Raw genomic sequence first — 111,676 nt, 5'->3', positions numbered from 1 at the left:
CCTTGTCGGTCTCGGCCTGGCCCAGGCGCAGGGGGAGGGAGTGGCGGGTTTCCGGCTGGCGGTAGACCATCGCCCACTCGTGGAGGCCGAAACAACCCGAGAACGCGGGACGGGACGCCGTTGCGGTCAGCAGGCCGTGGATGTAGCGCACGCTTTCGCCGCGGGCGTGCATGTAGGCCTCGATGTCGAGGGCGACCACGCCGTCGGGGTGGGTCTTGTACCACTTCCAGGCGGAGTGCTCGGCCAGGCCGCCCGGTGCCGCGGCGAGGCCGGTGCCGACGCCCGGGTGCCAGCGGCGGAGCTGGGCGGGGCGGGTGCCGTAGTAGTCGTAGAGGAAATCCTCTATGGCGTGCTTCTCGCCCTTGGCCTTGCGGGCACGGTGGCCGGCCGTCATCTCGTCGGCGCGGTCGGCGTGGGCGCGGGCCAGCGGGATCCAGCTGACCGAGGGCAGCACGGTGTTCAGCGCGTGGGTTTCGCTGATCCGCATCGCACCAGCGTATCCAGCAAGTCCACTCCTATCGACCCGTGGCGTCGTCTGTGGTGAGGAACGCCCGAACGAGGGTTTTGCGGTCGGCGGGCGGGTGCAGCATGAACCACGCGAATGCGGTGGAGACGGGCATGGGCAGGACACCGACGGGTGCGAAGCCGAGTCCGGCCAGGAAGGCGGCGGTCCGAGGCTCCGGGGTTTCAGTAGTTGGCATGCAAACGAATGTAGTACATCTACTACATCCTTGATAGTGTGCTCGTCATGGAGACATTGACGGGGGCACTCCAGGCCGGCGCTGAGGATGTGGCGGCGGAGGAGCGGGTGCTCGAGGTCCGCGACCTGCGGATGCGTTACGGCACCACCGACGTGCTCGACGGGGTGACCTTCTCGGCCCGGCGCGGCGAGGTGCTGGCCCTGCTCGGCCCCAACGGCGCCGGCAAGACCACGACCATCGAGATCCTCGAGGGGTTCCGGATGCGGTCGGCCGGTGACGTCCGGGTGCTCGGGGCCGACCCGGCGACCGGCGGCGAGCGCTGGCGGGCCCGCCTCGGTGTGGTGCTGCAGTCCTGGCGCGACCACGGCAAGTGGCGTGTGCGGGAGCTGCTGCACCACCTCGGCACCTATTACGCCGACTATTCGACACCGGGGATCCAGCGGCCGTGGCCGGTCGACGAGCTGATCGAGGTCGTGGGGCTGACCGGGCAGGCGGGCAAGCGCATCTCGCGGCTCTCCGGTGGCCAGCGGCGCCGGCTCGACGTCGCCATCGGCATCGTCGGGCGGCCCGAGCTGCTCTTCCTGGACGAGCCGACGGTCGGTTTCGACCCCGGCGCCCGGCGGGAGTTCCACGATCTGGTGCACCGGCTGACCGACGTGGACGACACCACGATCCTGCTCACCACCCACGACCTCGACGAGGCCGAGAAGCTGGCCGACCGCATCGTCATCCTGGCCGGCGGGCGGATCATCGCGGACGGTTCGGCCGACGAGCTGTCCCGGCGCGTCGCCGGCGAGGCCGAGATCCGCTGGACCCGCGACGGCTCCCGGTACGTGCACTCCGCCGCCGATGCCACGCGTTTCGTCCGCGAGTTGTTCCTGCAGTACGGCGACACCGTCGCCGATCTCGAAGTGCGCCGGGCCGGCCTGGAGGACACCTACATGACCATGGTTCGCGACGTCGAGGCCGGTCGCGGCAGTGCCGCGGCGGCAGCTTTCCGGGTGGTCCGATGAGCGCTTTCCGTACGGCCGTGCGCGCCGGCGCCGCCCGTGGCGTGATCGAGTTGCGGCAGACGTGCACCAACATCGCTGATCTGTGGACGTACCTGTTCCCGGCGGTGCTGCTGGTCGGGACCGTCTTTTTCATGCGTGACGCGACGGTGCCCGGCACGGACATCTCGCTCGGCGCCCGCACCCTGCCGAGCACGTTCGGAATGGGTCTGGCCTTCGCCGGTCTGGTCAGCACGGCCACGTTGCTGGTGACGGATCGCGAGGACGGCACACTGCTGCGGGCGAAGGCGACGCCGAACGGCATGTCCGCGTACCTGGTGGGAAAGATCGTGCTGGTCGGCGGGATGACGTTGATCGGGTTTGTGCTGCAGCTGGTGCCGAGCCTGTTCGTCGTCGAGGGTCTGCACGTCGACGCGACCGGCTGGCTGATCCTGATGGTGCTGGTGCCGCTCGGGTTCGTCGCCACCATGCCGCTGGGTGCGGTGATCGGCTCGTTGTTCGAGAGCCCCCGCAACATGGGCCTGGTCATGCTGCCGGTGATCGGCCTGGTCGCGATCTCCGGCATCTTCTATCCGATCAGCGCCATGCCGGGCTGGCTGCAGGGCGTTGCGCAGGTCTTCCCGGTCTACTGGCTAGGGTTGGGCATGCGTTCCGTGTTCCTGCCCGACGCGCTGACCGTCGCCGAGCTGGGTCATTCCTGGCGGACCCTGGAGACCTTCGGCGTTCTCGGGCTGTGGGCGGTGGCCGGCCTGGTGGTCGCGCCGATCGTCCTGCGCCGGATGTCGCGCCGCGAGTCGGGGTCGGCGGTCGCCGCCCGCCGCGAGAAGGCCATGCTGCGGACCGTATGAGGACAGCATGAGCAGTGAGATCACGTACAACCGCATCGCGATGCTGCGTGCCGAGCGCGGCATCTCGCGGCGTCAGCTGGCCGACGCCCTGGGTGTGCACTACCAGACCGTGGGTTATCTCGAACGCGGTGAGTTCAGCCCGTCACTGCATCTCGCCCTGCGCATCTGCGACTACTTCGAGGTGCCCGTCGAGGTGGTCTTCTCGCTGAGCCCGTTCCCGCGGCTGGGCGCCGAGCCGGCACCGCGCAGCGCGTAGCCTCGTTCCTGCGTGTTCGTCGCTCAATGGATGGGGTTTGCCGTGCGTTTCGCTCGTTTTGTTCATGCCGGTGGTGTGTCCTTCGGTGTTGTCGAGGGTGAGTCGGGTGCCGGCACCCAGGGCCTGACGATCGCCGAGATCGGCAGTCTCCCCTTCGAGCAGGTGCGCTTCACCGGTCAGCGCTGGGCCCTGGCCGACGTCCGGCTGCTCGCGCCGATCTTCTCCAGCAAGGTGATCGGCATCGGGCGCAACTACGCCGACCACGCCGCCGAGCTCGGCAACGAGGTGCCGAAGGAGCCGCTGCTCTTCATCAAGCCGTCCACCTCGGTGATCGGCCCCAACGACGCGATCCGGATCCCGCCGCAGTCCAAGCAGGTCGAGCACGAGGCCGAGCTGGCCGTGGTGATCGGTGCGACCGGCGCCCGGCGGGTGGACCGGGCCGGCGCCGAGAAGGCCATCTTCGGGTACACCGTCGGCAACGACGTGACCGCGCGTGACCTGCAGCGCAGCGACCCGCAGTGGACCCGGGCCAAGGGCTTCGACTCGTTCTGCCCGATCGGCCCGTGGATCGAGACCACCCTCGACGTCAGCGACCTCGAGGTGCGCTGCGAGGTCGGCAAGAACCCCGACGCGATGGAGGTGCGCCAGCTCGGCCGGACCAAGGACATGGTCTTCGACGTCCCGACGCTGGTCTCCTACGTGTCGCACGTCATGACCCTGCTGCCCGGCGACATCATCCTGACCGGCACACCGGCCGGGGTGAGCCAGATCTTCGCGGGCGAGACCGTGTCCGTGAGCGTTCAGGGCATCGGCGAGCTGCGCAACCCGGTCGTGTCGCTCGACTGAGCCTCGATGCCGTCGAGCAGCAGGCGCAGGCCGTAGGCGAACGCGTCCACGGCCTGCTGGTCCGGCCCGCGGTCGAAACCGCCGGCGTTCCACAGCTCGGTCATCGCCGGGTGCTGCTCGACGTCGAACCAGTCCTCCCAGAGCTGACCGCGTTCGCTCCACCAGGCGTCGTTGGACTGGCCGTCGGTCCGGCGCAGCTGGGCGTTCTCGCCCTCCTGCCGGGCCGCGGCCGTCACGAACATCGTGATGGTCACGGCGGCCGTGTTGCGCCGCTCCACGGGTACGCCGCCCAGCGTGGACAGCACGTACTCACTCTCACGCAGCATGCCGGGGCCGAGCGGCGGCCGTACGCGGGAGACCTCGGTCAGCCACGGGTGCTCGCGGTACATCGTGATCGTGCGGTCCGCGTACAGCTGGATCTGCTCGCGCCACCCGGAGGGACGCGCGTCGCCGGGGCCGGGGAGCCGCCGCCCCGCGAGCACCTCGTCGACCATCAGCTCGACGAGGTAGGCGCGTGACGGCACGTACGTGTAGAGCGTCATCGTCGCGACCTCGAGCCGTGCGGCCACGCGGGCCATCGAGGCGGCTTCGAGCCCCTCGGCGTCGGCGATGGCCAGGCCCGCCACCACCACCGCGTCCACGGTGAGCCGCGGTGGCCGGCCGGTCCGGCCCTTCGCCGGGCTCCGGTGCCGCCACAGCAGGGGCAGGATCCGGTCCGGATCGGTACCGCTGAACTCCGTCATCTCGTATACCCTACGAGAAGAGTTTCCGTAGACCCTACGAGAACTGGGAGTTCGCCATGAAGATCCTCGTGACCGGCGCGACCGGTGGAGTGGGCCGGCTGGTCGTGGACGAGTTGCTGGCCGCCGGCGCCACCGACATCCGCGCGCTGACCGTCAATCCCGCCAAGGCCGGGCTCCCGGACGGCGTCGAGGTCGTCCGGGGCTTCCTGGGCCGCCCCGAGACCCTGCCCGCCGCCCTCGCCGGCGTCGATCGGATGTATCTCGCCCCGTTGATCGAGACCAACGCGCGGACGTGCCGGCTGGCGGCCGAGGCCGGTGTGCGGCGGATCGTCGACATGGCCGGGGCCAAGGGTGACCACTGGCAGGCGATCGAGGACGGTGTCGAGGAGTGCGGGGTGCCGTTCGTGCACCTCGAGCCGGGTGAGTTCATGACCAACTCGGGGATCTGGTCGGCCCAGATCGCGGCCGGCGACGTCGTCCGCGACGGTTACGGCTCGGCCGCCAACGCACCGATCGCCGTGGAGGACATCGCCACGGTCGCGGCCCGCTGCCTGCTCGAGGACGGTCACGAGGGCCACTCGTACGAGCTGACGGGCCCGGAGTCACTGACCCGGCGCGAGCGGGTGGACCGGATCGGCGCCGCCCTGGGCCGGGAGCTGACCTACGTCGACCTGCCCCACGAGGAGCTCGTCGAGCAGCTCTCCGAGGCGATGGGGGAGTACGCCCGCTGGTACGCGGACGGTCTGGCCCAGCTCGCCGAACATCCCCAGGTCGCGCTGCCCACGGTGGCCGAGCTGACCGGCCACCCGGCGACGACCTTCGCTGCGTGGGCCCGGGCCAACACCGCCATGTTCGAGTAATTGGTAACCCGGTTTGTTCGCCACCAGGGGCTCGGGTAGAGTTTCCACTCGGTACGGCACGCCGCACCAAATGGGGTATGGGGTAATTGGCAGCCCGACTGGTTCTGGTCCAGTTAGTCTAGGTTCGAGTCCTGGTACCCCAGCGCTACCGGCCCGCGAGGGACGGTGGTGCTGGAGCTTCTGATAGAGTTCCGCACCGTTGCTCCCGCCAAGGAGCAGGCAGCAACAGGTAAGGCAGCACAGAAGTTCAGCGTGTTCTGGCCCCGTCGTCTAGCGGCCTAGGACGCCGCCCTCTCAAGGCGGTAGCGAGGGTTCGAATCCCTTCGGGGCTACAAGCAGCAAGCGGTTCGTGTCGAGAGACACGGGCCGCTTTTGCTTTTGCGGCAGACTGATCCGAGTGACGGACATCAACGTGCGACGGATCAACTTCGGCTACTTCATCCGCCCGGCCTCCGAGACCGGCACCGGTGTGCCCCGGGTCGAGCCGTGCCTGGGCTATCTGGTCGAGCATCCGGACGGTCTGCTGCTGGTCGACACCGGCATGGGCGGCGATCCCGACGTCGACGCGCATTACCGCCCGCACCGCATCGCTCTGCCGGACGCTCTGGCGGTGGCGGGCGCACAGCCCGATGACATCCGGCACGTCGTCAACTGCCATCTGCACTTCGACCACAGCGGCGGAAACCCTTCGCTGCCCGGCCGGCCGATCTACACGCAGCGGCTCGAGCTGGACATCGCCCGCACCGTCGAGGACCACACGTTGCCGTGGCTCATCGACTCACCGGGCGCGGTCTACGTCGAGTTGGACGGTGAGGCCGAGATCCTGCCCGGCGTGACGATCGTGCCGACGCCCGGGCACACCGTGGGGCATCAGTCCCTCGTGGTCCGGCGCGGCGACGGCACCGTGATCGTGGCGGGGCAGAGCCACGACCACGCGGTCGGCTTCACCGGCGACGTGCTGGCCCGGCGCGCCGAGCAGGACGGCGCGCAGGAGCCTCTGCCGTTTGCTCCGGCCTGGATGGAACGACTGCTGAGCTTCGACCCGGCGCGCGTCGTCTTCGCCCACGACAACGCCGTGTGGACTCCCTAGAGGCCGCTGAGGCGTTGGCCCGCGCGGACCACGGCCATCGCGTGCCGCTCGCCGGGGCGGCGTCCGAGGCGTTCGATCGGACCGCTTATCGAGATGGAGGCGATCACTCGTCCCGTGCGGTCGCGGATCGGCGCCGAGACGCTGGCCACACCGGGCTCGCGTTCGGCGACGCTCTGGGCCCAGCCCCGCCGGCGCACCTCGGCCAGGGTGCGGCCGGTGAACTTGCAGCGCGGCAGCAACGGCATCACGGCCTCCGGCGGCTCCCACGCGAGCAGGATCTGCGCCGCGGATCCGGCAACCATCGGCAGCACCGAACCGACCGGAACGGTGTCACGCAGACCGCTGGCCCGTTCCGCCGCGGCCACGCAGATCCGTTCATCCGCGCGACGCAGGTAAAGTTGGGCGCTCTCGCCGGTGGCGTCCCGCAGTGCGGACAGCAGCGGCTCGGCGGCGGTCAGCAACACGTCCGGCGCCGCGTTCGCCAGCTCGCCCAGACGGGGTCCGGGACGCCAGCGGCCCTGGGTGTCGCGGACCAGCATCCGGTGGATCTCCAAGGCCTGGGCCAGCCGATGTGCTGTCGCCCGCGGCAGCTTCGTCCGGTCGACCAATTCGGCCAGGCTCGCGCCGTCGACACAGGCCGCGAGGATGACCACCGCCTTGTCGAGAACGCCGACTCCGCTCATACTGTGTCCCACAAGCCGAAACATACCTCCCAGAATTTAGGATGTCCAGATGGTGGGAGCCACTCCGAAGCCGAGGACCTTGGCCGAAAAGGTCTGGGACGACCACGTGGTGCGTGCTGCCGAGGGTGAGCCTGATCTGCTCTACATCGACCTGCACCTGCTGCACGAGGTGACCAGCCCGCAGGCCTTCGACGGCCTGCGCCTGGCGGGCCGCAAGGTCCGGCGCACCGATCTCACGCTCGCGACCGAGGACCACAACACCCCGACCGGGTACGCCGACCCCGCGTTCAACACGCGCCGCGGCGACCTGATGACGATCCTCGACACCGTGTCGCGTACGCAGATCGAGACCCTGCGCAAGAACTGTGCCGAGTTCGGCGTGCAGATCCGCTCGCTCGGCAACGTGGACCAGGGCATCGTGCACGTGATCGGCCCCCAGCTCGGTCTCACCCAGCCCGGCACGACGATCGTCTGCGGCGACTCGCACACGGCGACCCACGGCGCGTTCGGCGCGCTGGCGTTCGGCATCGGCACCAGCGAGGTCGAGCACGTGCTCGCGACCCAGACGCTGCCGCAGGCCAAGCCGAAGACGATGGCGGTCGTGGTCTCCGGGGAGCTGCAGCCCGGCGTCTCCGCCAAGGACCTGATCCTGGCGCTGATCACCCAGACCGGCACCGGTGGCGGCAACGGCCACATCGTGGAGTACCGCGGCGAGGCCATCCGCAAGCTCTCCATGGAGGGCCGGATGACCATCTGCAACATGTCGATCGAGTGGGGCGCCAAGGCCGGCATGATCGCGCCGGACGAGACCACCTTCGCGTACCTCGAGGGCCGCGAGCACGCGCCCAAGGGTGCCGACTGGGACGCGGCCGTCGCCTACTGGAAGACACTTCCGTCCGACGAGGGCGCCGAGTACGACACCGAGATCCACATCGACGCCTCGACGGTCAGCCCGTTCGTCACCTGGGGCACCAACCCGGGTCAGGGCGCACCGCTGGACAGCGCGGTGCCGGATCCCGAGGAGTTCGTCGAGGAGTCCGACCGCAACGCCGCCCGCCGCGCCCTGGAATACATGGGCCTCGAGGCCGGTACGCCCCTCAAGGACGTCGCGGTCGACGTGGTGTTCGTGGGCTCCTGCACCAACGGGCGCCTGGAGGACCTCCGTGCCGCGGCCGACGTGCTGCGGGGCCACCAGGTGCACGCCGACGTCCGCATGATGATCGTCCCCGGGTCCTACCAGGTCCGCGAGGCCGCCGAGGCCGAAGGTCTGGACAAGGTCTTCACCGAGGCGGGCGCCGAGTGGCGGTTCGCCGGCTGCTCCATGTGCCTGGGCATGAACCCGGACACGCTGGACCCCGGACAGCGCGCCGCCTCCACCTCCAACCGCAATTTCGAGGGCCGGCAGGGCCGTGGTGGGCGTACCCACCTGGTCTCGCCGCAGGTCGCCGCCGCCACCGCCGTGGCCGGCAAGCTGGCCGCCCCGGCAGACCTCTGAGCAGGAGCAGGAGCCATGGACAAGTTCACCACCCACGCCGGCAAGGTCATGCCGCTGCGCCGCTCCGATGTGGACACGGACCAGATCATCCCGGCGGTCTACCTCAAGCGCGTGACCCGCACCGGATTCGAGGACGGGCTCTTCAGCGCCTGGCGCGACGACGCCTCGTTCGTGCTCAACAACCCCGCGCACACCGGCGCGACGATCCTGGTCGCCGGCCCCAACTTCGGTACGGGTTCCTCGCGTCAGCACGCCGTCTGGGCCCTGCGCGACTGGGGTTTCAAGGTTGTCATCGCGGCCCGCTTCGGTGACATCTTCCGCGGCAATGCCCTCAAGGAGGGACTGCTGCCGGTCCAGCTCGACCAGAAAGCCGTCGAGGCGCTCTGGGACATGGCCGACAGCGAGCCCGACAAGCAGATCACGGTCGACCTGGGCGAGCGTCAGGTGCGCGTGGACGACGCCGTCTGGACCTTCCCCATCGACGATTTCAGTCGCTGGCGCCTCATGGAGGGTCTCGACGACATCGGACTGACCCTGCGCCACGAGGAGATGATTACCACGTACGAGAAGGGTCGCCCGGCTTTCAAACCGGTGGTCGTCTGACGCGAATTCCCTTGTCCTCGCTGGCTTTTACGCCCTCACCGGGTCCCCGGTGAGGGCGTAATCGTTGCGACACAAGGGTTTTTTTTTATGCAGATGTTTGTGTCTGCTGGTCAGAGGGCATACGGTGCGCGCAGAATGGCTCGCATTGGGCCAGTTCTCACGTTCGGGAGGAAACAGTGAACAAGGCAGAGCTCGTCGAGGCGCTCGCCGCCCGACTGGGGGACCGGAAGACGGCGACAGCAGCGCTCGATGCGGTCATCAGCGAGGTGCAGAACGCCGTAACCAAGGGCGATCGCGTTGCCATTACCGGTTTCGGAGTCTTCGAGAAGCGGGCGCGCAATGCGCGTACCGCGCGCAATCCGCGCACCGGTGAACCGGTGAAGGTGAAGAAGACGTCCGTCCCCGCATTCAAACCCGGAACCGGTTTCCGGGAGATGGTCGCGAGCGGCAAGGTGGCCAAGGCCACGACTGCAAAGAAGACCACGGCAGCAGTGAAGTCCACTGCCACCAAGGCCACCGCCACGAAGGCCACCGCCACCAAGACGGCGGCGGCCAAGACCACTGCGGCAAAGGCTGCTCCGGCCAAGTCGACCGCCACCAAGACGGCGGCTAAGGCCACGGCGACCAAGGCTGCTCCGGCCAAGACTGCCGCCACCAAGACGGCGGCGGCCAAGACCACGGCTTCCAAGGCGACCACGGCGAAGGCCACGCCCGCGAAGAAGACCGCCACCAAGTCGACGGCTGCCAAGTCGACTGCCACCAAGGCTGCTCCGGCCAAGTCGACCGCCACGAAGACGGCGGCGGCCAAGACCCTGGCGACCAAGACGGCTCCGGCCAAGACCGCCACCAAGACGGCGGCGGCGAAGACCCTGGCCAGCAAGACCACGACGGCCAAGGCCACGCCGGCCAAGAAGGCCGCCACCAAGTCGACGGCTGCCAAGTCGACTGCCACCAAGGCCGCGCCGGCCAAGAAGACGACCGCCAGCAAGACCACGGCGGCCGCCAAGTCGACTCCGGCGAGCAAGGCCACGACCGCGCGTACGACTGCGGCCCGCAAGACCCGCTGATCACATCGGGCCGTCAGGCCCGCTCAGCGCGACGCTGAGAAACGAAGGGCGTCCACCCGTACGGTGGACGCCCTTCGCGTGTTCCGGCGCCACCGCGGCCGCTGAGCCTACGGTCCGCATCATGGACCGCAGAACCGCCGCACCCCGCGGCCTCGTCGGCCGGTCGGTGATCGCGGCGGCCGTCTTCGCCGGTGCCGTCGTGCCCGGCTGGACCCTCGGCGACCTGGCCGAGCACTGGACCGGCCAGGGACTGCTGGACTGGGCCGTCACCTGTGGCTGGTCCGGACTGGCGGTCTTCGTGCTGGCACCGTACGGCTCGTACCGCCGCCGCGACGCCGTGCTGGGCCTCGTCCCGCTCTACGGCTGGTACCTCGCCTGTGTGCTGTCCTGGCGGGTCGCGGCCCTGCCCCTGCGCGACTGGGAGCCCCGCGAGGACGAGATGTGGCGGGCGCGCTGGCTCACCGGCGACCTGATCGGCCTGTGGCGTGCGGATCCGCCGGACCGCCGCGAGGCAGCCACCACCGCACGGTGAAACCTAGATGCGGCTCAGGCCGAGGAGGCGCTCGCCGGACCAGGTGAGGATCCAGCCGGTGCCCTTCGGCGTCTTGTAGGGCTCCGGATCGGGTGCGTCCTCGAGCAGGGCGAGCATGCCGGGAATGACCTTGCCCTGGCTGCTGGCCACGGCACGGTCACCGTCGCGCAGCTCCAGCAGACGGGCCGCTCCCACCTTGACCTTGGCCGGCACCTCGTCGGTGTCGACGGGCTCCGCAAAGGCGGAATCGGTGACGATGGGCAGGCCCACCCGGGCCGACAGTGGCTCGAGGGTCTGCTTGCACCGCAACGGGGTCGCGGCGAAGAGCCGTCGCGGGTTGATCAGGGAGACCACCAGCCCGAGCGTCTCGGCCTCACCGCGGCCCTTCTCGTCGATCGGGCGCAGGTTGTCGTTGCCGTCGAACTCGCTGCGTTTGCCCGCGTGCGCGTGCCGGACCAGCGCCGTCACCGCGGTCACCGGCGGCAGGGCGGCGACGTGCTCGACCAGGCGGCGATCGTCGGGATAGGTCAGGCGGGCGATCGCGTCCACGGGTGACAGGAACTCCACGGCGTCGACCTCGGTCGGGTCGACCGGCGGGACGCCGGGGCCGTCCTCCGCACGCATCAGCCAGAAGTCGACGGTCTTCGGCACACCGTTCGGCATCGTGTACGCGACCTCGGGCAGCCGAAGCTGAGGCTCGCCACGCAGGCCTGTCTCCTCCAGCACCTCCCGCGCCGCCGCGGCCAGGGGATGCTCGCCACCGTCGAGCTTGCCCTTGGGGAGGCTCCAGTCGCCGAGGTACGGCCGGTGGACCACGCAGATCTCGATCGAGTCGCCGGCGGGTCGCCAGAGGACGCCTCCGGCGGCCCGGACGGGTTCCTGCACCAAAGTCAGACCGCCTTGCCGATGATCCGGCGCAACAGCGCCTCCTGCAGATGGACGTGCGGGTCCGACGGTGTCGACGCGCGGCGGTGCCACGTGCCGTCGGGGGAGAGGTCCCAGCCCTCGCTCTCGTCGCGCATCGACAGATCGAGCACGTTGCGCAGATCCTCCTGAGCGGACGGCAGGGTGACGCGGACCAGGGCCTCGACGCGGCGGTCCAGGTTGCGGTGCATCAGGTCCGCCGACCCGATCCAGTATTCCGCGTCGTCACCCACGCCGAAGCGGAACACCCGCGAGTGTTCGAGGAAACGGCCGACGATCGACCGGACCCGGATGTTGTCCGACAGGCCGGGCACGCCGGGCCGCAGCGCGCACATGCCCCGGATGACCAGGTCGACCTTCACACCGTCCTGCGAGGCGCGGTAGAGCGCGTCGCAGGTCTCCTCGTCGACGAGGGAGTTCACCTTGAACTGCACCAGGGCTTCGCCACCGGCACGCGCGATCCGGGCCTGCTCCTCGATCCGCTCGATGAGACCGGCGCGGACACCGTGCGGCGCCACCAGCAGCCGCCGGAACGCGGTCTGCCGGCTGTACCCGGTGAGCACGTTGAACAGGTCGGTGACGTCCGCACCCACCTCGGGGTCGGCCGTCAGCATGCCGAAGTCCTCGTACAGCCGGGCCGTCTTGGGGTGGTAGTTGCCCGTACCGATGTGGCAGTAGCGCCGGATCTGGTTGCCCTCCTGCCGGACCACCAGGGAGGTCTTGCAGTGGGTCTTGAGACCGACCAAGCCGTAGACGACGTGGCAGCCGGCGCGTTCCAGCGTGCGGGCCCAGGCGATGTTGGCCACCTCGTCGAAGCGGGCCTTCACCTCGACCAGCACCACGACCTGCTTGCCGGCGGCGGCCGCGTCGACGAGTGCATCGACTATCGGCGAGTCACCGCTGGTGCGGTAGAGCGTCTGCTTGATGGCCAGGACGTTCGGGTCCGCGGCGGCCTGCTCGATGAAGCGCTGCACGCTGGTCGAGAACGAGTGGTACGGGTGGTGGACGAGGATGTCGCACTCGCGCAGGCGGTTGAAGACGCTGCGCGGCACCTCCCCGTCGGCCAGCTGCGGGTGGGTCGCCGGCACGAACGGGCGGTCCTTGAGGTCGTCGCGGTCGCACTCGCCGAACACCTGCCAGAGCGCCGACAGGTCCAGCAGGCCCGGCACCCGCAGGACGTCCTGGCTGTCCATCTCCAGCTCGCGGGAGAGCAGGTCGAGGACGTGGTCGCTGATCGACGCGGCCACCTCGAGGCGGACCGGCGGGCCGAACTTGCGCTGGGCGAGCTCGCGTTCGAGGGCCTGCAGCAGGTCCTCGTCGCGGTCCTCGTCGACCTCGAGCTCGGCGTTGCGGGTGACCCGGAACAGGTGCCACTCGAGGATCTGCATCCCGGAGAAGAGCTGGTCCAGGTGCGCCGCGATGAGCTCCTCGACCGGCAGGAACCGCGCGCCACGGCTGTCGTTCTGCACCGTCACGAACCGCGGGACGTTGTTGGGCACCTTGATGCGGGCGAACAGTTCGGTGCTGCTGCCGGCCGGGTCGCGCAGAGCGACAGCCAGGTTGAGCGACCGGCTCGAGATGTACGGGAACGGGTGCGCGGGGTCGACGGCGAGCGGGGTCAGCACCGGGAAGACCTGCTCGCGGAAGAACGAGCGCAGCCGCTCGCGTTCGGGTGCGTCCAGCTCGGCCCAGCTGACCAGCTCGATGCCCTCGGCGGACAGCTTCGGCCGGACCTCCTCGCCGAAGCAGGCGGCGTGACGGGTGACCAGATCCGCGGCCCGTTCGGTGATCATCTCGAGCTGGTTGCGCAGCGAGGAGCGGTCGCCACCCCGCATCGGCAGACCGGCCTTGAGCCGGCGCTTGAGACCCGCGACACGCACCATGTAGAACTCGTCGAGGTTGCTGGCGAAGATGGCCAGGAACTTCGCCCGCTCCAGCAGCGGGGTCTCGGGGTCCTCGGCCAGGGCCAGCACGCGGGCGTTGAAGTCGAGCCAGGACAGCTCCCGGTTGAGGAAGCGGTCCTCGGGGAGTTCGCTGTTGTCGGGAACTGCTGGGGCAGGGGTGGTCACGGCGGGCTCCGTCGGCTCGGTGGCGGTCGGCTCGGCTGCGCTCTCGGTGCTGGTGGTCCCCGCCTCGGCGGGCTGCTCCCCCCGGGGGAGGAACCGCCCGTCGGTGCCGCGGCGGCGAGCCGCGAGGGGCACGGTCGTGTCGGGTGTCCGGGGCGGGGTGGTCACCACCCCATCATTGCCCGTCGGAGGTGAACGGGAAATGAACAAGGCTCACTTGATTCCAGGAAGTTGGACCTTGATCACATTGCCGTCCGGTCCGGACTCGATGGAGAGGCGCTGCCCGAGTCGCAGCAGGCGCAGCCCGGAAGCCTGGAACGCCTCCGCCGGGAAGGCGAGCTCACTGCCGTCGTCGAGCAGCAGGGTGCCGCTGCGGGACTGTGGATCGAAGGTCGCGACGGTGCCCTGCATGACAGGAACGCTACCGGTGCGGACCCGCCGGGACACCGCCGGAGCCACAATCGGCCACCAGCCCGAGATCACGCAGCAGCCCGCAGGTGTGCTCGCCGGCACCGAGCGCGAGGACCGTGCGCAGGTCGGCGGCGGTGTCGACGTCGTGCCGGAGGCCGGGCCAGGAGCCGGTCAGCGTGCGGGCCAGTGACGCGGAATGCGCCGCCGCGGAGCCTTCGCCGAAGTGCGGATCCAGCGGCTGGCCGGCGTCCGCGGTGAGCAGGACGGTGCCGGTGCCGGCCGCGTCGGCGACAAAACTACGTCCCGGGCCGGCCGCCTCCAGCGCCTCACCGAGCTCGTCGGGGCGCAGGGCGGGCAGGTCCCCGGCGAGCACCGCGCGGCGGCGCGACAGCCCGGCGACCAGATCGGCACCGAAACGCATGGCGGCGTTGAGGCCGGCGCCGGGGCGGTCGGGCACGGCCCGGGCGCCCAGCGCGGCAACGGCGGCCGAGGCGGCCGGATCGTCGGTGACGACCAGCACCTCGCTCACCCGCGCACACAAAACGACCGCGGTGACGGTGTCGCGCACCATCGCCAGGGCCAGCTCCTCGTGCCGGGCATCGAGCACGGCTCCGCGCAGCCGGCTCTTGGCCGCGCTGAGACGCTTGACGGGAATGACCGCCGTCCAGTCCGCTCCTGACACGGCGTCAATCCTGCCACCCGCCCGCGGGCCGGGCCCCGCCCTGGCTACGAGGACCGCGAGCAGGCATGATTTCGTCCCAGGGGCACGGGGATGGCAGCGCGGGGGCCTGCCGAGGTCAAGCAGGGGAGGCACCGTGGCGCGGCGCAAGCTCGGGTTCTGGCGGCGGTTGGCGGTGCTGCTCGTGCTGCCCGCGCTGCGGGTCTGGACGAAGCGCACGTGGAGCGGCATGGAGAACCTCCCGGCCGGCGGCGGTTTCATCATCACGCCGAACCACATGTCGCAGTTCGATCCGCTGCTGGTCGCGCACTTCGTCTACGACTCCGGCCGCTGGCCGCGGTTCCTGGCCAAGGCCAGCATCTGGAAGGTGCCGTTCGTCGGCTTCATGCTCCGCAAGACCCAGCAGATCCCGGTCGAACGCGGCAGTGTGGAGGCGGTGAAGTCCCTCGAGTCCCTCATCGAAGCCCTGCAGCAGGGTGGTGTGGTGGTGATCTACCCCGAGGGCACCACGACCCGCGAGCCCGGCCTGTGGCCGATGCGGGGCAAGACCGGCGCGGCCCGGCTGGCGCTGGTCACCGGCGCTCCCGTGGTGCCGATGGCGACCTGGGGAGCCCAGCAGGTGCACGACGTGCGTACCGGGAAGATCTCGCTGGGGCGCCGGATCCCGGTGAGCGTGACCGCCGGCAAACCGGTCGACCTGAACCGCTGGCTCGGCCAGGCGCCGGGGCGGGCGGTCCTGGAGCAGATGACCGAGGCCATCCAGCTCGCCACCCGGGACCTGCTCGCCGAGTTGCGGGACGAGCCACCACCACCGCTCTATCCGGTGTCCCGCCGGCCCGCCGGCTCGTCGGAGCCGTCCGCATGAGCCGGGCCGCAGTGCTCGGTGCGGGCGCCTGGGGCACGGCGTTCGCGAAGATCCTGGCCGAGGCCGGCTCCGACGTGGCGCTGTGGGCCCGCCGCGAGTCCGTGGCCGCGGCGATCCGGGCCGAGGGTGTCAACGAGACCGCGCTGCCCGGCATCAAGCTGCCCGAGCGGATCAGCGCCACCAGTGACCTCGCCGCCGCCCTCGACGGCGCCGGCCTGGTCTTCCTCGCCGTGCCGTCGCAGACGTTGCGCGGCAACCTCGCCGACTGGGCCGCCCACCTGCCCGACGGCTCGACGCTCATCTCGCTGATGAAGGGCATCGAGCTCGGCACCACCAAGCGGATGAGCCAGGTCATCGTCGAGACGGCCGGTGTCGACCCGGACCGGGTCGTGGTCGTCTCCGGGCCCAACCTGGCCCCGGAGATCGCCGCCGAGCAGCCGGCCGCGACCGTGGTCGCCGGCACCGATCCGGTACGCGCACAGCAGGTCCAGCAGGCGATCGCGCTGCCGTACATCCGGCCCTACACCAGCGACGACGTCATCGGCTGCGAGCTGGGCGGCGCGGTCAAGAACGTCATCGCTCTCGCGTACGGCATGGCGTCGGCGATGGGGATGGGTGACAACACCAAGGCTTCACTGATCACCCGCGGGCTGGCGGAGACGGCGCGGCTCGGGGTGGCGCTCGGCGCCGACCCGATGACCTTCGCCGGGCTGGCCGGGCTCGGTGACCTGGTTGCGACCTGCTCGTCGCCGCTGTCGCGCAACCGCACCTTCGGTGAGCACCTCGGTCGCGGCGAGTCGCTGGAGGAAGCCCAGCGTGCGGCCAGGCAGACTGCCGAGGGAGTCAAGAGCTGCCTGGCGATCCGCGACCTGGCCCGGGCGCACGGTGTCGAGATGCCGATCACCGAGCAGGTCGAGCGGGTCTGCCACGAGGGCGTCGACCCGCGGGTCGCCGTCAAACTACTGATGGGCCGGGAGATGAAGCCGGAATGACGTACGAGGGAGACGGCACCCGGGTCGTGCACGCGGGACTGCCGGATCCGGTGCCGGGGGATCCGTTCCTGCCCGGCCCGGTGTTCGCGGCGCCCTATCACCTCGATCCGGTCGAGGGTCCCGGTGTCAACGGCTACGGCCGGCCGGACAACCCCACCCGGCGTGCGCTGGAGGGTGCGATCGGCTCGCTCGAGGGCGGTGCCGTGCTGGCCTTCGCGAGCGGGCAGGCGGCCATCACCGCGATGCTGCTCTCCACGCTGCGCACCGGCGACACCGTGGCGCTGCCGTCGGACGGCTATTTCACCGTGCGCGCGTTCGCCCAGGGCACGCTGCGCGACCTCGGTGTGAAGACGGTGCTGGTGCCGACGGCCGGTCCCTACCCGTCGTTCGAGGGCGTCCGGCTCGTGCTGCTGGAGACGCCCGCCAATCCGGGCCTGGACGTCTGTGACATCCGGGCGGTCGCGGCGGCGGCGCACGAGGCCGGGGCGCTGGTCGCGGTCGACAACACCACGCCGACACCGCTCGGGCAGCGGCCGCTGGAGCTGGGCGCCGACCTGGTCGTCGCGTCGGGCACCAAGGCGCTGACCGGGCACTCCGATGTGCTGCTCGGGTACGTCGCCACCAACAACGAGGACCTGCTGGCCAAGGTCACCACCTGGCGGGCGCAGACGGGCGGGGTGCCGGGGGCGTTCGACTCCTGGCTGGCCCACCGGTCGCTGGCCACGCTGGACCTGCGGCTGGCCCGGCAGAGCGAGAACGCCGCGGTGCTGGCCGAGCTGCTGGCCGCCCGTCCGGACGTGCAGCACGTGCGTTTCCCGGGCCTGGCCAACGATCCCTCGTACGCCGTGGCCTCGGCGCAGATGCGGCGCATCCCCGGCATCATCTCGTTCGACCTGGGCAGCGCCGAGCGGGTGGCCCGGTTCCTGGCCGCCTCCGAGCTGGTCTTCGCGGCGACGTCGTTCGGCGGCCTGCACACCACCGCCGACCGCCGGGCGCAGTGGGGCGACGACACCACACCGGGCTTCGTGCGGCTGTCCTGCGGCATCGAGGACGCCACCGATCTGGTGGCCGACCTGACAGCCGCGCTCGACGAGGCATGAGCACCGTGTCCTGGAGCAGCTTCACCGGTGACCAGGTGGCGGCGCTCGCGCAGGGCGAGAGTTTCCTCGCCGCTCCCGGTGAACGTGACTGTCCCGCCTGCGGGTCCCACAGCGTTCGTGCCTATGTGAACGCTCCGGAGAACGCCCGCCGGCCGACACTGGTCAGTTACGTCTGGTGCAGGTCGTGCCACAGGTTCGTCGGCACGCGGGCCAAGCATCCGGAGGGTCTGGTCTTCTCGGATCCGCTGGCCCTGCTCTCCGCGGCCGAGCGCCGTGAGCTGGAGCGCAGCCTCGTCGGCTTCCTCGCGCACCTCGACGAGCTCTGGGAGTCCGGCGCACTGCCGCAGACCTTCACGGCCGCCTGACCCCAATTCCCTGTTGCCTCGTGGCCGTACTGGCTCTATGGTTAGTTACATGAGTAATGAACCGCAGAACTAAGGAGGCTGTCGTGTTCGACGACCGCAGCCCCATCTACCTGCAGATCGCCAACGGCATCAAGAACGACGTTCTGAGCGGCACGCTCAAGGAGGACGAACAGGTCATGTCGACCAACCAGTACGCGGCGTTCTACCAGATCAACCCGGCTACGGCGGCCAAGGGCTTCGCCCAGCTGGTCGACGAGGGCGTGCTCTACAAGAAGCGCGGCATCGGGATGTTCGTCAGCCCCGACGCCCGTGCCCGGCTGCGCAGTCAGCGCCGCGAGCGGTTCTTCACCGACGTCGTCGACCCGATGCTCGCCGAGGCCCGAATGGTCGGCGTCGACGTGGCGGAGATCGTCGCGCACCTCGAGGGCGGTGCCCGATGATCTCGCTGCGCAACCTCACGGTCCGGTACGGCGACACGATCGCGGTCGACAACCTCAGCCTCGACCTCGAGCCGGGCAAGATCTACGGCCTGCTGGGCCGCAACGGCTCCGGCAAGACCAGCCTGCTCAGCGTGCTGGCGGCGTACCGGAAGGCCTCGAGCGGGACGGTCGCGGTCGGCGGGACCGATCCCTTCGAGAACGCGGAGCTGATGCGGGACATCGCCTTTGTCCGCGACAGCCTCGACGTCGGTGAGCAGGACCGGATCTCGGGCGTGCTGGCGCTGGCCGCCCGCCTGCGCCCGACCTGGGACACCGCGTACGCGGAACGCCTGATCGACGTCTTCGAACTGGACCGCCGCAAGCGGGTGCAGGCACTGTCGCGGGGGCAGCGTTCCAGCCTCGGTGTGGTCCTCGGGCTGGCCGCCCGGGCGCCGCTGACCATCCTCGACGAGGTCTACCTCGGCATGGACGCCGGTGCGCGCACCACGTTCTACCGGGAGCTGCTGGCCGACTACCTCGACCACCCGCGCACGATCATCCTCTCCACGCACCTCATCGAGGAGGTCGCCGGGCTCTTCGAGCAGGTGATCGTCATCGACCACGGCCGGCTGCTCGTGCACGAGGACACCGACACCTTCAAGTCCCGCGGTGTCTCGGTGACGGGCCCGGCCGCCGCGGTCGACGCCTTCACCGCCGGCCGCACCGTTCTCGGCGGCCAGAGCCTCGGCGGCGTCCGCCAGGCGACCCTCTACGGGGAGCTGGACGACGACGAGACGGCCCGCGCGAAGGCCGCCGGTCTCACTCTGGCGCCGGTCGGCGTCCAGGACCTGTTCGTCCACCTGACCTCGGGCACCGCCGCCGGGGACACCAGCCGCACGGAGGCACTGCGATGAGTCGGTACCGGCTCGTGACGTCCGAACTGTTCCGTACCTACCGGCCCGTGGCCCTGTGGTTCTGGTCGATCATGATCGTCGGGGTCGCCATCGGGAGCACGGTGGTCAACCTCGTCACCGAGCCGAAGTTCAGTCTCTGGCTGGTGGTCGTCGGCGCCTCGGCCAAATGGTGGCTCGGTGTGGTCGGTGTCCTGCTGGTGAGCCTGCACCTGCGGCAGTTCGTCGCCAACGGCATCACCCGCCGCGACTTCATGACCGGGATGGCCGTCTTCGGCCTGGCCGGCTCCCTGCTCACCGCGCTCATCGTGCCGATCGGCCACGCGCTCGAGCAGCTGCTGCTGGGCATCGCCGGCCCGCTCCCGCCCGACTACCCGGCTCTCTCGGCCGGCGCCGCCGCGCTGGAGTTCGGGCACGTGCTGCCGGCCTCCCTGGCGTTCTTCGTGGCGGGAGCAACCGCGACGGCCGGGTTCTACCGCTACGGCGCCTGGGGCGGACTGGCCCTCGTCGTCCCGGCGGTGCTGCCCATCGGGTTCGCCGAGGTGCTGCTCGGGGTCGATCAGCACGGCGGTTTCGACTCACGCTTCGTGCCCTACGCGGCGGCCGCGGCGCTCTCGCTGGTCGTGACCGGCCTGGTCGCCCTGCTCCACGAGAGGGAGATGCGGCACGTGGCGATCCGCCGCGGCCCGGCCTGACGCGCCGGACCAGGGGCGTCCCGTGATCGACGGGACGCCTCTAGCCGCCGTGGTTGAGGGCGAACTCGTAGAGCCAGTCCCGCTGGGCCTCGGTGTCGGGCACCGGCAGACCCCGTGCCTCGGCGACCATCTCCAGCGCCCGTTCCGGGCCGACGCCGAGCATCACCAGCGTCGCGCAGGCCAGCAGCGTCGAACGGCCGATGCCCGCGAAGCACTGGGTCACCACGAACCGTCCGGCGCGGACGTGGGCGGCCAGGCGTACGCCCAGGGCGACCACGTCGGTGTCGGCGATGTCACGGGCGCGCGGGATGCCCCGGTCGGCGATCGGGAACGACAGGAACTCGATCCCGGCGTCGGCCGCCGCCGCGGCCACCTCGGTCAGGCCGAGCCGCCTGTCCTCTTCCCAGGTCAGCGCGGAGACAAAAACGTCGACCCCGGCGCGGGCCAGACCGGCCATCTCGTCGGCCAGCCAGTCGCCGCCACGGGGGTGGCCCATCGTTGCCAACCGCCCCGGGCCGCGCCAGGCGATCACGTGCAGTGCTGGTCTCATCGACGCCCCGTTCTTGTTTGCCGTGCCAGCGCCCGCCGTCATCACCCCGGTGGTGTACGCAGAGTAGGGTCGTGCCCGCCGCCCCGCACCCGCGCGCAGGCAGCCTAGCGATGTCCGGCAACGAGAGGCCATTTCCATGACGACCCCTCGCAAAACCCGTGTGGCGATCGTGTTCGGCGGACGCAGCACCGAGCACGCCATCTCCTGCGTGAGCGCCGGCAGCATTCTCGGCGCCCTGGACCCCGATCAGTACGAGGCGGTGCCGGTCGGCATCACCCGGGACGGCGCCTGGGTCCTGTCCAACGGTGACCCGGCGGCGTTGTCGATCACCGACCGGAAGCTTCCGGAGATCACCACCGACTCCGGCCGGGCCGTCGTGTTCCCCGCCGACCCCACCTCGTCCGGCCTGATGGTCCTCGACCCGGCCGACGGCGTGGCGGTGCTCGGCGGCGTCGACGTCGTCTTCCCGGCGCTGCACGGCGCCTACGGCGAGGACGGCACCATCCAGGGCATGCTCGAGATGGCCGGGATCCCGTACGTCGGCGCGAACGTCTTCGCCTCGGCGGCGGGCATGGACAAGGAGTTCACCAAGAAGCTGGCGGCCGCGGAGGGCATCCCGGTCGGGCCGTACGCCGTCCTGCGCGCCGGCTGCTCACTGTCGGAGGCCGACAAGGAGCGCCTGGGGCTGCCCGTCTTCGTCAAGCCGTCACGGGCCGGCTCCTCGCACGGCATCAGCAAGGTGACCGACTGGGCCCACCTGGACGCGGCCGTCGCCAAGGCCCGTCAGATCGACCCCAAGGTGCTGGTCGAGACCGGCATCGTCGGCCGTGAGATCGAGTGCGGTGTCCTCGAGGGTGAGGCCGGGGGAGCACCCGAGGCGTCACTGCTGGCCGAGATTCTGGTCAGCACCGACGGCAACGACTTCTACGACTTCGACGCGAAATACCTCGGCGACGGCACGCCGTACCAGATCCCCGCCGGTCTGGACCCCGAGGTCGCGCAGCAGGTCCGTGAGCTTGCCGCCCGGACGTTCACCGCGCTGGACTGCGCCGGTCTGGCCCGCGTCGACTTCTTCGTGACGGCCGACAACCAGATCTACCTCAACGAGATCAACACGATGCCGGGCTTCACGCCGACCTCGATGTTCCCGCTGATGTGGGCGGCCACCGGCCTGGAATACCCCAAGGTCGTCGACCGGCTGATCCGCACCGCGCTGCGTCGCGGCACGGGCCTGCACTGAGGCTCCTGCGGGGCGTCAGACGCAGCCGGAGGGCACACCCGCGGTGATCGACTTGTCGGTCTTCACCACGACGTCGGAGAACTCGTTGGCCCACTGCGCGGCCTGCGGATAGGCCTTCGGGACCGTGACCTGCACCGCGACCTCACGGTCCATGGTCGTGAAGGTCGTCGCCTCCGCCTGCTCGTGGGCGTACCAGCAGACGCGGTTCATGGTCATCAGCTCGGTGTCCATGGGCACACAGCCCGAACCGGTCTGGTCCAGCGACGCGCACGTCTTCGGCTGCGTCACACCGCACGCCACGGTCAGCGGCGGCTCGCCGAAGGCGGCGTTCTGCTCCGGGCCGGCGCTGACCTTCCGCGCCGCCAGGTCGCGGATCTTCAGCGGCAGCTGCGAGGTCACCGCCAGACAGACCGACGCGGGCCGGGCCGCCAGCTTCGGCGCGGCCATCTGCACGGCCTCCGCCGGTACGACCGCGGGCTGCGTCGCGGACGGCGCGGGTGCCGCGACCGGCGACTCCGGCACGATCTTCGAGAAGATCAGGAAGCCGGCCAGGACCGCCACCGGGATCGCGACAACAGTCGCCCACAGCGCGGCAGTGCGCGCCGTGCGATCGGGCGCTGCGGGCTGGGGCTCGGGGCGGGTCTCCACGTCGACCATGTCAGAGGTTTACCACGGAGCACGTGACGGTCCGCGTGATGCCCGGTACGTACTGGATTTTGCTCACAATCATCTTGCCGACCTCATCGACGTTCGGGGCCTCCGCCAGTACCACGACGTCGTAGGGCCCGGTGACCGCGTCGACGCGTACCACACCATTGATTTTGTCGATCGCGGCGGCCACGTCACGGGCCTTTCCGACCTCCGTCTGGATGAGGATGTATGCCTGGACCACGATCAGACTCCTATCCGCCGCCGCCGGCGACCCGAACGTGAAACTACAGTACGGAAGCGGTCGGCAGAGCAGATGCCGCGCACGCTGAACTCGGAAGGAACGGTGGGACGTTGAGCATCGCGGAGACGGGTGAGTTCGGGCTCATCGCCCGGATCGTCGCGCGGCTCGGAACCGGCGCGGAAACCCTGCTCGGCCCGGGTGACGACGCGGCCGTCGTCGCCGCACCGGACCGCCGGGTGGTGGCGAGCACCGACGTCCTCGTCGAAGGCCGCCACTTCCGCCGCGACTGGTCCAGCCCCGCCGACGTCGGCCACCGGGCTGCCGCTGCCAACCTCGCCGACATCGCGGCCATGGGTGCGCAGCCGACGGCCCTGCTGGTCGCGCTGTGCGTACCGACGGATCTCGAAGTGGAATGGGCCGAGGAACTGGCCGGCGGTCTGTCGGCCGAGGCCGGCCTGGTCGGCGCGAGTGTGGTCGGCGGGGACATGTCGGCCAGCCCCACCCTGACCATCGCGGTCACCGCCCTCGGTGACCTGCAGGGCCGGGAGCCGGTCGTGCGCAGCGGCGCCCAGCCCGGCGACGTGGTCGCCCTGGCCGGCCGCACCGGGTACGCCGCCGCCGGGTTCACGATCCTCTCCCGCGGCTTCCGGACCCCGAAGGTGCTGGTCGAGGCTCACCGCCGCCCCGAAGTACCGTACGCCGCGGGCACCGCAGCCGCCCTCGCCGGCGCCACCGCCATGATCGACGTGTCCGACGGGCTGCTGCAGGACCTCGGTCACATCGCCACGGCCAGCGTCGTCGGCATCGACATCAACCGCGACGCGTTCGAGATCCCCGACCAGATGCGGGACGCGGCCTCGGCGCTCGGCGTCGACCCGTACGGCTGGCTGCTCGCCGGTGGCGACGACCACGCCCTGGCCGCGACGTTCCCGCCCGGGGCGGAGCTCCCACCGGGCTGGCGGGTCGTCGGCGGGGTCCACGAAGGCACCGGCGTCACCGTCGACCGCCGCCAATGGCAGGGCGGCAAGGGGTGGGACCACTTCCGCTGATTACAGTTGGTCGGCGTGGAGGAGATCAAGATCCGCGCGGCCCGCTTCGACGAGCCCGCGGTGCAGCAACTGATAACCGAGGCGATGGCCGAGCTGAGCCGGCGGTACGGCGGCAGCGGCGACGACACCCCCGTGGCCGCCTCCGACTTCGCGCCGCCCCAGGGTGCTTTCCTGGTGGCGTACGCGGGTGACGAGCTCGTCGGGTGCGCGGGCTGGCGGGCGCACGGACCGGACGCCGAACTCAAACGCATGTTCACCAGGCCCGCAGCCCGTGGCCGGGGAGTGGCCCGCAAGGTGCTCGCGGCGATCGAGGAGTCCGCGCGGGACCGCGGCTGCAAACGGGTCATCCTCGAAACCGGCGACAAACAGCCCGAGGCGATCGCGCTCTACCTCAAGTGCGGGTACGAGCGGATCGAGGACTTCGGCTACTACAAGGGTGAGGAAGGTGTCCTCTCCTACGCCCGCGTCCTCTGAACCAGGGCACACGAACAGCCCGCCTGGTCAAGCGACCCGGCGGGCTGTGGTGATGCTGCGGTCAGGCGCGGACGACCTTGCCGGCCTTGATGCACGAGGTGCAGACCTTGAGCTTCTTGGTGTTGCCACCGCCGGCGGGGGTGCGCACCGACTGGATGTTCGGGTTCCAGCGGCGGTTGGTCCGCCGGTGCGAGTGGGACACGTTGTGGCCGAAGCCCGGTCCCTTGCCACAGACGTCGCACACGCTAGCCACGGGGTACTCCTGGGATTGATTCGAAACTTGGGGTGCGCCGGACAGGGTGCGTCCGGGCAACCTGGCCAGGTTACCCGATGGGTCGCCGTGACAGCCAATCGGCCCTTCACCCACCTGGCACCCGGCAATTGTCGGTGCTGGTTAGTACGCTTTTCGCGTGCTGGACTCCCTGGACGCTGCCGCGGTACGCCGCTGGTGCGGCGGTGGGCTGGCCGCGCTCCGCGCCCACCAGCACGAGATCGACGAGCTGAACGTCTACCCGGTGCCCGACGGTGACACCGGCACCAACCTGGTGCTCACCCTCACCTCGGCCCAGCAGGCCCTGGACGACAGCCCCGCCCTGTCCGGCGAGATCGTCGAAAAGACCATGCGCCGCATGGCCCGCGGTGCCCTCCTCGGCGCCCGCGGCAATTCCGGCGTCATCGTGTCGCAGATTTTGCGCGGCATGGCGGACACCTTCGCGACGACGGTGGCCGTCCGCGGCGGCGAGCTGGCCCGCGCTCTGCGCACGGCGACCGAGGCCGCCTACGCGGCAGTGGCGCGCCCGGTGGAGGGCACAGTCCTGTCGGTGGTCGCGGCGGCGGCCGAGGGCGCCGGGCGGATCGCCTCGGACGACCTGCTCGCGGTGGCCCGGGCCGCGGCTCGTTCCGCAGCGGAGGCATTGGCCCGGACCCCGCAGCAGCTGCCTATCCTGGCTCGCGCGGGGGTGGTCGACGCGGGCGGCCGCGGCCTGGTCCTACTCCTCGAAGCCCTGGTCGAAGCCCTGAACACCACCCTCCAGTCCACCCCCACCGCCGCGGCCCCCACCACCGCCACGGGCCCGGCCTCAGCGGGCGTCCCCACCGCCGGCGCTACCTCCACAGGCCCTACCTCTGGGGGTTCTGCCTCCGCGGGTCCGGATCGGGCGCATGGGGGCGGGCTGCCGGCCGACGTCGCTGTGGCGGGGCCGATGCCCGGCGCCGCACCTGACCTGGCCGGGGTCGCACCCGACCTGGCCGCACCCGACCTGGCCGGGGCGGAGTCGGTCGGGGTGGAGGCTTTCGGTGGGGCTGGGGACTTCGGATACGAGGTGCAATATCTGCTTGATGCCGAGCCCGGCGCCGTCGACGTGTTGCGCGGCGCCCTCGACCGGCTCGGTGATTCGCTCGTGGTTGTCGGGACCGGCGAGGGGGAGCCGCCGACCTGGAACGTGCACGTCCACGTCGACGACATCGGTGCCGCGATCGAGGCCGGCGTCGTCGCGGGCCGTCCACACCGGATCACCGTGACGCGGCTGGTGGACCGGTTGCGTCCGCACGACCACAACCCCGTTCCCGACGCCGGGAAACGGGCGGCAGTCGTGGTCGCGGCGGGTGACGGGCTCACCTCTCTCTTCGCCGCCGAGGGTGCCACCGTCGTGGGGCGTAATCCGTCGATCGCGGAGATGCTCGCGGCCATCGCGGCGACCGGTGCCGGGCGGGTGGTGCTGCTGCCCAACGATGCCAACGCTCATGCCGTGGCCAGCTCGGCTGCGCGGGAGGCGACCGCTACCGGCGTACGGGTCAGTGTCGTGCCGACCCGGTCGCCGGTGCAGGCGCTCGCCGCGCTGGCCGTGCGTGACGAGCAGCGGGCGTTCGACGAGGATGTCATCGCGATGGCCGAGGCCGCGGGGGCCTGCCGGTACGGCGAGGTCTGCACCGCGCAGCGCGAGGCGCTCACCGTCGCCGGCCGCTGCCGTCCCGGTGACCTGCTCGGACTCGTCGACGGCGAGGTCCACGTGATCGGGGACGATCTGGAGCAGGTCTGCCGCCGCCTGCTCGACCGGATGCTCGGCGGCGGCGGTGAGCTGGCCACCCTGGTGCTCGGCGCCGACGCCCCGGCCGAGCTCGAGGACCGTCTGCGCGGCCACGTCACGCAGCAGTGGCCGTTCGTCGAGTTGCAGAGCTACGCGGGCGGCCAGCCCCGCTACCACCTCCTGGTTGGAGTGGAATGACCGACACGACCACCGTCACGACCACCGCCACCCCGCTGGAGCAGGTGCTGGGGGCGGCCAAGGCCAAGGCGCTGGCGACACATCTGGACCTGCACACCGCCGGCGACCTGATCTATCACTTCCCGCGCCGCTACGACGAGCGTGGCGAGCACACCGACATGCGCAAACTCGAGGTCGGTGAGCAGGTCACCCTGCTGGCCCAGGTCAAGAGCACGACGGTACGACCGATGCGTCAGCGCCGCGGCAACATGCTCGAGATCACCATCGGGGACGGCTCCGGCGCCACGCTGACGTGCACCTTCTTCAATCAGGCGTGGCGGGAGCGCGAGCTGCGTACCGGGCGGTGGGGGTTGTTCGCGGGCAAGGTCACCGACTTCCGCGGGAAGCGTCAGCTCAACGGACCGGCCTACCAGCTGCTGAAGGCGGACGCGACCGAGGACGAGGCCGCCGAGGAGATCGAGGAGTTCGCCGGCGCCCTGATCCCGGTCTATCCCGCCGCGGCGGCCGTTCCGACGTGGACCATCGCCCGGTACGTCCGTGAGGTGCTGGAGACGTTCCAGCCACCGGACGATCCGCTGCCGGGGACGGTGCGGGCGACCCGCAACCTCATCGGGATCGGCAAGGCCCTGCAGGAGATCCACCGGCCCAGCTCCGACACGAATCTGCACCTGGCGAAGTACCGGCTGAAGTGGGACGAGGCTTTTGCCGTACAGCTGACTCTGGTGCAGCGGAAGGCCCGGGCGGCGGCGTCTCCCGGCAGGTCCCGGCCACGCAGCGAGGCCGGGTTGCTCGCGGCGTTCGACGCGTCCCTGCCCTACGAGCTGACCGACGGTCAGGCGCAGGTCGGTGAGGAGATCGCGGCGGATCTGGCGCGGGCCCACCCGATGCACCGGTTGTTGCAGGGTGAGGTGGGTTCCGGCAAGACGCTGGTCGCGGTCCGGGCGATGCTGCAGGTGGTCGACGCGGGTGGTCAGGCCGCGTTGCTCGCCCCGACCGAGGTGCTCGCCACCCAGCATCACCGCAGCATCGGCGCGCAGCTCGGTGCCCTGGGCCGCCGAGGTGAGCTCGACGGTGATCCGGACGGCACCCAGATCACCCTGGTCACCGGTTCGCTCGGTGCGGTCGCCCGCCGTGCCGCCCTGGCCAAGGTTGCGGACGGCACCGCCGGGATCGTCGTCGGCACCCACGCCCTCCTGTACGAGGGGGTCGACTTCCACGATCTCGGCCTGGTGGTCGTCGACGAGCAGCACCGGTTCGGTGTCGAGCAGCGGGACGCGTTGCGTGCCAAGGCCGCCCAGCCGCCGCACGTGCTGGTCATGACGGCGACGCCGATCCCGCGCACCGTCGCCATGACCGTCTACGGCGACCTGGAGACGTCGACGCTGTCGCAGCTGCCGCGAGGCCGTTCACCGATCGCGTCGCACGTCGTCCCTCCGGAACGCCCGGCGTTCCTGGACCGCGCCTGGAAGCGGGTCCGCGAAGAGGTGAAGGCCGGCCACCAGGCGTACGTGGTGTGTCCCCGCATCGGCGCGACCGAGGCCGAGGAGGACGAGGAGCCGCCGGGTGACAACGAGCCGGCCCGCCGCCCGCCGCTGGCGGTGATGGAGGTCGCGCCGATCCTCGAGGAGGGCCCGTTGCACGGCCTGCGGATCGGCATCCTGCACGGCAAGCTGCCCGCCGACGAGAAGGACGCGGTGATGCGCCGCTTCGCGGCCGGTGACCTGGACGTGCTGGTGGCGACCACGGTCATCGAGGTGGGTGTCGACGTCCCGAACTCCACCGTCATGATCATCATGGACGCGGACCGTTTCGGCGTCTCCCAGCTCCATCAGCTCCGCGGCCGTGTCGGCCGGGGCTCGGCGCCCGGCATCTGCTTGCTGGTCACGGAGGCCATGGAAGGCACCCCGGCCCGTGAACGCCTCGACGCGGTGGCGTCCACCACGGACGGCTTCCGCCTGGCCGAGCTCGACCTCGAGCAACGCCGCGAGGGTGACGTCCTGGGCGCTTCGCAGTCCGGCAAGCACAGCCACCTGCGCCTGCTGTCGCTGCTGCGCGACAGCAAACTGATCACCGACGCCCGTGCGGAAGCCACCGCGCTGGTGCTCGAGGACCCCACGCTGGCAAAACACCCCGCGCTGCTCGCCTCGGTGGCCGCCCTGGTCGACGAGGAACGCGCCGAATATTTGGAGAAGGGTTGATCCTCCACTTCTGCCCCGAGTCCTCGTGGCAAGCGGCTGTCGCAGCCGGTGAATACAGCGCCGACACCCTGGTCTCCCAGGGTTTCATCCACTGCTCCACCCCGGACCAGGTGGCGATCCCGGCGACGGCGCTGGCCCGCGGCCGCCAGGACATCCTGCTCCTGGAGATCGACGAGGCCCGGCTGAGCAAACCGGTCGTCTGGGAGCAGGGTGACCCGCCCGACCCGGGCGGCATGCTGTTTCCCCACGTCTACGAACCGATCCCGGTCGCCGCGGTGGTGGCGACCCACCCCTATCTCCCGGGTCCGGACGGCACCTTCAGCCGCCCGTCCTTCTAGACAGAAAAGGCGCCCAGGCCGGAAAGCCTGGGCGCCCCTTTTCTGTTGTCAGGTCACGGGGTGAAGGTGATCCTCCGGCGCCGGGCCAGGAAGAACAGCACTCCGCCGGCCGCCAGCAGGGCTGCGGCGCCCGCGGCGATCGCGCCCGCGGCAGCACCGGTCACCGGAAGGCCACCGCCGTCACCGTTGTCGCCGTTGCCGTTGCCGCCGCCGTTGTCCGAGCCGCCGCCCGGTTCCTCGTCGCAGTTCGCCGGGCGTTCGACCACCGACTCGATCGGCTCCCGCTGGAGCTCGTCAAAGATCACGAACACGTCGGTCGCGTCGGTAAGCTTGAACGTGACCGTCTCCGACGTACCCGCAGCGGGCGTGATTTCCTTCCGCTCACTGCCGTAGCCCACGGTCGCCTTGACCGGGACCACACCCGCCGGGGCGATCACCGTCACCGTCACGAGCTCGCAGTTGTTCTTGATGCTGACGCGCGGCGCAGGGCAGGCCAGGGGACGTTCCCACTCGTACGTGACGGTGTCCAGTCCGTCCGCGGTGACCTTGATCTGTCCGCTGCCCGCCGGAACCTTGACGGTTTCACTCTGCTTCGGGGCGACGGTGACCTTCGTGGTGAAGGCGCCCGCTGTGACGGTGAACTCGACGTCGTACCGGCTCAGGTCACCCGTGTTGCTCAGGACCACGGCGACGGTGCCGTCGCACTGGGACAGGGTCTCCACGGCCGGCTGGTGGCAGCCCTCGGCGCCACCGTTGTACCAGCCCTGCGGACCCTCCGAGCGGCTGCCGGAGCCGTTGCTGCTGCCCAGCTTCTTGTCGCCGTACCGGGGGCCGTTCTCGGTGATCTCCTCGATGATGTCGGTCACGGCGCCGAAGAAGAGGTCGACCTGGGTGTTGCACTTCGGGACCTCGGCGGTCAGCGACACCGAGCGGTTCTCATTGGTGATAATCGCGGTGTCGCGGGCGAACGCGTACTGGGGGTACGAGAACTCCGGCTTGGGCGCGAAGTAGGTCACCAGCGTGACGGGCTCGTCCTTGCACAGCTTCACGCCGTCGTCCAGGGTCACCGAGGCGGTCGCCCGGCCGTCGGCCACCGCGAACGTGTGATGGAACGTGCCGGCCGTGCAGGGGGTCTCCGGCGGCGTGCAGGCGCCGAGGTCGACGGTTGCGCTGTTGGTCGCGTCCTTGCCGCTCGCGCCGAAGTTGGCGACGAAGGAGACCGAGGCCGATGCGGGGCTGCCGGTCAGCTTCTGGGTGAAGACCCGTCGGCCGGTCGTGCCGCTGGGCGCCCGCCTCGGCAGGTAGAGGCCGTTCTCCAGCTCGGGAACCGGCGCCGGCGAGGTGCGCAGCTGCTCGACCTTCGGCTCCGCGCCGTACGTGTTGGTGACCGTCCAGGTCACGACCCACTCGCCCGCGACGCACGTCGCCGCACCCTCGAGGCCGACCGCGGTGGAGGTCTCACTCGCGGCGGCGGCCGGGGAGGTCACGGCCGACAGCGAGGTGAGACCGAGGATGACGCCGGCGGCGACGACCGCGGCGCGGTGAAGCAGTGGTTTCAGCACGTCCGCTCACTTCGGGGAGAGGGTCGGGAGGAAGCAGGACGCGCCGGCCGATTTTCCGGCCGGCGCGTCTCTGTCAGGCGATGAATCAGGCGGTGAAGGTCACCCGGCGACGCCGGGCGAGGAAGAAGAGCACGCCGCCCGCGATCAGCAGGAGAGCCGCGCCACCCGCGATGCCGCCGGCCACCGGGCCGGTGACGGGGAGGGTGGGCTCGTCGCTGTTGTCGCCGCCGCCACTGCCGCCGTCGGAGCCGCCGTCACAGTCGGCGTCACCGAGGGTGGCCTTGATCGGCTCGACGTTCAGACCGGGGAACTCGACCGTGGCGTAACCGGCGTCGCCGATCTTGAACGAGACCTTCTCGGTCTTGCCCGGGGCGACCGTCACGGACTCGGTCTTGTCGCCGTAGGTGACCTTGGCGGTCGCCGGGGTGACACCCTCGGGGTTCTCGACGGTGACCGTGACGGTCTCGCAGTCGTTCTCCACGATGACGCTCGGCAGCGCACAGTCCGCCGGGGGAGTCCAGTCGTAGGTGACGTCCTCGATGCCGGGCGCCGAGACGGTGATCTTGCTTGCGCCGGCCGGGACGACAACGGTCTCGCCCTTGCCGTCCTTGACCGTGACGGTCTTGGTGAACTCGCCGGCCTTGATGGTGAAGTCGACCGCGTACTTCTCGGTCAGGCCCTTGTTGCTCAGGCTCAGCGAGACGGTGCCGTCACACTGGGAGACCGCCTCGACGGCGGGGGTCTGGCAGGCGTTCGTGCCGCCGTTGAACCAGGCCGGCTTGCCCTTCGAGCGAGCGCCGGAGCCGTTGCTGCTGCCCAGCTTCCGGTCGCCGTAACGATCACCGTTCTCGGTGATCTCCGAGATGATGTCGTCCTTGTCGCCGAAGAAGAGGTCGACCTGGGTGTTGCACTTCGGCACGTCGACGTTCAGCGTCACGGAGCGGTTCTCGTTGGTGATCTTGCCCGAGTCGTCGTCGAACGCGTACTGCGGGACGGAGAACTGCGGCTTCGGTGCGAAGTAGGAGACCAGCGTGACCGGCTCGCCCTCGCAGAGGTTGATGCCGTCGTCGAGCTTGACGGTCGCGGTCGAACCCTCTTCGGTCACGCCGAACTCGTGGTGGAACGCCGCCTTGTCGGCCGTCACGCAGGGGGTCTCGGCCGGGGCACACGGGCCGGAGAGCGTGACGTCTCCCTCGTTGCCCTCGTCGGTGTAACCGTCGACGGCCCAGCGGGACGTGAACTTCACGGTCGCCTTGGTGGCGTCGCCGGGGACCTTCTGGGTGAGGACGAGCTCGCCGTTCTGGCGGTCCCTGGCCTGGGGGATGACCAGACCGGTCTGCAGACCCTCGACAGGGGTGGGCGTCGTGACGAGGTCGGAGACCGTGGCATCGGCGTCGTAGTCGTTGGTCAGCGTCCACGTGACGATCCGGGTACCAGTGGCGGTGTCGCACTTGGCGGAACCACTGACCTCGGTGGCGTGGGCGCTGGCGGGAGCGGCGACAAACGCGACTCCGGTCAGACCGATGAGCGAGCCGGCGAGGACGATCGCGGCGCGACGGAGCGGGGAGTTCAACTTCACGCGTACTCCATGTGACGGCGGAACGGGGGGCACGGCACAGGGAGGCGGCGAGTCACCCGCCCGGGAGTGCGGGGATCGCGACGATGCCTCCCCGCATCGTCGAACCGACTGCGTAACGTCGGCGCTGTAGCGGCCTGACGATAGCTACTTAGATGAATATGGGGAACACCTGTTGACGACTTAAGACTGTCGTGGCCCATCCGTGACAATCGCTGCACCGAAAGCAACATGATCGATGCATTCCGTGTACCCAAAAATGGACCACCGCGGACAAAGGGGCGCGCCGGCCGTGATGGCCGACGCGCCCCTTTTGCTTACGCTGGTGCCTGTCAGGCGGTGAACTTCACCTTGCGACGGCGGGCCATGAGGAACAGGCCGAAACCGAGCGCGAGGAGCGCGGCAGCGCCACCCGCGATGCTGCCCGCGGCAGCACCGGTCAGCGGCAGGCTCGGCTCGTCGCTGCCACCGCCACCGGCGGTGTCACAGTCCTCGGGCTGCTCGTACGTGATGGTGGCGTCCTCACCCTCGTAGCCCTCGGGCGTCGCGGTGATCTTCATGCCGTCGACGGCCTTGAACTCCACAGTGGTGGTCTTGCCGCGCTTGCCGACGACGGTCTTGGACTCGCCCTCGCTGGTCTTGAACTCGACCTTGACGTCCTTCTCCCAGTCGGCCGGGACGGTGATGCCGACGGTGACCGTGTCGCAGGTCTCCTCGTAGACGAACTCCGGCTCCTTGGTGGGCGCCGGCGGGGTCGTGGTCGGAGGCGTCGTGGGGGCCGTGGTCGGCGGGGTCGTCGTCGGAGCCGTGGTCGGCGGCGTCGTCGGCGGCGTGGTGGGCGGCGTCGTCGGCGGGGTGGTCGGCGGCGTCGTCGGAGTCGGGTTGCACTTCTCGTCCGACTTCTTCACCGGCTGGTGGGAGTCGCGCGCCGCGGTGATGGTCTGGTTGCCACGCTGCCAGGCGGCGGTGACCTTGACGTTCGCCTCGGTGTCGGAAGCCTTCAGCTTCTGCACACCCTCGAGGATGCCCTGGCCACGGATCGGCAGGTCGGCGCCGACCGCGATGCCCGTGATCGAGCTGTCGGCCGGGGTGAGCTCCACCACGGTGACCTTGCCGGCGAGGTCGGACTCGCTGTTCTCGACCTTCCAGTGCACCTCCCAGCTGCCGTCGTCGTTGACGCACGACGTTCCACCGAGAACTTCGGGGTGGTGGGCGCTGGCGGGGCCGGTCAGCGCGAAGGCGCCGGTGAGGCCGATGAGCGCGCCGGCAGTGAGGACAGCCGTGCGGCGCAGCGGGGACTTCAGGTTCACGCCTACTCCTGTAGAGGATCGAGGGGTACGGCGCGGGAAAGCTAAGGCGGCAAGCGTCGCGGCGATGAGGGCGACTGAAGCCGGCGACGACGCCTCCCCGCATCGTCGAGCCGACAGCGTTTCGTCGGCGGCCGACCGACCATAGCCAAGTCGCTGAATCTAAGAAACGTCGTAGGCCCACCTAAGCGCGTTGATACATATTTGAGATCTTCGTTGTACGCAAAGGCAGGACATCGATGCTCTGAGTGGTTACGGGTCGACGCATGGTGGGGAAAAGTTCACTCCGCAGTGGCCGGTCGACCCTGGTGGCGTAGCGTCACACTGTGCTACCTGACGACCCCCATGAGGGCGCATGACCAGGATCATCGCCGGTGTGCACGGCGGCCGGAAGCTCGCTGCGCCGCCCGGCGCGCAGACCCGCCCGACCGCCGATCGGGTGCGGGAGGCCTACTTCAGCGCGCTCGGGACCATGGTGGACCTGGAGGGCGCCCGCTTCGTTGATCTTTACGCCGGTTCCGGTGCAGTCGGTCTGGAGGCCCTCTCGCGAGGTGCTGGACACGCTCTGCTAGTGGAGTCGGACGCCAAGGCGGCGCGTGCTGTCCGGGACAACATCGTCACTCTCCGTGCCGGTGATGCCGCCCGGCTGGTCACCGGAAAGGTCCTTCAGGTCCTCGCCGGACCCCCCGAGGGTGGCCCGTTCGACGTGGTCTTCGCGGATCCTCCGTACGCCCTGGGTGACGACGAGATCACGGCCGTCCAGGAGGCGCTGGTCTCCAACGGCTGGCTCGCGGAGGACGCAGTCGTGACCTTCGAACGCTCCACCCGGACGGTCGTCCGCGGTCAGCCACTGAGCTGGGTCGACGGCATCACCGCGGACCGCAGTCGCCGCTACGGCGAGACCACCCTTTGGTACGGTCGCCGATCATGAGACGCGCGGTCTGTCCCGGGTCCTTCGATCCGGTCACCAACGGCCACCTCGACATCGTCGGCCGGGCCAGCCGGCTCTTCGACGAGGTCATCGTCGGCGTACTGATCAACCACTCGAAGACCGGGCTGTTCACGGTCGAGGAGCGGATAGAGATGTTGCGCCAGGCCACGGCCTCCTACGGCAACGTCCGGGTCGAGTCCTTCCACGGCCTGCTGGTCGACTTCTGCCGGGCGCAGGGTGCCGCAGTGGTCATCAAGGGACTGCGCGCGGTCAGCGACTTCGACTACGAGTTGCAGATGGCGCAGATGAACATCGGTCTCTCCGGCGTGGAAACACTGTTCATGCCCACCAATCCGCTGTACTCGTTCCTGTCTTCCAGTCTGGTCAAGGACGTGGTCAAGTGGGGCGGGGACGCGTCTTCGTACGTTCCCGACTTCGTGGGTGAACGCCTGGTGACACGACTGCGGCAAAACTGACGGCGCGCCCTTTGCGGCTGCATCATCAGGTACGGCAGTAACGTGATCGCACCACTCAGCGTGAGTGCGAGATGACAGGAGTGAGGCGCCGGTGGATCCGCTCGACCGCATCGACGAGATCATCTCCATGGTGGAGACGGCACGCTCGGTGCCGATGTCCCGGACCAACTTCATGTTCGACCGCGGCGAGATGGTCGCGATCCTGGATGAGCTGCGCGCCGAACTCCCGAGCGACCTGCGCCGGGCGGTGGCCCTGCTCGAGGAACGCGACAAGATCATCGACGCGGGCAAGCGTGAGGCCGACCGGATCATCGGTGAGGGTGAGACGGAGCACGCCCGGCTCGTGTCGGTCAACGAGATCACCGTCTCGGCCGAGCACGAGGGTGCCCGGATCATCGCCGAGGCGCGGGCCGAGGCGCAGCGGCTCCGCGAGGAGGTCGACGACTACGTCGACACCGCGCTGGCCAACTTCGAACAGTTCCTGACCAGGGCACTGGGATCGATAGAGCGAGGCCGCGACAAGATGCACGCGCTGCGCGAGATCGGTACCTTCCAGGGTGAGGACCACGAGCGGCCGCTGCCCTTCTGAGACGTCCCCACCCGATTCGACGATGGGCCCGCTGCTCAGGTAACCTTTCCTGTCGGCCTACCTACAGGCTGAGGATTCATGATGCCCAAGCAAACGCAGAAACACCTCGATCCCAGGCAGCCGCTGGTCGTCGACACGACGAAACTCCCGCGCCAGCCCGGGGCGACGCGTGCCCTGAAAAGGGTGGTGCCGGCACCCGCGGACCTCGGTCTGGAGTTGGTCTCGGTGCCCACGGGATCCGACCTCGAGCTCGATCTGAGCCTGACGTCGGTCTCCGAGGGTGTGTACGTCAGCGGCAGTGTCCGTGGTTCGCTCTCCGGCGAGTGCGGCCGCTGCCTGAACGAGATCGACCAGAAGTTCGACGTCGAGATCGCGGAGCTCTTCGCCTACGCGGACAGCACCACGGAGGAGACGACGGACGAGGACGAGGTGGGCCGGATGCAGGGCGACCTGTTCGACCTGGAGCCGGCGGTAAGGGACGCGGTGGTGCTCACGCTGCCGACCAATCCGGTCTGCCGGCCGGACTGCCCAGGGTTGTGCCCCGAGTGCGGGGTGCATCTCGACGATCTACCGGCTGACCACAGCCACGACGACGTCGATCCCCGCTGGGCCGCTTTGCGCAATCTTTCGGAAAACTGAGGAGTAGGTACCGTGGCCGTCCCGAAGCGCAAGATGTCGCGCAGCAACACCCGGTCTCGCCGGGCGAACTGGAAAGCGACCGCGGTCTCGACCGTGGCCTGCCCCCAGTGCAAGTCGCCGAAGCTGCCGCACACCGCTTGCGGCGTCTGCGGCACCTACAACGGCCGTCAGGTCCTCGAGGTCTGAGCACCACGGAGTGACTAGCCCGGTCTACGGGCGGGTCGCACCTGAGCGGCGGCGAACGTCCGGTGCCCGGGCTCCGGAACAGTCCGGCCGAGATCTCTCGGCCGAGGCTGCACCGGAACCGGGCATCGCGCGGATCGCCGTCGACCTCCTCGGCGGGGACCATGCTCCCGCCGTCGTGGTTGACGGCGCTCTGCGCGCCAGCCAGGCCGATCCGGCCCTCCAGCTGCTTCTTGTCGGCCCCGTCGAGGCCGCCGACGCGCTTCTTGCTGCCCTCGATCCGGAAGCTCGGCATCGGGTCGGCACCATCACCGCACCCGCGGGCCCCGGCGAGCACGACGTCAGCCGGGTCGAGTCCGGGGTGCGTACGGCCATACTCGCCGTCGCCCAGGGGCACGCCGACGCGGTCGTCTCCGCCGGCAACACCGGTGCCACCGTCACCTCGGCCGCGCTCGGGCTCGGGCGCTGGCCCGGCGTGCGCCGTCCCCCACTGGCCGCGGTGCTGCCCACCGCCGCCGGTCGTCTCGTCCTGCTCGACGTGGGTTCCTCCGTCGACCCCGACGAGCTCACCCTGGCCATGCACGCCCGGCTCGGCGCCGCGTACGCGTCGATCGTGCACGAGGTCGCCGCACCCCGGGTCGGGCTGCTCACCATCGGCACCGAGCGGGGCAAGGGTGACCGCCTGCGCCGGACCGCCCCCGCGGTGCTCGCCGGCCTCCAGCTGCCCGCCGGCGCCCGGTACGTCGGGCTCGTCGAGGGCAACGACGTGGTGACCGGCGCCAAGGCCGACGTCGTGGTGACCGACGGCTTCACCGGCAACGTCCTGCTCAAGGGGCTCGAGACGGCGTACGCGCTGATCCGTCCCCCGAACGACGGCGACGTGCCGCCCCGGGCCGCCATCCTGCTCGGCGTCGGCGGCACCGTTGTCGTCTGCCACGGCGCTGCCACCGGCGAGGACGTCGCCGCCGGGATCGCCCTCGCCGCCGATCTGCACCGCCGTGCCGCGGTGCCGGTCATCGCGGACCTGATCCAGTCACAGGTACCAGCGCACGAAGACCCCAGAGGTGGTTCATGAGCATCAGTGACAAGCGCCGGCGGCCCTCGACCGAACCTCTGGAGGAGGCGTTCGGCATCCCGTTCGAGCCCGGCCTGCTCGAGCGCGCCCTCACGCACCGCTCCTACGCGTACGAGAACGGTGGGCTGCCGACCAACGAGCGGCTGGAGTTCCTGGGCGACTCGGTGCTGGGTGTCGTGATCACTTCGGCGCTCTTCCACAACCACCCCGACCTGCCCGAGGGTCAGCTGGCGAAGCTGCGGGCGAGTGTGGTCAACATGCACGCGCTCGCCGACGTCGCCCGTACGCTCGGGCCTGCGGGTCTGGGTCCGCACCTCCTGCTCGGTAAGGGTGAGGAGACGACCGGTGGCCGTGACAAGGCGAGCATCCTGGCCGACACGCTGGAGGCCCTGCTCGGCGCGATCTACCTGGAGCACGGGCTGGACATGGCCGGCGAGGTGATCCACCGGCTCTTCGACCCGCTGATGGCGGAGTCGGCCGGGCGCGGCGCGGCACTGGACTGGAAGACGAGCCTGCAGGAGCTGACCGCGGCGCTGGGCCTGGGTGTGCCCGACTACGTGATCGACGACGCCGGGCCGGACCACGCGAAGACGTTCACGGCCTGGGTCGTCGTCGCCGGTGAGCGCTACGGCGGCTCGGACGGGCGCAGCAAGAAGCAGGCCGAGCAGCGGGCGGCCGCGGCGGCGTGGCGCACCCTCACCGAGCGGGCCGAGGCGGAGACCCCGCCGCCTGCGGTGGCCGGTGGCGGCCACACCGAGCTGCCCGAGGCCGCCGGCCGGTGAGTGTGACGGCTGAGGAGGCCGGTGCCGAGGCGCCCACCGTCGCCGGGCGGCTGTGGGACAGGGCGGGCCGGTGGCACGGTGTCGGCCTCGCGGTCGGCATCCTGGCCCTGACACGGGTGGTCCAGCTGCTCCTGCTGGTCGGGCTGGACCGCGCCACCGAGGAACCGCTCGGGCTGCGCGCCAACCTGCTGCTCTGGGACGGCGGCTGGTTCCTGCGGGTCGCCGAGGGGTATCCGTCCGGCTACACCTACGGCGCCGACGGCACGCTGCAGGGCAACGAGCTGGCGTTCTTCCCGCTCTATCCGATGCTGATCCGGGGCCTGTCGACGCTCGGTCTCGAGCCGGGCTTCGCCGCGATCACCGTGAGCTGGCTCGCCTCGATCGGCGCGGCCGTCGCCCTGCACCTGCTCGGCACCAGCCTGTACGGCCGTCGCGCGGGCTGGGCGCTGGTCGCCATCTGCTGCGCCGCCCCGATGTCGGTGGTGCTCTCGATGGCCTATTCGGAGAGCCTCTTCCTCGCCCTGGTCGCCGGGATGTTCGTGGCCGCGCACCGGCAGGTCTGGTGGGCCGCCGGCCTGCTCGGACTGGGTGCCGCACTGACCCGTCCGACCGGTGCGGCCGCCGCGGTGGCGCTGGCGGTGGCGGCGATCCTCGCGGTCCGGCGTGACCCGTCGAAGAAGTGGCCGCCGCTGGCCGCCGCGGCCGTGGCGCTGGCCGGTGTGCCGGCCTACCTGGGCTGGGTCGCCTGGCGGGTCGGTGACCCCGAGGCGTGGTTCAAGATCCAGACTGCGGGCTGGGGCACGTCCTTCGACTTCGGGGCGAGCACCCTGTCCTTCCTCGGCTCGACGCTGACCCTCGGCGAGGGCTGGGTGCCGATGAGTGTCGCGCTCATCCTGCTCGCCGCCGTGGCCGCGGCCTGGGTCGCCCTGGCCGGCCGCCCGTGGCTGCCCCTCGCGGTCTACGGCCTCGTCGCGATGGTGCTCGCGTACGGGCAGGCGGGGTTCTACCACTCCAAACCGCGGCTGCTGCTGCCCGTACTGTTGACGCTGCTGCCCAGCGTGGTCGCTGCCGCCCGGGCCCGTCCCCGGGTCGCGGTGCTCGCGATCGCCGCGTGGGCCGCGTTCGGACTCTGGTACGGCGCCTACCTGGTGGCCGTCTGGCCGTACACGATCTGACACGGACCTGTAAGGACCCCCTGTGCCTGAACTTCCCGAGGTCGAGACCGTCCGCGAAGGACTCGCGAAGTGGGTGACCGGCCGGCGCATCAGCACCGTCGAGGTGCGCCACCCCCGGGCCATCCGCCGCCACGTGCCCGGTGACGTGCACTTCGCCGCGATCCTGGCCGGCCGCTCGATCACCGGCGTGGCCCGCCGCGGCAAATATCTCTGGCTGCCGCTCGACTCCGGAGACGCGATCATCGCGCACCTCGGCATGAGCGGGCAGCTGCTCATGCAGCCGGCCGAGGCGGAGGACGAGCTGCACCTTCGGGTCCGGTTCACCTTCGACGACAACGGCCCGCAGCTGCGGTTCGTCGACCAGCGCACGTTCGGCGGTCTGTCGGTCTCCGAGGACGGCGCCGAGCTGCCGGCGGAGATCGCGCACATCGCGCGGGACCCGATGGACCCGCTCTTCGACGATGAGCAGTTCGTGGCTGCCCTGCGGCGCAAGCACACCGAGGTGAAGCGGGCGCTGCTCGACCAGACCCTGATCTCCGGGATCGGCAACATCTACGCGGACGAGGCGCTGTGGCGGGCGCAGTTGCACGGCGCCCGCGCGACGGACGCGCTCACCAAACCGGCCGTGCGCCGGCTGCTCGGCCACGTGCGAGACGTGCTGGGCGAGGCGATCGTGGCCGGCGGCACGAGTTTCGACGCGCTCTACGTCAACGTCAACGGGCAGAGCGGCTACTTCGACCGGTCACTGAACGCGTACGGGCGTGAGGGGCAGCCGTGTCACCGCTGCGGCACGATCATGCGCCGCGAGCAGTTCATGAACCGCTCGTCCTACAGCTGTCCGCGCTGCCAGCCGCGCCCCCGGCAGCCACTGCGCTGAGGGCGGGGCTGGCGTCGGTGGCCAGCCCGAAGCCCGCACCACGACGGCCCATCAGCCGGCGTGCGGCGGTCAGCAGCGGCGTCGGCACCCCGTGGACGAGGTGGCCGTCGCCGGGTCGCACCCCGTCACCGGCCCAGCCCTGGTACGCCGACCACGGGCCGTCGAACGTACAGATGCGGACGCCCAGCTCGCGGTAGAGCGGGTGCGTCGGGACGCCGGGGTTGAGCACGACCCGGTGCAGCCCGCGCCGCGCGGCGAGGCGGACGGTCAGCGCCACCGGTCCCACGCCGCCCGACCCGGCCGGTGCCCGGTCGAGGAAGAGCCCCTCGGCGCCGTCCTCGCGCCAGGCGTCCACGTCGGCGAGCACGTCGGCGAGCGAACGCCCGCCCCAGTCCAGGTCGACCTTGCCCAGCACCTGGTGGGTGGACCGGCGCGGCCCCGGCCGTTCCTGGACGACCCAGGTGTCGGCGTCGAGGGCGAGCTCGGGCGACGGTTGCGCGTACGGGGGGAACAGGGTCTTCACGGCGTCCTCCGGGGGTCTGCGGCGGTTTGTGCGACGGTCAGCAGGCCGACGAGGTGGGTCGCCGCCAGGATGGCGACGACGGTGGGCAGCGGGTCCGGTGGCAGCACCGGGACCAGGGGCGTCGCGACCGCGGCGAGCGGCGGTGCGACGGCGAGGAGCGCCGCGACGGCCGTCCGGCCGTGCGCGGCGAGCAGCAGGGTGATGGCGAGGACACCGCTGAGCAGGATCCCGCCGGCGAGCGCCAGCACGACCTCGCGGGCGCCCTCGATGCCGCCCGGCAACTGGTACGCACCCAGCGACAGGGCGAGACCGGCGGCGAGCGGCGGCAGCAGTGCGGCCACGGTCACGAGGGTGACGCCGCCGACGTGCTCGCGGAACTCCTCGTCGCTCTCGGCCACGTCGAGTCCGGCCTGGACCTGACGCCGGTGCCAGCCGATCAGCGCCTCGAGCACGGGTGCGGCGGCGAGCAGCGGCAGCACGGCCGGTGAGGTCGCCGCGGGTGGCCCGGCCCGCCAGAGCAGCGCGGCGCAGCCGGCCTGGCCCGCGCCGAGCAGCAGCCGTCCGGCGGTGCCACGCAGGTCGGCGGCGCACAGGCCGACCGTGGCGGTGCGACCGAGGGCGGGGCGGAACGCGCGGGTCGCGGCGGCGGCGATCGCGATCGGGAGCAGCAGCAGAACGGGCACACGATCGGCGAGCGTGTCGCCGAGGGACCCGGCGAGGCTCACCGCGGCCAGCAGCCAGCACGGCAGGCTCCACCGGATCACCGCGGCCTCGGTGTGGGTCACCAGCGCGGCCGTCACGGTCGCCAGCGTGGCCAGACCACCGATGCCGACCGCCAGCGCCGTGGCCCGATCGGTACCGGTCAGCTCCGCCGGGGCGAGCAGGATCAGCGCCGACCACAGCACCGTGGCGGCGGCGAAGCCCGCACCGACCACGCGGGCGCCCGCACTGCTGCCCCGGCGGCGCGCGACGGTCGTACCGGCACCGGCGAGCGCTTGTGCGGCACTCCAGCCGAGGATCAGCGTGCCGATGGAGACCTGCCACGGGGTGGCGCCGAGTGGGCGTACGCCGGCGACCGCCACGCTCAGTGGTCCGAGGTAGAGCGCACACCGCAGCAGCAGCGTCGCGGCCAGCGACGGAGCCCGGCGGGTGGTGCGCTGAGCCAGATCGGTCATCGGTCCTCCCTGGCCTCGGCGAGCCAGCGCAGGGTCGCCGGCTGCGCGACCCGGGGGGCGGGGACGGCCAGCGCCAGCTCGTACGCGGGCGCCGGTGGCGGTCCGGCCAGATCGGTGTAGAGCGCCCCGTAGACGCGGACGACCCGGTCGGCGGTGAAACAGGCCAGCGCCCGGCGCCGTGCGGCGTCACCCAGGGCCCGGCGCCGGGCCGGTGCGCTCAGCAGGCCCACACAGGCGGTGGCCAGTGCGGACGGGTCGTCGGCCGGGACGACCACACCGGCGTCACCGAGGGTCTCCGCGACCGGGCCCACGTCGACGCCGACCACGGCGCGGCCGGACATCATCGCCTCGATCAGCCGGTACGGCGGGTCGGACGGTCCCGGCACGTGCACCACGAGGTGACCGTTCGCGTACCGGTCACGGGGGTCGGCGGGCAGCGGGTGCAGCCGGACCGCACGCCCCAGACCGGTCCGCTCGATCTGCTCCGCGCAGTGGTCCTCGTGCGCCGCCGTGACACCGACCAGGTGCAGCACGGTGCCGGGCACAGCGGCTGCCACCACGGCGAACGCGTCGAGCAGCGGGCGCAGGCCACTCTCCGGCCCGCCGTTGCCGGCCCAGACGATCGCGGGCTGGTCCCGCGACTCGGGTGCGGACGGGAAGTCGGCCGGGTCGACACCCGCGGGCACCGGTACCAGCCGCCCGGGCTCGGCACCGTGCCGCAACGCCCACGAGTGGTGGTACGCACTCAGCGGCGCGATCAGCCCGGCTTCGGCGTACCCGGTGCGGGCGACCGCCCGGCGGAACCGGCGCAGCACCGTGCGGACCGCGGGGGAGAGTCGTTCCTCACCGGCGCGGGACCGGGCGACCGGCGTCCGCGCCTCGGTGAGCAGCAGCGGGGTGCCGTTGCGCCAGCGTCCGGCCAGCGCAGCCAGCAGCGGGGTGGTCCCGCCGACGCAGTGCACCAGATCGACTGCGGGCACCGGCACGGACAGCGCCCGGGTCGCGTGCCGCAGCAGGGTCGCCGCGGTCCGGGCGTCGCGCAGGCTGAGCCGCGGCAGGCGTTCCTCCTGGGCCGACACCCGCCCGGCCCGCCACGCGTCGAGCAGCACGTCGGTGAGCTGGACGCCGTTGAGCGGGTGCTCGGCGGACGCGGTCAGCACGGAGAGCCCGACCAGGCCCTTGGCGAACAGCGCGTCCGCGAGGTCGGGTTCCGGCTCCGAGAGCAGGCCGCGGCAGAGCAGTGACGCCGCCGCAGTGGCGTGGTCGCCGCCGGTCTGACGGCTGCGGGTGTCGCGGGTGAGGGCGACGGCCTTGGCCGACACGACGTGCCCGGGCAGCGGGAACACCGGCCCGCCGGGTGGCTCGCGGTCGGTGATCGTGAGCAGGTCGAAGGTGAAGCGGCCTAGGCCATCGACGAGCGTGCGGCACCAGCCGCCGAGCGCGTCCCGGCGGAACGGGTACCCGCCCCCGGTGAGCAGACAGATGCGCATGGGCTCAGCACCACAGGCGCGACGGGGGCGATATCACGAAGGCTGCAACGACACAGCCCCGAAAAGTAATACGAGTTACGGGTGATTTTCGTCAGGATCGTCCGAAAATCTGGCCCCAGACGATCGTGCCGTCGACACCCTTGACCGCGCCGACGCCGATCGCCTCGAAGCTGCAGTTGAGGATGTTGGCCCGGTGGCCCTCGCTGTTCATCCAGCTGTTCATGACGTCGGCGGCGTTCTGCTGGCCGCGGGCGACGTTCTCGCCGCCGGGGTCGTTGTAGCCCTGTTCCTTGGCCCGGGTGGCGAAGTCGCGGCCGTCGTCGCTGACGTGGCTGATGTAGAGATCACCGTGGGTGCCGAGCTCCTGGACGTGGAGCCGCATGGCCGTCCGCAGTTTGGTGTTGAGCGACACCGACCCGCACCCCGCCTTGTCGCGCTCGACGTTCGTCAGCCGGATGACCTCGGACTCCTGCGCCGCCAGGCCCAAGCCGACCTTGGGGGTGCTGGTCGTCGGCTTGCGGGTGGGGGTCTTCTTCGGCGTGGGCTTCCGGGTGGCCGGCTTTTTGCTCGCGGTCTTCTTCGGGCTCGGAGCCGGTGCGGCACTCGACGGGGTGGCCGAGGGGACCGGCGTGGAGGACGGCCGCGCCGCCCCCGGGCGCCCGGGGTGCCCCCCGCCACCGGCACCCGGCGCCAGGGCGGCGACGGCGGCTTCCGGCAGCTCGGCCGGGGTGCCCGGGCCGGTGAGGCTCTCGGGCAGCACCGCGGCGCCGACGCCGAAGAGCGCGAGCAGGGCGGTCACGGAGAGTCCGAAGATCACCGGCGACGGCATCGCCTGTCGTCCGCGGTGACGTCCGGCCGGCTTCGGATCTACTTGCCCCTGCACGTCGTGCCTCCACGTCCTGCCCACGGATCGAGAGGTTTCGACCCGGCAGACGGTAAGCAGCCGTTTCGTCCTGCGGCAAACGAGCTAAGAAAGAAATAAGTCCTGGATAAGGGGGCCGGGGTGGCGTGATTCACTGGTCCGGCGGGGGGTGACGCGGTGCGCACGGCTTGACGGAGCGTGGGTATCGGCGCACCATGGAGGAGTCGCCAGTCGCGCCCATCTGTGTCCAGTCGAGTCCTGGACACGGATAAATCTGCATCCATCGCACGTTCCGGGTGCAGGAGTTTGTGCTCACGCGTGTCCGTGGGTGCATCGGTGTGCGGTACCACTGGGCGCGCGTTTGGCCGGCCTTTCCGGCAGCGCTTTACAAGGAGACGAAATGGCGAAGGCCCTCTACGGCCACGTAGGTGCGGCGCCCGACCGGCGCCTGCTCGACGAGGTCACCCGACTGCGTTCCAGGGTGCAGGCTCTGGAGTTCGAGATCACCCGCCTCCGGGCGGAGAACGATCGTCTCGCGGCTGCCGCCGCGGAGGCAGACGATCTTCTTCGGCTCAGCGAGCCGGCGCTGACCTGAGCTCTGCCGGGCACCGAGACCCGGCGCCCATGATCCCCTCGCATCACGGACGCACCCCGCAAAGCGCGCCTCCACGCCAGTGGCGGCGCGCATCTTTTTGCTCCGAGACCCATCAGTCCTGTCGATCGCTCCTCGGGTAATCGGACAAAAGCGTCCGACTTGCCCGAGATGGGCACGATCCGGGACGCGCGGCGTGCGCGGACATGGCCCGCACCTGCGGGTAACCTGCTGACCAGCAGACACCCGCCGACCCCCGGAGATCCGTGCACCTCAAGAGCCTGACGGTCAAGGGCTTCAAGTCCTTCGCCTCCGCTACGACGCTGCGGCTGGAGCCGGGCATCACCTGTGTGGTGGGTCCGAACGGCTCCGGCAAGTCCAACGTCGTCGACGCCATCGCGTGGGTCCTGGGCGAACAGGGAGCCAAGGCGCTGCGCGGCGGCAAGATGGAGGACGTCATCTTCGCCGGCACCGCCGGACGCGCCCCGCTGGGCCGCGCCGAGGTGACTCTGACCATCGACAACGGTGACGGCGCCCTGCCGATCGACTACACCGAGGTGTCGATCACCCGCCGGATGTTCCGCTCCGGCGAGAGCGAATACGAGATCAACGGCAGCTCGTGCCGCCTGCTCGACATCCAGGAACTGCTCAGCGACTCCGGCATCGGCCGGGAGATGCACATCATCGTCGGCCAGGGCCGGCTCGACGCGATGCTGCACGCCAAGCCCGAGGACCGCCGCGCCTTCATCGAGGAGGCCGCGGGCGTCCTCAAGCATCGCAAGCGCAAAGAGAAGGCGATCCGCAAGCTCGACGCGATGCAGACCAACCTCAACCGTCTCACCGACCTCACGGCCGAGCTGCGCCGCCAGCTCAAGCCGCTGGGCAAGCAGGCGGAAGTGGCCCGCCGGGCCGCCGGCATCCAGGCCGACCTGCGCGACGCCCGGTTGCGGCTGCTCGCCGACGACCTGCACACGCTGCGGACGACCCTGGACAAGGAGATCGCCGACGAGTCGGCGATGCGCGAGCGCCGCGAGCAGGTCGAGGGCGAAAACCGCGAGGTCCAGCGCTGGCTCGCCGACCTCGAGGCCTCGCACGCCGAGGACGCGCCGCTGCTCGCCGCCGCGCAGGACACCTGGTACAAACTCTCCGCCCTGCAGGAACGCTTCCGGTCGACCGAGCAGCTGGCCAGCGAGCGGCTGCGTCACCTCGCCGCCGCGCCGGACGACGAGCGGCCCGGCCGCGACCCGGATCAGCTGGTCGCCGAGGCCGAACGTGTCCGCGAGCAGGAGGAGGAGCTCCGCGAGGCGCTCACCGACGACCAGATGCGCCTGGCCGAGGCGGTCGAGCACCGCCAGGAGCTGGAGCGCCAGCTGCTGCAGGCCGAGGGTGCCCTGCGCGCCGCCGCGAAGGCGATCGCCGACCGGCGTGAAGGCCTCGCGAAGCTGACCGGCAACGTGAACGCCGCGCGTGCGCGTACAGGGAGTGCCGCGGAGGAGATCGAGCGGCTCGCGGTGGCCCACAACGATGCCCTGATGCGGGCCGAGGCCGCTCAGGCCGAGGTCGACGCGGTCTCCGCGGAGTCCACCGAGGCCGACCGGGACAACGCCGAGCTGGACGAACGCCACGCCGAGGCCGTCGCTCTGCACGACCGTGCCGCGGCCGTCGTCAAGGAGCTGTCCGACGCCGAGCGCACCGCCGAGAAGGACGCCGCGAGCTGGAAGGCCCGCGAGGAGGCGCTCGCCCTCGGTCTCAAGCGCAAGGACGGCGCGGGCGCGCTGCTCGCCAAGGCCGACCAGGTCCCCGGCCTGCTCGGCAGCCTCGCCTCGATGCTCACCGTCCGGTCCGGGCACGAGGCCGCTCTCGCGGCCGCCCTGGGCGCGCTCGCCGACTCGGTCGCGCTCACCGGGATCGACGAGGCCGTCGAGGCCATGCGTACGCTCAAGATCGCCGACGCCGGGCGTGCCGCGCTCATCGTCGGCGGCCCCGCGGCGCCGGGCATGCAGGGCTCGCTCGAGTCGCTGCGGCCCGCCCTGCCCGAGGGTGCGACCTGGGCGCCCGACGTCATCGAGTGCCCCGACACGATCCGCCCGGCCCTCAACCGCGCCCTGCGTGACGTGGTCCTGGTGCCCGACCTCGCCGCCGCGACCCGTCTCGTGGCCGACAACGCCGAGCTGCGCGCGGTCACGCCCGACGGCGACGTCCTGGGCGCGCACGCGGCCGCCGGTGGCTCGGGCAAGGCCACCAGCTACATCGAGGTGCAGGCCGCCGTCGACGAGGCGCGGGCCAACCGCGAGACCGCCGAGCAGTCCATCGGTGTCCTCAAGGGCCAGCTGGCCGACGCCCGCGCCGAGGTCGCCGAGCACAAGGAAGCCGTCAACGTCGCGGCCGCCGCCAAGCGGGCCGCCGAGGGTGAGCGCAACGCCGCCGCCCGCCGCCTCGCCGAGCTGGGTGCCGCCGCGCGGTCGGCCCGGGCCGAGTCGGAGCGTCTGGGCGCGTCCCGGCAGAAGGCCGAGGGGAACCGCGACCGCGATCTGGCCGGCCTCGCCGAGCTGGAGGAACGGCTGCGGCTGGCCGAGGCCACCCCGATCGACGAGGAGCCGTCCACCGAGGAGCGCGACACCCTCTCGGCGCTGGTGCCGCAGGCCCGGCAGAACGAGATGGAGGTCCGGCTGGCCGTGCGGACGGCCGAGGAGCGGGTCTCCTCGATCGCCGGTCGCGCCGACTCCCTGATGCGTCAGGCCAACCAGGAGCGCCAGGCCCGCGAGCGGGCCGCCGCCCGTCGTGCGGCCCGGGCCCGCGGCGCCGAGATCGCCAAGGCCGTCGCGCTCGGTGCGGCCGGTGCGATGAGCCGCGTCGCGGTCTCGCTGGCCGCGGCCGTCGAGGTCCGTGACGAGCTGGCCCGCGCGCGGACCGCCCGCGAGGCCGAGCTCCAGGAGGTCCGCGCCAGCGCCAAGCGCCTCGTCTCCGAGCTCGAACGCCTGACCAACGAGGTGCACCGCGACGAGGTGGCCCGCGCCGAGCAGCGGATGCGCATCGAGACGCTCGAGGCGAAGGCGGCCGAGGACTTCTCGCTCGACGTCGACACGCTGGTCGCCGAGTACGGCCCCGAGCAGCTGGTGCCGCCGACGCAGGCCGAGGCCGCGCAGGCCGAGAAGGACGGCAAGGAGCTCCCGGAGCCGGTGCCGTTCCACCGGCCGACGCAGGAGAAGCGGGCCAACAAGGCCGAGCGCGACCTGGCCCTGCTCGGCAAGGTCAACCCGCTCGCGCTGGAGGAGTTCGCCGCGCTGGAGGAGCGTTTCAAGTTTCTCTCCGACCAGCTCGAGGATCTCAAGGCGACCCGGAAAGACCTGCTCACGGTGGTCAAGGACGTCGACGACCGGATTCTCGAGGTCTTCGCGTCGGCGTTCGAGGACACCGCGCGGGAGTTCCAGACCGTCTTCCAGGTGCTCTTCCCGGGTGGCGAGGGCCGGCTGGTCCTCACCGACCCCGAGGACATGCTGACCACCGGTGTCGAAGTCGAGGCCCGCCCGCCGGGCAAGAAGATCAAGCGCCTGTCGCTGCTGTCGGGTGGTGAGCGTTCGCTGACCGCGGTGGCGATGCTCTGCGCGATCTTCCGGGCGCGCCCCAGCCCCTTCTACATCATGGACGAGGTCGAGGCCGCCCTCGACGACGTCAACCTCGGCCGGTTGATTACGCTCTTCCAGCAGTTGCGGGAGAAGAGCCAGCTGCTCATCATCACGCACCAGAAGCGCACAATGGAGGTCGCCGACGCGCTCTACGGCGTGACCATGCGTGCCGGCGTCACCCAGGTGATCAGTCAGCGGCTCAACCGCGAACCGGAGGATTAGACCCCCATGCACCGCCAGCCCGCCCAGGCCCTGCTCATCGACCTGGACGGCGTGCTGCGCCGCTGGGATCCCGCCGTGCCCGCCGCGGTCGAGCAGAAGTACGGCCTCGAGCCCGGCGCACTGCTCGCCACGGCCATGAACTGGGAGCTGCTGCGTCCCGCGGTCGCCGGTGAGATCACCGACGCGGAATGGATGTGGCTGGTCGCATCCCGCCTGCCGCTCGAGGAGGACGTCGCCAAGGCCGCCGTGGCTGAGTGGCAGCAGTACCGCGGTGAGGTCGACCCCGAGGTGCTCGCGTTCGTCCGGGAGGTCCGCGCGGCCGGGCGTCCGGTCGGTCTGGCCACCAACGCCACCGAGCTGCTCCGCGGTGACCTCGATCTGCTCAGCCTGGCCGACGAGTTCGACACGATCGTCAGCTCCTGGGAACTCAAGATCCACAAGCCGGCACCGGAGTTCTTCGAACGCGCCTGCGCGGCCCTCGGTGTCGAGGCGCCCTGGGTGCTCTTCGTGGACGACGACGACCGCGCGGTCCGTGGCGCCCGCGCGATGAAGATGCCCGCCCTGCGCTGGTCCGGTGCCCAGGACCTGCCCTACCTGCGCAAGGCGCTGGATATTTCCGCCTGACCGACGCAACCGGGTCGCTCCTCCGGGCGTCATGAGGGCATGTCAGCGCCCGCCGCGAAAAATCTCGCGCACCATGCAACCAGGTGTGCCGCCCAGGCGTCACGACCGAGAACCCCGGCGACGACCGCCGGGCGGACGGGGCAGCTCAGGAGATTTTGTCGATGCGGGACGCCGAAGAGTTCGACGCCTTCTACGCGGGGTCGTCGCGCCGGGTGCTCGGTCAGATGTACGCGATGACCGGCAACCGCGCGGAGGCCGAGGACGCCGTGGCCGAGGCGTACCTCAAGGCCTGGGACCGGTGGGAAACCGTGCGCGACTGCGACAGCCCCGAGGCCTGGGTCCGCCGGGTGGCGTCCCGCAACGCCGTGAGCTCCTGGCGTAAGGCGGTCAACCGGCTCCGCGCCCATCATCGCGAAGCCGTCGATCACGAGCTGGCCGGGCTCAACCCGGACCACGTGGCGCTGGTGCACGCCCTGCGCCAGATCCCGGCCGACCAGCGCCACGTCATCGTCCTGCACCACCTTGTCGGTCTCAGCGTCGCCGAGATCGCGCAGGAGGTCGGCGCACCGAGCGGCACGGTCAAGGCTCGCCTGGCCCGGGGCCGTCGCGCGATGGCCGGGCACCTGTCCGAGACCGAGGAGTACGCGCTGCGGGAGGTGAACCACGATGCCTGAGAACGACCTCGGTCACGGCCTCGGCGCCCTCGCCGACCACGGCGGACGCACCGGGCGGCTCGCCGCCGCCGGGGACATCCGGGCCCGTGCGGATCGCCGCAGGCGCCGGCGGTACGTGGCCACGGGTGCGTGTGCCGTGGTCCTGGCCGGGGCGTTCGGGGTCGGGATCGCCGTCGCCCGGCCGGATGCGGGCCCGCGTCCCGGACCTCCGGCGGCCACCGGCAGCACAGCACAGACCACGTCGCCCCCGGTGGTTCCGTCCCCACCACCCTCGACGCCGCCGTCCTCATCACCGTCCTCATCACCGTCGTCATCGGCGTCGCCCTCGTCGGCACCCGGGACCTCCGGGACGCCCTCGGGCTCGGCCACGACGTCCGTCTTCTCGGGCAAGAGGCAGATCCACCTGCTGCCGGTGGGCAGCGAGTCGACGTTCGGGGTCGGCGCCTCGGAGCGGCTGGGGCTCTCCGAGGCGTTCGGCGACCGGGACCTGTTCGTGCTCACTCCCCTGGGCAGCGACAGGTACTGGATCCGGACCGCGAAGATCCAGGTCGGTGGTGAGCCGTTGTGCGTCGCCGTCCAGGACGACGGGGGAGCACCGGCACCGGTCGTCGCCACGGCGTGCGATGCCGCGGACCGCAAGCAGCGGTTCCTGTTCCGGCGCACCGGAACCGTCGACGGCAAGCCGAAATACACGATCCGGACGAGCAACAACATCTATCTGGTGCAGGACCCGGACGGCCGGCTGATCTCCGGTGGCACCGGGGTCGTCGCGGTGGAGATCGGCGAGGGAACGCCGGACATCGACACCCCGTTCCTCCTGCCCGATCAGGGCCGGGCCACCCTGCCCACGCTCGGCTGACGAGGCACCACCCCCCCCATCAGTAAGGAGAAGTCTGTGCGGAATCGAGTCTCTTTCCAGCGCGTATCTGCGGTTTTGGTGGTGCTCGCCGGGCTCCTGACCCAGGCGGCGTGCGGAGGCCAGACGGGATCGGCACCACCGGCGGCGTCGGACCTCGGGTCGCCTTCGCCCGTTTCCCCGTCAGCGTCCTCGCCCACCGCGTCGGCGTCGTCGTCCAGCCCGGTGACGTCGTCGTCCAGCCCGGTGACGTCCTCGCCCACGCCGTCCCGGTCCGAGGCCACGAAGCCCTCGTCCGGTGGCACCACCGCCAAGACCGGGGTGTTCTCCGGCAAGCGGCAGGTCTATCTGCTGCCCCGCAACAGCGAGGCGACGTTCGCGCTGGACAAGGCCGGCCGGATGACCCTCTCCGAGGACTTCGGGGACCGGGCGCTCTTCGTCCTGACGCCGGTCCGCGACGACAAGTTCTGGATCCGTACGGCCAAGGTGCGCAGCGGCGGCGAGGCGCTCTGCGTGACGGTCAAGGGCAAGAGTGTGGTGACCGCCGGCTGTGACACGACGACGGAGAGCCAGCTCTTCCGCTTCCGCAGGACGGGCGAGTCCAACGGCAAACCGACCTACACGATCCGCACCGGCAAGGACATCTACCTGGTGCAGGACCCCGACGGCAAGCTCGGCAACACCGGCACCGGCGTGGCCGCGGTCCAGATCGGCGAGGGTACGCCGGACATCGACACCCCCTTCGTCCTCCCGGACCGGGGCAAGGCGACCCTGCCGGCGCTCGACTGACGACGTAGGCTGGCCCGCGGCGCAGGGAGGTGTCGATGCGGCGAAGTCTGATCGGGGTGGCCGTTCTGGCCCTCGCTCTGCCGGGCTGCTCCGCGAACGAGCCGTCGGCACCCTCTCCCGCGGCCCCCTTCGCCTCCGGCCCGCCGCCGGTGACCACCGGTCTCGGTGGGGCACCCCCGCCCGCGGGCTCGCTCGACGGCAAGCGGCAGGTCTTCTTCCTGCCCCGGATGAACGAGACGGACCTGCCCGACTCGGTGCTGGCCGTCACCGGCGGCGGCCGGGTGCAGGTCACCGACGACTACGACGAGCACTCACTCTTCGTCCCCACGCCCAAGGGCGGCGGTGCGCCGGAGCGGCTGATCAAGACCGCCAAACTGCGCGCCGGCGGCAAGCCCCTGTGCCTGCAGGTGGACAGCCCCGGATCCGGAGTGCCGGCCGTCGTCACCGCGGTCTGCAACCCGAAGGTGGCCGCCCAGCTCTTCACCTTCGACGTCACCGGTGAGGACGGCGAAGGCAGCACGACCTACACCGTGCGCAACCGGGACGCCTTTCTGCAGTGGCACCCGCTGGGCGGGACCGGGCTGGTCGCCGAGAAGATCGACGGCTCCCGGCCCGAGACCACCTTCACCCTCCTCGACCAGGGCGCCTCCGCCCTGCCGTAGGGGGTGTCTGGTGGATCACGACGGCCTGCGCCGGGCCCAGCTTCCGCCTCGCTGCGCGGTCCGAAAGGCCACATACAACACCGGTATGCGACCTTCCGGCCCACTGGCGACGCGAAACCTGGACCTCGCCGCAGACTCGCCGTGATCCACCAGACACCCCCTAGGTGTGACGCCACCAGGCGTCGTCGCCCTCGACGTGCAGGATGAACTCCGCCGGGCAGACCCCGTCGGGGTCGGCCAGACGCACGGCTGCGCGGACGCGGTCGTACACCGCCTCCCACACCTCGACCGGCCCGTCGGCCTCGACCAGCCGGGCCTCCTCGTCGAACAGCGGGCGCAGCGGAGCGAAGGCGGGCGCCGGCTCGAACTTGGCGTGGACCCAGGGCCAGTCCCGCTCGTGAACGCGCAGCTCGCCGAGCAGCGTGTCGTCGGCGACCGCGTGCAGTCGCCAGATCTCGGGTGTCATCAGTCGCCGGTCCGGCCGTCGATGCGCTCGCGGAGCAGGTCGGCGTGGCCGTTGTGGCGGGCGTACTCCTCGATCATGTGGAGGTGGACCCAGCGGACGCTGATCACCGGTCGCCGCGGGGTGGCGAACTCGTGCTCCAGCGGGACGCCGGTCATCGCGGCCCGGCACGCCTCGATCTCCGCGTGGAAGGTGGCGAAGTCGGCCTCCGCGTCGGCGGTGTCGATGTTGTCGAAGTCGCCGTCCTCGTCGGTGTCCGAGCAGTAGATCTGCGGCACGTCCTCACCGGCCGCGTTGCGCCGGAACCAGCCGCGTTCCACCTCGGACATGTGCCGCACCAGCCCGAGCAGCGACAGGCCGGAGGGCTCGACGGCCTGTAGCTTGAGCTGCTCGGCGGTCAGGCCTTCGCACTTGCTCAGGAGGGTCTGCCGGTGCCAGTCGAGCCAGCCCTCGAGCATGGTCCGCTCGTCACCGGTGAAGGGCTCGTCCACGCGCTGCGCCGCCGGCGCTGTCCAGGAAGTCACCCCGACATCCTGGACTGCCCCTCCGACATTTTCAGGCGTCGTGCAGGTGGACGTCGGCCACGGTCGTCAGCTCGCCGTCGCGGGTCGTGCCCTCGACGCGGACGTCGGCCTGCGCACCCCGGTGCCGCAGGGTGCTGACGGCGTTGCCGAAGTAGGGCCCGGCGAGACGCTTCCACCGGACCGGCGGCCGCTTGACACCCGCGCCCCGGGCGACCCCGCGGACCGCCTTGGCCGCCGCCCGTGACCAGCTGAAACGCATCAGCGGACGCATGAAGGCCGGCACCTGGTTGTGGATCGGCGAGCAGGTCAGCTGGTGCACCGGCGTCACCACGGCCGGACCGAGGTCGGCCCGCGCCACATATGAATGGTGCACGTCACCGGAGAGCACGCTGATCGAGGCCGGGGCGGCGTAGGCCCCGCCCGCACCGACCCGGTGACCCGGGGACTCCGGCCCGCCCTCGCCGAGGCGCCGGAACAGCTCGGTGAGCGCCTCGAAGGAACGGGTGAACGCCGCCCAGTGCTCCAGGTCGAACGCCCGGCGGACCTTCTCGGCGAGCGCCGCGCGGCGTTTGCCGGCCGAGTCGGCGAGGCGCTCGTTCCAGGCCTCGAGGTGGTGGATGGCCGGGGGCATCAGCCAGGGCAGCGACGAGCCGACGACCAGGTGGTCGTAATCGCCGTGCGCCTGGTCCACGAACCAGCCCCACTCGGCCGCGGGCAGCATCTCGCGGCGGCCCGGGGTCAGGACGCGGTTGCAGCGGTTGTCGAGCATGACCAGCCGGGTGCGCCCGATGTCCAGCGCAAAACTCCACTGGTACGGCCGGTCGGTGTTCTCCGCCGACGAGGGTGAGTCGACCGAGATCCCGAAGTCGTGCAGCAGCGTCGTCGCGTCGTCGACCGACGTGATCTTCGCGAGGAGCGGGTCGGCCGCGAGCTCGTCCGGGCTCAGGTTGCCCAGGTGCTGATAGACCCAGTACGACGCGAGCCCGCTGGCGATCCGCTCGGACCACCAGTCCTGCGCCGACATGTCGCGGCGCCACGACGCCGAGGTGTTCCAGTCGTCGATGATCTCGTGGTCGTCGAAGATCATCACGCTCGGCACGGTGGCGAGCAGCCAGCGCACCTCGGGGTCACGCCACGACTCCAGGTAGAGCTTGGTGTATTCGTCGAACGAGACGACCTCGTCGGCGGGGCCGTCGTGCCCGGCCGCGCGCCGCCTCTTGAGGAAGCGCCGCACCTTCGCCGAGGTGTTGTCGGCGTAGACCTGGTCACCGAGCAGCACGACCAGGTCGGGCCGCAGGTCCGGGTCGCGGGGATCGGTCATCAACCGCCTCGCGTACGCGTCCAGCGCGTCGGGCGGGAGCTTGCGGCCGGTGGCGTGGGGTGTGGCCTCCCGGCAGGAGCCGAAGATCATGCTCACGGGCCGGTCGGCGTCGTCCCCGGGCCGGGTCACGATCACGGACGGCGGGTAGGGCGAGTCGGTCTGCGGCCACACCTGCCGGTCGTCGAGCCACACTTCGTACTCGTTGGCGGCACCACGCTCGAGTCCCTCGACCACGACGATCGCGTAGTGGTGGTCGTACGCGGTGAAGGTCCGCGCGGAGCCGGCGCCGCCGCCCGCCGCCTGGACCCGGACGAGGGCCGGCTCGGTGGTTTCCACCCAGATCGACGCCCGGTCGCCCACCACGCGGCGCAGCACGGGCCCGATCAGCAGGTGGGCGGTCAACGGGATACCGGGTGGCGCGACATGCAGCCATCCTCCCCAGCAGGCAGCCTTTTCGCCAACATGCTTTCGGCGATCACGGGGTGACCGTCCGTTCCGGTCGGGTAGGACGGGTGCTCCCACGCGTCCGGAGGACATCTGTCAGGATTTCGGAATGGAATACGTGGTCGCCTCCCTGATCCTGCTGGCGGTGCTGGTGGTCGGGGCCATCGGTCTGGTCGTGCCCCGGCGCCGCCGGCGCGAACTGCCCCCGCCGGCGGGGCCGTCGGTGCCGTCGGTCGACGAGCTGCCCCCGCTGATCGGTGAGCCCGAGGCTCCCGTCGTCGAGGAGCCGGTGGTCGAGGCTCCCGCCCGGCCGACGATCGAGACGCCGGAGCCCACCGCGGGCCGGCTCGTGCGGCTGCGGGCCCGGCTCAGCCGCTCGCAGAGTGTCCTCGGCCGTGGCCTGCTCAGCGTGCTGTCCCGCGATCACCTGGACGACGACGCCTGGGAGGAGATCGAGGACAGCCTGATCTCCGCCGACGTCGGCGTCGAGGCCACCCAGGCCCTGGTGGAGCGGCTCAAGGAGCGGGTCCGTGTGCTCGGCACCCGCACGGTCAGCGAGGTGCGGGCCCAGCTCGCCGAGGAGCTGACCGCCGCGCTCGACCCCGGGATGGACCGCTCGCTGCGGACGACCCCGCACGACGGCCGCCCCGCGGTGGTGCTGGTGGTCGGTGTCAACGGCGCCGGCAAGACCACCACCTGCGGCAAGGTCGCCCGGGTCCTGATCGCCGACGGCCGTACGGTGCTGCTCGGCGCGGCCGACACCTTCCGCGCCGCGGCCGCCGAGCAGCTCTCCACCTGGGGTGAGCGGGTCGGCGCCGAGACGGTCCGTGGGCCCGAGGGCGGCGACCCGGCCAGCGTGGCCTTCGACGCCGTCAAGCGCGGCATCGAGATCGGTGTCGACACTGTGCTCATCGACACAGCCGGCCGTTTGCAGAACAAGGTCGGCCTGATGGACGAGCTCGGCAAGGTCAAGCGGGTCGTGGAGAAGCACGGCCCGGTCGACGAGACGCTGCTCATCCTCGATGCCACCACCGGGCAGAACGGTCTGGAGCAGGCCCGTGTCTTCACCGACGTGGTGGACGTCACGGGTGTGGTGCTGACCAAGCTCGACGGCACCGCCAAGGGCGGCATCGTCATCGCCGTGCAGAACAAGCTGGGCATCCCGGTGAAACTGGTCGGTCTGGGCGAGGGCCCGGACGACCTGGCGCCGTTCGAGCCCGCCGCCTTCGTCGAGGCCCTGCTTGGCACCGACGCGTAGTCTCGGGGGCGGCAGGCTCGCGCCGCGGGGCACTTCTAGGGGAGGTCGTGGGTGACGCAGGAACGCGACCGCGAGATCCCTCTGCACGGCGGCAACGTCAGCACGGTCTCGAAGCTCGGCGACACCGTGCGGCGCAACGCCGGCCCGTGGACGCCGGCCGTGCACTCGCTGCTCAACCACCTGCAGCGGGTCGGTTTCACCGGCTCGCCGCACGCCCTGGGCATGGACGACCGCGGCCGCGAGGTGCTGTCCTACCTCGACGGCGAGTGCGGCGAATATCCGCTGGCCCCGCACTGGACGACCGAGGAAGCGCTCGTCACGGTGGCGACGATGCTGCGCATGTTCCACGACGCGCAGTACGGTTTCCAGCCGCCGCCGGGTGCCGTCTGGCGTTCGTTCGGCCCGCCGCCGCCGGACACCGAGGTGATCTGTCACCACGACGCCGCCCCGCACAACGTGGTCTGGCGTCCCGACGGCACGCTCGCGCTGATCGACTTCGACCTGGCCTCGCCCGGCGCCCGGATCTACGACGTGGCCTACGCCGCCTGGACCTGGGTGCCGCTGTTCAGCGACCGGGACTCCTACACGCTGGGCTGGAAGAGGCCGAACCGTCCGCGCCGGCTGCGGCTCTTCGCCGACGCGTACGGCCTGATCCCGCGGGACAGGCACCGCCTGGTCCGGACGATCCGCAAGCGGATCGTGGACCACGTCGAGGGCATCCGGCGGATGGCCGCCGCGGGGGACCCGGCCTTCGTGCGAATCGTGCACAAGGGACATCTCCGGCGACCGATGCGTGATCTCCGGCTGCTCGATTACGAGCGGCACACCCTGGAGTACGCCTTGCGGTGACACGCCGTTGACAAGGTGATGATCCTCTTGGCGTGTCTCCTTGGGCCTATTGTTCCAGTTCAGGGTATTTTGTCGGGCCGCCTGTGAGAGTTTCTTCACACGTACGAAACAACCCGTCACGCGTCGGAAATCGCGCGTAGACCGTGCGCGAAACAGCGGAACGAAAGGCTTCCGCCCTGAACCGGCCAACAGGCGACGCTGCCCCGTGGCCGTGTGGGAGGACACCTAATCCGAGAGGAGGCAGCGTGGAGATCAACACCGGCAATACAGCCTGGTTGCTCCTGTCGTCTGCGCTCGTTCTGCTTATGACACCGGGCCTGGCGCTGTTCTACGGTGGCCTCAACCGGTCCAAGGGCGCCCTGAACATGATGATGATGAGCTTCTCGAGTATCGGGCTCGTCTCCGTCCTGTGGGTCCTTTACGGCTTCACCCTGGCTTTCGGCACCAACGACAGCTCAGGCACCAACCACGTCATCGGTAGCTTCAGCCAGTACTTCGGCACCGGCACCACCTGGATCGGCGAGGAATGGATGGTCGCGGGGGCCGGCACCGGCATCCCGACCTACGTCTTCATGGTCTTCCAGATGATGTTCGCCATCATCACCGTCGCCCTGATCAGCGGCGCCCTCTCCGACCGCCTCAAGTTCGGCGGCTGGATCCTGTTCGCCTTCGGCTGGTTCACCCTCGTCTACGTCCCGGTCGCGCACTGGGTCTGGGGCGGCGGCTGGATCGGCGTCAACCTCGGCGCACTCGACTTCGCCGGTGGCACCGCGGTGCACATCAACGCCGGTGCCGCGGCGCTCGGCCTGATCCTGGTGCTCGGCAAGCGTGTCGGCTGGCCCCGCGAGGCCATGAAGCCGCACAACGTGCCGTTCGTCGCGCTCGGCGCCGGTCTGCTGTGGTTCGGCTGGTTCGGCTTCAACGCCGGCTCCGAGCTGACCGTCGACAGCATCACCGCGGTCGCGTTCGTCAACACGCAGGTCGCCACGGCTGCCGCGCTGCTCGGCTGGATCATCGTGGAGTGGCTCCGCGACGGTAAGCCGACGCTGGTCGGTGCCTCGTCCGGTGCGGTCGCCGGCCTGGTCGCCATCACCCCGGCCTGTGGTTTCATCGCCCCGCTGCCCGCGGCCGTGCTCGGCATCATCGCCGGTGCCGTCTGTGCCCTGGCGGTCGGCCTGAAGTACAAGCTCGGTTACGACGACTCGCTCGACGTCGTCGGCGTCCACTTCGTCGGTGGCTGGATCGGCTCCCTGGGCATCGGCTTCTTCGCCACCACCCAGGTCAACGCCGTTGCCGCCCGTGAGAGCCTGTTCTACGGCGGTGGCGTGGACCAGCTCTGGCGTCAGTTCGTCGGCAGCGCCGCCGTCACGGTCTACTCCCTCGTGATCGCGGTTGTGCTCGCCCTGATCCTCAAGGCCGTCAAGGTCCTGCGGGTCGACGGTGAGACCGAGGTGTCCGGCATCGACGTCGCCGAGCACGCCGAGAGCGCGTACGACTTCTCGCCCACCACGGGCTCGGGCAGCGCTTTTGCGATGGCCGGGATCACGCCGGCGGGTACCACTGACGGGAAGTCCTCCGTCAGTGAAAAGGTCGCCGGTTAATTTCCCCTGATGGCTGCGATGGAGGGACTGAGCATGAAGCTGGTGACCGCGGTCATCAAGCCGTACCAGCTCGACGCGGTGAAAGAGGCTCTGCACGCGCTCGGCGTGGCGGGTCTGACCGTGAGCGAGGTACAGGGGTACGGACGTCAGAAGGGCCACACCGAGGTGTACCGGGGTGCCGAGTACACGGTGGAGTTCCTTCCGAAGATCAAGGTTGAGGTACTGACCGACGAGATCGACGTCGAGAAGGTCGTCGACGCCGTCACCACCTCGGCCCGTACGGGCAAGATCGGCGACGGCAAGGTGTGGGTGACCGCAGTTGAGGACGTGATCCGGGTGCGTACCGGTGAGCGTGGACTCGACGCTCTCTAGCCCTTAGTTCTTGCGGGTTTGACTGTAAGGAAGCGATTTGTCATACGTGGTCAGCGAGCCGTCGGCCCCACCCAAGGTGCCGTCCGGCGGCTCGCTGGACACATTGCGTGACCATCTCGGCGCTGCCGCCCGGGTCGACCGGGCAGCAGCGCTCGATGCGTGGTTGCAGACGTTGTTCCCCGCCCACCTGACCGGCGTCAGCCTGGTCGCGGTCGGCGGGCTCGGCCGGCGCGACTGCGCCCCCTACAGCGACCTCGATCTGGTGCTGCTGCACAACGGCACGGCCGGCATCGACCGCATCGCGTCCGCTCTCTGGTATCCCATCTGGGACGCGCGGCTCGGCCTGGACCACTCGGTGCGCACCCTGCCCGAGGCGCTCTCCGTCGCCCACGACGACGTCAAGGTTTCGCTCGGCCTGCTCGACGCCCGGCACGTCGCCGGTGACGCGGCCCTCTCCGCCGAGTTGATCGCGGCCACTTCCGACCAGTGGCGACGCACCGCCGTCCGCCTGTTGCCGCAGCTCAAGGAGATCACCGCGAGCCGCTGGGCGGCCCACGGCGAGCTGGCGTTCCTGCTGGAGGGTGACCTCAAGGAGGCCGCCGGCGGTCTGCGCGACCTGACCATCCTGCGGGGCATCGGCCGGGCCGGTGTCGCCGACACGATGCGTCCCGCCGTCCGCGCCGCCAATCTGCGCCTGCTCGACACCCGCGACGCCCTGCACCTCGCCGTCGGCCGCCGGGTCGACCGGCTGGTCGCCCAGGAGCGCGCCGCGGTCGCCGAGTTGCTCGGCCTCGACGACGGTGACGCCCTGCTGCGCCGGGTCGCCGGTGACGCCCGGACCATCGCGCACGCTCTGGACGACGCCTGGCGGGCCGCCGACCGGCTGCGCAGCGGTCGCCGCCGGGGCACGCCGGCCGGTGCGCCGGCCCGGCGCCCGGTCGCCCGGGACGTGGTCGAGCAGGACGGCGAGCTGGTGCTCGCCCGCACGGCCATCGGGCCCGTCCCCGATCCCACACTGTCGCTGCGGGTGGCCGCCGCGGCCGCCACCGTGCGGCTGCCGATCGCCCGCGCCACCTGCGAGTGGCTCGCGGCCTTCTGCCCGCCGCTGCCGATGCCGTGGCCGCCCGCGGCCCGCGCGGCGCTGGTCTCGCTGCTCGGTTCCGGCCAGGGACTGCTCCCGACCTGGGAGGCCTGCGACCGGTACGGCCTGATCGACGCCTGGCTGCCGGAGTGGGCACGACTGCGCAGCCTCCCGCAGCATCACCCGATCCACCGCTTCACCCTGGACCGCCACCTCGTGCAGGCGGCGTACGAGGCGACGGCGTTCACGCGTGAGGTCGACCGCCCGGACCTGCTGCTCATCGGTGCTTTCCTGCACGACGTCGGCAAGGGGCTGCCCGGCGACCACAGCATCGTGGGCGCGCCGATCGCCGCCGACATCGCCACCCGGATCGGTCTGCCACCCGCGGACGTCGCCACCATCGAGAAGCTCGTCCGGCTGCACCTGCTGCTGCCCGACGTCGCCACCCGCCGGGACCTCAGCGACCCGGTGACCATCACCACGGTGGCCGAGGCGGTCGGCGACCCCGCCACCCTCGATCTGCTGCACGCGCTGACCAGGGCCGATTCGCACGCCACCGGTCCGGCCGCCTGGTCGGACTGGAAGGGCCGGCTGATCGCCGAGCTGGTCCGGCGGGTGCACACCGCCCTGGACACCGGCGCGTTGCCGACACCACCCGAGCCGGATCCGGAGCTGCTCGAGGGTGAGCTGCCGGCCGTCCATCTGGACGGTGACCGGGTCGCTGTCGCCGCGGCCGACCGCCGGGGTCTGCTCGGCTCGGTGGCGGCGTGCCTGGCCATGCACCGCCTCGACGTGATCGCCGCGGACGCCTCGACCGTGGACGGCCGGGCGATCGTCGAGTTCACGACCCAGCCCCGGTACGGCTCACCGGCCGACCCGGTGGCACTCGCCGCGGACCTGCGCCGGGTGGCCGCCGGCGACGTGTCCGTGACGCAGCGCCTGCGGGCCCGGGCGATGTCGGCCCGGGGTGGTGCCGCGCCGCGGGTCGTCTGGCATCGTGGTGCCGCCACTGACGCGGCCGTGCTGGAGCTGCGTGCGGCCGACTCCGCGGGTCTGCTGTTCCGGGTGGCGTCCGCGCTGGACGATGCCGGCGCGGAGGTCCGGGCGGCCCGCATCTCGACGCTGGGCGGTGACGTGGTGGACGCGTTCTACCTTGTCGGGGCATGGGCGGAAGCAGCGGATCGGGACAGGGTCGAAGCGGCCGTCATCGCCGCGGTGTGAAACAGCTCTTCCGCTTCGCGGTCCAGGAGGCGCTGAGCTGCATCTTCGCTGTCGCGGTCTTTCTGCTGCTGGCCGTCTCCCAGGTCGTCGAGACACCCCTGCCCCGGTACGACTTTCTGCTCGCGGGGTGTGTGCTGGTGACCGCGGTGCTGTGGCTGACCCGGCTGGAGACCGGGCGCGAGGTGCTCGTCGTCGCGTTGTTCCACGTGGTCGGGCTCGCCCTGGAGCTGTTCAAGGTGCGCGCCGGCTCGTGGTCGTACCCGGAGGACGCGTACACGAAGGTCCTCGGGGTGCCGCTCTACAGCGGTTTCATGTACGCGGCCGTCGGCAGTTACCTGTGTCAGGCCTGGCGGCGGCTCGATCTGGTGCTGCACGACTACCGCCCGGTGGCGACGTCGATCGCGGCCGCCGGGATCTATGCCAACTTCTTCACCCACCACTGGCTGCCCGATCTGAGAGTGCTCGGTGCGCTGGCGCTGCTGGCCGCGACCTGGCGCACCACGGTGTCCTACCGCGTCGGGACCGTGCGCTACCGGATGCCGCTCGCCCTGGCCTTCGTGCTCATCGGCGGCTTCCTGTGGCTGGCCGAGAACGCCGCGACGTTCCTCGGCGCCTGGCAATATCCGGACCAGGCGGAGATCTGGCGGATGGTCCACCTCTCCAAGTTCGGCTCGTGGGCGCTGCTGGTCAGCGTCAGCTTCGTGCTGGTGGCGTCGCTCAAGCGGCTGGACCGGCGGCGCCGCGGTGACGGTCCGTCCGACTACGACGAGGGCCCGACCGTCACCTCGATCGACCCGCCGACGTTGGCCCTAGCGACATCCAGGGCGTACGTGAAGAGGTCTGTTGCCGCATGGGGGAGACACCCGGTCTGCTCGACGACTACCTGAGAATCGCCCGCTACCACGTGCGGCTGGCGTTGCCACCGACGGCGATCAGGATCCGCTCGCTCGACGCACGGCAGTTGCTCGCGCGTTCCGGCCTGCGGGAGAGCGGCTCCTACGAGGACCTGCTGGCCGCGGCGCGGGCCGGTGACAGCCGCTGGCTCAAGCAGCGCCGGCGTGAGGTCAAGCCGGCGGTCCTCGCCGGTCTCGCGCAGACCCTGGCCCAGCAGGACATGCTGAGCGAGGACCGGGTCGACTCGCTCGCGATCTACGACCTGATCCGGGTCGCGCTCGGTGCGAACGCGCTCCCGTCGGCGCATCAGGGGCTGCACGCCCAGCTCGCCTTCGCCTGGCAGGGGCCTGAGCGGGCGCGGGAGCTGCTGCGGGCGTACAGGCAGCTCAGCGAGAGTGTGCGCACGGACCTGGAGCTCGATCTGGCCAATCCCTTCGCGGGGAGCGGGCCGGTCATCCCGTGGCTCACGGCGTTCCGGAAGATGCTGCCCGATCCGCCGCTCGCGCTGGAGCACAAGGAGGGTGTGCCGCCGTTCGACCGGCTGACCGTCGCGGCCGCGGTGCCCCCCGTCGAGGAGCCGGAACGGATCTCGGTCATCGTGACCTCGTTCCACCCCGACGAGGGTCTGATCACGGCGGTGCGCTCGATCCTGGACCAGTCCTGGCGCAACGTCGAGGTGATCATCGTGGATGACGCCTCGCCGCCGGAGTACGACGCGGTGCTGGCCCGGGCCGTGGCGCTCGGCAGCCGCATCCGGCTGGTCAAGCAGCCCGTGAACATGGGTACTTACGAGGCGCGCAACGCCGGTCTGGACGCCGCCGAGGGTGAGTTCGCGGCGTTCCAGGACTCCGACGACTGGTCGCATCCGCGCCGGCTCGAGCTCCAGGTCCGGCCGCTGCTGGACAATCGCCGCCTGGTCGCGACGACGTCCGACGGCCTGGGTGTCTCCGACGACCTGCTGATCACGCGGCCCGGTGTGCGGCGCGGCCGGTTCAACCCGTCGTCGCTGCTGTTCCGCCGGGCGCTGGTGATGGGCCGGATCGGCTACTTCGACCGGGTGCGCAAGGCCGCCGACTCCGAGTACATCGGACGGATGCGGGCGGTCTACGGCGAGCGGGCCGTCGAGCACGTCGAGTCCGAGCCGCTGGCCCTGATCCGGCTGTCGCTGGGATCGCTGTCGCGGTCGGAGATCCGGCCCTACTGGATGCACCCGGCGCGGACCGCCTACATGTCCGCCTATCAGCACTGGCACTCGCGGATCGCCGCGCGCACGGCGAAGCCGCACCGGCCGCGGGACGGCAGCCGGCGACCGTTCGCCGCCCCCGACCACCTGCTGCGGGCCCGCGGTGAGGACGCCGGGCGCCCCGAGTACGACGTGGTCGTCGTCGCGGACTGGCGTTTCCTCCAAGGCGCCCAGCAGTCGGGCCTGGAGGAGATCCGGGCCCTCGTCGCCCGGGGACTGCGCGTTGCGATCATGCAGACCGAGTCGCTGCGGCCGCCCGCACGCCGCCGGTGGCCGCTCTGCGCACCGTTGCAGCAGCTCGTGAACGACGGCCGGGTGGACCAGATCCTCCCGGGTGACGAGAACCGGGCCGAGCTGGTCATCGTGCGGCACGCGGCGGTGCTGCAGTTCCCGGACGGCGACCCGTGCCTGTTGCGCGCCCGGCAGGTGATGATCGTCGCCGACGAGGCGCCGACGCGGTCGGAGGACCTCGACCGGCGGTACTCGCCCGAGGACTGCTCGCGGGCGGCGACACGGCTGTTCGGCCCCGAACCGGTGTGGTGCCCGCAGGATCCGCAGGTCCGCGCGTTGCTGCGCGCCGAGAACGTCGAGCTGACCCCGTACGACCTGCCGGCGGTGATCAACAGCGAACGGTGGTCGTCGAACCGCGAGGGTGCCTCCGCCGGGCTCGCCGTGGTCGGTACGGACCTCAGCGACGAGGGCGTCTGGCCCCGGGACGTGCGTGAGGCCGTGGTCGTCTACGAGTCGCTGGGCCGGTGGGACGTGCGGCTGCGGCTGCCGGACTGGCCGCGTACGGGTTATCAGCTCGGCGGACCGCGCTCTCACCTGGTCTTCGACGCCGCCGACCTGGACCTGCGCACCTTCGTCCACCAGCTGGACTTCTACCTGCACTTCCCGAGCCCGGAACGGATCGAGACGTTCTCGCGCCCGGCGCTGGAGGCAGCCGCGCACGGCTGTGTCGTGGTGATGCCGGAACGGCACGCGGCGGTCTACGGCGACGCCGCCGTCTACTGCGGACCCGGCGAGGTCGAGGCCACCCTCGAGCGGTACCAGAGCGACCGGGAGCTGTTCGCGGAGCAGAGCCGCCGGGCCCGCGCGGTCGTCGCCAAGGCGCACCACCCGCAACTGTTCGTCGACCGCATCGCCGGCATCGTCACGGCGCCGCATCCGGCGACACCCGTCCAGCGGTCGGTGCAGCGGGCGGCCGGCGCCACACGGTGATCCCCGGCCGTAACGACGGTGTCGCCGCGGGCGTTACCGATGGTGTTGACCCGCGCCCGAGGCGCACATGACTCCCTGGAGGTCTCTATGAGCAGCCTGGTCCGGTTCGGCGGTCGGCTGGCGGTGCGGCTGCGGAGCCTGACCCGTCCGCAGGCGGTGGTCCTCATGGCCATCCTGGCGTTGTGCCTCGGCGTGTGGGCCGCGGCCGCGACGGGACATCAGGGACTTGCTGTCTCGCTGGTCGCCGTCCTGCTGCTCGGGGTCCTGCTCGGCATCCTGCACCTCTCACGCTGGATCGGCGGTGTCTACCGCGCCAACCAGACCGCGAACCGCGAGATGCGGACGGTCGTCGAGCAGCTGCAGCGCCGGGTCGTCGCGACGGTCGAGAAGGAACGGCTCAGCGCGGGCGACCGGCATCAGGACCTGACCCGGACCATCACCCGCGGCCTGCGGCAGAGCGGGCACGGCACGGACCTGCTGCTGCGCGCGCAGAGCCGTGAGATCGAGGCGATGTTCCAGCTGTTCCAGCAGTTCACGCCGCGCGCGCCGATGCCGTCGTCGGGCGACTTCGCCCTCAACCCGACCGACCTGCTCGACCTGCTGCACCTGGTCCGGCTGCGCGAGCCCCGCCTGGTCGTGGAGCTCGGCAGCGGTACGTCGTCGGTCTGGCTCGGATACGCCCTCGAGCAGTACGGCGGCAAGCTGATCTCGCTGGACCACGACGCCGACTACGCCCGTAAGACCCGCGCGATGCTGGCGGCGCACGGCCTCAACGCCGTCGTCGAGGTGCGCGAGGCGCCGCTGCGCGAGCTGACCGCCACCGGCAAGACCTACCAGTGGTACGACACCCAGGCGCTGGACGACCTCACCGGCGTCGACCTGCTGCTGGTCGACGGGCCCCCGGCGGCGACCGGCCCCGACGCGCGCTACCCGGCGCTGTCCGTTCTCGAGAAGCGTCTCGCCAGCACCGCCACCGTGGTGCTGGACGACGCGAACCGGCAGGACGAGCGGGACGCGGTGCTGCGGTGGACGCAGGAGGTGCCGGGTCTGACCGAGGAGCAGCGGCTGCTGGGGCGGCACGCGGTGCTGTCGTACTCGCGTACCGGAGCTCCGGTCTCGGTCTGAAGCCCTCGCAAACGGGAAACCGGCCGGCATGCGGGGGCATGCCGGCCGGTCCGGGGGGAGGGTTGAAGCCTGGGTGGCGCGCTGCGATCAGCGGCTGCCGAAGTCCTGGGTGTAGTACGGGGTGCCGTTGGACGAGTAGACGACGCCCACGGCGAACGTCTTCGCGCCACAGTCGAGCAGGTTGTGACGGTGGCCCGGGCTCTTCATCCACGCCTTGACGACCTCGGACGCGGTGCGGTAGCCCCACGCGATGTTCTCGCTGCGAGCGGCCGTGTAACCGGCGGCGCGGGCGCGGGCGACGAACGTCGAGCTGCCCGATCCGCTGTGGCTGAACTTGCCGGTCGTCGCCATGAACTTGCTGTGTCCGCGGGCCGCCCAGAGCAGCTCCGCGTTGACCCGCAGGCCCTTGCAGCCGGCCTTGACCCGCTCGGCGTTCGACAGGCTCACGACCTGCGTCTGCAGCGTCGTCATGGAGACGGTGGCGGCCTCGGCCGGGGCGGCGATCGCGATCATTCCGATCAGCGCGGCGGGGATCATCGCGAGGGTGGCGAGGCGACGGACCAGGGTCTTCTGCACGGGTCAACCTTTCGAGGAACACCGCCTGGACGCTTTGTTCGCCAGGTACACCATTCCCTTCGGAGCACCTGCGCCCTTCCCTGATGCCTGTTCAGGTGCCTTGCCGGGGTTGCTGGGTTGCCGCCCGGGTAGCTGCCGGAGTCCAGTTGCGACGCCGGGAGCCGGCCGGTTGCGAGTCGGGTGCGAAGACCACAAAAAGGGCCGGCTCCCCGTGTGGAGAGCCGGCCCGGTGCCTGATCCGTCAGGGTTTCAGGCGTACGGACAGCAGTGGCGCCAGGAATCGGCTGTACGCCGTCGTGATGTGGTGCTGGTCCTTGTAGACGAGCACGTTGCCGACGACGACCGGGCAGCGGCTGTCGGTGCAGAACCACGGCAGCGGGTCGATGACCGTGGCGCCTTCCGCGCGTACGGCCGCGATGACCTGGGCCCGGCGCTCCGGCACGTTGACCGCGGTGGCCCGGCTGCGCCCGCAGGCCGCCGGGTCGTCCAGGTGCGCCGACAGGCACTCCGGGACCGGCCCGTTCTGCCAGGGCGTGTCGTTGATGAAGTAGACCTTCGTGCCCGGCGCGGACACCTGGTCGACGGACCGCTTCCAGCCGTCGACCCAGGCCTGCTCCTGAGTGCCGGTCACCTCGAGCAGCTCGGTGCTCGGCGCGGTCGACGCCATGACCACCATCGCCGGGCGCAGCGCGCGGATGTGCCGCCACGCGGCCTTGCGCCACTGCACGCACTCGGTGAACTCCCGCTTGAGCGCGTCCTCGTAGATGAGGGTGTCCGCGGCGGAACACGCGCTCTTGGTGACCATCACGAGCTTCCAGCGCCGCTGCTTCGCGACCGTCTCCAGCGCCGGGAACCAGTGGCCGGCATGCGAGTCGCCGAAGAGCACCACGGTTGTCGGGGACGTCAGGTCGCCGTACGCGCAGGGGGTCTTGACCTCGGCGTCGTCGAACGCGGGTGAGCACTTGTCGCGGTAGATCTGCGGCTTGTCCTTCGCCGCGTTCTCCAGCTTCGGCGTCAGATTGCGCGGCACGGCCGGCATCTTGGACGCGGCAGCGAGGCTCTGCTGCAGGCGCCCCGCATCGGTCAGCGGCGCGGCCCGATAAGTGCTGACACCACCCGCGTGCGCCGCTGTGAAGGCGATGAGCGCACACAGCCCGGCCGCGCCCAGCGAGAGGGCGGCACCGACGCCGATGCCGTGCCACGGCCGGTCACGCAGGCCGGCGAGGTTCCGCATCGGGTTCTCCACCAGCGCGTAGGTCAGCCCGGCCAGCAGCAGCGCACCCAGCGCCAGCGCGACGTTCTCCCAGACCTCCAGATCCCGGCCCACCGCGTACGGGGTGAGCAGCAGCACCGGCCAGTGCCAGAGATACCAGGAGTACGAGAGGCGCCCGATGCCCTGCAGCACCGGCAGACCCAGCAGCCCTGCCGGACGCGCGCACCCACCGGCGATGACCGCGGTGGTGCCCAGGACGGGCAGCAGGGCCGCGTACCCGGGGAACGGCGTCGACGCGGTGTAGACGAAGGCGGAGACGACGATGGCCACCAGGCCGGCACCGGTCAGCGCCCGGGCCACGCCGGGCTGCAGCCGTGTCAGCCGGGCCGCGCCCACCGCGAGCAGCGCGCCCGCACCGAGCTCCCACGCGCGGGTGTGCGCCCCGAAGTACGCCCACCCGGCGTTGTGCTGCGTCTGCCACACCGACACCAGCAGCGAACCGGCCGTGAGCACGCTCAAAACCGTGCTGAGACCGCGGCCCCCGCGCCGGATGACGATCAGCAGCAGCACCGGCCAGACCAGGTAGAACTGCTCCTCGACGGCGAGCGACCAGAAGTGCTGCAGCGGCGACGGGTCCGCGTCGGCGTTCAGGTAGTCGGTGCCGACGGCGGCCAGCCGCCAGTTCATCGCGTAGATCGTGGTGTGCAGCGCGTCGGAGAGGATCCCGGCCAGCCGCAGCGGTGGCAGCCACAGCGCCGCGGCGGCCACCGTCACCACGACCACGACGGTCGAGGCGGGCAGCAGCCGCAGGGCCCGGCGGGCGTAGAAACGGGGGATCGAGACCGTGCCGGACCGCTGCGCCTCCCGCAGCAGCAGACCGGTGATCAGGAAACCCGAGATGACGAAGAAGACGTCGACACCGACGTAACCACCGGTCACGAAGGGCAGACCGCAGTGGTACGCGACCACGAGGAGCACCGCGACCGCCCGCAGCCCCTCGATGTCACGCCGGTGCCGGGCCGGCTCCGGTGCCGCAGCGACGGGTGGCCGGGGCCCGGCGGGGCGCGTACGCCCCCGTGGCGCCGGTGCGACGGGCGCGATGCTCATCTCGGTCACAGTCGGTGTGCCTCGCTGCTGCTGGTCACACCCCGGGTGTCGAAGAAGCGCTTGGCGATGCCGGCCAGGTGGTCCGCGTCGTACTCGCGGTGGTGCTGCACCAGGATCACCAGGTCCGCGGCTGCGGCGGCACCCTCGAGGTCGTCGGTGCGCGGCACCTCGGCACCGCCCACGCTCCACCGCGTGACGTGCGGGTCGTGGTAGGTCAGCGTCGCGCCGAGCGCGGTCAGCTGCCGGGCCAGCGGTGTCGCCGGCGACTCCCGCTGGTCGGCGATGTTCGCCTTGTACGTGACCCCGAGCAGCAGCACCGTGGCGCCGTGCACCGCCTGCCCGTCGGCGTTCAGGAGGTTCTGCGCGCGCCGGGCCACGTACGCCGGCATGGTCGCGTTGATCTCCTGGGCCAGCTCCACGAACCGGAACGGGTATCCGAGCTTGCTGCGGACGTTGTGGCTCAGGTAGTTCGGGTCGATCGGGATGCAGTGCCCGCCGACACCCGGGCCGGGGTAGAACGCCTGGAAGCCGAACGGCTTGGTCGACGCGGCGTTGATGACGTCCCACAGATCGATGTCGAGCTCGTGGCAGAACCGCGCCATCTCGTTGACCAGCGCGATGTTCACGTGCCGGTACGTGTTCTCCAGCAGCTTCGCCGTCTCCGCCTCACGGGTGCCCCGGGTGCGGACGACGGTCTGGACGAACCGCCCGTAGAACGCCGCCACCCGGTCGGTGCACCCGGGCGTGTACCCGCCGACGACCTTCGGGGTGTTGTGCGCGCCGAACTTCTCGTTGCCCGGGTCGATCCGCTCCGGCGAGAACGCCAGGTGGAAGTCGCGCCCGGCGACCAGCCCGGAGAGCTTCTCCAGCAGCGGCCGTACGACGTCGTCGGTCGTGCCGGGGTAGGTGGTGGACTCGAGCACGACGAGCATCCCGGGGCGCAGGTTGCGCCCGATGGCCTCGGTCGCACCGGTCACCGCGCGCAGGTCCGGGCCGTCACCCTCGGACAGCGGCGTCGGCACGCAGATCACCGCGACGTCCGCCTCGGCGATGCGGGACTCGTCGGCGGTGGTCCGGAAACCACCGGCGATCATCTCGGCGACGTCGGCGTCGGACAGGTCGTCCACGTGCGAGCGGCCGGCGCCGAGGGCCTCGACCACCCCCGCGTTGACGTCGAAGCCCAGGACGGACAGGCCGGCCCGGGTGGCCTGCTGCGCGAGCGGCAGCCCCACATATCCGAGGCCGAGAATGACGACGTCGTAGGTCACGGGATTGCTCTCCTTCTGCAGGCGCCGGTCAAGCGACAGGCGTGGTGGTGGAGGTCGGATCGCCGGTTCCGCGGTCGGGCTGCGCGGGCAGCGCGACGTCGGCGACCGGGGCCGCCGGCGGTACGGCCGGCGGTGCGGCCGGCCGATGGGCGTGGCGCCCGGCCTGGCGGCCCGGCAGCGTGACGGCCACGGCCGGCGGTGCCGTGGCGGGCCGCGGCACGGCCAGCTCGAACGGCGAGACGAACGGCAGGTACGCGGGCAGGAAGTCGGCCAGTAGCGCGGCCTGCTCGCACGCCAGGGCCTCGTCGGAATCGGTGTCGTTGAGGCAGAAGGCGTCGAGGTTGCGGTGCCGCAGGAGCTCCGCGAGCTTGAACGGCGTCGCCGGAGCGGCCAGGTCGGCGTACTTGTAGTCGATCGACCCCTGCACCGCCCGGCCCGTCAGGTAGGCGTAGTACTGCTGCAGCGACGACAGCAATGACACGTCGTCCGGGTGCCGGAACTGGTGCGAGGCCGTCGCGTCGATGTGCTCGGCGAAACGCTCCTCGATCTCGGCGATGACGCTGCGCCGCGACGGGTGCGGGGTGTGCATCATCTTGCGGGTCAGCACCCGGCCGAACGCCTCGCGGATCAGCTCCCGGTTGTTCTTGCCCGCGGAGTCGGCCGGCGGGTCGGTCGGCAGCCGCGGCGCCGAGTCGACCAGCGCCGTCGACGGGAAGAAGCGCGTCAGCCCGCCCGGCGTGAAGAACAGGTCCGGCGACACCGGACGGCCGAGGAAGACGTCGTCGTTGAGATAGAGGAAGTGCTCGCTGAGCCCCGGGATCCGGTGCAGCCGCGACTCGATCGCCTGCGAGTTGAAGGTCGGCAGCGTGCCGGTGTCACCGAAGACCTCCCGGTGGCTGACCACCGTGATCTGCGGGTGCGAGGTGTCCAGCCAGGCCGGCACCTGATCGTCGGTGACCAGGAAGATCCGCCGGACCCAGGGCGCAAAACAGTGCAGCGCGCGCAGCGAGTACCGCAGCTCGTCACGGCTGAGGAAGCGGGAATCGTTCGTCGAGAGTTTGCTGGCCTCGCTCAGCCACGTGTTGCGGGCCAGCGCGGCCGCCTTGCGGGCCTGCCAGGCCGGGTCGCCGCCGTCGACCCAGGTGTAGACGACGTCGATCGGGAAGCTGATCCGGTCCGGGCTGGGCAGCGTGAAGATCTCCCGCGTCCGGTACCGCGTGGTGTCGTCCGGCGCGCTGAACGCCCCGAAGGCGGGCTCGGGCGCACTGACCACCGGCTCGTCGGCCGGGATCACGTCCGCGATCGGGTTGCTGCGCGGCCCGGTCAGGTAGCCGTCCTTCTCCCGCCAGAACTCGACCTCGCACCCGACGTCGAGCGACAGCACCAGGCTGCCGGTCGGATCGGTCACCGGCCAGCACACCCGCAGGACGTCCGCGGTGCGCCGGCCCTTGCGGCCCTTGCGCCCCCGCGGCCGGACCACCTCGAGCAGACCGGCGCCCTCGGCCGTCAGCCCGTCCAGCAGGCGCACCACCAGGTCCCGGTCACCCACCGGTACGGCCACAGCCGTGTGCCGCAGGGACCGTGCGGGGATCCGGAACCAGTCGACGCCCGCCTCGGTGAGTGCCGTGACGACCCGGTCGAGGTTCTGGCGGCGTACGCGGGCCGGGCTCGCCGTCGCGTCCCGGCGGGCCGTCACCCAGCCCTGCCGGCCGCGGACCCGCATGACCGGCGCGTCCGCGGCGGTCCGCATCAGCGGCAGCCGGGGTGGCGCGGAGAGGTGCACGACCCGGCGGGCCACGCCGAGGCGCTGGGCCGGTGCGACGCGGGGGAGCACCCGATGCTGCACGGACCGCAGGACGCGGGCCCGGACTCCCCAGGGTGCCATTCGCAGGATCCGCCGCAGAGACACGCCGTAGTCCTTCCGCCGGATGTCGTCGGGGCCGATTGATCAGCCGCCCGGTTCCTCGTGCCTCAACGGCGCGGTTCATCGGAAGGTTGCGGTCGATATCGGCTTTTCGGACATCTGTGCTATGTCGCCACGGGTGCCGCAGAAGGCTCTGATGTGGCGCCTGTTATCTGCGGTATACGCGATTTGCGCAGGTAGCGTGGCGGAACGGCGGACGGCCACCCCTACGGGTCGGCCCCGATGCGCCCGCTTGCGTCGCAGGCGCATGGTGGAGAACGGCGGTGAAGTTTTTCCTCGGGAGGCTGAGATGGGCAAAGCAATCGCGTACCTGGTGGCGACGATCGCCGGCGTGATCGTGGTGGGCTGGATCGCGGTGAGCCTGCTGCACGTCCTCGTGGGCGCACTGGCCTACCTGATCGTCGGCGCGATCGTGGTCGGCGGCGGGGTCTACCTCTACGGCAAGGCGAAGAAGGGACTGGCCCCCGGAACCCGCACCCAGCGGCGGATAGAGGCAGCGGCGAAGACGTACCGGATGCGCAACCAGTGAGCGTTCCCGCGGGCGGCTAGGCTTGCGGTCATCTCCTCACCTCTGACCAACGGGAAGTTGCGCCGTGTTTGACACCTTGAGCGACCGCCTCTCCGGGATCTTCACCAAGCTCCGCGGCAAGGGCAAGCTCACCGACGCCGACATCGACGCCACCGCGCGCGAGATCCGTCTTGCGCTGCTCGAGGCGGACGTCGCGCTGCCGGTGGTCAAGTCGTTCATCGCCAACCTCAAGGAGCGGGCCCGCGGCGCCGAGGTGTCGCAGGCCCTCAACCCCGCCCAGCAGATCATCAAGATCGTCCACGACGAGCTCATCACCGTCCTCGGTGGCGAGGGCCGGCGCCTGCAGTTCGCCAAGCAGCCGCCCACGGTGATCATGCTGGCCGGTCTCCAGGGTTCCGGTAAGACGACACTCGCCGGCAAGCTGTCGCGCTGGCTCAAGGGCCAGAACCACCAGGTCCTCCTGGTCGCGGCCGACCTCCAGCGCCCCAACGCCGTCAACCAGCTCCAGGTCCTCGGTGGCCGCGCCGGTGTCGACGTCTACGCCCCCGCGCCCGGCAACGGCGTCGGCGACCCGGTCCAGGTCGCGAAGGACTCGATCGAGCACGCCAAGCGGACGGCGAAGGACATCGTCATCGTCGACACCGCCGGCCGCCTCGGCATCGACGCCGACATGATGCAGCAGGCCCGCGACATCCGCGACGCGGTCGACCCCGACGAGGTCATCTTCGTCATCGACGCCATGGTCGGCCAGGACGCCGTCACCACCGCCGAGGCCTTCCGCGACGGCGTCGGCATCACCGGCGTCGTCCTCTCCAAGCTCGACGGCGACGCCCGCGGTGGTGCCGCCCTCTCGGTCCGCCACGTCACCGGCGAGCCGATCCTCTTCGCGTCCACGGGTGAAAAGCTCGAGGACTTCGACGTCTTCCACCCCGACCGGATGGCCAGCCGCATCCTCGGCATGGGCGACGTGCTGACCCTCATCGAGCAGGCCGAGCAGGCCTTCGACGAGGACCAGAAAGAGAAGATGACCTCCAAGCTGCTCGGAGGCGAGCAGTTCACCCTGGAGGACTTCCTCGACCAGCTGATCGCGGTCCGCCGCATGGGCCCCATCGCCAACGTCCTGGCCATGATGCCGGGCATGGGCCAGATGAAGGGCCAGCTCGACGAGCTCGACGACAGCCACTTCGACCGCGTCACGGCGATCATCCGCTCGATGACCCCGGGCGAACGCACCAACCCGAAGATCATCAACGGCTCCCGCCGCGCCCGCATCGCCAACGGCTCCGGTGTGACCGTCATGGACGTCAACCAGCTGCTCAACCGCTTCACCGACGCCCAGAAGATGATGAAGCAGATGGGCGGCATGATGGGCCTGCCCGGCGGCAACCGCCGCAAGGCCACCAAGAGCCCCAAGAACAAGCGCAAGGGCACGAAGGGCGGCAACCGTCCCCGCGTCGGTGGAATGCCCGGCGGCTTCCCGGGCGGCATGCCTCAGCTGCCCCCGGGCATGGACCCGAGCGCACTGGGCGGCGGACCGGGTGGGCTCCCGCCCGGCTTCAAGCTCCCCAAGCTCGACTTCAACAAGCTCACCAAGAAGCCGGACGACGACAAGCGCTGATATTGGCATGGAGCAACTAGTCAGGTGCCTAGTATGGTGACAGGTGATCCCTTCGAGGAGGAGCCGATGATCGCTGCACTGAACCTGGCCGACAAGCGAGACTGGACCGTCGACGACGTGGCACGCCTTCCCGAGGATCTTCCTTATGAGCTGATCGACGGAAGGCTTGCCTTGACTCCGGCGCCGTTGCCCATCCACCAATCTCTCGGCATAGAAATAGTCCTGGCGCTCCGGGCGAATTGGCCTGCCGGCTACTACCTCGCCACGGACCAGTCGGTCCTGGTGGACCACCGCAACGAGCCACGTCCCGACGTCGTCCTGATGCGTCGGGAAGGTGCGAACCGCACGCCGGTTCTCGCCGCCGACGTCATTCTTGTTGCCGAGGTCGTCTCTCCGTCGTCGCGGGTCAGTGACCGCGAGGACAAGATGAAGCTCTACTCCTATGCGGGCATCCCGGCCTACTGGATCATCGATCCGTTGGGTGACCGCATCACGTTCTCGCAGTTCCTCCTGAGCTCTGGCGGCACCTACCACTGCCAATTGCAAGCGGAAGGGCTGGTCACCATCGATCAGCCCTGGAAGGTCACGCTCGATCTGGCGGCCTGGACACAGGAGCGGGACGAGCTGCGTGAGGACGCCCGGCCGGACATCTGAGCCGGTGATCGGGTAGGACTTACGCATGGCGTTGCATGTGCGTGGGACGGTTCTGCCCGACGGTGAGGTCCGCGATCTCTGGCTCGTGGGGGATCGGGTCACGCTCGAGCCCGTGGCCGACGCCGAGACCATCAGTGACGGCGGTTTCATCGTCCCCGGGCTCGTCGACGCGCACTGCCACCTGGGCATCCAGTACGGCGCGAAGCCCATCGACAGCCTCGACCAGGCCCGCCAGCTGGCGCACACCGACCGCGACGCCGGTGTGCTGGCCCTGCGGGACGCCGGTTCGCCTTATCCATATCCCGAGCTCGACGACGAGCCGGGCATTCCGCGGCTGGTCCGGGCCGGGCGGCACGTCGCGCCGACCCGGCGTTATCTGCGGGACATCGGCATCGAGGTCGACGCCGCCGACGTCGCCGCGACCGTCACCGCGCAGGCCAAGGCCGGGACCGGCTGGGTGAAACTGGTCGGCGACTGGATCGACCGGTCCGTCGGCGACCTCGCGCCCTCCTGGGATCCGGCCACCATGGCCGCTGCCGTCGAGGCCGCGCACGCCGCCGGCGCCCGGGCCGCCGTGCACACGTTCTCCGAGGAGGGTGTCGCGCAGATGGTGCGGGCCGGCGTCGACTCGGTCGAGCACGGCACCGGCCTCTCCCTGGACCTCATCGACGAGATGGCGCGCCGCGGCACCGCCCTGGTCCCCACGATGATCAACATCAAGACCTTCGGTGGCATCGCCGACCAGGCCCGGCCCAAGTTCCCCGGGTACGCCGACCACATGCTCGCCCTCCGCGACGGCTTCCCGCAGGTGGTGGCCTCCGCGTACGAGGCGGGTGTGCCGATCTACGTCGGCACCGACGCCGGTGGCAGCATCCGCCACGGTCTTGCCGCCGAGGAGATGCTGCTGCTGCACGAGGCGGGCATCCCGGCCGGCGACGTGCTGGCCGCGGCGTCGTGGCGGGCCCGGGAGTGGCTCGGTTTCCCCGGCCTGGTCGAGGGCGGGCTCGCCGACCTGGTCGTCTACGAGACCGATCCCCGTCAGGACCTGCGCGTGGTCCGCGCCCCGCAACGCATCGTGCTGCGGGGCGCGGTCGTGCGCTGAGCTCAGCCCGAGATGTCGTAGAGCCGCAGCTCGCCGTCCTCGTTGCACAGCAGCCGCTCGGGAGCGATCGAGCAGTAGCTGCCGATCGGCTGGTCGAGGGTGCCCAGGACCCGCTTCCTGCCGGTGGCCACCGTCACCGTGACGACCGGACCGCTCTGCCAGACCGGCACGTCGATGAGGTGCTGGTCGTCGAGCCAGCGGTACTGGCGTCCCTCCTCCTCGGCGCGGAAGAGCTGCTTACCGCCGGCGCTGAAGACGGCCGAGCCGCCGACCAGGAGCCGGCCCTTGCGCGAGGACACCTCGGTCGCGCCCTTGGGTGCCTCCACCTGCCAGATCTTCTGCCGGGTCGCTCCCTGGTACACCGTCAGGCGGCCCGGGGCGTCCTCGCTCCGGTCCAGGACACAGACCCTGTCCTCGCCGCACGGCTGCAGGTCCTGCACTTCGCGACCGGCCGGGAGCCGGATGACACCACCGGGCCCGCCGTCGAGGTCGATGACCTGGACGCGGTCCGGCTGCTCCTGCTGAACGCTGTAGATCCGGTAGTCGTGGAGGATCAGTTTTTCCGGGGCGTTGCTGCCGGCCGACCTGGTCTCCAGCAGCTTCCCGGTGCCGGCGTCCCGGATCATCAGCTGACCCTTCTTGTCCGCCTGCAGGATCCGGTTGCCGGAGAAGTAGGTCACCTGCGCTGCCGGTGGCCGGTCGTCGTCGCCGCTCGCGGTGATCGTCATGCCGATCGTGCGGTCGACGGGAACGTTCGTCGTCGTCTCGTCCCAGAGGATCCGGCCGGTCGCGGCGTCGGTCGCCCACAACCGCCCGGTACCCCCGATCTTGTTGATCAGCGTGCCCCGGCCGTACACCAGCGTCTGTTCGGTCGGGTCGGTGATGTAGGGCCGCTGCCGGCCGGTCGCCGTGTCGAAGACATGCATGGCCGGGCGCGGGCGGCCCGCCTCGACATGCACCTTGACCAGCAGGGTTCCGGGTACGACGACGATGTTCTCGAAGCCGGCGAGCCGGCCGAGCGAGCGTGTCGGCCAGACGGGCCGGCCGGTCCTCAGGTCCAGCGCGGAGATCTTCACCTCGCCGCTCGCCTCCCGCCAGCCGGTGTAGGCGATGTTCTCGACGATCATCGTCACCTCCGGCAGGTCGTCGGGGGAGCGCACTCCGAGCGAGCGGGGGGACCCGATCTCGGTGAGCGTGGTGCTGCTCGCGGGCGGCGACTGCTCCGGCCCGGGTCGCGCCACCCAGGCGACACCACCGCCCACCAGGCACACCGCGGCCGCTGCGGCGATCATCGACCGGGTGCGCCTGCGCTGCTTGCCGCGGCGGCGGGCCGAGTCCGCACCGCCCAGCGGCACCGTGTCGGCCTGCCGGGCCAGCGAGGCATACAGGTCATCCAGGTCAACGGGCATTACGGACTCCTTCCGGGACTTCGGTGCGCTCCGGTTCGCCGAGCGCCGCGGCCAGGCCCGCACGACCGCGGGACAGCCAGGATTTGACGGTGCCCAGCGAGGCGCCCGTCTCGGCGGCGATGTCCGCCACCGACCGGTCGAGCAGGTAGTACAGGGCCAGGGCTCGCCGGTGCGCCACGGGCAGCGTGCGCATGGCCCGCACGAGCAGGACGGTGTCCTCGGACGGCCCGGGCATCGCCTCCAGGGGTGGCGCCGCGGCTGCCCGGGCCCGGCGGACGCCGATGCGGCGCCAGCGGTCCGACGAGAGCCGGGTGACCACCAGCCGCAGCCAGGCCTCCGGATTCTCGTACCCGCGGACGCGCCGCCAGCGCTCCCAGGCCCGGGCGTACGCCTCCTGGACCAGGTCCTGCGTCTCGCCCGGGTCGCCGGTCAGCCCGTAGGCGTAGCGCAGTAATCGCCGTGACGTGTCCCGGTAGAACTCGTCGAAGTCCATCCCCACCGCCTTCCTCACCAGAGGACACGGGATGCCCACCCGGGTGGTTGCGCGACGGGCGCGGCTAGGATGCTGCCTCATGGCTCGCGTGCTCACTCCCCGTGCGGAGGACTTTCCCCGCTGGTACCAGGACCTCATCGCCAAGGCCCAGCTGGCCGACAACGGCCCGGTGCGCGGGACGATGGTGATCCGGCCGGCCGGTTACGCCATCTGGGAGCACATGCAGGCCGACATGGACCTGCGGATCAAGGAGGCGGGGGCGCAGAACGCGTACTTCCCGCTCTTCATCCCCGAGAGCTACCTGCGCCGTGAGGCCGAGCACGTGGAGGGCTTCTCCCCGGAGCTCGCCGTGGTCACCCACGCCGGTGGCAAGCAGCTCGCCGAGCCGCTGGTCGTGCGTCCCACCAGCGAGACCGTCATCGGTGAGTTCATGGCCAAGTGGGTCGACTCCTACCGGGACCTGCCGCTGCTGCTCAACCAGTGGGCCAACATCGTCCGCTGGGAGCTGCGCCCGCGGACGTTCCTGCGGACCACCGAGTTCCTCTGGCAGGAGGGTCACACGGCCCACGCCACCGAAGAGGACGCCCGCCGCTACGCGCGTGAGATCCACAAGACGGTCTACGAAGAGTTCATGGTCAACATGCTGGCCATCCCGGTCGTGCCGGGCCGCAAGACCAAGGGTGAGCGGTTCGCCGGCGCCACCAACACCATGACCGTCGAGGCCATGATGGGCGACACCAAGGCGCTGCAGATGGGCACGTCGCACGAGCTCGGGCAGAACTTCGCCAAGGCGTTCGACATCACCTACTCGTCCTCGGCGGGCAAGGTCGAGCACGCGTGGACGACGTCGTGGGGCACCTCCACCCGGATGATGGGTGGCCTGATCATGGTGCACGGCGACGACAACGGCCTGCGCCTGCCGCCGCGGATCGCGCCGATCCAGGCCCAGGTCATGGTGATCAAGGCCGGCGAGGGTGTCGTCGAGGCGGCGGCCAACCTCCGCGACGAGCTCAAGGCGGCCGGCGTCCGCGTCAAGCTCGACGACCGCGCCGACATCCCGTTCGGCCGCCGGGCCGTCGACGCCGAGCTCCAGGGCATTCCGGTACGCATCGAGGTCGGCCCGCGTGACCTCGCCGCCGGCAACGCCGTGGTGGCCCGGCGCATCGACGGCACCAAGTCGCCGATCGCCCTGGGTGACGTCGTCGCCGACGTGGTCAGTGCCCTCAAGGCCGACCAGCAGCGCATGTACGACGACGCGCTGACCTTCCGCGAGGCGAACACCGTGGACGTCAAGACGCTCGGTGACGCGATCGAGGCCGCGCAGACCGGCTGGGCACGCGTTCCGTGGTCGGCGGTCGGCACCGACGGTGAGGCTGAGGCAAACGGCAAGGCGGTGACCGTGCGTTGCCTGTTCCGCGAGGACGGGTCGATGCCCGACACCGACGACGAGCCGAACCTGGTCGCGATCCTGGCGCGTTCGTACTGACCGTGAGGTTCGCACCGGGCCGCGAGGTCCTCTACCGCAACATCGACGGCCCCCGGCTCGCGTCCGTGCGACCGTGCCGGGTGGTCAGCGACGACAACCGCGGGCTGCTGCTCTGGCTGGCCCGCGGCTCGGCGGTGCTCGTCGAGGTGGCGGAGGACGGCCGCGGCATCCGGGACATGCCGTTCACCGAGTGGGTCGGTCTGCCCACCGAGGTCGTCCCGGTGACCTGGCAGGGGCCGGGCCTGCTCAAGTTCATCCCGCCGGACGCCGACCACTCGGTCTGGTTCTTCCGTGACGACGCCGGCACCTTCACCAACTGGTACGTCAACCTCGAGGACCGCGCGCTGCGCTGGGACGACGGGCACATCGCGGGCGTCGACGTGATCGACCAGGACCTCGACATCGTGGTCCGGCCCGACCGGTCGTGGGTGTGGAAGGACGAGGACGAGTTCACCGAACGCCTCGCCCTCCCGGAGCACTACTGGGTGCGGGACGAGACCGCCGTCCGGGACGAGGGACTGCGGGTGATCAAGCAGATCGAGGCGGGGGAGTTCCCCTTCGACGGCACCTGGACGGACTTCCGGCCCGACCCCGCCTGGTCGCCGTTCGCCGAGGTCCCGCCCGGCTGGGACCGCCCGCCCGTTCCCCGCTGAGGAACGGGGCAGCGGCGAACTGCCGATCTTCCGTACTCTGCCGCGGTGACCGAGACCCCAGTCGCTGCGATCTCCGTGCCCTACCCCGAGTGGGACCCGCCGCCCCGCAAGCCCGGCCGCTTCGCCTCCTGGCTCGCCCTGGTCGTCGTCCTGGCCGGCGCAGGCGTCGCCTACCAGCAGTACCAGAGCATTTTCGGCGCCCGTTACGCCGAGCGCGCGGACTTCTGCCCGGCCGTCGACGTCGGCCCGCTCTCGGCCGGCCTGGCCACCCCGATCGGCCCCGCCACGAAGGTCGACGACGGTGTCCCCCCAGTCGGTGACCAGCAGTACTGCCGCATCACGGCCGCCGAATCCGACGGCACTCCCCGGGTCGCCGCCGTGATCACCTTCACCCACTACCCCAACGGTGCGGTGGCCGACGTCCAGTACGCGATGCGCCGTGACGACGTGGCGCGGACGGTCACCGACCGCCCCAACCGCCGGGACCTCACCGACAGCTCCTTCGGCTACCACGACCCGGCGACCAACCCACCGCGCTTCCAGGTGACCGTCGCCGACTCCAACCTGCTGATCACCATGGAGATCGCCGTCCCCGCCGGCAACCCCAACTGGCAGTCCCGCTTCCCGACCGCGGCCTACTCGACCCTCAACGAAGTGATCCGCGCCACCCTGAAGCGCCTGTCCTGACGCTTCTGGCCATGCAATCAGCAGGCAGGGTGCGGGTGGCCGCTCATGAGCCGCCAGGCGATTGGCCGCCCGCGCCCGGTCTCGGCGGGAGCGACGATCAGTGCCATGCACGCAGGCACGACATGACCTTGATCCGGATCTGGCATTTGCTCTTTCTCGGGCCGGTTGGGCTAGGCGGCAGAGCATCTGGCAGAATGGACCGCTGGTATCCGGCACGCGTGAGGCGCCCTCTAACCCTGAGCGCGTTGCCAGTCCATGAGGCAACGGTCCCGCATTCCCCACGCGGTCCCGGCGGCTCGACCTCACGCACCGGCTCTGCTAGGCCGGTCGTCATTGTTATCAGGAGCGAAGAGAACCGTGGCCGTTAAGATCCGGCTCCTGCGGATGGGCAAGATCCGCAACCCGCAGTACCGCATCGTCGTCGCCGACTCGCGCACCAAGCGCGACGGCCGCGCCATCGAGTACGTCGGCATCTACCAGCCCAAGGAAGATCCTTCGATCATCCAGGTGAAGTCCGAGCGTGTGCAGTACTGGCTCTCGGTCGGCGCGCAGCCGAGCGAGGCCGTGCAGCGCATCCTCGAGAAGACCGGCGACTGGCAGCAGTTCAAGGGTCTGCCGGCCCCGCCGCCGCTGCTCATGGCGCCGGAGAAGGCGAACCGCACCGCGACCTACGAGGCCGAGGCGAAGGCTGCCGCCGGCGTCGCGGACGCTCCGGCCGCCAAGCCGGCCAAGAAGGCCGCGAAGGCGACCGAGGCCAAGGCCGACAAGGCTGACAAGGCCGCCGAGAAGACGCCGGCCGCGCCGGAGGTTGCCGAGACGCGACCGTCCGACACCAAGGCTGTCGACCCGGCCGAGCCGAACCGTGAGGCTGTTGCCGCCGACGCGAAGGACCCGGCCGGTGCCGGCGCCGACGCGAACTGACGGGGCGCTCCGGCCCGCGCTGGAGCACCTCGTCAAGGGCATCGTCGACAACCCGGACGACGTCCGGGTCCGGCTGGTCGACTCGCGCCGCGGTAAGCGGCTCGAGGTGCGCGTCCACCCCGAGGACCTGGGAACGGTCATCGGGCGGGGCGGGCGCACGGCCAAGGCGCTGCGTCAGGTCATCGGGTCGATCGGTGGGCGCGGCATCCGCGTCGACATCGTCGACGCGTACTGAGTGCCGCGCTGATGCTGCTGGTCGTCGGTCAGATCGGTAAACCCCACGGCATCCGTGGGGAAGTGCTGGTGACCGTGCGCACCGATGATCCAGAGGCGAGATTTGCCGCCGGGTCGGCGTTCACGACGGAAGTCCCCCGGGACCGCCGGGTGAGCGCCGGTCCGGCGGGTGCCGCTGCCGCCGGAGTTCCCTACCGCGTGCCGGACAAGCTCACTCTGGAAGCCGCGCGCTTCCACCAGGGCAAGGTCATCGCCCAGTTCGAGGGTGTTCTCGACCGCAACACCGCCGAGGCGCTGCGTGGTGTGCTGCTGCAGGTCGACAGCTCCTCGGTGACCGCTCCCGACGATCCCGACGAGTTCCTCGATCATCAGCTGGTCGGGCTCAGCGTGGTGTCGGTGGACGGTTCGGTGCTCGGCACGGTCGGCCGGATCGACCACGCGCCGGCGTCCGACCTCATCGTCCTCGAGAAGGCCGGGGGCGGGACAGCGCTCATCCCCTTCGTCAGCCAGATGGTGCCCACGGTCGACCTGGCCGGTGCCCGCGTGATCGTCGACCTGCCCGAGGGCCTGCTCGACCTGTAAAGGCCTGCCTGTGCGCGTCGACATCGTCTCGATCTTCCCGGACTACTTCGCCCCGCTGGACCTGTCGCTGATCGGCAAGGCGCGGGGCTCCGGGCTCCTCGACCTGGCCGTGCACGATCTGCGTACCTGGACCTCCGACGTGCACCGCACGGTCGACGACAGCCCGTACGGCGGCGGCCCGGGCATGGTGATGCGTCCGGAGCCGTGGGCGGCCGCGTTCGACGCTGTGGCCCGCCCCGAGTCGGTGCTGGTCGTGCCGTCACCGGTCGGGAAGCCGTTCACCCAGGCCGCCGCGCACGAGCTGGCCGCACTGCCGCACCTGATCTTCGCCTGCGGCCGGTACGAGGGCATCGACCAGCGGGTGCTCGAGGACGCCGCCGACCGCATGCCGGTCCGGGAGGTCTCGCTCGGCGACTACGTGCTCTTCGGCGGTGAGGTCGCGGTCATCGTGATCATGGAAGCGATCACCCGACTGCTGCCCGGGGTGCTCGGCAACGCCGACTCGCTGACCGAGGAGTCGCACGCCGCCGGGCTGCTGGAGGCGCCCGTCTACACCAAGCCGGCCGTCTGGCGGGACCGGGCGGTGCCCGAGGTGCTGCGGTCCGGCGACCACGGGCGGATCGCGCGCTGGAGGCGTACGGAATCCCTGGTCAGGACGGCCACCCGGCGCCCGGACATGTTCGCGGCCTACCCGGGTGAGCAGCTCGACAAGAAGGACCGGGCGGCGCTGGACGAGGCCGGATTTCAGATCACGCCCCCGGGTGTGGCAAAGTAGTGAGGTTGCCGTTCGTCGTCCACGCCGTGGAGGACGGGCGAGGATCACCAGCACTCCGCTGGGGGTCAGAATCACCCAATCGCGCATCGAACTCCCGGTGCGCTTTGAGCACACGAGGATGCAGCCAATGAACACGCTGGACGCACTCGACGCCCAGTCGCGGCGCACCGACATCCCTGACTTCCGGGCCGGTGACACCGTCAAGGTGCACGTCCGGGTCGTCGAGGGCAACCGTTCCCGTGTCCAGGTCTTCCAGGGCGTCGTGATCAGCCGCCAGGGTGGCGGGCTGCGCGAGACCTTCAAGGTCCGGAAGATCAGCTTCGGCGTCGGTGTCGAGCGGACCTACCCCATCAACAGCCCGCAGCTCGACCGCATCGAGGTCGTGACCCGCGGTGATGTGCGACGCGCCAAGCTCTACTACCTCCGCGAGCTCCGTGGCAAGAAGGCCAAGATCAAGGAGCTCCGCGAGAAGCAGACCGTCAGCTGAACCCCCTAGCGGTCCGGGCCGTATTCACTCGGACTGACGTTTACTGCGCGAGCGCATTACGCTTACGCCAGTGACGGATGGGAATCAGTGCCAGCGCGGTAGTCGCCGCGCCGGTGGACCATTCGCACTACCGCCCGACACGTCCCTCACGGGGGATCCCGGGCGGTAGTGCTGTATCCGGGGCGGCTCACCGGACGGCGGCGGGAGATGCGTAGCGTGGAACCGATGCAGGGGTATCGAGCCTCCTCCTCCGGGCGTCGCCGCGGGCGGGTGATCCGCCGCAAGGAGATGCCCCTCTGGCAGGAGTTGCCGCTGCTTCTTGTGGTCGCGTTCTGCCTCGCCGTGCTGATCCGCACGTTCCTGGTGCAGGCGTTCTACATCCCGTCCGGCTCGATGGAGAACACCCTCGCGATCAAGGACCGCGTCCTGGTCAACAAGGTCGTCTACGACATGCGTGACCCGCTGCGGGGCGAGATCGTCGTCTTCCGCGGCACCGACAACTGGGCGCCCGAGCAGCCGCTCGATCCGGTCAGCAACACCTTCGGCGCCAAGCTCGGCCGCACGATCGGCGACCTCGTCGGTGTCAGCCGTCCGGGCGAACGTGACTTCATCAAACGGGTGATCGGTCTGCCGGGTGACAAGGTCGCCTGCTGCGACGATCAGGGCCGGATCACGGTCAACGGCGAGCCGATCGACGAGCCGTACATCTTCGAGAATTCACCCCTCGAGGCCCCGCCCAACCCGCGCCAGTGCACCAGCCGCCGCTTCGCCGAGGTGACCATCCCCGCGGGTGAGATGTTCGTCATGGGCGACCACCGCATGGTGTCCCAGGACGCCCGCTGCCAGGGGCCGGTCCCGATCGACAACATCATCGGCCGCGCCTTCGTCGTGGTCTGGCCGACCAAGCACTTCACCAGCCTCTCCGTCCCCGACAACTGGAAGGCCTACGGCGAGGCCCACCCCGTCGCGGCCGCCCCGGCGGGTGTTTATCCGGCTCGTGAGCCGGATCCCGGCACCGTTGCCGTTATGCTGCCGTTCCTCTTAAGTGTCGGCGTATCCGCGCGTTCCGGACTGTGGTTGCGGCTGCGGCGACGTAGGCTCCGTTCGTGATTGACGAGCAAGCCGAAGAGAAGCGCAAGGGATCGTTCTGGCGCGAGCTGCCGATCCTGCTGGGTGTGGCGATCCTCGTCGCCGTCCTGGTGCGGGCGTTCGTTCTGCAGACCTTCTACATCCCGTCGCCCTCGATGGAGCACACGCTCAACGTCTGGGACAGGGTGCTGGTCAACAAGCTCGTTTACGACTTCCGGGACCCCCGCCGGGGCGAGATCGTGGTCTTCAAGGCCCCGACCGACTGGCAGAGCGGCACCGAGGGCGAGGACTTCATCAAGCGCATCATCGGCGTCGGCGGCGACCACCTGGTCTGCTGCGACGACCAGGAACGCCTGATCGTCAACGGCCACTCGCTGGACGAGCCGTACATCTACAAGGACGCCGACGGTAAGCAGGACCCGGCTGCCGACGAGAAGTTCGACATCACCGTGCCGGCCGGGCGCCTCTGGGTCATGGGTGACCACCGGTCCGCCTCCGGCGACTCCCTGGAGCACTGGGAGCAGACCGAGGACATCCAGGCCGCGACGATCGAGTCCGAGTCGATCGTCGGCCGGGCGTTCACGATCTTCTGGCCCATCGGCCGGGCGACCTGGCTCTCGGTGCCCAAGGGATTCGACGGCGTCCCGAACGCCGCCCCGGCCAACTGACCCGGGATCAAGATCGACCACTGGCGCAATAGGCTGGGGGCGTGACGTTCATCGACCGGCGGGCCGCACGGGTGCTCCTCATCGACGCCGCCGAGCGTGCTCTCCTGCTGCGGGGCAGCGATCCGGCCCGGCCGGGGGAGCGTTGGTGGTTCACCCCCGGCGGCGGCCTGGCCGAGGGTGAGACGCCCGTGCAGGGTGCGGCCCGTGAGCTCCACGAGGAGACCGGGCTGAAGGTCGAGCCGAGCGCTCTCGGCGAGCCGGTGTTCCACGAGATCACCGAGTTCAGCTACAACAACCGGCAATATCGCCAGGAGCAGGACTTCTTCCTGTTCCGCGTGCCGGACTGGCAGGTCGACACCGCCGGCTTCGACGACGACGAGCGGCGCACCATCACCGAGCACCGCTGGTGGTCCGCCCCCGAGCTCGACGCCACGACCGAGCAGATCTTCCCCCTCGGCCTCGCCGATCTGCTGCGGCGGGTCGTCTGATGCTGAGCCCACCCCGGACGGTCGTGCGACGCGAAGGCGGCCTCTACGCCCTCGAGCGCGCCCTGCAACGCCGCGGCTTCCGGCACGTCGCCGGCGCCGACGAGGCGGGCCGTGGCGCGTGCGCCGGGCCGCTCGTGGCCGCCGCCGCGATCCTCCCCGAGGGCAAGCGCGGCGAGATCGACGAGCTGGCCGACTCCAAGCTGCTCACCGCGGCCGCCCGTGAACGCGTCTACGCCGAGGTGGTCGCCCGCGCGCTGGCCTGGTCCGTCGTGATCATCCCGCCCGCGGAGGTCGACGGTCGCGGCCTCCACGTCTGCAACCTCGCCGCGATGCGCCGCGCGCTCGCGTCACTGACCACCCGCCCCGAGTACGTCCTCACCGACGGATTCCCGGTCGACGGTCTCGGCGCACCCGGACTCGCCGTCTGGAAAGGCGACCGTGTCGCGGCCTGCGTGGCGGCGGCCAGCGTGCTCGCCAAGGTCACCCGGGACCGCCTGATGGTCGAGCTCGACGGCCGGTTCCCGGACTACGGCTTCGCCGTGCACAAGGGTTACATCACCGACGAGCACAGCGCGGCGCTGACCCGCCACGGGCCCTGCGCCGAGCACCGCTTCTCGTACGTGAACGTCGCGGCGGTCTCCGGACGCGGCAATCGCCCGCCCCGGGCCCGCCGCCCGGCGAATCTGCCCGCCGACACTGCCGAGCCGCTGATGCTGTGGCCAGCGGTTGAGGGTACGGTCGGCGTGGCGTCGGGCGAGCAGCCTCGGCCGCCGGTGCCGGTGGGGGAAGATGAGGCCATGGAGGGCGAGAAGCGATGAGCGCAGAGGATCTCGAGAAGTACGAGACCGAGATGGAGCTGCAGCTCTACCGGGAGTACCGCGACATCGTCCGACAGTTCTCGTACGTTGTGGAGACGGAGCGCCGGTTCTACCTGGCGAACCAGGTCGACCTGCACGTGCGCAACTCCGACGGCGAGGTGTACTTCGAGGTCGAGATGCACGACGCCTGGGTCTGGGACATGTACCGCCCGGCCCGCTTCGTCAAGAACGTCCGCGTGATGACCTTCAAGGACGTCAACGTGGAGGAGCTCGAGAAGCCGGACATCTCGTTGCCCGATGAGGCCGGCTTCGGCGGCAGCTGAGTTATCCACAGGGCGGGTCGCGGCCGTCCCTGGATCAGAGCACGATGCCGGCATGCATTTGCTGCTCCCGGCCCTGCTGATCCTCCTCGGTGCTCCGGCTCTCGGCCTGCCTTCGCCTGGCCTGCCGGCTTCGGCTTCTGCTCGGCCGTCGGCCGGCGTGCCGCTTTCTGCTTTTCGGTGGCCCGTGGCCGGGGCTGCTGTGGTCCGGCGCTTCGATCCGCCGCCGCAGCCCTGGCTGGCCGGCCATCGTGGTGTCGACCTGGCCGCGGCTCCGGGCGTCCCGGTGGGGGCATCGGGCGCCGGCACGATCGTTTTTGCCGGGACGGTGGCCGGGCGGGGCGTGGTCAGCGTCGCGCATCCCGGCGGTCTGCGGACCACCTACGAGCCGGTCACCGCGGCTGATCTCCAACCGGGCGATGCGGTGGCGGCCGGTGACGCGCTCGGGACCCTCGAAGCGGCCCATCCGGGCTGTCCCGCGGCCGCCTGCCTGCACTGGGGCCTGCGCCGCGGCACCGAATATCTTGACCCGCTCACCCTGCTGGGCCTCGGCCGTGTCCGACTGCGCCCGCTATGACGGCCGGGTCAGCGCAGCCCGGCGAGCAGGGGCGGCAGGCGTTCCGCGAGGTTCTCGAACTCGTCCGGGCGGTTGTAGACCTGCGCGCTCAGCCGGAGCCAGCCACGACCGCCCCAGGCGTTGATCGCCACCTCGGTGGCCAGCTTGTCGGCGACCATCTGCCGCAGCGCGTGCGCCTCCGGCTGCGTGGTGGCGAGCCCGCTCGGCAACGGCAGGATCCGCATGGACGCCTCGGCCGCGCCCGGGTCCGGCAGGTCGGTCGGCGCGAGACCGAGGCTCTCACCGACAACCCTCTGCCCGTACGCCGCCAGGGCCGCGTTGTGCGCCCGGACCGTGTCGAGCCCGAGAGTGCGCAGGGTGAAGAGGCCGGCGGGTGCGGCGAGCCACGGCGTGTAATCGATCGTCCCCTGGAACTCCACCGCCATCGGGAAACCCGACTCCTGCTCCCACGAGACGATCAGCGGCTCGATGCGGCGGCGCCAGGCCGGCGCCACCGCCAGCAGCGCGGTGCTCCGGGGGGCGAAGGCCCACTTGTGCAGGTTCCCCACCCAGAAATCGGCGCCGATCCGCTCCACGTCGACGTCGAGCATCCCCGGCACGTGCGCCGCGTCGACGAGCACGGGGATGTCGTGCTCACGGGCGGCCGCGGCGATCTCGCGTACCGGAAGGACCTTGGCGGTGGGGGAGGTGATCTGGTCGACGACCAGGAGCTTGGTCTTGCCGGGGCGCAACGCGTTGCGGATGCGGGAGACGACCTCGGCGTCGGTTGCGTCCAGCGGCAGGGCGACCGTCCGCGCCGTGGCCCCGTCACGCCGGCACTGCCGCCGCACCGCAAAAGCGTTCGCGCCGTACCCGTGATCGGTGAGCAGCACCTCGTCACCGGAGGTGAGCCGCACCGACTGCAGCACCAGGGAGACGGCCGCGGTCACGTTCGGCACCAGGGCGCTGCCGTCCGGGTCCGCACCCAGAAAAGCCGCGAGATGCCGTCGCGTATGGACGATCCGGTCGGTCAGCCCCGGATGCACGAAGAACGACATCGGATTGCGGTCGATCTCGTCCCGCAGCCGCTGCTGGGCACGCTGCACCCCGATCGGGACGGCGCCGAACGAGCCGTGGTTGAGATAGGCGGTGGCCGCATCCAGGGAGAAGAGGAGCCGCGCTCCCGGGATGGCCGGGGGCGGATCTCCGACGCTCACCCCCTGATCGTACGGGTCCAGGACGGCTCGTTCCGGTCAGGCGCGGGGATGGGCCTGCTTGAAGGCCGCCCGGAGCCGCTCGGTGGACACATGCGTGTAGATCTGCGTGCTCGACAACGAGGCGTGCCCGAGCAGATCCTGCACCGCCCGCAGGTCGGCGCCGCCATCCAGCAGGTGCGTGGCCGCGGAGTGGCGCAGATCGTGCGGACTGGTGTGCGGCAGCCCGGAAGCCTGCGCCGCCGCGGCCACGATCCGCCGGACGACGGTCTGCTGCAGCCGGCCACCCCGCGCGCCCAGGAAGAGCGCGTCACCACTGCCCTTGATCGCCACGGCGGCCCGCCCGTGCCGCAGCCACTCGTCGAGGGCCTTCTGAGCGGGGATGCCGTAGGGAACCACACGCTCCTTGGCGCCCTTGCCGAAGACGCGGACAACACGGCGGCTCTCGTCCAGGTCGGCGACGTCGAGGCCGCAGAGCTCGCTCACACGTACGCCGGTTGCGTAGAGCAGCTCGAGGACCGCCCGATCCCGGACGGCGTGGGCGTCGCCGGTGGAGACAACCAGGTCCGCCGCCTGATCGGCACGCAACACCGACGGAAGATCACGATGCGCCTTGGGGCTGGCCAGCGACGCCCCCACGTCGGCCGGCGCCAGCCCCGACCGATGCGCCCACGCGGTGAACGTCCGCGCGGCCGCAGCCCGGCGTGCCTGCGAGGTGCGCGCAGCCCCATCACTCATCCGCTGCGCCAGCCACCCCCGCACCACCCCAAGATCAAGATCGGCCGGCGCCGCACAGCCCACCTGCGCCGCATGATCGAGCAGCGACACAACATCACCCACGTACGCCCGCACGGTGTGCGCCGACCGGTTGTCAACACTGGCCAGATGATGCCCGAAGTCGTCCACGGCCTCCCGCAACGCGACCGGCAACGCCTCATGAACCTCACGGGTGCTCACGTCACCTATCATTCCGCCTTTGGAGGGCTGTGATGGTTTCGGCACGTGTACTTCTGACGTCGGTGCTCGCCCTGAGCGCCTGCTCGGGCCCGTCCACCTCACCCGACCCGCCCACCGCCAGCGCCGGCTTCGGCAACGCCCCAGCAACGTCAGCCGCGTTCACGTCCCCGTCGGGCAACATCGGCTGCTACGTCGACCGGGACGGGGCCCGCTGCGACATCGTCAAGAAGTCGTGGAAGCCGCCCGCCAAGCCGTCCGACTGCGATCTGGCCTGGGGCTCCAGCATCTCCCTGAACAGCTCATCCCAGCAACCGATGTTCACCTGCGCCGGCGACACGGTGCTCGGCGCCGACAAAATCCTGAACTACGGCGAAACCATTCAGGTCGGTGACCTTCGGTGCGACAGCACCAGCCAACGCACCCGCTGCGAGGACACAGGGACCGGCCACGGCTTCACGCTCGCGATCGAGCAGTACACGATCTTCTGACTTCGCTTTCAGGTTTGTCGGCATGGTTTTCTCACACGAGCTCGACGCCGCCTCACCGGCCCCGTCGTTGCGAAGCCGGTGGCCCAGCCGACCACCTGGTGATCGAACCCGGGAACGCCACACACGCCGCACCCGCAACTAACAGCAGGCAAACGCTGCCGGTGGAGGGTGATCTCTGCTCAGCGACAACCCGGGTGTGCTGCGGACCGAGCCGGCCGCGGCGTTCTTTGCCCGCGTGTAGCTGGAAGCGCTTTCCGCCTGCCGGTAGGAATCCCGATCTATTACTGGCTGGTCACCGTTTGTTGTGAGCAATAGGGAAGCTTCGTTGGCCATTGTTCGACCGGCGCGAAGAGTCGTCATTCCTATCGAGCCGGTTGTCGACTAAGCGGTCGCGTGTGGGAGCTGGCTTCATCAGGCCGAGCGGCTAGACCTCATACGGCCGCCGGGGAGTGCGGCGTCATTCCCGCCAAGCTTGATCGGTTGCTGCGCGGTGGTCTTGTCAGGCGCCGCCGGGCCGGCGGTCCGACCAGCGCTGGGCCCGGATCGGACGCTGCTCGGCCCGCGCTTCGCGCTAGAACGGTCGTGTTAGCCAGAGCGGCGGTTGCGCGACGGTCTCGTCGGGCTGAACCGGGTGTGAGGCTCCGACTCTTCGGCAGGCCAACGGCAAGATCGCCACAACATCCGCTATGTAGGCCAGGACGAGCCCCACGAAGGCCCAACTTCAGCGATGTTGGGCTGTGGCCCGGGATCGCGAGGGCCGAACTTCACCGATGTTGGGCTGTGGCTGAGGTCGCGAGGGCCCAACTCAGCGAGCCCTTTTCATCGTGGGTGTTGAGCGGTCTCAACGCTGTGCAGGACCTGGATTGCCTGCACGATAGGCGTGGTCCGGCCGGGGCTGCAGCGGATCTGGGTCAGGATTTTCCACTGTTTGAGGGTGGCGTTGGCGCGTTCGCCGTTGGCGCGGATCGCTGCGTGGTCGCGGTTGAATTTTTTGTTCCAGGCGGTGAAGACCTTGCGGCCTTTGTGTTTCTTGTACGGGGTGATGAACGGACGCTGGACGCTTTGGTAGGCGCGGTCGGCGAAGGTGATCACACCCGCGGTGGTCAGGGCGTCGATCAGGCCGTGGGTGCGGGCCGCGGTCAGGTCATGTGTCCTGCCAGGTAGTCCAGGTGAGGCCCAGATGAGCCGGCCGGCGGGGTCGGCGACGACTTGGATGTTCATGCCGTGCCGGCGGTGTTTACCGGAGTAGTACGCCTTGTCGTCGGCGACCCGGTCGATCGAGATTAGGGTCCCGTCGAGGATCACGAAACAGAGCCGCCGGATCCGGGTCATGGCGGTGGTCAGGTCTGGTGCGGTGGCGGCGAGTAGGTCGATGGCTTCGCGGACGTAACGCCAGGCGGTGCTGGTGCTGATGGCGAAGCCGGTGGCCAGGCGGTGGTAGGTGTCGCCGTTGCGCAGGTGGGCCAGGGCGAGCAGGGCTTGCCGGGCCGGGGCCAGGACCCGCCACCGCGACCGTCGTTGCCGGCGGTGGTGGCGGATGAGGGTGGTCAGGTGGTTCAGGGACTGGCTGGACAGAGAGATCGTCGCGGGGTAAGACAGCATGGTGAGGCTCCCGGTTGGGGCATCGGATCTTGGTCGACTGCTGTCTTACCGGGAGCCTCACCTTCATCGATACCCGACCCACAGCCATCACCGTGACCAGCACCAACACGATGAAAAAGGCTCACGGATGTTGGGGTGTGGTCGGGGTTCGAGGGCCCGACTTCAGCGATGTTGGGCTGTCGCTCGAGGTCCGAGGGCCCAACTTCAGCGATGTTGGGGTGTGGTCGGAGGCGCGAGGGCCCGACTTCACCGATGTTGGGTCCTCTGCGGCGCGGTGATCTGATCGCGCAACGAGCGGCCGGCCGCTGACCAGTGCCAGGCTGGATGGGGCGCTACGCACTGGCCTTGTCGGCGTCGACGGGCCGACCAGCGCCAGGCCGGATTGGCTGCTGCGCAGTGGTCTTGTCGAGCCGGACCGGGGCGAATGGGCAAGCAAGCATCGATCCGGTCGCGGCTGGTGATCGGGCGTTGCGTGCTGCCGTTGCGGAGTGGGCTTCATCCTCGGCGGATGGGGCCGGCCGGTGCGGGTGGTCAGCAGCGGGCGGGATCCCGGGCCGTTCCGCGCTTCGCGCGAGAACGTGCTGGGGCGAGGAGAGCGGGTCCGGTCAGGGGCGGGTCAGTTGGACGCGGTCTGCCGGGTGGACCGTTGTGGTGCCGTCCGATGTGGTGATGACCAGGACCGGGACGCCTTCGGGCAGGCGGTGGTGGCGGCGTTCGGCGTCGGTTGGCATGCGGGCGGCGGCGCGGGCGCCTCGGGGGAGGGTGATCGTTTCGGTGGGCTCGGGCACGCGGACGAAGGTCCCTCGTGGGCGGTCGACCGTGACGAGACCTTCGGTGCGCAGCTGGCCGATGGCCTGACGCACGGTGGTGCGGCTGATGGCGTACTCCTGGGCCAGGCGCAGCTCGCTCGGCAGTGGTTCGCCGGGCGCGAGGTCGCCGGAGGTGATCTGGTCGCGCAGCAGATCGGCGAGCTGGCGGAAGACCGCGCGGTCGGCTGAGGGATCGATCATGATTCATACGGTACGTGATCACGTTGTTTCGTTGCATTGTACGTACGAATCGATGTCGATACGCTCGTACTGCCACGTCGAACCGCGTTCCGTGGTGAAAGAAGGCTGCGGCGGTCGGCGGTCCCTGCGAGGTCCCGGCCGCCGTCTGCCTTCATTACCGCGACATCCTGAAACTGCTGCGACAACCGTCGCCGAGAATGGCAGGAGTCGCGATCAGCGTTGAATATCCGTGATTTCGTGCACCGGCGTCACCCCGGTCAGGCTCGGCCGCACCCACGCCAGGAACCGGTCGTAGAGATCCGCCGGCGGTGTCTGACCGTGTGCACTGAGATCGTTCAGCGCCTCGGCCATGTACGAGGACATGTAGATCGTCAAGCTGGACGGGTATCGCCGGAACTCGACGAGCATCTCGCTCTTCGCGGGTGCGCACGGCCAGGGTTGCCCGCAAGCCTGGCAATCCCATGCCGGTCGTGCGCCCAGATGCTGCGGGTTCACCATGAGCGGCCCCGACTGGCCCGGTAGGCCTGAGCCGGAGTGAGCCCGCCGGCACGCCCGATCTGCGAGAGCAGCACAGTGGGCGCCAACCACGCGGGTGCTCGAGCATGGAAGTCGTGCTCGCTCTCTGAAGGTTCGTACGAATCGGCCTGCCGATGGTCGGCCGGTTCGGATCGGGTGTCGGAAGCGGTTCGGGGAGGAAAGCTGATCGGCCCGCTTGCCTCAGGATGATGCGAAAGTCCAGGCCGCCAGAGTTCGCTGGGTGCCACCGTCGTTGCTTCGGCTTGAAACTGGTCGGCCTCGTCAGCTGGATCGTCGGACCGAAGTCCGTCCCGCGGTCGGTGCCCGTGGCTGGGTCCGGCTGCCCACTGCTGATCGGGATAACCAATCGACCCGACTCCTTCCCAGAGAGCGGGGCCCACGATGTCGGGAGGGCGGCCGGTCTCGCAGTTGCTGCGGGGATTGCGATATCCGCTGGTGTTCCACGGCTCGGACCGGCCATCGGTGCTGCTTCCGTCGGCGGGACGAACGGGATCCCTGACCCTGGCCCTGGCCGCTTCGCGGAGACCTTCGTCGGTCACACGCCGCCGGGTCTGGGCCGGAATATGGGCTCCCGGAGCGACGTCGTCGCCGGGTTGGTGGGGTGGTGGGTCGAACCAGCCGGTGTCGTAGCTGCGGGGTTCGACCGGCTCGTCCGGTTCGGTGTTCCAGGCCGCGTACCCGTTGCTGTTCATGCGGATGAAGCCGGTCGGGCGGGTCGAAGGCGCGGGGTCCCGGGCTCGGGCAGTCGCGTCCGTGGAGGACGAGGCGGGTGAAGCCCGGACCTGAGGGAAGGGAAGAGGCGGCGCCGGGACCAAACGGTCCACGCACGGAGCCGGCAGGCCGCACGAGCATCGCCGCCACAGGGAACGCCATTGGCGTTTGTGGGACGGCTCGTACGGCACCGGGTCCGGGCGCCGTCTACGAGGGATAGTCATGCGACCACCGTAGTTGACATACGACTAGCTGTCCTTCGCGAAGTTGACCCATGACTAATAGTCATACGCCTACGGTCGATCATGTGGCAGCTAAGCCGATCCGATTGATGGGTGCGCACGAGATCCGTGAGCGGCTGGGCGGTGTGAGCCGTCAGCGGGCCTACCAGATCACCAGCCGGGCGGACTTTCCTGCGCCTGTTGCCGACCTCGCCCAGGGCAAGGTCTGGTCGACGGACGACGTCGAGGCCTGGATGAAGGTCCACCGCAAGGAGCAGGACGACACCGAGGGCTGAGGCGCTCAACGCACCAGCGCGACCCCGTCGTTGCGGCGTACCACCAGGCCGGCCATCTCCAACAGGGACAGCCGACGCAGGACTGTGCGCACGCCGAGCCCGGACTTGGTCGCGAGTTCTTCCGGGCCCGCGGTGCCGCGTCGTGGCACGGCTTCCAGCACCAGGGCCGACTCCTCGTCCAGGCTGTCGTGGGGTCGTTCCCGGCCGCGGGGCACCTCGGCCAGGTATTCGCCGATCTTGCCGACCTCGTCCAGCACGTGCGGCAGCCCTGTCACCAGCGTCGTTTCGGGGTACTTCCGGAGCAGTTCGTGGCAGCCGACCGACATCGCCGAGGTGACCGGGCCCGGGACGACCATCGCGCGGCGGTTGAGGGCGATGGTTCTGCTCATCGTCTGGACCGCGCCGCTGCGGGCTGCGGCCTCGACGAGCACCGTTCCCGCGGTCGCCGCGGCGATCACGCGGTTGCGGATCAAGAAGCGGTGGCGCAGAGGTTCCGAGCCCGGGGGCCATTCGCTCATCAGCACCCCGCTGTCGGCGATCTGCTCGAACATCGCGGCGTTTCCCATCGGGTACGGCCGGTCGACCCCGCACGCCAGCACCGCAACCGTCAGGCCGCCGGCCGACAACGCGGCCCGGTGCGCGGCGGCGTCGATGCCGAACGCCCCGCCGGACACCACTGTCCACTCGCGTTCCGCCAGCCCGTACGCAAGATCGTTGGTGACGTGCAGCCCGTAGTTGGTGGCAGCACGCGCACCCACCACGGCCACCGAACGCGCGAACGCCTCGTCCAACGGCCACCCGCCACGCACCCACAGGCACAGTGGCGGCCGGACGTCTCGATTGATCCGGCCCCCACCGTCGACCTCGAGGGTCGCCAGCGTGTCCACTGTGGTGGGCCATTCGGGATCCGAGGGCACCACCACGCGCGCCCCGAGGCGTTCCGTCCGGCGCAGGGCGATCTCGGCCAGCCGGCGGGGATCGCCGGCCGCGGAGCGTGAGATCACCGCCGTCCGCAGGGCTGATTCGGGGACGTCGCCGCGGAGCAGCCGGGCCAGGGTCGCCTCGGCCCCTCCGGCCTGGACCAGCTGCCATACGGTCCGGTTGCCGGGCTCACCGAGCCAGGTGAGCGCGACCCGGGCCAGGCGGTCCGCCTCCGTGCCGGGATCAGGAGTTTCGGTCATGCGCCTCTCCCATTCGTAGTTGTGCCGCCTCGTCCACGTCCGTCCCGGTCGGCCGGTCACGTCCGTCCAGGTCCGCGATCGACCAGGCCAGACGCAGGATCCGGTCGAAGCCGCGGGCCGACAGCACCCCGCGGTCCAGCCCCGCCCGGAGCACGGCGGTGTCGCGTGCCGCCAGCCGGAACGGTGGCCGGCGCAGCTGCGGGCCCGGCACCTCGGCGTTGACCCGCCAGCCACCCGGAGACCACCGGGCCGCCGCCGCCGAACGAGCCGCCGCCACCCGCACGGCGACCTCCGGTGATCCCTCGGCCGGTGCGGAAGCCGTCATCAGCTGGGCCGCGCTCAGCGGCTGGATCCGGATCTGGATGTCGATGCGGTCGAGCAGCGGCCCCGACAACTTGCCGAGATAGCGCCGCCGCGCCAGTGCTGTGCACTCGCAGAACTGGTCGCCGGCCGGGTTGGCGCACGGGCACGGATTCGCGGCCAGCACCATCTGGACCCGCGCGGGGTATTCCGTGTTGCCGCGGGCCCGGGCCAGCAGCACCCGTCCGCTCTCCAGCGGCTGCCGGAGGGCCTGCAGCGCCGCGTTGGCAAACTCCGGTGCCTCGTCGAGGAACAGCACCCCGCGGTGGGCCAGCGACAACGCGCCCGGCCGGGCCAGTCCCGAGCCGCCGCCCACCAGCGCCGCCAGGCTCGCGCTGTGGTGGGGCGCCTGGAACGGCGGGCGGCGGACGAGGCGGCCGTCGTGGGGGAGTACACCGGCGATCGAGTGCAGGGCTGTGACCTCCAGCGCCGAGGCGTCGTCCAGGGGCGGCAGGACGGACGGGAGGCGCTCGGCGAGCATCGTCTTGCCGGCACCCGGCGGGCCGAGCATCGCCAGGTGGTGACCACCCGCGGCGGCGACCTCCAGGGCGTACCGCCCGAGCTCCTGACCGGCCACGTCGGCCAGGTCCGGGCCACCGACCGGGGGCTCCGGCAGGGCCGGCGGCGGGTCCAGCAGACGGTCCTCACCCCGCACGTACGCGACCAGCCGGTGCAGCGAGTCGACCGCCCGCACGGTCACGCCGGGCACCACCGTGGCCTCACGCGCATTGCCCAGCGGGACGATCACCCGCGTCATCCCGGCGCGTACGGCCGCCGCCACCATCGGGAGCACGCCGCGGATCGGGCGCACCGCCCCGTCCAGGCCGAGCTCGCCCAGGACCACGACGCCTTCCAGGGGTGCCGCCGGCAGCTCACCCGCGCCGGCCAGGAGTGCTGCGGCGATGGCCAGGTCGAAGGCACTGCCGTGTTTCGGGAGGGTCGCCGGGAGCAGGTTCACGGTGATGCGGCGGTTGGGCCAGGTCTGGCCGGAGTTCACGACCGCCGCGCGGACGCGGTCGCGCGCCTCGTGCAGGGCGGTGTCCGGCAGGCCTGTCAGCACCACCGCCGGCAGCCCCGGCGACAGGTCGGCCTCCACCTCGATCAGGTGACCTTCGACGCCGACCAGACCGACGCACAACACGCGGGCATAACTCACCTAGAACGCCGCACGGACATGCTCGACCACGGTCGCCCCGCGTCGCTGGGGGAGGACGGCCACCACGTCGAAGCGGATCTCGTGCGGGCGTACCGGGGACTCCGAGAGCCAGTGGGCAGCGAGCCGGCGCAGACGGCGGACCTTGGCCGGGCCGATCGCCTCGGCCGGTGTGCCGAAGCGGTCGCCGCGGCGGGTCTTGACCTCGCAGAACACCACGTCGTCGCCGTCGCGGAGGATCAGGTCGATCTCGCCGTCGGCGCAGCGCCAGTTGCGGGCCAGCACGACCAGCCCCTGGGCCCGCAGGTGCTCCTCGGCCATCCGCTCCCCGTACGCGCCGACCGCCTTTCTCTCCGTTGTCATGGCGGCGACCCTGGCGCAGATTTCCCCTGCCGGGGGACCCGGTTGTGGACAGAGTGCGATTGTGGATAACCGCAGGGTCACCGTGGTCATGTGATAGGGCCTCAGCGGTGGCATCCGGACCCCGAGTCACCTACGGTGCGAAATCGTGGAAGGACATCGCCGGTACGCCGAAGAGCCCGAGCCCAGCTGGTACACGGGTCAGCGCCCGAGTGACCCCGCGGCGGCCAACGCCTACGACTCGGGTGTCTACGAGCGGCCGAGCGGCGCGTTCCGTCTGCCGGAGCAACGCCCCGCCGACCCGTACGCGACCCCGGCCGGCTACTCGCCCCCGGACCCGGTGACGACGTCGGGCAGCCATGCCTTGTCGTCCTCGGACTCGGGCTCGATCCGCATGCCGGTGCGCGGCCCGGAGTATCCGACGGTCCGGCCGACCAGCGCCGCCGCCGCGGACCCGCCGGCGGTCTCGACCGTGACGACCACCACCACGTACGGCTCCGGGGTCACGCCGGAGAGCCCGCCGCCGGCCTACAACCAGCCGACGAGCATGGTGCCGATGGCCTCGGCCGCCCCGAAGCGCCCGGTTTCGGCACTGGTGTTCGCTGTCCTCACGGTCGTCCTGTTGATCCCGGCCGTCCTGTTGCTGGTGCAGGCGACCTTCGTCGACGATCCCGCCTCGCGGGGCATCGTGCCGGCCGTGCTGCTGACGCTCGGCCTGCCAATGACCGGCCTGGGTCTCTACACGCTCGCGGGAATCAAGACGAGCGGCCGCGACGCCTGGCTGCGCCCGCCGCTCGTGTACCTCCCGATCGGCCTGATCCTCCTCCTGGCTGCCGGGCTCGGCGTCGCCTGAAAACGTCTCCTGAGAGCCACACCTCGGAGCGCCGCTCCAGAGGCCGGACAGAGACCGGGCAAAGCGACAAAAACCCCGGCAGCGGGCCCGGTCGCGAACGGCGTATGCTTGTCGACGGCGACCGCCTCGTGCGGTCGACCTCGCGCGCCCTCTGCACGTGCCCGCCGGACCGGTTCGACCGGTCCGATGGTGAGCCGTCAGCGACGGCCCTCCCTGGTCCCGATGATGTCGGGCCCCACCTGGGCCGGCGACCGGGCGCCAGGACGCCCACCGCCGGTGAGCGTGACAACCAGGGAATAACAGGGAGCAATTCACCATGGCCGTCGTGACCATGCGTCAGCTGCTGGAGAGCGGTGTCCACTTCGGGCACCAGACCCGGCGCTGGAACCCGAAGATGAAGCGCTTCATCTTCACCGAGCGCAACGGTATCTACATCATCGACCTGCGCCAGACCCTCGAGTACATCGAGAAGGCCTACGCGTACGTCCGCGACACCGTCGCCGAGGGTGGCCACATCCTCTTCGTCGGCACGAAGAAGCAGGCTCAGGAAGCGATCGCGGAGCACGCGACCCGCGTCGGCCAGCCGTACGTCAACCACCGCTGGCTCGGTGGCATGCTGACCAACTTCCAGACGGTGTACAAGCGGCTCCAGCGCATGAAGGAGCTCGAGGCGATCGGTGACCTCACCGGGACCGCCGCCGGTTACACCAAGAAGGAGACCCTTCAGCTGTTCCGTGAGCAGACCAAGCTCACCAAGACCCTCGGTGGTCTGCGGGACATGACGAAGGTGCCGTCGGCGATCTGGGTCGTCGACACCAAGAAGGAGCACATCGCCGTCGACGAGGCCCGCAAGCTGGGCATCCCGGTCATCGCGGTGCTGGACACCAACTGTGACCCGGACGAGGTCGACTTCCCGATCCCGGGCAACGACGACGCGATCCGCTCCGCCGAGCTGCTGACCAAGGTCATCGCGGCTGCTGTCGCCGACGGTCTGATCAAGCGTTCCGGCCGTAACCGTGGCAGCGACGACAAGCCCGAGCCGGGCACCGTCGCCGCCGGCGAGCCGCTGCCCGAGTGGGAGCGCGACCTCTACGAGGGCGCCGACAAGAAGGCCGCGGACGCCGAGCCCGCCGCTGAGCCCGCCGCCGCGCCCGCCGCGCCGGCTGCCGCCGCGACTCCGGGCAACGACGCCACCCCGGTCGTCGACGCCGTCCCGGACAACCCGACCGCGGTCGCCGAGCCCGTCGCCGCCACCGCGGAGTAATTCCTCAGGAAGCCGGCCGCCGGTGACGGCGGCCGGCCCTTCCCGATCCGGACCTCAAGCATCGAGAGAGAGTCATGGCCAACTACACCGCCGCGGACGTGAAGAAGATCCGCGACCTCACCGGCGCCGGCATGATGGACTGCAAGAAGGCGCTCGACGAGTCCGACGGTGACTTCGACAAGGCCGTCGAGTTCCTGCGCATCAAGGGTGCCAAGGACGTCGGCAAGCGCGCCGGTCGCACGGCCGCCAACGGCATCGTCAGCCACTCCGGCAAGGCGCTGCTCGAGCTCAACTGCGAGACCGACTTCGTCGCCAAGACCCCCGACTTCGTCGCGCTGGGTCAGTCGCTGGTCGAGCTGGGCGAGCAGAACAAGCTGGCCGACGCCGCCGCGCTGCAGGCCGCCTCGTTCGCCGACGGCCGCACCGTCGCCGACGTGGTCCAGGACTTCTCCGCCAAGATCGGCGAGAAGATCGTGGTCAACCGGTTCGCGCTGCTCGACGGCACCGTCGCGGTCTACCTGCACCGCAAGGCGCAGGATCTCCCGCCGCAGGTCGGCGTGCTCGTGGAATACACGGGCAAGTCCGACGAGGCCGGCGACGACGACGCCCGCGCGGTCGGCATGCAGATCGCCGCCATGCGGCCGAAGTTCCTCACCCGCGAGGAGGTGCCCGCCGAGACCGTCGAGTCGGAGCGCCGCATCGCCGAGGAGACCGCTCGCGAGGAGGGCAAGCCCGAGCAGGCTCTGTCCAAGATCGTCGAGGGCCGGGTGAACTCGTTCTTCAAGGACTACGTCCTGCTCGAGCAGCCCTCGGTCACCGACAACAAGAAGACGGTCAAGCAGGTCACCGCCGACTCCGGCATCCAGGTCACCCGCTTCGTCCGCTTCGAGGTCGGCCAGGAGTAATCCAGGCACCAGCGCACTGCGCGGGAGGCCGGGACGCGAGACAAGCGCCCGGCCTCCCCGTCACATAGGGTCTCGGGTTAGCGAAGGAAGGGCGGTTTCGGCATGACGATGGTGACCGAGCAGGCTGTCGTGGTCGAAGAGGTTCCGGCGCACGCGTCCGAGCGACCCCGCAGGGTCGTGCTGAAGCTCTCCGGTGAGGTCTTCGGCGGCGGTGCGGTGGGTGTCGACCCCGATGTGGTGCAGGGCATCGCCCGGCAGATCGCCACGGCCACCCGGCGCGGCGTGCAGATCGCCGTGGTCGTCGGTGGCGGCAACTTCTTCCGCGGCGCCGAGCTGCAGAAGCGCGGCATGGACCGCAACCGTGCTGATTACATGGGCATGCTGGGCACGGTCATGAACTGCCTGGCCCTGCAGGACTTCCTCGAGAAGGAGGGCATCGAGACGCGGGTGCAGACCGCGATCACGATGGCCCAGGTGGCGGAGCCCTACATCCCGCTGCGCGCCATCCGGCACCTCGAGAAGGGCCGCGTCGTGATCTTCGGCGCCGGCGCCGGCATGCCGTACTTCTCCACCGACACGGTCACGGCGCAGCGCGCCCTGGAGATCCACGCGGACCTCGTGCTGATGAGCAAGAACGGCGTCGACGGCGTCTACACCGCCGACCCGCGGACCGACCCGAACGCCCGCAAGATCGATCACATCACCTTCGCCAGCGTGCTCCAGCAGGGCCTGCGGGTGGCCGACCAGGCCGCGTTCAGCCTCTGCGAGGAGAACGGCCTGCCGATGCTCGTCTTCGGCGCGCAGGGCGACGACACGATCGTCCGCGCCGTCAGCGGTGAGAAGATCGGCACTCTGATCACCATCTGATCCCGCGTCACCCGTCATTTGTGCGAACGACCAGAAGAAGCAAGGAGGCGACGGAGCGGTGATCGACGAGACCCTCTTCGAGGCCGAAGAAAAGATGGAGAGCGCGGTCGAGCACGCCAAGGAGGAGTTCGCCGCGATCCGTACGGGGCGTGCCAACGCGGCGATGTTCTCCAAGATCGTCGTCGACTACTACGGCGCTCCGACCCCCGTGGTCCAGATGGCGTCGGTCGGCGTCCCGGAGCCGCGCATGGTGATCGTGAAGCCGTACGACGCGACGCAGCTCGGCCCGATCGAGCGTGCCATCCGCGACTCCGACCTCGGTGTGAACCCCAACAACGAGGGCAACCAGCTGCGCATCCACCTCCCGCAGATGACGGAGGAGCGGCGCCGCGAGATGATCAAGGTGGCCCGGACCAAGGCCGAGGAGGGGCGCGTGGCGATCCGTAACGTGCGCCGCAAGGCCAAGGAGCAGCTCGACCGCTTCGTCAAGGACGGCGACGCCGGCGAGGACGACGGCCGCCGCGCCGAGAAGGAGCTCGACGACGTCACCCACCGTTATGTTGCGGTGATCGACGAGCTCGTCAAGAACAAGGAAGCCGAGCTGCTCGAGGTCTGATGTCGTACCTCGAGCCCCGCGGTGGGCACACCCCTTCCGGTGGCCGGGCGTCCGGACAACCCGACGCCCCGGCCCCGTACGTCTCCGGCGTGCCCGCCGAGGAGCCCGACCCGTACGCCACCTACCGCCGGCAGGCCGACGCCCAGCAGGCGACCGAGTCCGGCCCGAGCTGGAACGCGTTCACCCCGGGCCCGGCTGAGGCTCCGGCCGCTCCGCCCGTACCGGAGTGGAGTGCTCCGACGGCCGCGACCTCGACGTCGCAGGCGGAGTGGGAGTTGACCGAGGCCGAAAGCCCGCGCGGGCCTGGCCGGCGCCGGGCAGGTCGGGACGGCAAGTCACCGGCCAAGCCCGCCGGTCGTGCCGGGCGCAACCTGCCCGCGGCGATCGCGGTCGGTCTCAGCATGATCCTCGTGGTCCTGGCCTCGCTCTTCGTCTGGAAGCCTGCCTTCCTCGGTGTGATGGCGGTGGCCGCGGGCGTCGGGATCTGGGAGATGGTCCGGGCCCTCAAGGTCACCGGCGCCAAGGCCCCGATGATCCCGCTGCTCGCCGGCGGCGTGCTCATGACCGGCCTGGCCTGGTACGGCAGCACCGACGCCCTCGAGCTGGGTCTGCTGGTCACCGTTCTGGCCGCCGGACTGTGGCGCCTGGCCGACGGTGTCGAGGGCCTCAGACGTGACCTGTCCGCGATCGCGCTCATCGCCGTCTACGTGCCGTTCCTGCTGAGCTTCGGCGTGCTGCTGGCCCGGCCCGAGGACGGCGCCAAAAGGGTTCTCATCACCCTGATCGCCGTGGTGTTCTCCGACACGGGCGGTTACGCGGCCGGCGTCTTCTTCGGCAAGCACCCGATGGCGCCGACGATCAGCCCCAAGAAGTCCTGGGAGGGCTTCGCGGGCTCGGTCACCGCCTCCGCCGTCGGCAGCTCGCTGCTGGCGTATTTCCTGCTCGACGTCCCGTTCTACTGGGGTCTTCTCTTCGGCGCGGTGCTCTCGATCGTCGCCGTGGTCGGGGATCTGGCCGAGTCGATGCTCAAGCGCGACATCGGCATCAAGGACATGAGCAACCTCCTGCCCGGCCACGGCGGGCTGATGGACCGGCTCGACTCGATCCTCTTCGCGGTGCCGACGGCGTTCCTGCTGCTCTCGCTCATCGCGCCGCCGGGTTAGCCATGGGCGGACGACGTGGGAGACTGGAGAGGCCATGACGATTCTTCCGGTCATCCCGACCAGCCCCGACGCCCCCGACGCGGTGATCACCCGCCGACGCCCCGCGATGCCCCCGCGCCACCTCGCCGACCTGGACCTGGCCGGCCGCCGTGCGGCCGTCGCCGAGCTCGGCGAGCCCGCGTTCCGCGCCCAGCAGCTCTCCACCCACTACTTCGGCCGCCTCGTGCGCGACCCCGCCGCGATGACGGACCTGCCCGCCGCCTCGCGGGACCGCCTGACGTCCGACCTGCTCCCGACGCTGCTGACCCCGCAGCGGGAGATGGCCTGCGACGACGGCGCCACCCGCAAGACGCTGTGGAAGTTGCACGACAACGCGATGGTCGAGAGCGTCCTGATGGGCTATCCCGACCGCATCACCGCCTGTGTGTCCAGCCAGGCGGGCTGTGGCATGGCCTGCCCGTTCTGCGCGACGGGGCAGGCCGGTCTGACCCGCAACCTCTCCACCGCGGAGATCGTCGACCAGGTCGTCTATCTCGCGGGTGTCGCCGCGTCCGGCGCGGTCACCGGCTCACCGCCGCGGCTGTCCCGGGTCGTGTTCATGGGCATGGGCGAGCCGCTGGCCAACTACCCCCGGGTGATCGCGGCCGTCCGCCGGTTGACCTCCCCGGCGCCGGAAGGCCTGGGTCTCTCACAACGGCACATCACGGTCTCCACCGTGGGCCTCGTGCCGGCAATGCGGCGGTTGATCGCGGAAGAGCTGTCCGTGACCCTTGCGCTGTCCCTGCACGCCCCCGATGATGATCTGCGCGATGAGCTTGTGCCCGTCAACCAGCGTTGGAAGGTGGCCGAGGTGCTCGATGCCGCGTTCGACTACGCGGCGCAGACCGGTCGTCGGATCTCCATCGAATACGCCCTGATCAGGGACGTAAACGATCAACCCTGGCGTGCCGACCTGCTGGGCAGGCTGCTGCACGGCAAGCTGGCGCATGTGAATCTCATCCCGCTGAACCCGACGCCGGGCAGCAAGTGGGATGCCAGCCCCAAGCCGGTCGAGCGCGAGTTCGTCCGCCGGCTGCAGGGTGCGGGTGTGTCGACCACTGTTCGGGACACCCGGGGGCGGGAGATCGACGGTGCGTGCGGCCAATTGGCCGCGAGTGAGCTGACGGTGGTGGACGCTGGGGGCGCCACCGCCGACGCGGAGGTGGCACGATGACGGGGCTCAGTTCCCTGCGGACGCTGATTTGGGAGACGTTGTGACGAGTCAGGGACAGCGTTTCCGGCGGCGCGCGCTGCGCCGGGGATACAAGGTCGACGAGGTCGACGCCTTCCTGGACCGGGTCGAGGCGACCCTGGCCGGGGAGCAGTCCGGCGCTCCCGTCGGCGCCCAGGAGGTGCACGACGTGGTCTTCCGCGTGCGCTTCGGCGGCTACGACGAGTGGCAGGTCGACCTCCACCTGGACCGTGTCGAGCGCCAGCTCGCCGAGTTCGAGGACCGCGGCGGGCGTGCCCCCGACGCCCGGATGACCCCGGACCGCATGCAGCCGGAGCCGATGCGCGGCGGCATGCAGAGCGACCGGATGAGCCAGGCCATGGGCCGTTCGGCGCCTCCGACCGAGCGCCTGCAGGCCCCGGTCCGCGACGACCGCCAGTTCGCCCGTGAGGACCAGTTCGGCCGCGAGGACCAGTACGCCCGCGAGGAGCAGTTCGCACCCCGCGACGACCCGTACGGCCGCGAGGACCGCATGCAGCCGCAGCAGCTCCCGCAGCGGCCCCAGATGCCCGCCCCGGACCCGTACGGCCGCTACGAGGAGCCCGGCTACGGCCAGCAGGCACCGCAGCGTCCCCAGGCGCCCCAGGGCTACGACATGGGCGGCTTCGACGGCTTCGAGCCGGGCCGGCACGGCAAGACCGACATGACGGCCGAGATCCGGATGCCCGAGCGTGACCGTGGTGGTTACGGCGGCGGCGGTCCCTCCCCGATGAGCGCGCCCCCGATGAGCGGCCCGCCGATGGGTGGACCCGGAATGGGCGGTCCGCCGATGGGTGGCGGCGCCCAGGGCGGCAGCCCCGAGGTCTACCGCGTCGACCAGCTGCGCCGCACGTTCCAGCCGCGCCGCTTCGGCAGCGGTTACGACCCGGTGCAGGTCGACCGGCTGTTCGAGAGCATCCTGCAGGCCATGACCGGCCGCGGCCCGATGCCCGTCCCCGAGAACGAGCTCGACACGCTGCAGTTCGGGCTGGTTCCCGGCGGTTACTTCGAGGCCGAGGTCGACGCCGCGCTGCGCGAGGTCAAGGACATCCTGCTGCACCGCCGCTGAGCACGGAAAAGGCCCGCTCCCACGTCGGGGGCGGGCCTTTCTGCGTACGCGGAGCTTATTGGTCGTTGGGCTTGAGGCCGTTGCGGCGGAGCACGACGTCGACGAGGACAACGCCGATCAGCGCCACGGCCGTACCGATGAGCCAGATGTTCTCGGTGTTGCCCTCGTGGTTTCCCCACAGCATCAGCAGCATGATCGCCGCGGTGCCCACCGCACCGATGCGGGCCCATTTGCGGTTGCCCGGCTTGAGCTGGTCGGGAGCGTAAACCGGCTCTTCTGCCACGACTCGGTCCTCCTGCGGCGCTGACGACAACAACCCGTTCATTTTCGCACGACGGCTCCGCGCGCGGCCCACCAACCCGGACCCGGTACCTTCGATGCCGTCGGATATCTCCGGGACAGAGGGAGCTGAACGGTGCGGATCACGGGCACTGGCCACGCGAGCATGCGGATCGACACGGCCGCGGGCAGCATTCTGTGCGACCCGTGGGTCAACCCGGCGTATTTCGCGTCGTGGTTCCCGTTCCCCGACAACTCACAGCTCGACTGGGAGACGCTCGGGAACGTCGACTACCTGTACGTCTCCCACCTGCACCGCGACCACTTCGACGCGGAGCACCTGAAGCGCTTCATCAACAAGAAGGCGACGGTGCTGCTGCCGGAATACCCGACCAGCCAGCTCGAGGACGAGCTGCGCGAACTCGGCTTCACCAGCTTCTACAAGACGAAGAGCAACGAGGTCCACGAGCTCGACGGCGGCCTCAAGGTGATGATCCAGGCGCTGATCAGCCCCACCGACGGCCCCATCGGCGACTCGTCCCTGTGGGTCGAGCACAACGGCGTCCGCGTGCTCAACCAGAACGACGCCCGCCCTACAGACCTGTCGACCTTCGCCGAACTCGGCCACGTCCACGCCCACATGCTGCAGTTCTCCGGCGCCATCTGGTACCCGATGGTCTACGAACTGCCCCAGTCGGCCAAGACGGCGTTCGGCAAGCAGAAACGTGACCGCCAGTTCGACCGCACCTGGCGCTACATCGACGACCTGAAAGCCGACCACGTCTTCCCGATCGCCGGCCCGCCGTGTTTCCTCGACGACGAGCTGTGGCAGTTCAACGACATCTTCGGCGACGAGGGAAACATCTTCCCCGACCAGTCCGTCTTCATGACCGAGTACGCCAAGGTCGGCGGCACGAACGCGGTTGTCCTGCTCCCCGGCAGCGCCTCCACGCTGACCACCGAGACGATCGAGACGACCCACCCCACCGACGTCGACGAGTTCTTCGCCAACAAGAAGCAGCACCTCGAGGAAATGCGCGACCGCAAGGCGCCGATCATCGCCGCCGAAAAGGCCTCGTGGCGCCACCCCGAGATCGACGTCCTCGGCGAACTCAAGAAGCGCATCGAACCCCTCCTCGAAGAATCCATCTACCTCGCCAAGGGCGTCGGCGGCCCCGTCCGCTTCGACCTGGTCAGCTACGACGGCGAATCCATCGAGTCGATCGTCGTCGACTTCCCCGGCAAGCAGGTCCGCCCCTACGCCGACGAAAAAGTCCGCTACCGCTTCAAAACCCAGCGCGAACTGATCGAACACCTCATCTACATCGACGAGGGCGACTGGGTGAACTCGCTCTTCCTCAGCTGCCGCTTCTCGGCCGCCCGGATCGGCCAGTACAACGAATTCGTCTACGCCTTCTTCAAGTGCCTCTCCGAAGAACGCCTCCAGTACGCCGAAGGCTGGTACGACGAACACGAACGCTCCGTCGACGCCGAAGACATCGAACTGGGCGGCTGGACCGTCCAACGTCGCTGCCCCCACCTCAAAGCCGACCTGAGCCGCTTCGGCATCGTCGACGGGAACGTCTTGACTTGCCAGCTGCACGGCTGGAAATTCGACCTTCCCAGCGGGCGGTGCCTGACCAGCGTGGGTCACAAGATCCGCGCTGAGAAGGAGAGTTAGGTCAAGATCTGGGGCTTGTCGTGCCTGGGTGGATGGTGCTGAGCGTCGCTCCCGCCGAGGTCGGGTGGGGGCGGCCAATCGCCTGGCGGCTCGTAACCAGCCAACCCCGCCCTGCCGGGTCCGTGCTTCCCCGTTACCCAGCCGGCCGCGTGCCCCCCTTGCAACTTCATTGAAGTCGGGCCTACCGCGGCGCCTTTCAGGCCCAACTTCAATGAAGTTGGCTTGCTGGGTTCATGGTGAAGTTGGGGGCGCCAGGGGGTGCCTCTGCCACTTCAGAGCCCTTCCCGGGCTGCAGGGCTGGATTTGGTGAGGTTGGCCGCGCGCGCGGATCGCCGGCCGGGCCTTCAGAGGTTGGGTTGTCGTGAGGGCCCTGGGCCTGGCGTCCGCGAGGTTGAGCTTGAAGGCCCCGACTTCCTTGAAGTTGGGCCTTCCTGCGGTCGTGAGGGGCCGACTTCCTTGAAGTTGGGCCTTCCTGCGGTCGTGAGGGGCCGACTTCCTTGAAGTTGGGCCTTCCTGCGGTTGTGAGGGGCCGACTTCCTTGAAGTTGGGCCTTCCTGCGGTTGTGAGGGGCCGACTTCCTTGAAGTTGGGCCTTCCTGCGGTTGTGAGGGGCCGACTTCCTTGAAGTTGGGCCTTCCTGCGGTTGTGAGGGGCCGACTTCCTTGAAGTTGGGCCTTCCTGCGGTTGTGAGGGGCCGACTTCCTTGAAGTTGGGCCTTCCTGCGGTTGTGAGGGGCCGACTTCCTTGAAGTTGGGCCTTCCTGCGGTTGTGAGGGGCCGACTTCCTTGAAGTTGGGCCTTCCTGCGGTTGTGAGGGGCCGACTTCCTTGAAGTTGGGCCTTCCTGCGGTTGTGAGGGGCCGACTTCCTTGAAGTTGGGCCTTCCTGCGGTTGTGAGGGGCCGACTTCCTTGAAGTTGGGCCTTCCTGCGGTTGTGAGGGGCCGACTTCCTTGAAGTTGGGCCTTCCTGCGGTTGTGAGGGGCCGACTTCCTTGAAGTTGGGCCTTCCTGCGGTCGTGAGGGGCCGACTTCCTTGATGTCGGGTCTACCTGCGGTCGTAAGAGGCCGACTTCCTTGATGTCGGGCCTTCCTACGGTCGTAAGGGCCCAACTTTGGTGAAGTTGGGGATTTCGCGGAGGTTGAAGGGCCGACTTCCATGAGGTTGGTCGGTTCGGGAGTCCTGAAGGCCCAATTTCAATGAAGTTGGGCCCTACCCAGTGTTGGACCGCGAGGGCGCCAGCTTCCGTGGACGAGGGTCTTTTCAGGTGCCTCGAAGGGCCAACCTGGATGAAGTTGGTCCTATCCGCGGCGGCCTCGCAGGGCCAACTTCCGTGGGATCGGCGTTCCCCGGCGACGAGCCTCGAAGGCCCAACTTCATTGAAGTCGGGCTTACCCGCGGTCTTGAAGGGCCAGCTTCGGTGAAGTTGGGGCTTCCGCGGAGGTTGAAGGGCCAACTTCCATGAAGTTGGTGGGGTTCGGGTGTCTCGGAGGCCCAACTTCAATGAAGTTGGGCCTTCAGCGGCGTCGGCTGCCGTGCGAGGGGTCTCGTAGGCCCGACTTCCCGTGTACCTCAGGGCGGCGTGGGCCCGACTTCACGGAAGTTGGGGCATGGCTGCGGCGGCGGCTGGCTTCCCGGATGGGCGGGGCTAGCGACCCAGGTCTTTGAGGATGCGGCGGGCCGCGTTGTGGCCGGCGGCGCCGATCACGCTGCCGGCGGGGTGGGCGCCCGCTGAGCCGGCGTACAGGCCGTCGAGCCCGGTCGCGTACGGCATGCGCTCGTTGAACGACACCGTGTTGTCGACGTGGTGGATGTGGCCACCCGTGATGCCGAAGTGCTTTTCGATGCCGGCCGGCGTCAGCGGCATCGTGTCCGCCACCAGGTCCGAGGTGCCCGGGGCGTACCGGTCGACGATGTCGAGCAGGCGTGCCACATAACCCGGCAGCTCCGCATCCCAGGACGAGTCGGCCAGCGCATAAGGCACGGACTGCACGAACAGCGCCGACGAGTGGTGGCCGGCGGCGTCTTGGAGGGACGGGTCGACGGTGGTGTGGAGGTACCACTCGATGGTCGGCTCGGCGGGGAGGCGGCCCGCCTGGACGTCGGCCCACATTGCGCGCAGGGCCGCCATCGGGGAGTCCGTTTCGGCCAGGCCGGCCAGGCCCGCTGAGCCCGGCAGCAGGTGGATCGTCGACCCGAACGGCGACGGTGCGTCGGCCGGCAGGCAAGCAAATCGGGGCAGGCCGCGCAGCGCGAGGTTGACCTTCAGGGTGGTGCCGGGCCGGCGTACGGCTTCCATGCGTGTGGTCAGTGAGGACGGCAGTGCGCCCGAGGGCAGGAGGCTCATCAGCTGGTAGGGGTCGCACGCGCCGAGCACGACCTGGGCCGAGACGGAGCGGCCGTCGGCGAGGACAACACCGGTGGCAGCGCCGCCTGAGACCGTCACGGCGGACACCGGGGAAGTGGTGAAGATCGAGGCGCCGGCCGCGCGGGCGGCGTCGGCGAATGTGCGGGAGACCGTGCCCATGCCGCCGGCGGCGATCATCCAGGTGCCGTCGGAGCCGGGGAGGCGGCACATGTTGTGGACCAGGAAGTTGTGGCCCGTACCGGGGTCGTCGGGGCCCGCGTTCAAGCCGGAGAGGCCGTCGGTCACGGCGTACATGCTCATGAGCAGTTCGCTCTTGAATCCGAAACGGGTGAGGTAGTCGGCGACCGAGCCGCGTACGAGATCGATGAACGTGCTCTGCAGTTGCGGGCGGATGTGGCGGTCGGCGATCTCCTCGACCGAGCCGGGCTCCTGCAGCCACGCCGGGGCGAGGTCGGACCGGAGCGCGGCGATCTCGACCTGCATCGCCTCGTCCGCGGCGACGTCGCGCGGGGAGAAGAAGCGTTCCATCTGCGCGCGGGTTGCCTCACGGTCCGTGCCGAAGAGCAGGTACGGCGATCCGGGGCCGCCCGGTGTGGGCAGGAAGTAGTGCGGGTCGCGGCGCAGGACCGGGATGTCGACGTCGAGGGTGCGCAGGAGCTCCGGCGGCATGAGTCCGAGCAGGTACGAGCCGGTCGACTGGCCGAGGCCGGGCACCGCGGGGAACGGGTGCTCGGTGCGGGTGGCGCCGCCGATGACGTCGGCGGCCTCGAGGACCACGACGTCGAGGCCGGCGCGGGCCAGGAGCACGGCGGAGACCAGGCCGTTGTGGCCGGACCCGATGATCACCACGTCGGCGCGATCAGGCAGAGCACTCATGGCCGCCGAGCCTAGCGCGCCAATTGGCCGATGGTCCGGGCCAATTCGACTTCGAAAAGTGGCTCCACGTCCGTCATGGCCCACCTGAGATGGCCGAACACCTCCATCGCCACGATTCCGTACAGACGGGTCCAGGCGGCGACGAAGAGGTAGATCACGGGCAGCGGGAACCGGTCACCGAACGTGTCGAGGTACGGCTTGAACAGTTCCTGCTGGGCGACCTCGGGCAGATCGAGGACAGCTGCGTCGTACCGGTGGCGCTCGAGGTGTTCTCCCAGCACAGTGAAGAAGGTCTCGCCGAACCGGGCGCCGGCGTCGTTGACCGGGCCGCAGCGTTCGGCGAACTGCGTGACGCCGGGGACCGGGCTGCCGAACATCAGCGCGAACTCGGCGGGGTGGTCGAGGGACCAGCGCCGGAACTCCCGCGCCATGTGGGCGACCCGGGTCAGCGGTTCCTCGTCGGCGTGGTGGTCGGCCGTGGCGGCGATGGCGGTACGCAGGTCTTCGAAAAGGTCGGTGACGATGGCCAGGACGAGGGCGTCGAGGCTGTCGAAGTAGCGGTACAGCGCTGGGGCGGTCAGGCCGACGTCGCGGGCGATGGCCCGCAGGGAGATGGCGGTGGGGCCGCCGGCGACGAGCAGGCGCCGGGCGGCGTCCTTGATCTCGGTGACGGTCTCCGCGCGCAGCCGCTCACGCCGGCTGGGCGTGGTGGTCGTCATAGTCAGCTCCGTTG

At 70.4% G+C, this 111,676-nt stretch carries 114 protein-coding genes, 2 tRNA genes and 1 pseudogene (1 of these 117 only partly in view); 78 read left to right on the top strand and 39 right to left on the bottom strand.

Annotated features, from left to right (window positions below; genetic code table 11):
* On the bottom strand, positions 1–487 hold the 5' portion of the coding sequence (locus tag AFR_RS36925) for a hypothetical protein (protein WP_023561940.1). The gene continues 452 nt to the left of window position 1, outside the view; the window shows 487 of its 939 coding nt (coding positions 1–487); it begins with the start codon at positions 485–487; the stop codon falls past the left edge of the window.
* Positions 488–515: 28 nt separating this feature from the next.
* Positions 516–701 (bottom strand): hypothetical protein, encoded by a 186-nt coding sequence (locus AFR_RS46495; RefSeq protein ID WP_148308184.1) that lies wholly within the window; start codon positions 699–701, stop codon positions 516–518.
* 47 nt (positions 702–748) lie between these two features.
* Between AFR_RS46495 and AFR_RS36920 the strand changes: the two genes are divergently transcribed.
* Genes AFR_RS36920 through AFR_RS36905 form a run of 4 tightly spaced genes read left to right on the top strand, consistent with a single transcriptional unit; the run spans position 749 to position 3,661 of the window.
* A complete protein-coding gene (locus AFR_RS36920; RefSeq protein ID WP_052359891.1) occupies positions 749–1,714 on the top strand; it encodes an ABC transporter ATP-binding protein in 966 nt (321 codons plus the stop codon).
* Complete coding sequence (locus AFR_RS36915) at positions 1,711–2,559, top strand: ABC transporter permease (protein ID WP_041841414.1); 849 nt, start codon at positions 1,711–1,713, stop codon at positions 2,557–2,559. Before AFR_RS36920 ends, AFR_RS36915 begins: the two co-directional genes overlap by 4 nt.
* 7 nt (positions 2,560–2,566) lie before the next feature.
* Positions 2,567–2,815: a helix-turn-helix transcriptional regulator gene (locus AFR_RS36910; RefSeq protein WP_023561937.1), complete on the top strand. Its 249-nt coding sequence runs from the start codon at positions 2,567–2,569 to the stop codon at positions 2,813–2,815.
* A gap of 42 nt (positions 2,816–2,857) precedes the next feature.
* Complete coding sequence (locus AFR_RS36905; RefSeq protein ID WP_023561936.1) at positions 2,858–3,661, top strand: fumarylacetoacetate hydrolase family protein; 804 nt, start codon at positions 2,858–2,860, stop codon at positions 3,659–3,661.
* Here AFR_RS36905 and AFR_RS36900 read toward each other — a convergent pair.
* Positions 3,616–4,404: a TetR/AcrR family transcriptional regulator gene (locus tag AFR_RS36900; protein ID WP_023561935.1), complete on the bottom strand. Its 789-nt coding sequence runs from the start codon at positions 4,402–4,404 to the stop codon at positions 3,616–3,618. The genes AFR_RS36905 and AFR_RS36900 overlap by 46 nt on opposite strands.
* Before the next feature lie 56 nt (positions 4,405–4,460).
* Between AFR_RS36900 and AFR_RS36895 the strand changes: the two genes are divergently transcribed.
* The 4 genes from AFR_RS36895 to AFR_RS36880 all read left to right on the top strand — a co-directional run bounded on the left by AFR_RS36895 (position 4,461) and on the right by AFR_RS36880 (position 6,354).
* Positions 4,461–5,264, top strand: a complete 804-nt coding sequence (locus AFR_RS36895; protein ID WP_023561934.1) for an SDR family oxidoreductase — start codon at positions 4,461–4,463, stop codon at positions 5,262–5,264.
* Between the two features lie 71 nt (positions 5,265–5,335).
* Positions 5,336–5,407 (top strand) — tRNA-Gln (locus AFR_RS36890).
* A gap of 116 nt (positions 5,408–5,523) precedes the next feature.
* A tRNA-Glu gene (locus AFR_RS36885) sits at positions 5,524–5,596 on the top strand.
* Positions 5,597–5,661: 65 nt separating this feature from the next.
* The gene (locus AFR_RS36880) at positions 5,662–6,354 is read left to right on the top strand and encodes an N-acyl homoserine lactonase family protein (protein WP_023561933.1); all 693 of its coding nucleotides are present in this window, start codon (positions 5,662–5,664) and stop codon (positions 6,352–6,354) included.
* Here AFR_RS36880 and AFR_RS36875 read toward each other — a convergent pair.
* On the bottom strand, positions 6,351–7,037 hold the full coding sequence (locus tag AFR_RS36875) for an IclR family transcriptional regulator (protein ID WP_023561932.1): 687 nt from the start codon (positions 7,035–7,037) through the stop codon (positions 6,351–6,353). The two genes, AFR_RS36880 and AFR_RS36875, sit on opposite strands and share 4 nt — an antisense overlap.
* Positions 7,038–7,086: 49 nt before the next feature.
* Between AFR_RS36875 and leuC the strand changes: the two genes are divergently transcribed.
* From leuC to AFR_RS36855, 4 genes are all read left to right on the top strand, one after another.
* On the top strand, positions 7,087–8,532 hold the full coding sequence (gene leuC / locus AFR_RS36870) for a 3-isopropylmalate dehydratase large subunit (RefSeq protein ID WP_023561931.1): 1,446 nt from the start codon (positions 7,087–7,089) through the stop codon (positions 8,530–8,532).
* Positions 8,533–8,547: 15 nt separating this feature from the next.
* Positions 8,548–9,135, top strand: coding sequence for a 3-isopropylmalate dehydratase small subunit (gene leuD / locus AFR_RS36865; RefSeq protein WP_023561930.1), 588 nt, complete (start codon positions 8,548–8,550; stop codon positions 9,133–9,135).
* A 176-nt stretch (positions 9,136–9,311) separates the two neighbouring features.
* Positions 9,312–10,202 carry an HU family DNA-binding protein gene (locus tag AFR_RS36860; RefSeq protein ID WP_023561929.1) on the top strand — a complete coding sequence of 297 codons (891 nt, stop codon included), beginning with the start codon at positions 9,312–9,314 and terminating at the stop codon, positions 10,200–10,202.
* 121 nt (positions 10,203–10,323) lie between these two features.
* Positions 10,324–10,734, top strand: coding sequence for a hypothetical protein (locus tag AFR_RS36855; RefSeq protein WP_023561928.1), 411 nt, complete (start codon positions 10,324–10,326; stop codon positions 10,732–10,734).
* A 3-nt stretch (positions 10,735–10,737) separates the two neighbouring features.
* On the opposite strand, the gene AFR_RS36850 is transcribed toward AFR_RS36855, so the two are convergent.
* Genes AFR_RS36850 through cofC form a run of 4 tightly spaced genes read right to left on the bottom strand, consistent with a single transcriptional unit; the run spans position 10,738 to position 14,817 of the window.
* On the bottom strand, positions 10,738–11,619 hold the full coding sequence (locus AFR_RS36850) for an NUDIX hydrolase (RefSeq protein ID WP_052359890.1): 882 nt from the start codon (positions 11,617–11,619) through the stop codon (positions 10,738–10,740).
* Positions 11,620–11,624: 5 nt separating this feature from the next.
* Positions 11,625–13,892: an RNA degradosome polyphosphate kinase gene (locus AFR_RS36845; protein ID WP_041843217.1), complete on the bottom strand. Its 2,268-nt coding sequence runs from the start codon at positions 13,890–13,892 to the stop codon at positions 11,625–11,627.
* Between the two features lie 45 nt (positions 13,893–13,937).
* Positions 13,938–14,135, bottom strand: a complete 198-nt coding sequence (locus AFR_RS36840; RefSeq protein ID WP_023561925.1) for a hypothetical protein — start codon at positions 14,133–14,135, stop codon at positions 13,938–13,940.
* Between the two features lie 10 nt (positions 14,136–14,145).
* Positions 14,146–14,817, bottom strand: a complete 672-nt coding sequence (gene cofC, locus AFR_RS36835; RefSeq protein ID WP_023561924.1) for a 2-phospho-L-lactate guanylyltransferase — start codon at positions 14,815–14,817, stop codon at positions 14,146–14,148.
* Positions 14,818–14,950: 133 nt separating this feature from the next.
* Between cofC and AFR_RS36830 the strand changes: the two genes are divergently transcribed.
* The 7 genes from AFR_RS36830 (at position 14,951) to AFR_RS36800 (ending at position 20,161) form a co-directional block, all read left to right on the top strand.
* Positions 14,951–15,679: a lysophospholipid acyltransferase family protein gene (locus tag AFR_RS36830; protein WP_023561923.1), complete on the top strand. Its 729-nt coding sequence runs from the start codon at positions 14,951–14,953 to the stop codon at positions 15,677–15,679.
* The gene (locus AFR_RS36825) at positions 15,676–16,671 is read left to right on the top strand and encodes an NAD(P)H-dependent glycerol-3-phosphate dehydrogenase (RefSeq protein ID WP_041841413.1); all 996 of its coding nucleotides are present in this window, start codon (positions 15,676–15,678) and stop codon (positions 16,669–16,671) included. The genes AFR_RS36830 and AFR_RS36825 overlap by 4 nt, the downstream gene beginning before the upstream one ends.
* Positions 16,668–17,771, top strand: coding sequence for a cystathionine gamma-lyase (locus tag AFR_RS36820; protein ID WP_023561921.1), 1,104 nt, complete (start codon positions 16,668–16,670; stop codon positions 17,769–17,771). The genes AFR_RS36825 and AFR_RS36820 overlap by 4 nt, the downstream gene beginning before the upstream one ends.
* Positions 17,768–18,136, top strand: a complete 369-nt coding sequence (locus AFR_RS36815) for a hypothetical protein (protein ID WP_023561920.1) — start codon at positions 17,768–17,770, stop codon at positions 18,134–18,136. Before AFR_RS36820 ends, AFR_RS36815 begins: the two co-directional genes overlap by 4 nt.
* An 83-nt stretch (positions 18,137–18,219) precedes the next feature.
* Positions 18,220–18,576 carry a GntR family transcriptional regulator gene (locus AFR_RS36810; RefSeq protein WP_023561919.1) on the top strand — a complete coding sequence of 119 codons (357 nt, stop codon included), beginning with the start codon at positions 18,220–18,222 and terminating at the stop codon, positions 18,574–18,576.
* The gene (locus AFR_RS36805; RefSeq protein WP_023561918.1) at positions 18,573–19,469 is read left to right on the top strand and encodes an ATP-binding cassette domain-containing protein; all 897 of its coding nucleotides are present in this window, start codon (positions 18,573–18,575) and stop codon (positions 19,467–19,469) included. Before AFR_RS36810 ends, AFR_RS36805 begins: the two co-directional genes overlap by 4 nt.
* The gene (locus AFR_RS36800) at positions 19,466–20,161 is read left to right on the top strand and encodes a hypothetical protein (protein ID WP_023561917.1); all 696 of its coding nucleotides are present in this window, start codon (positions 19,466–19,468) and stop codon (positions 20,159–20,161) included. The genes AFR_RS36805 and AFR_RS36800 overlap by 4 nt, the downstream gene beginning before the upstream one ends.
* 40 nt (positions 20,162–20,201) lie before the next feature.
* Here the strand turns inward: AFR_RS36800 and AFR_RS36795 are convergent, their stop codons facing one another.
* Positions 20,202–20,711: a protein-tyrosine phosphatase family protein gene (locus AFR_RS36795; protein ID WP_041843216.1), complete on the bottom strand. Its 510-nt coding sequence runs from the start codon at positions 20,709–20,711 to the stop codon at positions 20,202–20,204.
* 136 nt (positions 20,712–20,847) lie between these two features.
* Between AFR_RS36795 and AFR_RS36790 the strand changes: the two genes are divergently transcribed.
* The gene (locus tag AFR_RS36790; RefSeq protein ID WP_023561915.1) at positions 20,848–21,951 is read left to right on the top strand and encodes a D-alanine--D-alanine ligase family protein; all 1,104 of its coding nucleotides are present in this window, start codon (positions 20,848–20,850) and stop codon (positions 21,949–21,951) included.
* A gap of 15 nt (positions 21,952–21,966) precedes the next feature.
* Here AFR_RS36790 and AFR_RS36785 read toward each other — a convergent pair whose 3' ends face one another.
* Together AFR_RS36785 and AFR_RS36780 are read right to left on the bottom strand one after the other, a co-directional pair.
* Positions 21,967–22,608: a DUF3515 family protein gene (locus tag AFR_RS36785; protein ID WP_023561914.1), complete on the bottom strand. Its 642-nt coding sequence runs from the start codon at positions 22,606–22,608 to the stop codon at positions 21,967–21,969.
* A 1-nt stretch (position 22,609) separates the two neighbouring features.
* Complete coding sequence (locus AFR_RS36780; RefSeq protein WP_023561913.1) at positions 22,610–22,843, bottom strand: Lrp/AsnC ligand binding domain-containing protein; 234 nt, start codon at positions 22,841–22,843, stop codon at positions 22,610–22,612.
* Positions 22,844–22,953: 110 nt separating this feature from the next.
* Between AFR_RS36780 and AFR_RS36775 the strand changes: the two genes are divergently transcribed.
* Complete coding sequence (locus tag AFR_RS36775) at positions 22,954–23,892, top strand: thiamine-phosphate kinase (protein WP_023561912.1); 939 nt, start codon at positions 22,954–22,956, stop codon at positions 23,890–23,892.
* A gap of 15 nt (positions 23,893–23,907) precedes the next feature.
* Positions 23,908–24,366, top strand: coding sequence for a GNAT family N-acetyltransferase (locus tag AFR_RS36770; protein ID WP_041841411.1), 459 nt, complete (start codon positions 23,908–23,910; stop codon positions 24,364–24,366).
* 61 nt (positions 24,367–24,427) lie between these two features.
* Here the strand turns inward: AFR_RS36770 and rpmB are convergent, their stop codons facing one another.
* A complete protein-coding gene (gene rpmB, locus AFR_RS36765) occupies positions 24,428–24,619 on the bottom strand; it encodes a 50S ribosomal protein L28 (protein WP_023561910.1) in 192 nt (63 codons plus the stop codon).
* Positions 24,620–24,776: 157 nt separating this feature from the next.
* Here rpmB and AFR_RS36760 point away from each other — a divergent pair, with 157 nt between their 5' ends.
* Genes AFR_RS36760 through AFR_RS36750 form a run of 3 tightly spaced genes read left to right on the top strand, consistent with a single transcriptional unit; the run spans position 24,777 to position 29,127 of the window.
* Positions 24,777–26,591, top strand: coding sequence for a DAK2 domain-containing protein (locus AFR_RS36760; protein WP_023561909.1), 1,815 nt, complete (start codon positions 24,777–24,779; stop codon positions 26,589–26,591).
* Entirely contained in the window at positions 26,588–28,789 is a 2,202-nt protein-coding gene (gene recG / locus AFR_RS36755; RefSeq protein ID WP_023561908.1) for an ATP-dependent DNA helicase RecG, read from the top strand. Before AFR_RS36760 ends, recG begins: the two co-directional genes overlap by 4 nt.
* Positions 28,786–29,127 carry a DUF952 domain-containing protein gene (locus AFR_RS36750; RefSeq protein ID WP_023561907.1) on the top strand — a complete coding sequence of 114 codons (342 nt, stop codon included), beginning with the start codon at positions 28,786–28,788 and terminating at the stop codon, positions 29,125–29,127. The genes recG and AFR_RS36750 overlap by 4 nt, the downstream gene beginning before the upstream one ends.
* Positions 29,128–29,180: 53 nt before the next feature.
* Here the strand turns inward: AFR_RS36750 and AFR_RS36745 are convergent, their stop codons facing one another.
* The 3 genes from AFR_RS36745 to AFR_RS46490 all read right to left on the bottom strand — a co-directional run bounded on the left by AFR_RS36745 (position 29,181) and on the right by AFR_RS46490 (position 33,575).
* Positions 29,181–30,689 carry a hypothetical protein gene (locus AFR_RS36745; RefSeq protein ID WP_023561906.1) on the bottom strand — a complete coding sequence of 503 codons (1,509 nt, stop codon included), beginning with the start codon at positions 30,687–30,689 and terminating at the stop codon, positions 29,181–29,183.
* Between the two features lie 85 nt (positions 30,690–30,774).
* Entirely contained in the window at positions 30,775–32,268 is a 1,494-nt protein-coding gene (locus AFR_RS36740; protein WP_023561905.1) for a hypothetical protein, read from the bottom strand.
* Positions 32,269–32,597: 329 nt separating this feature from the next.
* On the bottom strand, positions 32,598–33,575 hold the full coding sequence (locus AFR_RS46490) for an LPXTG cell wall anchor domain-containing protein (protein ID WP_023561904.1): 978 nt from the start codon (positions 33,573–33,575) through the stop codon (positions 32,598–32,600).
* A 352-nt stretch (positions 33,576–33,927) separates the two neighbouring features.
* On the opposite strand from AFR_RS46490, the gene rsmD reads away from it, so the two are divergent.
* The 9 genes from rsmD to mutM all read left to right on the top strand — a co-directional run bounded on the left by rsmD (position 33,928) and on the right by mutM (position 40,299).
* Positions 33,928–34,503, top strand: a complete 576-nt coding sequence (gene rsmD, locus AFR_RS36730) for a 16S rRNA (guanine(966)-N(2))-methyltransferase RsmD (RefSeq protein WP_023561903.1) — start codon at positions 33,928–33,930, stop codon at positions 34,501–34,503.
* Positions 34,500–34,979: a pantetheine-phosphate adenylyltransferase gene (gene coaD, locus AFR_RS36725; protein WP_023561902.1), complete on the top strand. Its 480-nt coding sequence runs from the start codon at positions 34,500–34,502 to the stop codon at positions 34,977–34,979. Before rsmD ends, coaD begins: the two co-directional genes overlap by 4 nt.
* A gap of 91 nt (positions 34,980–35,070) precedes the next feature.
* Positions 35,071–35,568 (top strand): ATP synthase subunit B family protein, encoded by a 498-nt coding sequence (locus AFR_RS36720; protein ID WP_023561901.1) that lies wholly within the window; start codon positions 35,071–35,073, stop codon positions 35,566–35,568.
* A gap of 81 nt (positions 35,569–35,649) precedes the next feature.
* Positions 35,650–36,207 (top strand): YceD family protein, encoded by a 558-nt coding sequence (locus AFR_RS36715; protein ID WP_023561900.1) that lies wholly within the window; start codon positions 35,650–35,652, stop codon positions 36,205–36,207.
* A 12-nt stretch (positions 36,208–36,219) separates the two neighbouring features.
* Positions 36,220–36,393 carry a 50S ribosomal protein L32 gene (rpmF, locus tag AFR_RS36710; protein WP_023561899.1) on the top strand — a complete coding sequence of 58 codons (174 nt, stop codon included), beginning with the start codon at positions 36,220–36,222 and terminating at the stop codon, positions 36,391–36,393.
* A 124-nt stretch (positions 36,394–36,517) separates the two neighbouring features.
* Positions 36,518–37,465: a fatty acid synthesis plsX protein gene (locus AFR_RS36705; RefSeq protein ID WP_041843214.1), complete on the top strand. Its 948-nt coding sequence runs from the start codon at positions 36,518–36,520 to the stop codon at positions 37,463–37,465.
* Positions 37,462–38,247: a ribonuclease III gene (gene rnc / locus AFR_RS36700; protein ID WP_023561897.1), complete on the top strand. Its 786-nt coding sequence runs from the start codon at positions 37,462–37,464 to the stop codon at positions 38,245–38,247. Before AFR_RS36705 ends, rnc begins: the two co-directional genes overlap by 4 nt.
* Positions 38,244–39,422: a putative hexosyltransferase gene (locus AFR_RS36695; protein ID WP_023561896.1), complete on the top strand. Its 1,179-nt coding sequence runs from the start codon at positions 38,244–38,246 to the stop codon at positions 39,420–39,422. Before rnc ends, AFR_RS36695 begins: the two co-directional genes overlap by 4 nt.
* 22 nt (positions 39,423–39,444) lie before the next feature.
* Positions 39,445–40,299, top strand: coding sequence for a bifunctional DNA-formamidopyrimidine glycosylase/DNA-(apurinic or apyrimidinic site) lyase (gene mutM / locus AFR_RS36690; protein ID WP_023561895.1), 855 nt, complete (start codon positions 39,445–39,447; stop codon positions 40,297–40,299).
* On the opposite strand, the gene AFR_RS36685 is transcribed toward mutM, so the two are convergent.
* The 4 genes from AFR_RS36685 to AFR_RS36670 all read right to left on the bottom strand — a co-directional run bounded on the left by AFR_RS36685 (position 40,235) and on the right by AFR_RS36670 (position 44,316).
* Positions 40,235–40,822 carry a putative glycoside hydrolase gene (locus AFR_RS36685; RefSeq protein WP_023561894.1) on the bottom strand — a complete coding sequence of 196 codons (588 nt, stop codon included), beginning with the start codon at positions 40,820–40,822 and terminating at the stop codon, positions 40,235–40,237. The two genes, mutM and AFR_RS36685, sit on opposite strands and share 65 nt — an antisense overlap.
* The gene (locus AFR_RS36680; RefSeq protein WP_023561893.1) at positions 40,819–41,997 is read right to left on the bottom strand and encodes a hypothetical protein; all 1,179 of its coding nucleotides are present in this window, start codon (positions 41,995–41,997) and stop codon (positions 40,819–40,821) included. The genes AFR_RS36685 and AFR_RS36680 overlap by 4 nt, the downstream gene beginning before the upstream one ends.
* Entirely contained in the window at positions 41,994–43,487 is a 1,494-nt protein-coding gene (locus tag AFR_RS36675) for a DUF3492 domain-containing protein (RefSeq protein ID WP_023561892.1), read from the bottom strand. The genes AFR_RS36680 and AFR_RS36675 overlap by 4 nt, the downstream gene beginning before the upstream one ends.
* Before the next feature lie 91 nt (positions 43,488–43,578).
* Positions 43,579–44,316 carry a CAP domain-containing protein gene (locus AFR_RS36670; protein WP_023561891.1) on the bottom strand — a complete coding sequence of 246 codons (738 nt, stop codon included), beginning with the start codon at positions 44,314–44,316 and terminating at the stop codon, positions 43,579–43,581.
* A 433-nt stretch (positions 44,317–44,749) separates the two neighbouring features.
* On the opposite strand from AFR_RS36670, the gene AFR_RS36665 reads away from it, so the two are divergent.
* From AFR_RS36665 to AFR_RS36630, 7 genes are all read left to right on the top strand, one after another.
* Positions 44,750–44,944, top strand: a complete 195-nt coding sequence (locus AFR_RS36665) for a hypothetical protein (protein ID WP_023561890.1) — start codon at positions 44,750–44,752, stop codon at positions 44,942–44,944.
* Between the two features lie 263 nt (positions 44,945–45,207).
* Entirely contained in the window at positions 45,208–48,789 is a 3,582-nt protein-coding gene (gene smc, locus AFR_RS36660; protein WP_023561889.1) for a chromosome segregation protein SMC, read from the top strand.
* A 6-nt stretch (positions 48,790–48,795) separates the two neighbouring features.
* The gene (locus tag AFR_RS36655) at positions 48,796–49,413 is read left to right on the top strand and encodes an HAD family hydrolase (RefSeq protein WP_023561888.1); all 618 of its coding nucleotides are present in this window, start codon (positions 48,796–48,798) and stop codon (positions 49,411–49,413) included.
* Positions 49,414–49,574: 161 nt separating this feature from the next.
* The gene (locus AFR_RS36650) at positions 49,575–50,087 is read left to right on the top strand and encodes a SigE family RNA polymerase sigma factor (protein WP_023561887.1); all 513 of its coding nucleotides are present in this window, start codon (positions 49,575–49,577) and stop codon (positions 50,085–50,087) included.
* A complete protein-coding gene (locus tag AFR_RS44285) occupies positions 50,080–50,946 on the top strand; it encodes a hypothetical protein (protein WP_023561886.1) in 867 nt (288 codons plus the stop codon). The genes AFR_RS36650 and AFR_RS44285 overlap by 8 nt, the downstream gene beginning before the upstream one ends.
* 243 nt (positions 50,947–51,189) lie before the next feature.
* On the top strand, positions 51,190–51,732 hold the full coding sequence (locus AFR_RS36635; protein ID WP_148308183.1) for a hypothetical protein: 543 nt from the start codon (positions 51,190–51,192) through the stop codon (positions 51,730–51,732).
* Positions 51,733–51,767: 35 nt separating this feature from the next.
* Positions 51,768–52,394 carry a hypothetical protein gene (locus AFR_RS36630; protein ID WP_023561883.1) on the top strand — a complete coding sequence of 209 codons (627 nt, stop codon included), beginning with the start codon at positions 51,768–51,770 and terminating at the stop codon, positions 52,392–52,394.
* A gap of 160 nt (positions 52,395–52,554) precedes the next feature.
* Here AFR_RS36630 and AFR_RS36625 read toward each other — a convergent pair whose 3' ends face one another.
* The 3 genes from AFR_RS36625 to AFR_RS36615 form a co-directional block, all read right to left on the bottom strand.
* Positions 52,555–52,860 carry a hypothetical protein gene (locus tag AFR_RS36625; protein ID WP_023561882.1) on the bottom strand — a complete coding sequence of 102 codons (306 nt, stop codon included), beginning with the start codon at positions 52,858–52,860 and terminating at the stop codon, positions 52,555–52,557.
* Entirely contained in the window at positions 52,860–53,315 is a 456-nt protein-coding gene (locus AFR_RS36620) for a DinB family protein (RefSeq protein ID WP_169739487.1), read from the bottom strand. Before AFR_RS36620 ends, AFR_RS36625 begins: the two co-directional genes overlap by 1 nt.
* Before the next feature lie 97 nt (positions 53,316–53,412).
* The gene (locus tag AFR_RS36615; protein ID WP_023561880.1) at positions 53,413–55,104 is read right to left on the bottom strand and encodes an alkaline phosphatase D family protein; all 1,692 of its coding nucleotides are present in this window, start codon (positions 55,102–55,104) and stop codon (positions 53,413–53,415) included.
* A gap of 151 nt (positions 55,105–55,255) precedes the next feature.
* On the opposite strand from AFR_RS36615, the gene ftsY reads away from it, so the two are divergent.
* The 8 genes from ftsY (at position 55,256) to AFR_RS36575 (ending at position 66,011) form a co-directional block, all read left to right on the top strand.
* On the top strand, positions 55,256–56,404 hold the full coding sequence (gene ftsY / locus AFR_RS36610; protein ID WP_023561879.1) for a signal recognition particle-docking protein FtsY: 1,149 nt from the start codon (positions 55,256–55,258) through the stop codon (positions 56,402–56,404).
* Between the two features lie 51 nt (positions 56,405–56,455).
* Positions 56,456–57,253 carry a phosphotransferase gene (locus AFR_RS36605; protein WP_023561878.1) on the top strand — a complete coding sequence of 266 codons (798 nt, stop codon included), beginning with the start codon at positions 56,456–56,458 and terminating at the stop codon, positions 57,251–57,253.
* A gap of 305 nt (positions 57,254–57,558) precedes the next feature.
* Positions 57,559–58,854, top strand: coding sequence for an ammonium transporter (locus AFR_RS36600; protein WP_238547416.1), 1,296 nt, complete (start codon positions 57,559–57,561; stop codon positions 58,852–58,854).
* Between the two features lie 33 nt (positions 58,855–58,887).
* A complete protein-coding gene (locus tag AFR_RS36595; RefSeq protein WP_023561876.1) occupies positions 58,888–59,226 on the top strand; it encodes a P-II family nitrogen regulator in 339 nt (112 codons plus the stop codon).
* Between the two features lie 76 nt (positions 59,227–59,302).
* A complete protein-coding gene (locus tag AFR_RS36590) occupies positions 59,303–61,528 on the top strand; it encodes a [protein-PII] uridylyltransferase (protein WP_052359889.1) in 2,226 nt (741 codons plus the stop codon).
* A complete protein-coding gene (locus AFR_RS36585) occupies positions 61,525–62,415 on the top strand; it encodes a DUF817 domain-containing protein (protein ID WP_023561874.1) in 891 nt (296 codons plus the stop codon). Before AFR_RS36590 ends, AFR_RS36585 begins: the two co-directional genes overlap by 4 nt.
* A complete protein-coding gene (locus AFR_RS36580) occupies positions 62,379–64,886 on the top strand; it encodes a glycosyltransferase family A protein (RefSeq protein ID WP_023561873.1) in 2,508 nt (835 codons plus the stop codon). Before AFR_RS36585 ends, AFR_RS36580 begins: the two co-directional genes overlap by 37 nt.
* Before the next feature lie 87 nt (positions 64,887–64,973).
* Complete coding sequence (locus AFR_RS36575) at positions 64,974–66,011, top strand: O-methyltransferase (protein ID WP_023561872.1); 1,038 nt, start codon at positions 64,974–64,976, stop codon at positions 66,009–66,011.
* 87 nt (positions 66,012–66,098) lie between these two features.
* Here the strand turns inward: AFR_RS36575 and AFR_RS36570 are convergent, their stop codons facing one another.
* The 4 genes from AFR_RS36570 to AFR_RS36555 form a co-directional block, all read right to left on the bottom strand.
* The gene (locus AFR_RS36570; RefSeq protein ID WP_023561871.1) at positions 66,099–66,587 is read right to left on the bottom strand and encodes a CAP domain-containing protein; all 489 of its coding nucleotides are present in this window, start codon (positions 66,585–66,587) and stop codon (positions 66,099–66,101) included.
* Positions 66,588–66,828: 241 nt separating this feature from the next.
* A complete protein-coding gene (locus AFR_RS36565; protein ID WP_041843208.1) occupies positions 66,829–68,907 on the bottom strand; it encodes an acyltransferase family protein in 2,079 nt (692 codons plus the stop codon).
* A 5-nt stretch (positions 68,908–68,912) separates the two neighbouring features.
* A complete protein-coding gene (locus AFR_RS36560; protein WP_023561869.1) occupies positions 68,913–70,175 on the bottom strand; it encodes a nucleotide sugar dehydrogenase in 1,263 nt (420 codons plus the stop codon).
* A gap of 28 nt (positions 70,176–70,203) precedes the next feature.
* Positions 70,204–72,084, bottom strand: a complete 1,881-nt coding sequence (locus AFR_RS36555; RefSeq protein WP_052359553.1) for a stealth family protein — start codon at positions 72,082–72,084, stop codon at positions 70,204–70,206.
* 304 nt (positions 72,085–72,388) lie between these two features.
* On the opposite strand from AFR_RS36555, the gene AFR_RS36550 reads away from it, so the two are divergent.
* From AFR_RS36550 to AFR_RS36535, 4 genes are all read left to right on the top strand, one after another.
* Positions 72,389–72,628, top strand: a complete 240-nt coding sequence (locus tag AFR_RS36550) for a hypothetical protein (RefSeq protein ID WP_023561867.1) — start codon at positions 72,389–72,391, stop codon at positions 72,626–72,628.
* Positions 72,629–72,692: 64 nt separating this feature from the next.
* The gene (ffh, locus tag AFR_RS36545) at positions 72,693–74,246 is read left to right on the top strand and encodes a signal recognition particle protein (protein WP_023561866.1); all 1,554 of its coding nucleotides are present in this window, start codon (positions 72,693–72,695) and stop codon (positions 74,244–74,246) included.
* A gap of 66 nt (positions 74,247–74,312) precedes the next feature.
* On the top strand, positions 74,313–74,900 hold the full coding sequence (locus AFR_RS36540; protein WP_041843206.1) for a Uma2 family endonuclease: 588 nt from the start codon (positions 74,313–74,315) through the stop codon (positions 74,898–74,900).
* 25 nt (positions 74,901–74,925) lie between these two features.
* A complete protein-coding gene (locus AFR_RS36535; RefSeq protein WP_023561864.1) occupies positions 74,926–76,002 on the top strand; it encodes an amidohydrolase family protein in 1,077 nt (358 codons plus the stop codon).
* Between the two features lie 2 nt (positions 76,003–76,004).
* Here AFR_RS36535 and AFR_RS36530 read toward each other — a convergent pair whose 3' ends face one another.
* The gene (locus AFR_RS36530) at positions 76,005–77,411 is read right to left on the bottom strand and encodes an outer membrane protein assembly factor BamB family protein (RefSeq protein ID WP_023561863.1); all 1,407 of its coding nucleotides are present in this window, start codon (positions 77,409–77,411) and stop codon (positions 76,005–76,007) included.
* Positions 77,401–77,904, bottom strand: a complete 504-nt coding sequence (locus tag AFR_RS36525) for a SigE family RNA polymerase sigma factor (protein ID WP_023561862.1) — start codon at positions 77,902–77,904, stop codon at positions 77,401–77,403. The genes AFR_RS36530 and AFR_RS36525 overlap by 11 nt, the downstream gene beginning before the upstream one ends.
* Before the next feature lie 79 nt (positions 77,905–77,983).
* On the opposite strand from AFR_RS36525, the gene proS reads away from it, so the two are divergent.
* From proS to AFR_RS36455, 14 genes and pseudogenes are all read left to right on the top strand, one after another.
* Positions 77,984–79,390, top strand: a complete 1,407-nt coding sequence (gene proS / locus AFR_RS36520; protein ID WP_023561861.1) for a proline--tRNA ligase — start codon at positions 77,984–77,986, stop codon at positions 79,388–79,390.
* Positions 79,391–79,392: 2 nt separating this feature from the next.
* A complete protein-coding gene (locus AFR_RS36515) occupies positions 79,393–80,043 on the top strand; it encodes a ribonuclease FAU-1 family protein (RefSeq protein WP_023561860.1) in 651 nt (216 codons plus the stop codon).
* 45 nt (positions 80,044–80,088) lie between these two features.
* Positions 80,089–80,730, top strand: a complete 642-nt coding sequence (locus AFR_RS36510; RefSeq protein WP_023561859.1) for a hypothetical protein — start codon at positions 80,089–80,091, stop codon at positions 80,728–80,730.
* A 357-nt stretch (positions 80,731–81,087) separates the two neighbouring features.
* Positions 81,088–81,522, top strand: a pseudogene (rpsP, locus tag AFR_RS36505) (30S ribosomal protein S16); the annotation flags it as partial.
* 106 nt (positions 81,523–81,628) lie between these two features.
* Positions 81,629–81,886 (top strand): RNA-binding protein, encoded by a 258-nt coding sequence (locus AFR_RS36500; protein WP_023561857.1) that lies wholly within the window; start codon positions 81,629–81,631, stop codon positions 81,884–81,886.
* Between the two features lie 14 nt (positions 81,887–81,900).
* The gene (gene rimM / locus AFR_RS36495; protein ID WP_193786396.1) at positions 81,901–82,467 is read left to right on the top strand and encodes a ribosome maturation factor RimM; all 567 of its coding nucleotides are present in this window, start codon (positions 81,901–81,903) and stop codon (positions 82,465–82,467) included.
* A gap of 10 nt (positions 82,468–82,477) precedes the next feature.
* Positions 82,478–83,242, top strand: coding sequence for a tRNA (guanosine(37)-N1)-methyltransferase TrmD (trmD, locus tag AFR_RS36490; protein WP_023561855.1), 765 nt, complete (start codon positions 82,478–82,480; stop codon positions 83,240–83,242).
* Positions 83,243–83,369: 127 nt separating this feature from the next.
* Entirely contained in the window at positions 83,370–83,729 is a 360-nt protein-coding gene (gene rplS, locus AFR_RS36485; protein WP_023561854.1) for a 50S ribosomal protein L19, read from the top strand.
* A 216-nt stretch (positions 83,730–83,945) separates the two neighbouring features.
* A complete protein-coding gene (gene lepB / locus AFR_RS36480; protein WP_438829915.1) occupies positions 83,946–84,839 on the top strand; it encodes a signal peptidase I in 894 nt (297 codons plus the stop codon).
* A complete protein-coding gene (gene lepB / locus AFR_RS36475; RefSeq protein ID WP_023561852.1) occupies positions 84,836–85,486 on the top strand; it encodes a signal peptidase I in 651 nt (216 codons plus the stop codon). Before lepB (AFR_RS36480) ends, lepB (AFR_RS36475) begins: the two co-directional genes overlap by 4 nt.
* Before the next feature lie 41 nt (positions 85,487–85,527).
* Positions 85,528–85,974, top strand: coding sequence for an NUDIX hydrolase (locus AFR_RS36470; protein WP_023561851.1), 447 nt, complete (start codon positions 85,528–85,530; stop codon positions 85,972–85,974).
* On the top strand, positions 85,974–86,792 hold the full coding sequence (locus tag AFR_RS36465; RefSeq protein WP_023561850.1) for a ribonuclease HII: 819 nt from the start codon (positions 85,974–85,976) through the stop codon (positions 86,790–86,792). The genes AFR_RS36470 and AFR_RS36465 overlap by 1 nt, the downstream gene beginning before the upstream one ends.
* Positions 86,789–87,115, top strand: a complete 327-nt coding sequence (locus AFR_RS36460; protein ID WP_023561849.1) for a DUF2469 domain-containing protein — start codon at positions 86,789–86,791, stop codon at positions 87,113–87,115. The genes AFR_RS36465 and AFR_RS36460 overlap by 4 nt, the downstream gene beginning before the upstream one ends.
* The gene (locus tag AFR_RS36455; RefSeq protein ID WP_084298253.1) at positions 87,090–87,689 is read left to right on the top strand and encodes a murein hydrolase activator EnvC family protein; all 600 of its coding nucleotides are present in this window, start codon (positions 87,090–87,092) and stop codon (positions 87,687–87,689) included. The genes AFR_RS36460 and AFR_RS36455 overlap by 26 nt, the downstream gene beginning before the upstream one ends.
* An 8-nt stretch (positions 87,690–87,697) precedes the next feature.
* Here AFR_RS36455 and AFR_RS36450 read toward each other — a convergent pair whose 3' ends face one another.
* Together AFR_RS36450 and AFR_RS36445 are read right to left on the bottom strand one after the other, a co-directional pair.
* Positions 87,698–88,885, bottom strand: coding sequence for an aminotransferase class V-fold PLP-dependent enzyme (locus AFR_RS36450; RefSeq protein WP_023561847.1), 1,188 nt, complete (start codon positions 88,883–88,885; stop codon positions 87,698–87,700).
* Positions 88,886–88,921: 36 nt separating this feature from the next.
* Complete coding sequence (locus AFR_RS36445; protein WP_041841408.1) at positions 88,922–89,851, bottom strand: tyrosine recombinase XerC; 930 nt, start codon at positions 89,849–89,851, stop codon at positions 88,922–88,924.
* Positions 89,852–89,871: 20 nt separating this feature from the next.
* Between AFR_RS36445 and AFR_RS36440 the strand changes: the two genes are divergently transcribed.
* On the top strand, positions 89,872–90,327 hold the full coding sequence (locus tag AFR_RS36440; protein ID WP_023561845.1) for a DUF6636 domain-containing protein: 456 nt from the start codon (positions 89,872–89,874) through the stop codon (positions 90,325–90,327).
* An 819-nt stretch (positions 90,328–91,146) separates the two neighbouring features.
* On the opposite strand, the gene AFR_RS36435 is transcribed toward AFR_RS36440, so the two are convergent.
* From AFR_RS36435 to AFR_RS36425, 3 genes are all read right to left on the bottom strand, one after another.
* Positions 91,147–91,929 (bottom strand): IS5/IS1182 family transposase, encoded by a 783-nt coding sequence (locus AFR_RS36435; RefSeq protein WP_023561844.1) that lies wholly within the window; start codon positions 91,927–91,929, stop codon positions 91,147–91,149.
* 605 nt (positions 91,930–92,534) lie between these two features.
* Positions 92,535–92,939, bottom strand: coding sequence for a winged helix-turn-helix domain-containing protein (locus tag AFR_RS36430; RefSeq protein ID WP_023561843.1), 405 nt, complete (start codon positions 92,937–92,939; stop codon positions 92,535–92,537).
* Between the two features lie 213 nt (positions 92,940–93,152).
* Complete coding sequence (locus AFR_RS36425; RefSeq protein WP_023561842.1) at positions 93,153–93,347, bottom strand: hypothetical protein; 195 nt, start codon at positions 93,345–93,347, stop codon at positions 93,153–93,155.
* Positions 93,348–94,518: 1,171 nt separating this feature from the next.
* On the opposite strand from AFR_RS36425, the gene AFR_RS36420 reads away from it, so the two are divergent.
* Positions 94,519–94,704 carry a hypothetical protein gene (locus tag AFR_RS36420; RefSeq protein WP_023561841.1) on the top strand — a complete coding sequence of 62 codons (186 nt, stop codon included), beginning with the start codon at positions 94,519–94,521 and terminating at the stop codon, positions 94,702–94,704.
* A gap of 5 nt (positions 94,705–94,709) precedes the next feature.
* Here AFR_RS36420 and dprA read toward each other — a convergent pair whose 3' ends face one another.
* Genes dprA through AFR_RS36405 form a run of 3 tightly spaced genes read right to left on the bottom strand, consistent with a single transcriptional unit; the run spans position 94,710 to position 97,761 of the window.
* Positions 94,710–95,885 (bottom strand): DNA-processing protein DprA, encoded by a 1,176-nt coding sequence (gene dprA / locus AFR_RS36415; RefSeq protein ID WP_023561840.1) that lies wholly within the window; start codon positions 95,883–95,885, stop codon positions 94,710–94,712.
* Positions 95,869–97,401 (bottom strand): YifB family Mg chelatase-like AAA ATPase, encoded by a 1,533-nt coding sequence (locus AFR_RS36410; protein WP_041841406.1) that lies wholly within the window; start codon positions 97,399–97,401, stop codon positions 95,869–95,871. Before AFR_RS36410 ends, dprA begins: the two co-directional genes overlap by 17 nt.
* A complete protein-coding gene (locus AFR_RS36405; protein WP_041841405.1) occupies positions 97,402–97,761 on the bottom strand; it encodes a YraN family protein in 360 nt (119 codons plus the stop codon).
* 145 nt (positions 97,762–97,906) lie between these two features.
* Between AFR_RS36405 and AFR_RS36400 the strand changes: the two genes are divergently transcribed.
* The 8 genes from AFR_RS36400 (at position 97,907) to AFR_RS36365 (ending at position 105,744) form a co-directional block, all read left to right on the top strand.
* The gene (locus AFR_RS36400; protein WP_023561837.1) at positions 97,907–98,611 is read left to right on the top strand and encodes a hypothetical protein; all 705 of its coding nucleotides are present in this window, start codon (positions 97,907–97,909) and stop codon (positions 98,609–98,611) included.
* A gap of 316 nt (positions 98,612–98,927) precedes the next feature.
* Positions 98,928–99,875, top strand: a complete 948-nt coding sequence (rpsB, locus tag AFR_RS36395) for a 30S ribosomal protein S2 (RefSeq protein ID WP_023561836.1) — start codon at positions 98,928–98,930, stop codon at positions 99,873–99,875.
* 74 nt (positions 99,876–99,949) lie between these two features.
* Entirely contained in the window at positions 99,950–100,780 is an 831-nt protein-coding gene (gene tsf / locus AFR_RS36390; protein WP_023561835.1) for a translation elongation factor Ts, read from the top strand.
* 102 nt (positions 100,781–100,882) lie between these two features.
* Positions 100,883–101,647 carry a UMP kinase gene (gene pyrH, locus AFR_RS36385; protein WP_023561834.1) on the top strand — a complete coding sequence of 255 codons (765 nt, stop codon included), beginning with the start codon at positions 100,883–100,885 and terminating at the stop codon, positions 101,645–101,647.
* A gap of 58 nt (positions 101,648–101,705) precedes the next feature.
* Complete coding sequence (gene frr / locus AFR_RS36380; RefSeq protein ID WP_023561833.1) at positions 101,706–102,263, top strand: ribosome recycling factor; 558 nt, start codon at positions 101,706–101,708, stop codon at positions 102,261–102,263.
* Positions 102,263–103,426 (top strand): phosphatidate cytidylyltransferase, encoded by a 1,164-nt coding sequence (locus AFR_RS36375; RefSeq protein WP_023561832.1) that lies wholly within the window; start codon positions 102,263–102,265, stop codon positions 103,424–103,426. Before frr ends, AFR_RS36375 begins: the two co-directional genes overlap by 1 nt.
* Positions 103,427–103,460: 34 nt before the next feature.
* Positions 103,461–104,639 carry a dual-specificity RNA methyltransferase RlmN gene (rlmN, locus tag AFR_RS36370; RefSeq protein WP_023561831.1) on the top strand — a complete coding sequence of 393 codons (1,179 nt, stop codon included), beginning with the start codon at positions 103,461–103,463 and terminating at the stop codon, positions 104,637–104,639.
* A gap of 40 nt (positions 104,640–104,679) precedes the next feature.
* Positions 104,680–105,744: a DivIVA domain-containing protein gene (locus tag AFR_RS36365; RefSeq protein ID WP_023561830.1), complete on the top strand. Its 1,065-nt coding sequence runs from the start codon at positions 104,680–104,682 to the stop codon at positions 105,742–105,744.
* A 55-nt stretch (positions 105,745–105,799) separates the two neighbouring features.
* On the opposite strand, the gene AFR_RS36360 is transcribed toward AFR_RS36365, so the two are convergent.
* The gene (locus AFR_RS36360) at positions 105,800–106,027 is read right to left on the bottom strand and encodes a DUF2631 domain-containing protein (RefSeq protein ID WP_023561829.1); all 228 of its coding nucleotides are present in this window, start codon (positions 106,025–106,027) and stop codon (positions 105,800–105,802) included.
* Positions 106,028–106,165: 138 nt separating this feature from the next.
* On the opposite strand from AFR_RS36360, the gene AFR_RS36355 reads away from it, so the two are divergent.
* Complete coding sequence (locus AFR_RS36355) at positions 106,166–107,704, top strand: Rieske 2Fe-2S domain-containing protein (RefSeq protein WP_193786395.1); 1,539 nt, start codon at positions 106,166–106,168, stop codon at positions 107,702–107,704.
* 1,643 nt (positions 107,705–109,347) lie between these two features.
* Here the strand turns inward: AFR_RS36355 and AFR_RS36350 are convergent.
* Positions 109,348–110,943, bottom strand: coding sequence for a phytoene desaturase family protein (locus tag AFR_RS36350; RefSeq protein WP_023561827.1), 1,596 nt, complete (start codon positions 110,941–110,943; stop codon positions 109,348–109,350).
* Positions 110,944–110,954: 11 nt separating this feature from the next.
* Positions 110,955–111,662 (bottom strand): TetR/AcrR family transcriptional regulator, encoded by a 708-nt coding sequence (locus AFR_RS36345; protein WP_023561826.1) that lies wholly within the window; start codon positions 111,660–111,662, stop codon positions 110,955–110,957.
* Positions 111,663–111,676: the final 14 nt, after the last annotated feature.

Source organism: Amorphoplanes friuliensis DSM 7358, assembly GCF_000494755.1.
Taxonomy (GTDB): domain Bacteria; phylum Actinomycetota; class Actinomycetes; order Mycobacteriales; family Micromonosporaceae; genus Actinoplanes; species Actinoplanes friuliensis.
This window is presented reverse-complemented; position numbering and strand designations above follow the sequence as displayed.

Excerpts from the sequence above, each read along its gene's own strand:
- AFR_RS46495 (WP_148308184.1), bottom strand. The coding sequence starts at position 701 with ATGCCAACTACTGAAACCCCGGAGCCTCGGACCGCCGCCTTCCTGGCC.
- AFR_RS36920 (WP_052359891.1), top strand. The coding sequence starts at position 749 with ATGGAGACATTGACGGGGGCACTCCAGGCCGGCGCTGAGGATGTGGCG.
- AFR_RS36915 (WP_041841414.1), top strand. The coding sequence starts at position 1,711 with ATGAGCGCTTTCCGTACGGCCGTGCGCGCCGGCGCCGCCCGTGGCGTG.
- AFR_RS36910 (WP_023561937.1), top strand. The coding sequence starts at position 2,567 with ATGAGCAGTGAGATCACGTACAACCGCATCGCGATGCTGCGTGCCGAG.
- AFR_RS36900 (WP_023561935.1), bottom strand. The coding sequence starts at position 4,404 with ATGACGGAGTTCAGCGGTACCGATCCGGACCGGATCCTGCCCCTGCTG.
- AFR_RS36895 (WP_023561934.1), top strand. The coding sequence starts at position 4,461 with ATGAAGATCCTCGTGACCGGCGCGACCGGTGGAGTGGGCCGGCTGGTC.
- AFR_RS36875 (WP_023561932.1), bottom strand. The coding sequence starts at position 7,037 with ATGAGCGGAGTCGGCGTTCTCGACAAGGCGGTGGTCATCCTCGCGGCC.
- leuC (WP_023561931.1), top strand. The coding sequence starts at position 7,087 with ATGGTGGGAGCCACTCCGAAGCCGAGGACCTTGGCCGAAAAGGTCTGG.
- leuD (WP_023561930.1), top strand. The coding sequence starts at position 8,548 with ATGGACAAGTTCACCACCCACGCCGGCAAGGTCATGCCGCTGCGCCGC.
- AFR_RS36855 (WP_023561928.1), top strand. The coding sequence starts at position 10,324 with ATGGACCGCAGAACCGCCGCACCCCGCGGCCTCGTCGGCCGGTCGGTG.
- AFR_RS36840 (WP_023561925.1), bottom strand. The coding sequence starts at position 14,135 with ATGCAGGGCACCGTCGCGACCTTCGATCCACAGTCCCGCAGCGGCACC.
- AFR_RS36825 (WP_041841413.1), top strand. The coding sequence starts at position 15,676 with ATGAGCCGGGCCGCAGTGCTCGGTGCGGGCGCCTGGGGCACGGCGTTC.
- AFR_RS36820 (WP_023561921.1), top strand. The coding sequence starts at position 16,668 with ATGACGTACGAGGGAGACGGCACCCGGGTCGTGCACGCGGGACTGCCG.
- AFR_RS36815 (WP_023561920.1), top strand. The coding sequence starts at position 17,768 with ATGAGCACCGTGTCCTGGAGCAGCTTCACCGGTGACCAGGTGGCGGCG.
- AFR_RS36805 (WP_023561918.1), top strand. The coding sequence starts at position 18,573 with ATGATCTCGCTGCGCAACCTCACGGTCCGGTACGGCGACACGATCGCG.
- AFR_RS36800 (WP_023561917.1), top strand. The coding sequence starts at position 19,466 with ATGAGTCGGTACCGGCTCGTGACGTCCGAACTGTTCCGTACCTACCGG.
- AFR_RS36795 (WP_041843216.1), bottom strand. The coding sequence starts at position 20,711 with ATGAGACCAGCACTGCACGTGATCGCCTGGCGCGGCCCGGGGCGGTTG.
- AFR_RS36790 (WP_023561915.1), top strand. The coding sequence starts at position 20,848 with ATGACGACCCCTCGCAAAACCCGTGTGGCGATCGTGTTCGGCGGACGC.
- AFR_RS36785 (WP_023561914.1), bottom strand. The coding sequence starts at position 22,608 with ATGGTCGACGTGGAGACCCGCCCCGAGCCCCAGCCCGCAGCGCCCGAT.
- recG (WP_023561908.1), top strand. The coding sequence starts at position 26,588 with ATGACCGACACGACCACCGTCACGACCACCGCCACCCCGCTGGAGCAG.
- rsmD (WP_023561903.1), top strand. The coding sequence starts at position 33,928 with ATGACCAGGATCATCGCCGGTGTGCACGGCGGCCGGAAGCTCGCTGCG.
- coaD (WP_023561902.1), top strand. The coding sequence starts at position 34,500 with ATGAGACGCGCGGTCTGTCCCGGGTCCTTCGATCCGGTCACCAACGGC.
- AFR_RS36715 (WP_023561900.1), top strand. The coding sequence starts at position 35,650 with ATGCCCAAGCAAACGCAGAAACACCTCGATCCCAGGCAGCCGCTGGTC.
- rnc (WP_023561897.1), top strand. The coding sequence starts at position 37,462 with ATGAGCATCAGTGACAAGCGCCGGCGGCCCTCGACCGAACCTCTGGAG.
- AFR_RS36680 (WP_023561893.1), bottom strand. The coding sequence starts at position 41,997 with ATGACCGATCTGGCTCAGCGCACCACCCGCCGGGCTCCGTCGCTGGCC.
- AFR_RS36675 (WP_023561892.1), bottom strand. The coding sequence starts at position 43,487 with ATGCGCATCTGTCTGCTCACCGGGGGCGGGTACCCGTTCCGCCGGGAC.
- AFR_RS36670 (WP_023561891.1), bottom strand. The coding sequence starts at position 44,316 with ATGCCGTCGCCGGTGATCTTCGGACTCTCCGTGACCGCCCTGCTCGCG.
- AFR_RS36665 (WP_023561890.1), top strand. The coding sequence starts at position 44,750 with ATGGCGAAGGCCCTCTACGGCCACGTAGGTGCGGCGCCCGACCGGCGC.
- AFR_RS36655 (WP_023561888.1), top strand. The coding sequence starts at position 48,796 with ATGCACCGCCAGCCCGCCCAGGCCCTGCTCATCGACCTGGACGGCGTG.
- AFR_RS36650 (WP_023561887.1), top strand. The coding sequence starts at position 49,575 with ATGCGGGACGCCGAAGAGTTCGACGCCTTCTACGCGGGGTCGTCGCGC.
- AFR_RS44285 (WP_023561886.1), top strand. The coding sequence starts at position 50,080 with ATGCCTGAGAACGACCTCGGTCACGGCCTCGGCGCCCTCGCCGACCAC.
- AFR_RS36630 (WP_023561883.1), top strand. The coding sequence starts at position 51,768 with ATGCGGCGAAGTCTGATCGGGGTGGCCGTTCTGGCCCTCGCTCTGCCG.
- AFR_RS36625 (WP_023561882.1), bottom strand. The coding sequence starts at position 52,860 with ATGACACCCGAGATCTGGCGACTGCACGCGGTCGCCGACGACACGCTG.
- AFR_RS36620 (WP_169739487.1), bottom strand. The coding sequence starts at position 53,315 with ATGCTCGAGGGCTGGCTCGACTGGCACCGGCAGACCCTCCTGAGCAAG.
- ftsY (WP_023561879.1), top strand. The coding sequence starts at position 55,256 with ATGGAATACGTGGTCGCCTCCCTGATCCTGCTGGCGGTGCTGGTGGTC.
- AFR_RS36600 (WP_238547416.1), top strand. The coding sequence starts at position 57,559 with ATGACACCGGGCCTGGCGCTGTTCTACGGTGGCCTCAACCGGTCCAAG.
- AFR_RS36595 (WP_023561876.1), top strand. The coding sequence starts at position 58,888 with ATGAAGCTGGTGACCGCGGTCATCAAGCCGTACCAGCTCGACGCGGTG.
- AFR_RS36580 (WP_023561873.1), top strand. The coding sequence starts at position 62,379 with ATGGGGGAGACACCCGGTCTGCTCGACGACTACCTGAGAATCGCCCGC.
- AFR_RS36575 (WP_023561872.1), top strand. The coding sequence starts at position 64,974 with ATGAGCAGCCTGGTCCGGTTCGGCGGTCGGCTGGCGGTGCGGCTGCGG.
- AFR_RS36565 (WP_041843208.1), bottom strand. The coding sequence starts at position 68,907 with ATGAGCATCGCGCCCGTCGCACCGGCGCCACGGGGGCGTACGCGCCCC.
- AFR_RS36550 (WP_023561867.1), top strand. The coding sequence starts at position 72,389 with ATGGGCAAAGCAATCGCGTACCTGGTGGCGACGATCGCCGGCGTGATC.
- AFR_RS36540 (WP_041843206.1), top strand. The coding sequence starts at position 74,313 with ATGATCGCTGCACTGAACCTGGCCGACAAGCGAGACTGGACCGTCGAC.
- AFR_RS36535 (WP_023561864.1), top strand. The coding sequence starts at position 74,926 with ATGGCGTTGCATGTGCGTGGGACGGTTCTGCCCGACGGTGAGGTCCGC.
- AFR_RS36530 (WP_023561863.1), bottom strand. The coding sequence starts at position 77,411 with ATGCCCGTTGACCTGGATGACCTGTATGCCTCGCTGGCCCGGCAGGCC.
- AFR_RS36525 (WP_023561862.1), bottom strand. The coding sequence starts at position 77,904 with ATGGACTTCGACGAGTTCTACCGGGACACGTCACGGCGATTACTGCGC.
- proS (WP_023561861.1), top strand. The coding sequence starts at position 77,984 with ATGGCTCGCGTGCTCACTCCCCGTGCGGAGGACTTTCCCCGCTGGTAC.
- rplS (WP_023561854.1), top strand. The coding sequence starts at position 83,370 with ATGAACACGCTGGACGCACTCGACGCCCAGTCGCGGCGCACCGACATC.
- AFR_RS36465 (WP_023561850.1), top strand. The coding sequence starts at position 85,974 with ATGCTGAGCCCACCCCGGACGGTCGTGCGACGCGAAGGCGGCCTCTAC.
- AFR_RS36460 (WP_023561849.1), top strand. The coding sequence starts at position 86,789 with ATGAGCGCAGAGGATCTCGAGAAGTACGAGACCGAGATGGAGCTGCAG.
- AFR_RS36455 (WP_084298253.1), top strand. The coding sequence starts at position 87,090 with ATGAGGCCGGCTTCGGCGGCAGCTGAGTTATCCACAGGGCGGGTCGCG.
- AFR_RS36445 (WP_041841408.1), bottom strand. The coding sequence starts at position 89,851 with ATGATAGGTGACGTGAGCACCCGTGAGGTTCATGAGGCGTTGCCGGTC.
- AFR_RS36440 (WP_023561845.1), top strand. The coding sequence starts at position 89,872 with ATGGTTTCGGCACGTGTACTTCTGACGTCGGTGCTCGCCCTGAGCGCC.
- AFR_RS36435 (WP_023561844.1), bottom strand. The coding sequence starts at position 91,929 with ATGCTGTCTTACCCCGCGACGATCTCTCTGTCCAGCCAGTCCCTGAAC.
- AFR_RS36430 (WP_023561843.1), bottom strand. The coding sequence starts at position 92,939 with ATGATCGATCCCTCAGCCGACCGCGCGGTCTTCCGCCAGCTCGCCGAT.
- AFR_RS36425 (WP_023561842.1), bottom strand. The coding sequence starts at position 93,347 with ATGCTCGTCGAGTTCCGGCGATACCCGTCCAGCTTGACGATCTACATG.
- AFR_RS36420 (WP_023561841.1), top strand. The coding sequence starts at position 94,519 with ATGGGTGCGCACGAGATCCGTGAGCGGCTGGGCGGTGTGAGCCGTCAG.
- dprA (WP_023561840.1), bottom strand. The coding sequence starts at position 95,885 with ATGACCGAAACTCCTGATCCCGGCACGGAGGCGGACCGCCTGGCCCGG.
- AFR_RS36405 (WP_041841405.1), bottom strand. The coding sequence starts at position 97,761 with ATGACAACGGAGAGAAAGGCGGTCGGCGCGTACGGGGAGCGGATGGCC.
- rpsB (WP_023561836.1), top strand. The coding sequence starts at position 98,928 with ATGGCCGTCGTGACCATGCGTCAGCTGCTGGAGAGCGGTGTCCACTTC.
- tsf (WP_023561835.1), top strand. The coding sequence starts at position 99,950 with ATGGCCAACTACACCGCCGCGGACGTGAAGAAGATCCGCGACCTCACC.
- pyrH (WP_023561834.1), top strand. The coding sequence starts at position 100,883 with ATGACGATGGTGACCGAGCAGGCTGTCGTGGTCGAAGAGGTTCCGGCG.
- AFR_RS36375 (WP_023561832.1), top strand. The coding sequence starts at position 102,263 with ATGTCGTACCTCGAGCCCCGCGGTGGGCACACCCCTTCCGGTGGCCGG.
- rlmN (WP_023561831.1), top strand. The coding sequence starts at position 103,461 with ATGACGATTCTTCCGGTCATCCCGACCAGCCCCGACGCCCCCGACGCG.
- AFR_RS36350 (WP_023561827.1), bottom strand. The coding sequence starts at position 110,943 with ATGAGTGCTCTGCCTGATCGCGCCGACGTGGTGATCATCGGGTCCGGC.
- AFR_RS36345 (WP_023561826.1), bottom strand. The coding sequence starts at position 111,662 with ATGACGACCACCACGCCCAGCCGGCGTGAGCGGCTGCGCGCGGAGACC.